Source organism: Paraburkholderia sp. J11-2 (assembly GCF_905220185.1).
Lineage (GTDB): Bacteria > Pseudomonadota > Gammaproteobacteria > Burkholderiales > Burkholderiaceae > Paraburkholderia.
This window is the reverse complement of sequence record NZ_CAJMYY010000015.1, coordinates 114,851-222,543: the sequence shown is the minus strand read 5'-3', so window position 1 is coordinate 222,543 and position 107,693 is coordinate 114,851. Positions and strand designations below refer to the sequence as shown.

Sequence of the window (107,693 nt, the reverse complement as noted above, 5' to 3'; positions counted from 1 at the left end):
TCCACCCCGACGCGCGCAACTCCGGGGCGGCAACAACGGTGGCGGCAACAACGGCGGTGGCAACAACGGCGGCGGCAACAACGGCGGCGGCAGTTCAGGCGGGTGTGGCTGTGGCAGCCACGGCGGATCGGCGAGCGGCCCATCGGGCGGATTCGGCGGCGGCTTTGGCGGGGGTTTCGGCGGCTTCGGCGGTGGTTTCGGAGGTGGATTCGGCAAGGGTGGACCGTCGGGCGGCCCGGGCGGCGGGTACGGCGGCGGACACGGTGGCGGCCATGGCAGCGGTCATTGAGCCTGTACGGCGGTGCAGGCAAACCGCTGCAGCCACCCCGATCTGGCGCGATGGCCAGGCGCGCCAGTCCTGGCGTCGGCGGCGGCGTCCCGGTCCCCCGGCCGGGCACCGCCGCCGTGGGCCGGTCGCCGGATGCGCGACACGTGTGGCGTTCCCACGCGGCCATGCGGGCTGTCTGCTCGCGATACGCAGGCGCCGGCGATGACCGCGCGCGAGAAGCGCGTACCTCAATCGCTCGTTACAGCATCTCCAACGGACGCTTGCTGCGCGGCGGCTTGAAATAGGCGTCGAGCGCCGCGTGCTCTTCTGCGCCGAGCACGAGATCGAGCGCCGCGCGGTTGTCGCGCACGTGCTCCACGCGTCCTGCCTTCGGAATCGCACAGACCCCGCTTTGACCCAGGACCCACGCCATCGCCACGCGATACACCGAGACACCGTGCGCATGAGCGATGTCGTCGAGCGGCGAGCGCCTGGGCAGGCGCGCGTGATCGACGGGGCTATACGCCATCACCGGCATGCGATGCGCGGCGCTCCACGGCAGCAGGTCGAATTCGGCGCCGCGCCGCGCGATGTTGTAGAGGATCTGGTTGGTCGCGCACGCGTCGCCGCCGGGTGTGGCGAACAGTTCCTCCATGTCGTCGGTGTCGAAGTTGCTCACGCCCCAGTGGCGGATCTTGCCCGCGCGCACAAGCGCTTCGAACCCTTCGACCGTCTCTTCGAGCGGCACGCCGCCACGCCAGTGCAGCAAATAAAGATCGAGCCGGTCCGTGCCGAGGCGTTTCAGGCTCGACTCGCACGCGCGCACCACGCCGTTGCGGCTCGCGTTGTGCGGATACACCTTGCTCACGAGAAACACTTCGTCGCGCAAACCCTGCAAGGCCTCGCCGACGAGGCGCTCGGTCGCGCCGTCGCCGTACATCTCGGCGGTGTCGATGAGCGTCATGCCGAGCGCCACGCCCTCGCGCAACGCGGCGATTTCCGCCGCGCGATGCGCGCTGCGCTCGCCCATTTCCCACGTGCCCTGCCCGAGCTTCGGAATGCGTTCGCCGTCCCGCAATGCGACGCTAGCGATATCGGTCGTCATGATCTCCCTTTGCGCGCTGCAACGGCGCTGACTGGCAACGAACGGCCAGTGTATCGCCTCGCGCGCAATGCGGTCATACGCACTCTCGCAAGCCGTTCATTTCCGTGATCGCACGCCGATGACATAAAATTGCCGTTCGCCTTTCATGCACGCCTCCCATGAACGCACCCACGGAAGACCGCTGGCGCGACCTGCGCCCGGACCCGGACAACGACACGCCGCTCTATCTGCAGCTCGCACGCAAGCTGAGCGTCGCGATTCACGACAATCGCTGGAACGCGGGCGAAGCCCTGCCTTCGGAACGCGTACTCGCGGAGTCTCTCGGCGTTTCGCGCATCACGGCGCGCAAGGCGATCGCGCTGCTCGTCGAGCAGGGCCTGATTCGCCGCACACAAGGCGCGGGCAGCTTCATCACGCCGCGTATTGAAGACCCGCTCTCGCGCCTCACGAGCTTCAGCGAGATGCTGCGCCAACGCGGCTTCACGCCCAGCTCGCGCTGGCTCTCGCGTGAAATCCAGCCCGCGAGCCGCGACGAGGTGATCCAGCTCGGCCTTTCGCCGGCAGCCGCCGTCACGCGCCTGAAGCGCCTGCGTCTGGCCGACGGCATCGTCATGGCCGTCGAGAACTCCACCTTCCCCGCCGCGCTGATTCCCGACCCGAACGCGATCGGCGACTCGCTCTATAGCTTTCTCGAACAGCGCGGACTGTCGATCGTGCGCGCGCTGCAACACTTTCGCGCCGTGAATGCGAGCGAGGAAATCGCGCGGCAGATGAGTATCGCGCCCAACGAGGCGCTGCTGCTCATCACGCGCGTGGGCTACACCGCCGATCAGCGCGCCATCGAACTCACCGATACGTACTGCCGCAACGACTACTACGATTTCGTCGCGGAATTGCGCAAGTAGCTTGCTAAAACGCGCGCAGGCGCGTGATCGCGCCTGTTTGCGCCTGTTCGTTCTACCGCGCGCTCCACACCGGCGCATCGCTGCCGATCGGAACCGGTGGCCGCGCGTGAAACGCGGGTGTGAGTTCGAGCCGTTCGGCGGGCGCCACCGCGCGCACGCGTCCGAACGGCGACTCCATTTCCTCCAGACAATCGGCGAGATCGGCGACGCCCACGTCGGGCACGCGTTGGCCGTCTTCGAGCGTGCCCATCGTCTGCAGCCAGCGACCCGTTTGCGCGAGCGAAAGGCGCACGTGCCAGCTGCCGCCTTCACGTGCGCGCCGCGCGAGCGCGACCATCGCGCCGAATGCCGCGAGATACCCAGTGGCGTGATCGAGCGCCTGACACGGCAGCGGACGGGCCTTGGCGAATGGCTGCGCGGTTTCGCGGCCGCCATCGCCATGTTTCGCCGCGGCGGCGCTCTCGGCCCACACAATGCCGCTCGCCGACTGCACGAGGCTGTCGAAACCGCGCCGCTCGCGCCACGGTCCGCGATGCCCATACGCACTGATCGACACGCACACGATGCCGGGCCGCAACTGCGCGAGCGCTTCGGGTGCGAAGCCGCGCGCGGCGAGCGCGCCCGGCCGGTAGCCTTGAACGAACACATCGGCGCCCTGCACGAGCGCGCGCAACTGCTCGCACGCAGCTTCGTCGCGCAGGTCGAGCGTGGCCGAGCGCTTGCTGCGGCCGTTGTCGATCACGAGCGGCGCGATGTTCGGCAGATGCGGGCCGTTGATGAGCAGCACGTCCGCGCCGTGTTGACCGAGCGTGCGCCCCGCCACCGGACCCGCGATGATGCGCGTGAGGTCGAGCACGCGCACGCCTTCCAGAGGACGCGCGCCATCGCCCGTTTGCGGCAGCTGGGCGGGGGCGTCGCCAATGCGTTCGATCTCGAAGAGCGGCAGGCTCGCCACCGCCTTCGCTTGCTCATGCGTGGCCCATTCGCGCGGCGCACGCACGAGCGCGGCGCACAGCCCCGCTTGCGCGAGCGCGTCGTCGAGCGCCGCGCCTTCCCAGCCGAGGATCGCGCGCGCCACGGCGTCGCGATCGTCCGCACATTGGAGCACGCGCAGGATGCCCGCAAGGTGATGCGGAAAGTTCGCGTGCAACTGGATCCAGCGGCCGTCGCCGGTCGGGAAGTGGCCGGTCACGGGATGACGCAGTTCCGTGGGCGGCTTGCCGTCCACGCTCAAATAACGTTCGCTGCGAAACGCGGCCAGTGCCCGGCGCACGTCGATCGCCACGCGCTGCTGCCGGCCCGAGCGCAATGCGTGCAGTTGCGCCGCCGCGAGCCCCGCCGCGCCAATGCTGGCCGCCGCGAGCGTGCCCACGCGAAAGATCGACGGCAGGCCCGGATCGCCGCCTTCCATATCGAGCCAGCCGAGCGCGGACGGGTCGCAGCCCGCCAGCATCCAGAGGTGTTCGAGCGCGTCGCGTGGCGTCATGGTGTGGAGTCCTTTTGCTAGGAGAGCGTGGAGAAAACGGGCTGAATTGATGTCACGAATCGTCGCGCCGCTCGAATCCTGGATCAATCTTGATTATCATGATCAACATAGATTGATTTCTCCGGTTCCAGGAGGTGAGCCACCATGTCGAGCTATATGACCGCGGAAGAAGCCGCCGCCGAACTCGGCATCAGCCGGGCCACGCTCTATGCGTATGTGAGCCGTGGACTCATCGCCTCGGCGCCCTCGCCCAATGGCCGCCACAACCGCTACGACGCCGCCGAGGTGCGGCGCCTCGCGCGCCGCAAGGCCGACGGCAAGCGCGCAGGCAAGGTCGCACAGAAAGTGCTCGACTGGGGCGTGCCCGTGCTCGAATCGTCGATCACGCTGATCGCCGACGGCAAGCTCTTTTATCGCGGGCAGGACGCCATCGCGCTCGCGCGCGAGGCTTCGCTCGAAGACGTCGCGGCGCTGCTCTGGCAATGCGCGCCGCGCCGCGTGCTGCAGGCGCCCGAGGCGCCCATCGCGGCCGCGCAATGGTCGGCATGGCTGAAGATCTGGAGTGGGCACACGCCGCTCGAACGTGCGCTCGTGCTGTTGCCGGCCGCCGCCGCGCAAATGCCGCGCATCTGGGCGCAGGGCCGCGACGCGCAAATCGACACCGGCGCGATGCTCATGCGTCTGCTCGCGGCGGCGCTCGTTTCCGCCGCGCCGTCGAACGAGCCACTGCACCGCCAGCTAGGCGAAGCGTGGGGCGTGCGTTCGCGCGCGCAATCCGACCTGCTGCGCGCGGCGCTCGTGCTGTGCGCGGACCACGAACTGAATGCCTCGACGTTCACGGTGCGCTGTATCACCTCGACCGGCACGCATCTGTTCGGCGCGGCAACGGGCGGCCTGGCCGCCCTGGCCGGGCCGCGCCACGGCGGCGAGACCACGCGCGTGGCCGCGCTCTTCGACGAAGCTGCACGCGCCGACGACCTGCATCGCTATCTGGCCGACCGCCTCGCGCCCGACGACCTCGGCGCGGCGGTGCCGCTGTCCGGCTTTGGCCACCCGCTCTATCCCGATGGCGACCCACGCGCGCGCCTGTTGCTGGACCTGCTCGCACAGCGTGCGCCGGCGCGCTCGCCCATGGACGAAGTCGACGCGCTCGCCCAGGCCGTGGCCGAGACGAGCGGCGCGCGCCCGACGCTCGACTACGCGCTCGCGGCGATCGAACGCGTGCTGGGACTGCCGCGCGGCGCGGCGTTCACGCTGTTCGCCGCCGGCCGCGTGACGGGCTGGATTGCGCATGCGCTCGAACAGACCGCCGATGGCCGGTTGATCCGCCCGCGCGCCCGTTATGTGGGGGAAATGGCCGGCGATGTGCGGCACGTTGGCAGGCACATCGCGTAACCGGAGCGAAAAGCAACGAGCAACACGCTCAACCCGCCGCCCGCACACCCCACTGCCCGCGCTGCGCCCAGTCGCGCAACGCCTCGCCGATGCGCGCCGCAACACTGCTCGCGCCCGCCGCGCGTACGCGCTCCATGTCGACGGGTGCGAACGTCCGCGCCGGCGCTTCGGCGGTTGCGCCGCCCAGCGCCAGCACGAAACGCGCGCCCTCGCGGCCTGCGCTCACGTGAACGCGCACGCCCGCCGCAAGCCCAATCGATTCGCCGGCGCGCAGCCAGTAGTCGCCGGCGTCGCCGGCGATCGTGAGCCAGATTTCGCCTTCGCTCACATGCAATTGCATAGCCTCTGCGAGCCGCCAGGTTTCGACGGGCTCGCCGTGTTCCAGTTCGAAGATTCGGATTTCGCGCATTGCCGTGCTCCTTGCAGACTGGCCGCCGATCACCCTCGGGCGGCCTCCGGAAGGCTTGCTGATCAGGACTTGAAGCGCCTTCCCGGTAGGAGCATTATTGCGGTCAGTGACGCACGATCCCATGCACACTTCCGAACAGTTCATCTGGAACTGTGCAGTGAAAAAACCGAACAGTCACGTACCCTCCGAGACCCAGATGAAACTCGAACTCGACCGCGCGAGCGATGTGCCGCTCACCGAACAGATCGTCACCGGCGTACAGACGTGGATTCGCTCGCGCGCGGCGCACCCGGGCTCGCGCCTGCCGTCCATCCGCCAGTTCGCCGCCGACTACGCCATCAGCCGCTTTCCCGTGATCGAGGCCTATGACCGGCTGGTCTCGCTCGGCTATCTCGACTCGCGCCACGGCTCGGGCTTCTATGTGAGCGAGCACGCACGCGCGGGACTCTCCGGCATGGGCACCTGCGACCTCACGAACGCCGCCGACGAGTCGGGCCATCTGCTCAGCCAGCTCGAACGCGCGGACGAATCGCTCCAGCTCGACAGCGGCTCGATCCCGCAGGCCTGGCGCGACATCGACGCGCTTGGCCAGGCGATCCGCCATGTGTCGCGCAGCGACCCCGCCAGCCTCGTCGACTACGGCACGCCAACCGGCGACGCCACGCTGCGCGAGCATCTGCGCAACCGGCTCGCGCCGCTCGGCATCGTGGCCGAGACGCAGCAGATCCTCGTCACCGAAGGCGCGAGCGAGGGCCTCGACCTGCTCATGCGCTACATGCTCAAGCCCGGCGACACGGTTTTCGTCGAAGACCCCGGCTACTACAACCTGTACGGTCTGCTGAAACTGCACGGCGTGCGCCTCGTGGGTATCCGCCGCACGGCGAGCGGGCCCGACATCGACCATTTGCACGCGATGCTCGCGGAGCACCGCCCGCGCGCTTTCTTCGTCAACACGGTCTTCCACAACCCGACCGGCTCGACGATCTCGCCGCCGGTGGCGTTCCGCTTGCTGCAGCTCGCGCGCGAGCACCGCTTCACGATCGTCGAGGACGACATCTACGCCGATTTCCAGGCCGATCCCACCGACCGCCTCGCCGCGCTCGACCAGTTCGAGCACGTCGTGTACGTGGGCGGGCTCTCGAAAACGCTCTCCTCGGCGCTGCGCGTGGGCTACGTGGTGGCCAACGCGGCGATCGTGCGCGACCTCGCGGCCATCAAGGCGCTGACCACCATCAGCGGCTCGCGCTTCACGCAGGCCGTGGCCGCCACGCTGCTCGAGCGCGGTGCGTACCGCAAATACCTCGAACGGCTGCGCCGGCGCATCGCCGAGGCGCAGGGGTCGGCCACGCGCACGCTCGAAGCGCATGGGTGGGAGCTGTTCGGCGGCGCGGCAGCGTCGCCCGCGGCACGCGGCTACGCGCAAACGGGCGGCAAGTTCGTCTGGGCGCGCGTACCGCACGTGGAGGATTCGGCGCGGCTCGCGGCCTGCGGCGAGCCGCTCGGCGTTGCGGTCTCGCCGGGCAGCCACTTCCGCCCGCATGGCGAGGCGAGCCCGTGGATTCGCATCAACGTGGCGCTCACGCTCGACCCGCGCGCGCAGGCGTTCTTCGCGGCGGCGCCGCGTCTGCCCGGATAAGCGCGCAGGCTTGGCAAATGCGTGGCAGCGGGCCCTGCGGTCTGCGCGCGCACGCCGTTTTCCCTACAATGGCGCTTGCCTGCGCGCCCCACTCCTCGCCCATGTCCGAATCCACTGCTGCATCCAGCACCGCCCCGTCGCCCCGCTCGTTGTCCGTGATGCTGTGGCTCGTCGCCACCGGCTTCTTCATGCAGACCCTCGATTCGACCATCGTCAACACGGCCTTGCCGGCGATGGCGAAGAGTCTGGGCGAATTACCGTTGCGCATGCAATCAGTCGTGATCGCGTATTCGCTCACCATGGCGGTGATGATTCCCGTATCGGGCTGGCTCGCGGACAAACTCGGCACCCGGCGTGTGTTTCTCGGCGCGATTTTCGTATTCGCGGTCGGCTCGCTCCTGTGCGCGAGCGCGCATACGCTGAACCAGCTCGTGGTCTCGCGCGTTGCACAGGGCGTGGGCGGCGCGATGCTGCTGCCGGTCGGCCGGCTTGCCGTGCTGCGCACGTTTCCCGCCGAGCGCTATCTGCCTGCGCTCTCGTTCGTGGCGATTCCGGGGCTGATCGGCCCGCTCATCGGTCCGACGCTCGGCGGCTGGCTCGTGCAGATCGCCTCGTGGCACTGGATCTTTCTCATCAACGTGCCGGTGGGCGTGGTGGGGTGCGTGGCCACCTTCATCTTCATGCCCGACAGCCGCAACCCCGACACGCCGCGCTTCGACCTGCCGGGCTACCTGCTGCTCGTCATCGGCATGCTCGCGATTTCCTTCGCGCTCGACGGGCGCAGCGAGTTCGGCATCCAGCACGCCACCGTGCTCGTGCTGTTCATCCTCTCGCTCGCCGCGTTCGTGGCCTACGGTCTGCACGCGGTACGCACGCCGCAGCCGATCTTTTCGCTCGATCTCTTCAAGATCCACACCTTCAGCGTGGGCCTGCTCGGCAATCTGTTCGCGCGCATCGGCAGCGGCGCGATGCCGTATCTGATTCCGCTGCTCCTGCAGGTGGCGCTCGGCTACACGGCATTCGAGGCCGGCCTCATGATGCTGCCCACCGCCGCGGCGGGCATGTTCTCCAAGCGCCTCGTGACGTACCTCATCATGCGTTACGGCTACCGCAGCGTGCTGGTCTCGAACACCGTGCTCGTGGGCCTCATGATGGCGAGCTTCGCGCTTTCCACGCCTAACGAGCCGCTGTGGATGCGCATCGCGCAACTGGCGATTTTCGGCGGCGTGAACTCGATGCAGTTCACAGCGATGAACACACTCACGCTCAAAGACCTGGGCACCGGCGGCGCGAGCAGCGGCAACAGCCTCTTCTCGCTCGTGCAGATGCTCTCGATGAGCCTGGGCGTCACCGTCGCGGGCGCGTTGCTTACGACCTTCACGGGCATCATGGGCCACAAGACAGGCGAGAACGTAATTCCGGCCTTCCACGCGACGTTCATTTGCGTGGGCATCATCACGGCAGGGTCGTCGTGGATCTTCGCGCAGCTCTCGTCGGACCTGCGGCGCACTGCGAAAAAGACCGATCCGTCCGAGCGGGCCTGATACGCCGCGGCCGCTGCAGCGGTCGTTGCAGTTGGATCGCCGGGCGGCGGCGCGCGCACCGCAAAGGTGCGGCGCGCCTCGCGGCCGTGCGTCGCCGGCGTTCGCGCGGCGTTCAGGCACCAACACAGGAACATCGCGGGCACCGTCCCGAAATAGCGCGTGCGCCAACACACAGGCCAATGGCCGCGGGACTTGGGACTTGCATACTTTTTGCTGTCCTATCCTGTAAACTTGACGCTCACGCGTCCCGCCCGTCCGTCCCGCGTGCCATCGAAACGAAATGACCAGCATGATCGACATCGATCCCCCCGGCTTCCAGTCTCGCCCCATTGCCGGCGAAGAAGGCGCCCGCCGCACCGTGCTGTACGGCGGCTACACCGTCTTCAGCGTGTTCCAGCCCGTGTTTTCGGTCGCGCACCGGCGCGCGATCGGCTATCACGCGTCGCTGCGCGCGCATGACGAGCAGGGTCAGCAGGCGCCGTCGCAGGAAGTGTTCACGCAGGCGGCGCGCCGCGGCGACCTGCTCGAACTGGGGCGCCTCGCGGAATCGCTGCATCTGGGCAACTTCAATGCGTTCGATTCGCATGACGAATGGCTCTTTCTGAGCCTGCATCCGGCCGCGCTGATGGACACGAGCTACGGCGACGCCCTGCTCGCCGGCCTCAAGGCACTCGGCCTGCAGCCGCAGCGCGTGGTGCTCGAAGTGTCGGAGCAGGCAGGCGGCGAGAATTCGCGCTTCGCGGAAATCATCGACGGATTGCGCAAGGCGGGCTTCGTGATCGCGCTGGACGGCTTTGGCGCGAAGCATTCGAACATCGACCGTGTGTGGCAGCTGCGGCCCGACATCGTCACGCTCGACCGCAGCCTGCTCGCCCAAGCGAGCCGCCATGCGCATATCGAGCGCGTGCTGCCGGGGCTTGTCTCGATGCTGCACGAGTCGGGTCAGCTCGTGCTCGTGGGCGGCCTTTCGACCGAGCGCGACGCGCTGATCGCGCTGGAGAGCAACGCCGACTTCGTGCAGGGCGCGTATTTCGCGCGGCCCGACGTCGAGCCGGTGCCGCCGGCCAAGGCCGCGCAGCTCATGGACGATCTATCGGCGCGCCTGCGCGAGCGCGTGGCCGCGCGCGAGCGTTCGCAGTCCGCGCGTCTCGCGCCGTATGTGAGCGCCATCGAAGCGGCGGCGAAACAGCTTGCCGCGGGCGTGAACATGGGCGACGCCACGCTGCCGCTGCTCGGCCTCGACGACACGGCGCGCTGCTTCCTGCTCGACGCGTCGGGCCGCCAGATCGGCGACAACGTGCTGCCCGACGGCCGCACGTCGCAACGCGCCAAGCGCTTCCGGCCGCTGCTGCATTCGGAAGGCGCGAGCTGGGAGCGGCGGCCCTACTTCATCGGTGCGATGAAGGCACCGGGCCGCGTGCAGTTCACACCCCCTTATCTGTCGATCAACGAGGCGCACCTGTGCGTCACGGCGTCGGTCGCCGTGCAGACGGAACACGGCGTGCAGGTGCTGTGCGTCGACATCAACTGGGACGCCGCCTTGCGCGGCTAGCGCGGCTGACTAGCGTTCACGCCTGGGTTCAGGCCACGACGAGAGGCTGCGCGAGCAGCGTCGCGCAGTCGTGCGTGGTGAACGCTTGCGCGGTGACACGGAGCGTAGACACGCACGCCGCGCCGTCGCTCGAGGCGAGCCGGGCGAGCAGCTTGCGCACGGCATCGCCGCCAAAAGCCCGGTTGGCCGCCTGGAGCGCGCTCCCCTCTTCCATTGCCGCGACACAAACAACAGGCTCGGGCAACCCGTAGCGGTCGTCGCGCACATGCAGCCACGCCGCGAGCGCACCCTCCTGCGCGACGAGCGCCACGCCCGGCTCGCCGTCCAACACGAGCGCCTCGGCGCGCAGGATGTGCGCGGGCGGCGCCACCTGCGTGCCGTGACGATGAGCGGCTCCGGCCACGCTCGACGCGACCAGCGCCGTTGCCGTCACGCCCAGCAAGTCCATCAATCCCGTGCGATCCTGCGCATGCAGCACGTCGCGCAATCGCTCAGCCGTGCGCGCGTGCTGCACTTTGTCGGCAGGAGCCGCTTGCGGCGCGGCCTCGCGCGCGAGCCGCACACGGGCGCGCCGCACGATCTGCCGGCAATGTTCGTTCGTGCAGCCGGTGAGCGCGCCGATCTGCGCGTAGTCGCAGTCGAAGGCCTCGCGCAACACGAACACCGCCTGTTCGAGCGGTGCCAGCCTTTCGAGCAGGAGCAGCAGCGCGTCCGAAAACCGCCGCGCGCGCAATCCCGCCTCTTCCGCCGAGGGCTCCGCGTCGTCGAGCCATGCAGCTTCGTGTTCGCCCGCATTCTCCCGGCGCAAGCGCCGCAGCCGGTCGATCGCGAGGCGCACCGTCACCGTGGCGAGCCACGCCTGCGGCGCGCGCAACGCTTGCGCGTCGGCGTCGCGCCAGCGGAACCATGCGTCCTGCACGACATCCTCGGCCTCCGCGCGGCTGCCCAGCACGCGCGTTGCCAGCGCAAGGAGCCGCCCGCGCGCCTCGCCGAAGGCGGCGGCGCGGCGCGCGTCAGTCCATGCCTGTTCGCGAGGCCCGGCTGCCTCGCCCACTGGGGTCGCAGCCTCATTGCGCCCAGCGCCCTCCAGACTTGTTCCTTCGATAGTGTCGATCGCCTGCGTCATTCGCTTCGCTCCTTCGCCATGCGTGCCCGCTCCCGCCCGTTTCCCTCATGACGTTCGGCGCAAGGCCGGCGTGACAGCCCCACGCAAAAATATTCTCGTCACGCGACGGCTTCGCCGGGCGTCATGGCAGCTGCGGCGCGATCGCGCCGCCAACGCCAACAGCCGTCAACGGAAAAACGCGAGGCCACTCATGCCATCCTTTGCACTGAATCATGCAGCAATGCCGCCAAGCGCGCTCAATCTCGTCCCGACCGTGATCGAAACGTCGGGGCGCGGCGAGCGTGCCTACGACATCTACTCTCGCCTCTTGCGCGAGCGCATCGTGTTCCTCGTTGGGCCGGTGACCGAGCAAAGCGCGAGCCTCGTGGTCGCGCAACTGCTCTTTCTCGAAGCGGAAAACGCGGACAAGGACATCAGCCTCTATATCAACTCGCCGGGCGGTTCGGTGTACGACGGACTCGCCATTTACGACACGATGCAGTTCATCAAGCCCGATGTCTCGACGCTGTGCACGGGTTTCGCGGCCAGCATGGGGTCGTTCCTGCTCGCAGCGGGCGCACACGGAAAACGCTTCGCACTACCCAATGCGCGCATCATGATCCATCAGCCTTCGGGAGGCGGCCAGGGCACCGCTGCCGATGTCGAGTTGCAGGCACGCGAGATCCTTTACCTGCGCGAGCGCCTGAACGCGATGCTCGCCGAGCGCACCGGACGCGGTATCGAGCAGATCGCCCACGACAGCGATCGCGACAATTTCATGTCGGCGCAGGCGGCCGCGGACTATGGCCTGATCGACCGTGTGCTGACGTCGCGCGAAGAGCCGCTACTGCGCTAGGGAGCGGTGTGGGCGCAGGCGGCCCGCGCTCTCACGCGAGCCGCACGGCGAGCCACGCCGCCAGCACGCCCTTGTACTCGGCGACCAGCAGCTTGCGTTCTTTCGGTTTCGCCGCGGCGTAGAGCGGGTTGAGGCTCTTGATGACCTGCAGCATGACTTCGGCCACGCGATAGGCCTCGTCGGACGAAAGCGCCGGCTGATAGCGCAGGAAGAGCGCCGTGAAACGCTGGCGCAGCAGATTGCGCACGGCCGCATCGCGCTTGAAGCCGAGCGGCACGGAAAGCAGGGGCAAATACGCGGGATAGTCGTGCATCAGATCGACCATCAGGTCGAACAGGCGCTCGACCAGTTGCGCAAGCGGCAGCTTGCCCGCATCGTCGTGCGCAGCGATGAGCGCACTCCAGCGCGCGTCCATTTCGTCGCCGTAGCGTTTGCGCAGCGCCAGCGCCAGCGCCTCCTTGTTCGGGAAGTACTGGTACGCCGCGCCCACCGAAACGCCCGCCTGCTGGGCGATCTGCGTCATCGTCGCCGCTTCGAAGCCGCGCTCGGCAAAGGCTTCGCCCGCGGCTTCGAGCAGCGTGTCTACGGTGCGCGCCGCGCGTTCCTGACGCGGCACGCGCCGTGCGTTTTCGCGTGCGTCTTCCTTTTGCGCCTCCTTGCGCGCGAGCGGGTCTGCCGCCATATCTGAAGCCTCCTTCACATTCGTGTATGATTATGTGAAGCCATCCTCACATATAGGTGAACCATGACGCAAGCACTTTCACTGAACGCGCGCACCACGGCGCTCGTGATGATCGACCTCCAGCACGGTATCGTCGGCCGCCAGGTCGCGCCCTATAGCGGCGCACAGGTCGTGGCCAAGGCCAAGCCGCTCGCCGACGCCCTGCGCGCCAAGGGCGGCACCGTCGTCTGGGTCCACGTGCTCCTGAACGAGCTGCTCGCGCTGCCCGCCGACGCGCCCGGGCGCACGCCCGACACGCCGCCCGCACCGGCCGAGGCCTCCGAACTCGTGCCCGAGATCGGCGCGCAAGCCGGCGACGTGATCGTCGCCAAGCGCCAATGGGGCGCGTTCTACGGCACCAATCTCGAGCAGCAGTTGCGCCGCCGCGGCATCGACACCATCGTCATCGGCGGGATCGCCACGAACTTCGGCGTCGAATCCACCGCGCGCGCGGCGTTCGATCTCGGCTTCAAGCTCGTGTTCGTCGAAGACGCCACTTCGGGCCTGAACGAAGAGATGCATCACTTCTCGTTCAACAAGCTGTTCCCGCACATGGGTCACGTGCGCTCGACGCAGGAAACCATCGCCGCTTTTGCGTAAATCACTTCGCGCAAAACAAAAAAGCCCTCGATTCGCATCGAGGGCTTTTTGCATGTGCCGCAGCCATTGCGGCACATCGAACAGGACTTCGTATTACGCGAAATTCACGCGAAGTTTTGCGCTGCGAAGTTCCAGTTCACGATGTTCCAGAACGCTTCGACGAACTTCGGACGTGCGTTGCGGTAATCGATGTAGTAAGCATGTTCCCACACGTCGATCGTGAGGAGCGCCTTGGCGTCGGTCGTGAGCGGCGTGGCGGCGTTGCTGGTCGACACGATGTCGAGCGAGCCGTCGGCCTTCTTCACGAGCCACGTCCAGCCCGAACCGAAGTTGCCCACTGCAGCCTTCGTGAAGGCTTCCTTGAACGCGTCGTAGGAGCCCCACTTCGCGTTGATCGCGTCGCCGAGCGCGCCCGACGGTGCGCCGCCGCCCTGCGGCGAGAGGCTGTTCCAGAAGAACGTGTGATTCCAGATCTGCGCCGAGTTGTTGAACACGCCACCCGACGACTTCTTGACGATCTCTTCGAGCGACAGGTTTTCGAACTCGGTGCCCGGGATCAGATTGTTCAGATTCGTGACGTAAGCCTGGTGGTGCTTGCCGTAGTGGAACTCGAGCGTCTCTTCCGACATGTGCGGAGCGAGGGCGTTCTTCGCGAACGGCAGCGGCGGGAGCGTAAATGACATGATGCGGTTCCTTCGTCGTGTTATGGGGAGTTCTGCGTGAAGTTCTGCAAATTCGCCGGCATGGAGCACTCGATTGTAGGCGAGTTGGAATAACCCCGCAAACGCGCGGCCTTTATGCCGGATATCGTTTGCGCGGGGCTTTCGCGCATGAACCGCTAAGCGGTTTTGTGCCGATTCCCCGCTTCATGGGTGCCGTGCTGCACCGATTGCACAGCACGTGATGCTCGACGCAATGACGCTCGAACAGCACTTTGCGAAGCCATGCGATCCAAGCCGGTTTCGGGCGCAAACAAGACGGCTGCAATCGCGTTGCAATCTTCGCGCAATCGCCATGCAAACTTCCTGCAACGAGACTGCCACAATCGCTCGCCGCCACGATTTTTCGTCGTGGAGCAGGCGATCGCGCCGGTTCTTCCTTGCGCAGCAAACAGCGAGCCCGGCTCAGAAACCGTCAGCGAGGCGCGGCTGGACATCGGCGAGCGCAACGTCGGCGCTGCCTTGCGCGAGGTGCACCGTAAGCCGCTTGCCAGGCTTTAGCGTGGCGGGCGAGCGCACAGCCGCGCCGCTTTGCGCGTCGAGCAGCGCTGCATAGCCGCGCTCGAACGTGCGCTGCGGACTCAGCACTTCGAGCCGCGCCGTGAGTTCCGATACGCGCGCCGCTTCGCGCTCGCGCGTGCGCGCGAAGGCGGCGTCCAGACGCCGGCCAAGCGACTCCAGTTGAGCGCGCTGCGCGGCGGCGTCGGGCCGCGCGCGCTGCCAGCGCATCTGCATGACGTTCAGGCGCGCACGGGCCTCGGCGGTGGCGCGGGAGCCCGCCGAGGCGAGCCGTATCGTCAATTGGCGCAAATGCGTGCGCTGCTGCGCAAGGCGCTCGACGGGAGAAACGAGCCGGCGCGCCAGCCAGTCGAGTTGCTGCGAGCGCCGCTCGAGCAGGCGGCCGAAATCGCGCGCGAGCGCGGCATGGCGCTGGTCGAGGTCGCGCAGCAGCAGCGTGCGCTGCGGGCTGACGAGTTCAGCCGCGCCAGTGGGGGTCGGCGCGCGCATGTCGGCGGCAAAATCGGCAATCGTGAAATCGGTTTCGTGCCCTACGCCGCTCACCACGGGAATGGCGCTGGCCGCGATCGCGCGGGCCAGCGCTTCGTCGTTGAATGACCACAGGTCCTCGATCGAGCCGCCGCCGCGGCACAGCACGAGCACGTCCACTTCGTTGCGCGCGTTCGCTGTCTCCAGCATTGTCGTAAGCTTTTCGGCCGAGCCCGCGCCCTGCACCGGCGCGGGATAGACGATCACCGGCACGTGCGGCGCACGCCGGCACAGCGTGGTGAGCACGTCGCGCAACGCGGCGGCCTGCATCGACGTAATCACGCCGATGGCGCGCGGATGCGAGGGCAGCGCGCGTTTGCGCTCGGGGTCGAAGAGCCCTTCGGCCTCGAGTTGCGCCTTCAGTCGCAGAAAGGCTTCGTAGAGCCGGCCCTGACCGGTGCGCCGCACGGCCTCGACATTCAGCTGGAGTTCACCGCGCGGCTCGTACATCGTGACGAGTGCGCGCACTTCGATGCGGTCGCCTTCGCGCGGCGTGAATTCCGCGTACTGCGCGCGGCCGCGGAACATCACGCAGCGAATCTGCGCCTGCGCGTCCTTGATCGAGAAGTACCAGTGGCCGCTCGCAGCGCGCGTAAAGTTCGACACTTCGCCGGAAATCCAGGCAAGCGGGAACGTGCGCTCGAGCATCGAGGCAATCGCCCGGTTGAGCGCCGAAACCGGCACGACGACGTCGCCCGAGGGCGCGGAAGAAGCGGAGAATCGGTCGGATAGCATGCGAAAGGATGTGGAGAAACGTCGGCCGGACAGACGATAGACCGTTCGGGGGGCGGCAGTCCAGCACGAATGAGAACCGGCTCGCAAGCCCCGTGAAGTGTCCACATCGACGCTGTCATGCGGCAAGATGACCGCGCCCGGCCCGCAAACGCCGCAAAAATATCCCATCCCATTGATTTCTATACGTTTTTTATCCCTATAACATCCTTACATGCCGATGGAGAGGCCGAAGAATGGGCCTTTCAGCCTTCCCGGGACCGACTTCTCCACAAAGTTATCCACAGGCGGCGATTTTTCGGGCGTTTCACACACCTTGCACGCAACCGACAATTGCGTGCGCCAGCCAACTTGCCGCGTGGCGCCTACCCGCGCTAGAGTGCCGGGTTCACGACCGCCTGCGCCGCGCGAAGCGCCGGGCGCTCGCCTACGCAGGTCAATCGTCTGCCGTCTTGTTTGTCGCTCACCTCGAACCGGAGAACCGACCCGATGCCCGCCCTGCCTGACTGCTCCCCGCATGCCGCGTGCGGCGCTTCGCGCGCAAATTGCCGATGAGCGGCCCTGTCTCCCGTCTGAAGGAGCGCGCCGAAGCGCAGTTTGCGCACGCCTGGCAACGCCGCGGCGCGCTCGCCTGGGCGCTTACGCCGCTCGCCGCCGTGTTCGCCGCCGTGAGCGGCGCGCGCCGCGCCGCCTTCGCGGCGGGCTGGCTCAAGCGCGTGCGCGTGGGCGTGCCGGTGGTCGTGGTCGGTAACGTGACCGTAGGCGGCACGGGCAAGACGCCCACGGTGATCGCACTCGTCGAGGCGCTGCGCGCAGCGGGCTTCTCGCCCGGCGTGGTCTCGCGCGGATACGGCGCGAAAATCGCACGCCCGACACCCGTCACGGCGGACACGCCTGCGCGCCTTTGCGGCGACGAGCCCTTGCTGATCGCGCGCCGCACGGGTGTGCCCGTGTGGGTCTCGCCCGACCGCGTCGCGGCGGCCACGGCGCTGTGCGGCGCACACAGCGACGTCGACGTGATCGTGAGCGACGACGGCCTCCAGCACTACCGCCTCGTGCGCGACGTCGAGATCGTGGTGTTCGACCATCGCCTGGGCGGCAATGGCTTTCTGCTGCCCGCGGGCCCGCTGCGCGAGCCGCTTTCTCGCAGCCGCGACGCCACGCTGATCAACAATCCGTTCGAGCGCACGCTGCCGCCCTGGCCCAATACGTTCGCGCTCAAACTCGAACCCGGCGACGCCTGGCATCTCGCCAATCCGGCGCTGCGTCGTCCGCTCGCGCAATTTGCCGCTGGCGCGGACGCGCCGGGGCAAGGCGCCCGGCTGACGCCGGACAGGAAAGCGTCGCAGCCCGCGCTGCGCATCGTGGCGGCGGCAGGCATCGGTTCGCCGGAGCGCTTTTTTGCGACGCTGCGCGCGGCCGGCCTGGCGCCGCAAACCCTGCCGCTGCCCGACCACTACGCGTACGCAACCAACCCGTTCGCCGACGTCGCCGCCGACGCGATCCTGGTCACCGAAAAGGATGCAGTAAAATTGGGGGCCTGGAACGACGCGCGCATCTGGGTCGTCCCCGTCGAAGCCGCGCTCGATCATCGCCTCATTACCCTGGTTGTGGAGAAACTCCGTGGACGCTCGTCTGCTTGAAATCCTGGTCTGCCCGATCTGCAAGGGCCCGCTCAGCTATGACCGCGCCGCGCAGGAGCTGATCTGCAATGCCGACAAGCTCGCCTACCCGATCCGCGACGGCATCCCGGTCATGCTCGTCGACGAAGCACGTCAAACCGTCGAAGGCACGCCGGTCGACCCGCACGGGCCGGGCGCCGCGTAAGGCGCGCGGGCGGCGCGTCGCGCGCCGCCAGGCGGCCGTGCTCACTCACCCCGCTCATTTCGTTCATTTCGCATTCCCGGCTGGAAGCCAGGTCACGCGCGCCGCACCCGGCGCGCTGTCGTCTCCAGAGACGGTTTCCAGAACCGGTTATCCCAATCCCGTTTCCTGTCCTTGCCCCAACTGGCCATGACCGCTCCCGTGCAACCCTTCATCGCCGTCGTCCCGGCGCGCCTCGCGTCCACGCGGCTGCCCAACAAACCGCTCGCCGACATCGGCGGCAAGCCGATGGTGGTGCGTGTGGCCGAGCGCGCGCGCGACTCGGGCGCCCAGAAGGTGCTGATCGCCTCGGACGCCCAGAGCGTGCTCGACGCCGCACGCGAGCACGGTTTCGAGGCTGTGCTCACGCGCGCCGACCACCCGTCGGGCACCGACCGCCTCGCCGAGGTCGCGGAACACTACGGCTGGAGCGACGACACGATCGTGGTCAACGTCCAGGGCGACGAGCCGCTGATCGACCCTGCGCTCGTGTGCGACGTTGCGTCGCACCTTGCTGCGCACCCCGAATGCGCCATCGCGACCGCAGCGCATCCCATCACGGCGCCCGAGGAGATCTTCAGCCCGAACGTCGTGAAGGTCGTACTGGACGCGCGCGGTGTGGCGCTCTACTTCTCGCGCGCGCCCATTCCCTGGGCCCGCGACGCCTGGCAGCCGCACTGGTCGCCGGCGCGCCTCGATCTCGGCGCAATGCCCGCCCCACCGGCTCCCGCGACCGTTTATCGGCACATCGGCCTGTACGCGTACCGCGCGAAATTCCTGCGCAGCTACCCCTCGCTCGCGCATTCGCCGATCGAGCAGGTCGAGGCGCTCGAGCAGCTGCGCGCGATGTGGCACGGCGAGCGCATCGCGGTGCTCGTGACGGCCGAAGCACCCTCGCCGGGCGTCGACACGCCCGCCGACCTCGCCCGTGTGCAGGCGTTATACCGGCCTTAATTCCGTCCGTGGGGCAAAAATCCCATGGCATAATCAATTGTTTGCGCGAGCCGTCTAAAGCCTTTGTGCGTCGGGGTTTCCCCGCTTTTCGGCACCGTCTTGCAGCGCCGCCCCGTGTCCTGAGCACGTCGTAGACACCGGGCGAAAGCCGCGCGGGACGGGCCGTCGCCCCCGCCAGCACTGCCTCGACGGCCGTGAGCGAACGGGCGAGGAGACGCACGACGCTAACGACGCTGTCCCACCCCACGTGGTGCAGCCGCCGCGCCGCAAGAATTCACACAGATCGGAGATTGTTCACATGCGTTTGATCCTGTTGGGCGCCCCGGGCGCGGGCAAGGGAACCCAGGCAAGCTTCATCAAGGAAAGGTTCGGCATTCCGCAAATCTCGACGGGCGACATGCTGCGCGCGGCCGTCAAGGCTGGCACGCCGCTTGGCCTCGAAGCGAAGCGATTCATGGACGCCGGCGAGCTCGTCACCGACGAACTCATCATCAATCTCGTGAAGGAACGCCTTCAGGAGCCCGACTGCAAGAACGGCTACCTGTTCGACGGCTTCCCGCGCACGCTGCCGCAAGCCGAAGCGATGAAGCAGGCAGGCGTCGCGATCGACTACGTGCTCGAGATCGACGTGCCGTTCGACGAGATCATCACGCGCATGAGCGGCCGCCGCATGCACCCGGGTTCGGGCCGCACGTATCACGTCAAGTTCAATCCGCCCAAGGTCGAGATGACGGACGACGTGACGGGCGAACCGCTCGTCCAGCGCGACGACGACAAGGAAGAAACGGTGCGCAAGCGCCTGGACGTGTACGTCGCCCAGACCAAGCCGCTCATCGCCTACTACAGCGACTGGGCCAAGCGCGGTGAGGAAAACGGCCTGAAGGCGCCGCAGTATCGCGCCATCTCGGGCCTCGGCAGCGTCGACGAGATTCGCGAACGCGCATTCGAAGCGCTCAAGTAAGCGCTTCGCCGCCCCGTTAAAAGCACGATTCGAAGCCGGTTTTTTTCGGCTTTCATGCTGGTTTGCCTGCGGGCCGGCTGGCGCCGCACTCCTGAGATGACTCGGGACGCGACGCCAGCCGGCCCGCTTTGTTTTGCATAGACTTGCGAGGGCTTCCGCTCTACGTGAGGCATAGCCCAATGACAGGAGACGAAACATGCAGATCCGCGGCAACGTATTTCTCATCACCGGCGGCGCATCGGGGCTCGGCGCGGCCAGCGCGCGTCTGATCGCGGCCGAAGGCGGCAAGGTCGTCATCGCCGACCTCAACGAGGACGCAGGCAACGCGCTCGCGAAGGAACTGGGCGGTGCTTTCGTGAAATGCAACGTCGCGAGCGAAGACGACGGCGCGCGCGCCGTGGCCGCGGCAACCGCGCTCGGCACGCTGCGCGGCCTCGTGAACTGCGCGGGCATCGCGCCCGCCGTCAAGACCGTGGGCAAGGACGGCCCGCATCCGCTCGACACGTTCTCGAAGACCATCTCGGTCAATCTGATCGGCACCTTCAACATGATCCGCCTCGCGGCCGCTGCGATCGCCCAGACAGCGGCGGGCGAAGGCGGCGAGCGCGGCGTGATCGTCAACACAGCTTCGGTGGCCGCGTATGACGGCCAGATCGGCCAGGCGGCCTACGCGGCATCAAAAGGCGGCGTCGTCGCCATGACGCTGCCGATCGCGCGCGACCTTTCGCGCAGCGGCATTCGCGTGATGACGATCGCGCCCGGCATCTTCGAAACGCCAATGCTGCTCGGCATGCCCAAGGAGGTACAGGATGCGCTCGGCGCGATGGTTCCGTTCCCCCCGCGCCTCGGCAAGCCGGATGAATACGCGATGCTCGTCAAGCAGATCGTCGAGAATCCGATGCTCAATGGCGAAGTGATCCGTCTGGACGGCGCGATCCGCATGCAGCCGAAGTAACGGCGCGCCCTCACCCGCGCGATAAAAAAAGCCCGCGAGATTCGTCGCGGGCTTTTTTGTCTGCGCTTTTCAACGAGGCGCTTCAGTCGTTGTCGAGCGTGCGTTGGCGCAGCTCATGCAACTGCGACTCGACCACGGTCGCGTCTTCCGCGTCGGGGCGCTCGTCAAGGTAGTGTTCGAGGTCTTCGAGCGCAGGCCGCAGATAGTCGAGCCGCGCATAAGCGAACCCGCGGTCGCGCACTTCCTCGATGTTGTCCGGCAGCAGAATCACGAGCCGCTGCTGGATGGCCAGCAGGCGCTGCCAGCGTTCGGTCTGCAGATACACCGACTTCAGGTTGCGCAGCATACGCGCGACGATCTCGCGGCGCGTGGCCGGTTCGAGCAACATGCGCAGCGCACGCGCCACGGAGTCGCCCGCGTTGGCCACGAACGGTTCGAGCATCTCCACCATGTCGGACTCGGTGAGTGTGCGGCCCGTGGTGGGATCGAGCATCTCGTCGCCTTCGGGCAGCGCGACGCGCAGCAGAAAATGCCCCGGAAACGACACGCCCTTCACCGGCAGTCCGAGCTGGGTCGCCATTTCCAGATACAGCACCGCCAGCGAAATGGGGATGCCGCGACGGCGCTTGAGCACGACGTTCAGGTGGCTGTTTTCGGGGTCGAGAAAGTCGTTGAGGTTGGCCGCGAAGCCCAGCTCGCGGAAAAAGCAGCGGTTCAGCACGGCGACTCGCTGACGCACGTCCGCCCCTTCGGGCATGCGGCGTCGCACCCGCAACGCGAGTTCGTCGATCTCGGCGAGCGTGCCTTGCAGATCGAGATCGGGATACGCGTCCTGCGCGATTGCCAGCGCCGCCTCGGTGAGCGGCAGGCTCTCGTCGTCGGCAACGAGCGCGCTGAAATAATCCAGAACCCGCGTAGTCATCGTGGTCACTTCGCCCGCCTCTTGAAGTACGCGTATTTGAAGCCCATGAGCCAAAGCATACCGAAATATAGCGCCGCGAACAGGACGAGGCACGCACCGAGCAAGGCGATGCGCGCAAGCGGTTCATGCCGCAGCGCGATCCAGTCGTAGCTGATGGCGCACCAGTGCATCGCCCCTGCCAGCACGAGGCATGCCCCGAACAATTGCACGAAGAACGTCGTCCAGCCCGAGGACGGCATGTAGATGCCGCGGCGGCGCAGCCCGATGAAAAGCAGCAGCGCGTTCATGCAGGCGCCAAGGCCGACCGAGAGCGTCAGGCCCGCGTGCGAGAAGATCGGCACGAAGACGTAGTTGCTGATCTGCGTGGCGATGAGCACGCCCACACCGATCTTGACCGGCGTTTTGATGTCCTGGCGCGCGTAGAAACCGGGCGCGAGGATCTTGATGAGAATGAGGCCGACCAGCCCCACCCCGTACGCCGCGAGCGCGCGGCCCGTCATGATGACGGACGTGGCGTCGAACTTGCCGTAGTGGAACAGCGTGGCCGTGAGCGGCTCGGCGAAGAAGAAAAGCGCGACGGCCGAAGGCGCGGCAAGCAGGAACGTGACGCGCAGGCCCCAGTCGAGCAGCGCCGAGTACTCGTGCGGATCGGCATCGACGTGCGCTTTCGAGAGGCTCGGCAGCAGGATCGTGCCGAGCGCCACGCCGAGCAGCGCCGTGGGGAACTCCATCAGACGGTCGGCGTAGTTGATCCACGACACCGCGCCGGGGCCGAGACGCGAGGCTATATTGGTGTTGATGATGAGGCTGATCTGCGCGACCGAGACGGCGAACATGGCGGGCACCATCTTCGCGAGCACGCGCTTCACGCCCCGGTGCGCGAGCGCCTTGAGCGGATTCAGGCCGATGCGCGGCATCATGTCGATGCGCTTCAAGCCCGGCAACTGCACGAGGAACTGCAGCACGCCGCCCACGATCACGGCCCACGCGAGCGCGTAGACGGGCTGCTTCATGTGCGGCGCGAACGCCACGGCCGCCGTGATGAACGAGACGTTGAGCAGCACCGGCGCGAACGCGGGCAGCGAGAACTGCTTGTACGTGTTGAGCACGCCGGACGCGAGCGACGTCAGCGAGATGAACACGATATAGGGGAACATGATGCGCGTCATCGTGACGGCGAGCGGAAAAGCTTGGCCGTCGCTCTTCAAGCCCGAAGCGACCACGATCACGACGAACGACGCGCCGAAAATGCCCAGCAGCGAGAGGATCGCGAGCGCCCAGGCGAGCACCGTCGACGTGGCGTCGACGAGTGCGCGCGTGGCGTCGTGGCCCTTCTGGTTCTTGAATTCCGCGAGAATCGGCACGAACGCCTGCGAAAAGGCGCCTTCCGCCGAGATGCGGCGCAGCAGGTTGGGAATGCGAAACGCGACGTAGAAGGCGTCGGTGTACTGGCTCGCGCCAAACGCACGCGCAATCAGCGTCTCTCGGGCCAGACCGGTCACGCGCGACAGCAGCGTGAAGCCGCTGACTGTCAGCAGGGCTCGGAATAGATTCATGGGGCGGCTATTATACGGGCGCCTTCCGCTCAATCGCGGATGCGCGGCGCAACGGTCGACGCAAAAACCCACGCAATGGCGCAGGCAAACGCACCGATAAAAGGTAGGCAAAGACAAAGCGCGCTGATTGTGACCGCGTCGCGTTAAAGGCGTTCACCTCCTGTGGCGCTTGTCTTGGCTGAAAGGCCGCAATTGTCGTGGATTGCCACGCTTACGAGTCTGTTGCTATAATCGCAGATTCGAGTTCTCCCAGAGGACCCGAAGCGCGTCTTGGAAAGGGGGCAGGAAGCTGCTCTGGCACAAAAGGCGCGGTCAGTTGAACAAACTCAACTGGCAAATACCGTTTTGAACTCCCCGGCAGCGCTGCCGAAGGTTCAAATCCAGGCAAAGAGCGCTGGCCAAGCCCACGCTCCGCAATCACAAGGAATCGCAATGGCAAACTCCGCACAAGCACGCAAGCGCGCCCGTCAGGCCGCTAAGGCAAACTCGCACAACTCGGCACTGCGCTCGAAGTTCCGCACCGCCATCAAGGCTGTTCGCAAGGCAATCGACGCCGGCGACCAGGCCAAGGCTGCTGAAGTTCTGAAGGCATCGGGCAAGACGCTCGACATCATCGCCGACAAGAAGATCGTTCACAAGAACAAGGCCGCTCGCCATAAGAGCCGCCTGGCTGCTGCCGTCAAGGCCATGCAAGCTGCTCAGTAAGAGATTCGGACTGCCGGCCACGCTGGCAGCGCTCTCTTCGAGCTGCACGACAAAAAACCCGCTTCGGCGGGTTTTTTTGTTTCTGCCCGGCACACAACGGGCAACACCGCCGGCACAAAAAAACCCGCCGAAGCGGGTCCATTCGTTGCCGCGGCTGCGCCGTTAGCGCACCGTGGCTTGCTGCGTGGCGTGATCGTGCGGCAGTTCGCACGCCTCGGTCACGACGAGGTCGTTGTCCTTCGCGAAGTTCATGACGAAATTGAAGGCCATCGGCTCGACGTCCTTTAAACGCGAGTCCAGCACGACGACTTTGAGGTCGCCGATCATTGTCGGGCGCACATAGAGCGAGTAGCGCAGATAGGCGTTCGGGCCGCGCGCATTGGCCGACGCTTTCGGACCGAAGCTCGACATGACCCCGGCGAGGCGCTCCGACCAGTCGCTCGGACGAAACTTCTTCCCCGCGCTGGTGATGCCTTGAATGAAGTATTCGGTTGGAGCTTCGTCGGCCATGCAGGAGTACCTGTGTGTGTAGCTGCTGGGTGCGTTTGCAGCATGTAACGGCGGCACGAGCGCTGCGCCCGCGCTGGTACCTCGCTGGTACCGCGCAACGCCGGCTGCGGGGATCGCCCGCCGCCACGCGCATGGACAGTCCGATGGATAGGAAACGGCTGCCGCGCACCCCGCCTGGCGTTCAGTCTCGAAAATCGCCGCCGCCAAACGTCACAAGCAGGTCTCGCAACGGGATCGACGGGACGATTTCGCGGCGCACTGCCAGTCAGCGCACAGGCCGCTCCCGCGGGCTTGCCTGCCGTTGCCGCGAGGTGTCGCCACCTTGCCGCAGGTGTTGCCACCACACGTCCAGGGCCCGTTTGTCGTGCCTAAGAAATCTCTGGGATTATAGCGCACCGACCGTTTTGACGCAGTGCACACAAGGCACTTGAAAGGCTAAATCCGGGCCCTCTCGATGCTCGCGAAACCGCCGCGAAAGCTACCCCGAAAGCGCCACCCTCCCCACGTCAGGGCACCCTGCCTAATTTTTGGGCAACTCGTCAAAATGCGCAAAATCCTTTATGCTGCTTTGACTTACCACCAACCGCAGCGGCGTCGCCGGCCCAATCCTGCAGTTCGAGGCCGGATCGGGCGCCGTTTTTGTTTCATGACCTCCCGGACCATACGCCATTACCTGCAGTTCAAGGATTTCTCCCTTGACGAATATGAATATGTGCTGGAGCGCGCGCGCATCCTGAAGCGCAAGTTCAAGAACTACGAGACCTATCACCCGCTGCACGACCGCACGCTGGCGATGATCTTCGAGAAGAGCTCCACGCGCACGCGCCTCTCGTTCGAAGCGGGTATCTTCCAGCTGGGCGGCCACGCCGTGTTCATGAACACGCGCGATACGCAGCTCGGCCGCGGCGAGCCGATCGAAGATTCGGCGCAGGTCATCTCGCGCATGGTCGACATCATCATGATCCGCACGTTCGGCCAGGACATCCTCCAGCGCTTTGCCGAAAGCTCGCGCGTGCCGGTCATCAACGGTCTGACGAACGAGTACCACCCCTGCCAGGTGCTCGCCGACATCTTCACGTTCTACGAGCATCGCGGCCCGATCCGCGGCAAGACCGTGGCGTGGGTCGGCGACGCCAACAACATGCTCTACACGTGGATCGAAGCCGCGCAGATCCTCGGCTTCAAGCTGCGGATTTCGACGCCGCCGGGCTATCCGCTCGATCCGGCGCTGGTCGCACCGGAAAGCAAGCCGTTCTACGAAGTGTTCGAAGACCCGCACGACGCCTGCGACGGCGCCGACCTCGTGACGACCGACGTCTGGACCAGCATGGGCTTCGAGGCCGAAAACGAAGCACGCAAGCAAGCGTTCGCCGACTGGTGCGTGGACGCGCCGATGATGGCTCGCGCCAACGCCGACGCGCTCTTCATGCACTGCTTGCCCGCGCACCGCGGGGAGGAAGTGAGCGCCGAGGTGATCGACGGCCCGCAGAGCGTGGTTTGGGACGAAGCGGAAAACCGCCTGCACGTGCAGAAGGCGCTGATGGAGTTCCTGCTGCTCGGCCGCTTGAACCACTGAATCTCGCCGCACGTCGCCATGAAAAAGCCGACCCGCAGGTCGGCTTTTTTGTGCCCGCTGCGCGCGGCTCGCGCGTCAGACCGTTTCGCCAAGCCGCCGCGCCAGCGACTTCAGGAGCGGTGCCACACGCTCGCGAAACACGTCGGGCCCCATCGACGAAGCCGGCCCGCTGCAGCTGAGCACGAGCCAGCGGCGCTCGCGCGGCTCGCGAAACGGCACCGCCACGGCGTTGACGTCTTCGTGCCAATCGCGAAACGAATAGCAGCACCCTTCCTTGCCGAACACTTCGATCTCGCGCTTTGCGGCCTCGACCAGCGCCGGTCCTTCAGCGCCCGCCGCCTTCTCCAGTTCCGCGAACAGCGCCATGCGCACATCGATAGGCTGCACGGCCAGATACGCGCGGCCCATCGAACTCGTGAGCATCGACAGCCGCGAGCCTGAGGCGAGGCCCAGCGTGAGCGCCGTCTCGCTGCGGATGGTATCCAGATAGATCACGTCCAGACCGTCGCGACAACCGAGCGACACCGCGGCGCCCACCTCGCGCGCGAACGCGCGCATATGCGGGCGGGCGAGTTCGAGCGTGTCCGTGCCGGACAGCAGCGCAAAGCCGAGTGACAGCACCCCGGCGTCGAGCGCATATTTGCCGAGCGATTCGTCAAAACGCAGATAACCGAGCACGGTGAGCGTGTACGCGAGCCGGTTCACGGTTGCCTTCGGCAAGCCCGTGCGCTCAACGAAGTCGCGATTGCCGAGCAGCGTCTCGCCTGGGCGGAACGCCCGCAGCAGGTCGAGCCCGCGGGCGAGCGCCACGACGAACTTGCGCTCGTCGATCGGACCCTCAGCCAGCGAAGAAGAAAAAGAGGAAGTCGTAGTCATTCCGGATGCAGACATGGGCGCCCTGGTGCTACACTAAAGTTAATTTGCAAAACATTGTTCCGCATAGCGGAACCAGAGTCAAGCGCAAATTCGCCCATCTAAAGGATTTGAGGAAAGGAGAGACACCATGGCCGCACACGCCCAGTTCCATTGGGAAGACCCGCTTCTGCTCGACCAGCAGCTCACCGAAGAGGAGCGCATGGTGCGCGACGCCGCCGCCGCGTACGCCCAGGACAAGCTTGCGCCGCGCGTGCTGGAAGCGTTCCGCCACGAGAAGACGGACGCCTCGATCTTCCGCGAGATGGGCGAAGTCGGCCTGCTCGGCCCGACGATTCCCGAGCAATACGGCGGCCCGGGCCTGAACTACGTGAGCTACGGCCTGATTGCGCGCGAAGTGGAGCGCGTCGACTCGGGCTATCGCTCGATGATGTCGGTGCAGTCGTCGCTCGTGATGGTGCCGATCTTCGAATTCGGCTCGGAAGCGCAAAAGCAGAAGTACCTGCCCAAGCTCGCCAGCGGCGAGTGGATCGGCTGCTTCGGTCTTACGGAGCCGAACCACGGCTCGGACCCGGGCAGCATGGTCACGCGCGCGAAGAAAGTGAACGGCGGCTACTCGCTCTCGGGCGCGAAGATGTGGATCACGAACTCGCCTATCGCCGACGTCTTCGTCGTCTGGGCGAAGCTCGAGGAAGACGGCAAGGACGACATTCGCGGCTTCATCCTCGAGAAAGGCTGGAAGGGTCTCTCGGCGCCCGCCATCCACGGCAAGGTCGGCCTGCGCGCCTCGATCACCGGCGAAATCGTGCTCGACGAAGTGTTCGTGCCGGAAGAAAACATCATGCCGGGTGTGAAGGGCCTGCGCGGTCCGTTCACCTGCCTGAATTCGGCGCGCTATGGCATCGCCTGGGGCGCGCTCGGCGCAGCGGAGTCGTGCTGGCACACGGCGCGCCAATATGTGCTCGACCGCAAACAGTTCGGCCGCCCGCTCGCGGCAAACCAGCTGATCCAGAAGAAGCTCGCCGACATGCAAACGGAAATCACGCTCGGCCTGCAGGGCTGCCTGCGTCTCGGCCGCATGAAGGACGAAGGCACGGCCGCTGTCGAGATCACGTCGATCATGAAGCGCAATTCGTGCGGCAAGTCGCTCGATATCGCGCGTCTCGCCCGCGACATGCTGGGCGGCAACGGCATCTCCGACGAATTCGGCGTGGCGCGCCACCTCGTGAACCTCGAAGTGGTGAACACGTACGAAGGCACGCACGACATTCACGCGCTGATCCTCGGCCGCGCACAGACGGGTATCCAGGCGTTCTTCTGATCGCCGCCCCGCTCGGCATCATCTGCTCATAAAAAAGCGCCGCACGATGGTTTTCGTGCGGCGCTTTTGTTTTGGCGTTAGCCGAACGGCTTACTTGTTCGGCTGCGGCGTCAAGCGCAGATACGGACGCAGCGCCTTGTAGCCCTTCGGGAACTTCTGCTTGATGACCTCTTCGTCCTTCAGCGACGGGACGATCACGACGTCGTCGCCCTGCTTCCAGTTGCCGGGCGTCGCGACCTGATAGTGGTCGGTGAGCTGCAGCGAGTCGATCACGCGCAGCACTTCGTCGAAGTTGCGACCCGTACTCGCCGGATAGGTGATGATGAGGCGCACCTTCTTGTTCGGGTCGATCACGAAGAGCGAGCGAACCGTGAACGTCTCGTTCGCGTTCGGATGGATCATGTCGTACAGCGTGGACACCTTGCGGTCGCCGTCCGCGAGAATCGGGAAACCGACGCTTGCCGCCTGCGTCTCGTTGATGTCCTTGATCCATTCGTTGTGCGACTGGGCGCTATCGACCGAAAGCGCAATCGTCTTCACGTTGCGCTTCTCGAATTCGTCCTTGAGCTTCGCGGTCAGGCCAAGTTCGGTCGTGCAGACCGGCGTGAAGTCGGCCGGGTGCGAAAACAGCACGCCCCAGCTATTGCCGAGCCACTCGTGAAACTTGATGCGGCCAATGCTCGAATCCTGCTCGAAGTCGGGTGCGATATCGCCAAGACGTAGACTCATGGTGCGGTTCCTTTGAACGAGATGAACGGAGTTTGATCGACACGGCGCGCGCGGCGCGTTGATCCGGTAGACGTTTACAACACCCAAGCATACAGGCCCTGATCGTGCCCCGCGAACGAACATCGGCTCACACCGGTATGAGTTTTTGTAATTTTGAGCGAGTTGAGGGAAACTTTAGGTGCCGGATCAGATCCATGACTCTCACCGCGCGCTGCTTTTGCGCGCGCCATTCACAACCCGTTCCACACGCGTTCGCGGGAACAGATCGTGCGAATTCAGGGTCGTGGCGGCGCGTCATGCTTGCCAGCGCCCGTATCTTTGTTACGATTCACGCGTGATGTGACACGATGGGAGCCAGTCAATGTCAGAAGTCAACAAGGAGAGGCTGATGTCCGATATCAAAACCGTCCTCGCGGATGCAGAGGACCTGCTCAAGCAGGCTGCGAGCGCTACGGGCGAGCGCGCTTCGGAATTGCGCGAAACGGCACTCTCGCGTCTGAAGCAGGCGAAGGAGAAGGCCGCCGACGTCCAGGTGGTCGTGGTCGAGAAAGGCAAGAAAGCGGCGCGCGCAACCGACGATTACGTCCACGAGCATCCGTGGGCGTCGATCGGCATCGCCGCCGGCGTGGGCGTGCTGGTCGGTCTGCTGATCAACCGCAAGTAAAGCGGCGCATCCTTCGCCACGCGGGCGGTCTCAGGGCCGCTCGTTCGGCGCGGTCGTACAGCCCGCTGGCGGCGCTTGCCTGACGGCTTTTCTCGGGCGCGCCCCGCCGCGCCCATTGGTCTTGCCGAGCGATTCCGCCCGCTGTTTCTTTTTGCGCTTTTTCCTGCGCATTGCTTGGGCACACGCCTGCGCCACCTGCCATCGCCATGACGACAGACACCCACTCGCAGCGACACGAACACGGGCCGTTGCGCCGACTGCTCGGCTCCGCGTCCGCGATGCTACAGACGCGGCTAGAACTGATCGGCATCGAACTCGCCGAGGAGAAAGACCGCCTCATCGGCGTGCTCTTCCTCGGCCTCGCGGGAATGATGTTCGCGATGCTTGCGCTAATCGCGCTCACGGCGCTCGTTGCGATCGCCTTCTGGGACACGTACCGCTGGGAGGCGCTCGCCGGTCTCACGATCCTCTATGCGGTCGCGGCGATTTTCTGCGGCCTGAAGGCGCGACGCGGCCTGCACACCGCGCCACTCGTGTTCCAGGCGACGCTCGAAGAATTCGAGAAAGACCGAGATGCCCTGCGCAACCCCTAGCCGCGAGCCGACGCCATGAACCAACCCCGACCGGACACCGCTTTTCGCCCTCGCGGCGGTCGTGCACACGACCTCTCGACGCCACAACTGCGCGCGCTGCGCAAGGAACTGCTGCTCGTGCGAGCTAGCGTCGAGCGCGCCGAAATGGCTGAAGCGCTCGTCGACATCCGCGCGACAGTCACGAATTTCAGCTGGCTGCGCTTCGTGGTGCCCGGCTTCGGTCGCTCCGGCTCCGGCGGCGGCTCCGGCGGCGGCGTGGCTTCCGGCCTCGGCAGCCTGCTCAAGGAATATCCGCTGGTCAGCTCGCTCGTCTCGCTCATTGTGGCGAAACCGCTGCGCACAAGCATCGTTTCGGCGGCGCGCCCCGTCATCAAGTGGGGCGGCCTCGCCTTTACGGCCTGGGAGGCGTACCGCGTGTGGCAGCAGGTGCGGCGCCAGCGCGACACCTCTTCGAACCCGCCCGCCCGCTCCAGGTCCGACGAAGACGATCTCACCGGCTGACTGCCGGGCGTTGCGCAGTTCCCAGGCCTTCACCTGTCCCGCCAGCACGTTTGGATAGCCGCCGCGACAGCGCCGCCGCCTGCAGCGTGGTTGCTACGCGCGCCGGTTGCGTCGAGTACGAACGCGCCGCAAGCGTCGCCGCGCATCGGGCCGATTTCCACAGGATCGGCCGCGATGGCGTAGCCGCCGTTGGACTCGTCTGCGGGCAACACGCGCAAGCGGTAGATGGGCGTACCCGTCGGCGGCGCCTGGTCGAATCCGGCGGGCAACGACGCCATCGACGCGCTCTGCGTATCGACGAACTGCGCCGCCCGATAGAGCGCGGCGACAGCGTCGATGCGATGTCCCCGCGCGATCTGCGCGCTCCATCCCGGCAGCGCGAAGGCCGCGACGATTGCGGCCACCGCCAGCGCGATGACCAGCTCCAGCAGTGTGAACGCGCTGTAGCGGTTGCTCTTCACCTTCCCTCCCGCTTGACTTGTCAAAACGGCCTCGCGACGACGTGACGCCAGTGATGCTCGACGCGCGTCTCATCGCCCTCGGCTTCGATGGTCAACTGGTTCTGCAGCCAGCTTTGTGTGTCTTCCGATGCGCCAAACCCTCGCGCCGTGACGAGATACGCGCGCGCCAGCGGGCGGCTCTCGATGCGCCAGGCTTCGACGAAGCATTGCGGCGCGCGCCCGGACCCGGGCCAGGCGGCAACGGGCGCAATGGCCAGCCGCTCGAAGCTGTCCTGCTTTCGCCAGGCTTGCGGCTCGCCGGGCTGCGTGGCGGCCGCAGGCGCGGCGAGCGAGCCATTCGCCAGCGCACGCGAGCACAACACGAGCGCGGCGTCAGCGGCATGGAAGGACTGCAGATGATCGGCTACAGCATCTGCGTTGCGCCGCGCGAACAACGCTGCCTCGAACCATGCCGCCGAAGTCACGAGCATCATCGCGACAATGAGCAGCACGACCGGCAGCGCGACGCCGCGACGAGCGGCGCATGGGCGATGCGTCACACAAAGGCGCGTGCTCATGACGCCGCCGGCAGAACGTTGCGCAGCACGACGTGCCGCCAGAACGTTTGTCGCGCTCGCCCATCGGCGCCGACTGCCTGCACGCCATCGCAATCGACATAGCGCACGCGCCGGGAAAGGAGCGCCCCGCGCACCAGCACGCAGAGATCGACCGCGACGACCGCAGCCCATTGGTCGCGCGTGAGCGCCGAAGCTTCGACCGCCTGCGCCGCGCCCGCCGTCCAGTAGCGCAAGCGCAACCGCTCGACGCCCTCGACAAGCGGCTGCGCCGTGCCGACCTTGCCGGAGCCCTCGCAATAAAGCTCGGTCTCGCCGGTCGAGCCGCTCACCTTGGCGTGATAGCGGTTCACGATTTCGACGCCCGCTGCGCCCACCGCCTGCCCGAGGCAGTCGGTGACCTGGCCGTTCGCGGCGGGCCACGTCGAGACTCCGTCGCCTAGGTAGCGCACCGCCAGCCCATCGGAGCGGCTCGACAGCGACTCGCAGGCAAGCGCGGCGTCGGCACCGCTCGGTCGCCCGGCAGCGCAGCCGAAAATTGCAGGACCGGCAAGCGGCGAGCGCGCATCGGCTGCGGTAAAGCCGGCCATCTGGATCTGCTCGCCGATCAACATCAATGCGTTCATGCCGGCCTCGTGGATACGCACGGCATCGCTCGCCAGCGCGTAGGCCTGGCGCTGCGTGCGGTAGGCCGAGAGCGCACCCAGCGTCACCACGAGACCGAGCGCCACGGCAATCGTCAGTTCGAGCAGTGTGTGGCCAGCATGCCGGCGTGCATACGCGAGACGCTTACTCATCGCAGAAATGCCAAGGCGACGCAGGCGCGCCCTGCGGGCGCCGTTGCATCGAGACATGGCGCGACCCGCGAGGCCGCAGCCGAACCTGACGCTGCGCCGAACGGTGTCGCCACCCAACTCACAGACGCGATCGATGCGTCTCCGCCCGCACTCGACGTGGTCAGCTGCCCTTCCGACACAACGCTCGCCGTCAGCGCCTTCCATCGATCGATCGGGGAGCCAGATGCGCCTGCCACGCGTGCGGCTTCGGCAATGGCGTCAGCGGTAAACACCGCGCGTTCGCGCGCCGCTGCCAGCTGCGCATGCCGGGCCACCCCGAGCTGCGTGCTCATCAGGCCGAGCCCGCACATCGCCATGACGCCGAGCGCAATGGCAACTTCGAGCAGCGTCGATCCGCGCACGCCACGCTCACTGGCCCGGCTCACGACGCACCCGTGCATGCGCCGTCGCTCACTCGTGCCCGGCCGCCCGCCGCGATGCGTATGCAGCGCCGCCAGCTCGCGCCGCGCTGCGCAGCCGATGTGGTCCGCGGGGCGAACTCGAAGTTGCGCAAGCTACCAATGGTTTGCCCCGCCGGCGGCGAAAACGTGATGGCGGTGAGCCCCGAAGCCACGGTGATCGAGTCGAGCGCCGGCTGGATGCGCAAAGGGATATACGCGCCCGCGCGCTCGATCATGACGGCCCAACCGCATGACCAGTCGGCACTACCGGACGGACACGCCTTAGCCGCCGCCAGGCAATTGCGCGCAGTATCGACGCGGCAAACGGTAATGCGCGCCTTGCGCCGTATCGCCTCGTTGCGCGCGTAGGCAAGCGTGCCGAGCATGGCGTTGGCGCGTGCGTCGACCTGGTCGCGCACGCGCCACGCGGTGAAAACAGGCGTGGAAAGCGTTGCGCAGATCGCCAGCAAGACGATGACGACCATCGTCTCGACGAGTGTGAATCCTCCGTGCTTCATCAGCAATCCTTAATTTGAGCGGATTGCCATCAATCTACGGACGAACAGGAAACGAAACAATTAGCCGAACGGCTAGCTGGTGCGCGCAGCGTCGGCTCGCGAGAATGCAAGCGTTACGACAGCGGCAAAGCGGGAGGGAAGAAAAATGCGAATGCGCTCAGCGCTTTTTCGTGGGGTTGTTGGCAGCACCCGCACGGCGGAATTCCTCGATCACGTCTTCGAATTCGGAGACGTCTTCGAAGCGTCGGTACACCGAAGCAAACCGGACAAACGCGACCTTGTCGAGCTCGCGCAATTCGCCCATCACGAGCTCGCCAAGGCGCTCGCTGCGCACTTCGCGCTCGCCGCTGCCGAGCAATTGATATTCGATACGGGCAACCGCCGCGTCGATCGCATCGGCCGCAACCGGGCGCTTGCGCAGCGCCAGTTGCATGCTCGCCATGATCTTGCGGCGGTCGAATTCCGTGCGGCTGCCATCCTTCTTGACGATAGACGGCATCGCCAGCTCGACCCGCTCGTACGTCGTGAAACGCTTGTCGCAGGCCGGGCAGCGGCGGCGGCGCCGGATCGCGGCGCCGTCTTCGGACACGCGCGAGTCGACGACCTGCGTGTCTTCGTGCCGGCAAAAGGGGCAGCGCATGGCCTATCGCGTGGCTTAGCGGTAGACCGGGAAGCGCTTCGTCAGCTCAGCGACCTGCGCCTTCACGCGCTCGATCGTGGCGGCGTCTTCCGGATTGTCGAGCACGTCGGCAATCAGGTTGCCCACCTGCTCGGCTTCCTTCACGCCGAAGCCGCGCGTTGTCATGGCCGGCGAACCGAGGCGGATGCCGCTCGTCACAAACGGCTTTTCCGGATCGTTCGGAATTGCGTTCTTGTTCACCGTGATGTGCGCGCTGCCAAGCACGGCTTCAGCTGCCTTGCCGGTAATGTTCTTCGCGCGCAGGTCCACCAGCATCACGTGGCTTTCCGTGCGGCCCGAAACGATGCGCAGACCGCGCTTGACCAGCGTTTCCGCCAGCACGCGAGCGTTCTCGACCACTTGCTGCTGGTAGGTCTTGAATTCCGGCGAGAGCGCTTCCTTGAACGCCACGGCCTTACCGGCGATGACGTGCATGAGCGGACCGCCCTGAATGCCCGGGAAGATGGCCGAGTTGATCTGCTTCTCGAACTCCGCCTTCATCAGGATCACGCCGCCGCGCGGGCCGCGCAGGCTCTTGTGCGTGGTCGTGGTGACGAAGTCGGCGTGCGGCACCGGGTTCGGGTAGACGCCCGCAGCGATCAGGCCCGCGTAGTGCGCCATGTCGACCATGAAGTACGCGCCAACCGCCTTGGCAACCTTGGCGATGCGCTCGAAGTCGATACGCAGCGCGAATGCCGACGCGCCAGCGATGATCAGCTTCGGCTTCGTTTCGTGCGCGCGCTTTTCGAGCGCTTCGTAGTCGATGTCTTCCTTGGCGTCGAGGCCGTAGCTCACGACGTTGAACCACTTGCCGCTCATGTTCAGCGCCATGCCGTGCGTGAGGTGGCCGCCTTCGGCGAGGCTCATGCCCATGATGGTGTCGCCCGGCTTGAGCACGGCGAAGAACACGCCCTGGTTGGCCTGCGAGCCCGAGTTCGGCTGAACGTTCGCGGCTTCCGCGCCGAACAGCTGCTTCACGCGGTCGATCGCGAGCTGCTCGACGATATCCACGTATTCGCAGCCGCCGTAATAGCGCTTACCGGGGTAGCCTTCGGCGTACTTGTTGGTGAGCTGCGAACCCTGCGCGGCCATGACTGCGGGCGAGGTGTAGTTTTCCGACGCGATGAGCTCGATGTGCTCTTCCTGGCGGCGGTTTTCGAGTTCGATCGCCTTGAAGAGTTCGGGATCGACGTTGGCGATGGTGCTTTCGGCTCTGTCAAACATACGGATTCCGTTAAGTGTGTTCAGGTTGACCGGGTCTCGCGCAGAACGCGTAGCGGGTACGCGGCGCTGCTGGCGAAGAGGCCAGCCTTGACGTGGCGGAAGGAGGTGCCGCACACGCGAGGCTGGACAGCCACGGCCGGTAAAGGCCCCGCAGCGCTAACGAAAGCGCGCGAAATCAGGCTGCCCAGGCGAACGGCAAAACGGCACCCTGCGCTTCACGGTGGGTCGTTCCACCTTGAGTCCCTCATTGCGGGCAGATTGCTACCGCCATCGCCGCTATTTTGGAACCCTATCGCCAGTCACGCAGGGATTGAGCGCGTTAGTGTATTGGAACGGCAGGGAATAGGCAACCGCCCGCGCCCCATGCGGCCGGGCGCCCCGCGCCTGCTGGCGCGACGGCCGGTGGTACCGGCGATGCGGCCCTCGCGCGTTCTGTCCCTTCCTTGCCGCAACGCGGCATTGGAAGTAGGCTTTCCGCTTTCCTCGCCTTCTACCGACCAGGGAGCCACCATGATCGTTTTCGTCACCGGCGCATCCGCAGGATTCGGCGCCGCCATTGCGCGGGCCTTTGTCACGGGCGGACATCGCGTCGTCGCCACGGCCCGCCGCAAGGACCGCCTCGACGCGCTCGCCGCCGAACTCGGCGACGCCCTTCTGCCCATCGAGCTCGACGTACGCGACCGCGCCGCGGTCGAAGCCGCGCCCGGCGCGCTGCCGCCCGAGTTCGCCGGCGTCGACGTGCTGGTCAACAACGCCGGCCTCGCGCTCGGCGTAGAACCGGCACAGAAGGCCGACCTCGACGAGTGGGAAACCATGATCGACACCAACTGCACGGGCCTCGTGCAGGTCACCCACGCGTTTCTGCCCGGCATGATCGCGCGCAACCGCGGCCACATCTTCAACCTCGGTTCCGTGGCGGGCCGCTGGCCGTATGCGGGCGGCAACGTCTACGGCGCGACCAAGGCCTTCGTGCGCCAATTCAGCCTGAACCTGCGCGCGGACCTCGCGGGCACCGCGCTGCGCGTGACCGACATCGAGCCGGGCCTGTGCGGCGGCACCGAGTTCTCGAATGTGCGCTTTCGCGGCGACGACACCAAGGCGGCCAACGTCTACAAGGACGTGCAACCGCTCACGGCCGAGGACATCGCCGACTCGATCTACTGGATCGCCACGCGCCCCGCACACGTGAACATCAACACGATCGAATTGATGCCCGTTGCCCAGACATTCGCCGGCCTCAGCATCCATCGCGGCTAAAATTACCTTACAAATTTTATACTTACGTCAGTCGTACGAAAGACGTTGGGGCCGCGCGTTCCGGTAGAATGCGCGGCATGGAAAATTCGACCAGCAAGCCGGACGCCGCATCGTCACCGGCCGGGCGCGGTTTTACGTGGCCGATACGCGTCTATTACGAGGACACCGACGCCGGTGGCATCGTGTTTTACGCGAATTATCTGAAGTTCTTCGAACGCGCGCGCACCGAATGGCTGCGCGCGTGCGGCGTCGATCAGCGTCGGCTCGCCGAGGAAACGGGCGTGCTCTTCGTCGTGCGCAGCACTGCGCTCGACTACCGTTCACCCGCGCGCCTCGACGACGTCGTGACCACCGTCAGCCGCGTCGAGAAGCTTGGCCGCGCCTCGGTCGACTTCATGCAGGAAGCGTGGCGCGAGAACACGCTGCTCGCCACGGGCACCATTCGTGTCGCCTGCGTCGACAGCACAGCCATGCGCCCCGCGCCCATTCCGGCCCCCGTTCATGAAGCCTTGCTACGTGGGCCACAGAAAGACCTGTACGCCGTGTCAACGGCAGTGCAGTAATTACCGTTGATACGACGCCAGTGAACTCGCGCCGGTCAATGCAGGACCAAGCAGGGTTCGGCCGCGACGGCGCGAGAGCTTCCCAACCGCCTACAGGAAGCCTTGCGTTGTCTTGCAGCCGCTCGCCCCTTTCGGGACGTCACAACGAACCTATATGAACACTACACAAGATCTGTCGATCATTTCTCTCGTTCTTAATGCGAGCATACTGGCACAGGCGGTGATGGGGCTTCTTCTGCTCATGTCGCTGATTTCCTGGACCTTCATCTTCCGCAAGTGGTTTGCGATCCGCCGGGCGCGCTCCCAGACAGAGCGCTTCGAGCGCGACTTCTGGTCAGGCGGCGACCTGCAGGCGCTCTATCAGAGCGCAGCCAACAACCGCCACACGATCGGCGCGCTCGAGCGTATCTTCGAGTCGGGCATGCGCGAATTTCTGAAGGCGAAAGAAAAGCGCCTGAATGATCCGAGCCTCGTGCTCGACGGCGCCCGCCGCGCGATGCGCGCCGCCTTCCAGCGCGAGATGGACGCGCTCGAGGCGAATCTCTCGTTCCTCGCCTCGGTCGGCTCGGTCAGTCCGTACATCGGTCTTTTCGGCACGGTCTGGGGGATCATGAACGCGTTCCGCGGCCTCGCCAACGTGCAGCAGGCCACGCTCGCGAACGTGGCGCCCGGCATTGCCGAAGCGCTGACGGCGACCGCGATCGGTCTGTTCGCCGCCATTCCGGCGGTGGTCGCGTACAACAGCTACGCACACGACATCGACCGTCTGGCGATCCGCTTCGAAACCTTCATCGAAGAGTTTTCGAACATCCTGCAGCGTCAGGCCCACTAATCGTCACGAAGCAAGGAGTCGAAGATGGGAGGCTCAGTCCGTTCGAGCATGCGAGGCAGCCGCTCGCGCCGTGCGATGGCCGACATCAACGTCGTGCCGTACATCGACGTGATGCTGGTGTTGCTCGTGATCTTCATGGTGACCGCGCCGCTCGTGGCGCCGTCCATCGTCAATCTGCCGACCGTCGGCGGCGCGTCGCAGCAGCAGCAGGTGCCGCCCGTCGTGGTCAACATTCGCCCCGACGGCAATCTGAGCGTACGCTACAAGGATGACTCCGGCGCCACGCAGCAGGAAACCATGACGCGCGCCGATCTCAACGGCTTCGTCGCCGATCGCGAGCAGAGCCATCCGGACCAGCCCGTCGTGATCGCCGCCGACAAGTCCGTCAAATACGAGACGGTGATGAACGTGATGTCCGACCTGAAGTCGCACGGCGTCAAACGTGTCGGACTGCTCGTCAAATCGCAATGACCCGGAAGAAAGATTCGTATCCGCTGCAGCCTCCGCGCGAGCGTGGCACGGGACGTGCTATCGCCCTCGCGGTGATCATGCACGCGCTGCTCGGTCTGTTCCTCTATCACGGCATCCACTGGCAGAACAGCACGCCGGCGGGTGAAGAGGCGGAACTGTGGACCGAAGTGCCGGACCTGTCGGCTCCGAAGCCGCTGCCGCCGCCCGCGCCGGTCGCCCCTGCCCCGCCGCCGCCGCAAACCGAGGACGCCGACATCGCGCTGCAACAGCAAAAGCGTAAGCAGCAGGAAGCGCAGCGCGAGGCGCAACTGGCCGAGCAGCAGCGTCTGAAAGCACAGCAGGAAGCCGACGCGAAACGCCAGCAGCAGCTCGCGGCCCAGCAGGCTGCGCAGCTCGCCGCGCAGCAAAAGGCGGAAAAGCTCAAGCAGCAGCAGCAACAACAGCAAGCCGCGGCAGAGAAGCAAAAGCAGCAGCAACAGCAGCAAGACGCGCTCAAGAAGCAGCAGCAGGAAGAAGAGCAGCAGAAGCAGGCGAAGCTCGACGCGCAGAAAAAGGCCGACGCCGAGAAGGCGGCCAAGGCGAAGGCTCAAGCCGATGCCAACGCGAAGAAGCTTGACGCAGATCGCCGCGCCCGCATCGCGCAGATGCAAGGCTCGATGGGCGGCGGCGAAGGCACGAGCGGCAATGGTCTCGCGAAGAGCGGCACCGGCAGCGGTTCGGGCGGGAATGCGACGTCGGCGGGCTATGCAGAGAAGGTGCAGCGGCGCGTGCGTCCGAACATCATCTGGTCCGGCGAGACGTCAGGACTGGAGACGGTTGTTGCGGTGCGTTGCTCGCCGACTGGCACGCTGCTTTCCGCGCAGATACAGCGTAGCAGCGGCAACTCGTCGTGGGATGACGCCGCGCTACGAGCGGTCCAGCGCTCGGATCCGATGCCTGTCGATACCGACGGCAAGGCGCCTTCGAGCTTCAAGATCACCTTGCGCCCGGCGGGCTAACAGCGAGCGCAAATCACAGAAAGGTTGAGGAAAGCCGGCGCGCAACAGCAGAACAAGCAGCGGAACAAGGAACGATTCGAACAATCTCGGGTCAGTCTGCTGTTGCGCGGTATGACAAAATTGCTTTTTTCAGGAAATATCACAGCATGACATTGATGACGAAGCTTGGCCTGCGGACCCTCGTCGCGTCCTGCCTGATCACGGCGGGCGGCGCGGCGAACGCACAACTCAACGTCCTCGTCACCGGCGTGGGCTCCACCCAGTTCCCGATCGCCACGGCTAATTTTGCCGGTGAAGCGAATTCGCCCGAACAGGTCGCGGCCATCGTGCGCGCCGACCTGCAACGCAGCGGGAAATTCACCAACATCGACGCCGGCAGCGCGCCGATTTCGGAAAACGACTCCGTCGACCTCGGCAGCTGGAAGGCCAAGGGCGCCAATGCGTTCGTGGCGGGCAGCGTGAACAAGCTCGCCAACGGCCAGTACGAAGTTCGCTTCAAGCTCTACGACACCGTGAAGGGCGAAAGCCTCGGCGGCCTCGTGCTCACGAGCCCCGCAAGCGGCCTGCGCATGAGCGCGCACAAGGTTTCGGACTACATCTATCAAAAGCTGCTCGGCGACCGCGGCGTGTTCGCCACGCGTCTTTCGTACGTCATCAAAACGGGCGGCCGCTTCCAACTGCAGGTTTCGGACTCCGATGGACAAGACGCGCACATCGCGCTCTCGAGCCCCGAGCCGATCATCTCGCCGGCCTGGTCGCCCGACGGCACCAAGGTCGCTTACGTCTCTTTCGAAAAGAAGAAGCCGATCGTCTACGTGCATGACCTGCCTACGGGTCGCCGCGTAATCATTTCGGACCAGAAGGGCAACAATTCGGCGCCGGCATGGTCTCCCGATGGCCGCACGCTCGCGGTAGCACTGTCGCGCACGGGCAACACGCAGATCTTCGCCGTCAATGCCGACGGCTCCGGCCTGCACCGCCTCACGCAAGGCACGACGATCGACACCGAACCCAACTTCTCTCCTGACGGACGCTCGATTTATTTCACGAGCGACCGCGGCGGCCAGCCTCAGATTTACAGGATGCCGGCCCAGGGCGAAAGCACCGGAGCGGCACAGCGTGTGACGTTCACCGGCAACTACAATACGAGCCCGAAGGTCAGCCCGGACGGCAAGCAACTGGCGTACATCTCACGCACGGGTGGCGGATTTAAGCTGTACATTCAAGATCTGCAGTCCGGTGTCGCCACGGCGCTCACTGACACGACACATGACGAATCGCCCAGCTTCGCGGCGAACGGTCAGTACATTCTTTACGCCACACAGGTGAACGGCCGTGGCGTGCTGGCTGCTGTATCGACCGACGGTCGTACGCGGCAAATCCTGTCCGTTCAGGGCGGCAGCGTACGCGAGCCGTCCTGGGGTCCTTTTATGCAATAACACTTCAGGAGAGCAAAAATGATGTCGAAGAAAGTACGCCTGGCCTTGGCCGTTTTGATGATCGGTGCCCTGGCAGCGTGTAAGTCGGGTGTCAAGGAAACGAACCCGAACGCAGGCGCGATGAACACCCAGCCGAACCCGAACGCGGTCGCCCAGGTGAACGTCGATGAGCTGAACAACCCGAACAGCCCGCTCGCCAAGCGCAGCGTGTACTTCGATTTCGACAGCTACGCCGTCAAGGACGACTACCAGTCGCTGCTGCAAGCTCACGCACAGTACCTCAAGACGCACCCGGAACGTCACGTCCTGATCCAGGGCAACACCGACGAGCGCGGCACGAGCGAATACAACCTGGCGCTGGGTCAAAAGCGTGCTGAAGCAGTCCGTCGCGCCCTCTCGCTGATGGGCGTGCCCGACTCGCAAATGGAAGCTGTCAGCCTCGGTAAGGAAAAGCCGGTCGCAACGGGCCACGACGAAGCATCGTGGGCGCAAAACCGCCGTGCTGACCTCGTGTATCAACAGTAATTGAGCATTGGATGAAGGGGCGTATGTCGCACCGTTTCTCCCCGCTGCGCGTAGCCGCAGCCGCCTGCGTGGCTGGCGTCGCCTTTGCGGCGCTGCCGGCTCACGCGGGTATCTTCGATGACGATCAGGCGCGCCAGGCGATTCTCGACCTGCGCGCGAAAACGGACAGCTTGTCCAACCAGCTGTCCGCCGCTCAACGCACGATCCTCGACCAGTCCAACCGACTCGACCAGCTCAACCAGCAGGTCGCCACGTTGCGCGGACAGAACGAGGACATGGCGAACCAGTTGGCAACCCTGCAGAAGCAACAGAAGGACTACTACACGGATCTCGACACGCGACTCAAGAAGTTCGAGCCGCAGCAGGAGACCGTGGACGGCGTGCAAGGCACGGTTCAGCCGGGTGAAATGGAAGCGTTCAACGCCGCTTCGCAGCAGTTCCGCAACGGCGACTTCAAGAACGCGGCAGCATCGTTTCGCAGCTTCATCGCGAAGTTCCCGCAGAGTCCTTACCAGCCGACCGCGCAGTACTGGCTCGGCAACGCGCTCTATGCGCTGAGGGACTACAAGGGGTCGACCGCGACGTGGCAGAACGTCGTCAGCAAGTACCCGCAGCATCCGCGCGCGCCGGAGGCGCTGCTGGCCATTGCGAACAATCAGATCGAGCAGGGGCAAAAGGCTGCAGCCAAGCGCACGCTCGAGCAGGTCGTTTCGCAATACGGCAACTCGGATGTCGCCCAGACGGCGCAGAGCAAGCTTTCACAGCTCAAATAAGCGCTGCTGGCTGGTTTTGGCGTGATGTGGCACTGGCGTATTGCCGATGCCGCGAAATGCGCCTCTCGCGTACAAGGAAGGCCCGGGGCACGGCGTGCTCCGGGCCTTTTCCTTTGCACTTTTCTTTGGTTTCGTGGCGCAGTAGTTGACGCATCGACCATACGCCGCTATAATCCCGCTTCTCTTTTGGGTCGTTAGCTCAGCTGGTAGAGCAGCGGACTTTTAATCCGTTGGTCACAGGTTCGAATCCCGTACGGCCTACCATTAGTTTCAAGCACGTAGCCCAGCCCTAACCGGCTGGGCTATTTGCTTTGTGGGTCCACATAGGCACTGTGTAGGCAAAATCGATCGATTTGCGACGTAGGCGATTCACGCGGGCCCTTGCCCCACTGCCCACTCCCACCGGAGCGATGACTGGAGCGGCGTCGCTTCATGCGCCGAAGCCAGCAACCGCCTCGTCCATCCTCCACTCGACGTTTGGGTCTGCATGCGCCGTTGCCAATTCAAGAACCTTCAGAAAGCGGCGAGCACCGGTTATCGAATATGAGATATTTTCGAGAGCCGCCCGCAACAAAAGGCCCTGAAGCTCCACGTAGCTTTTGTCGCTTGGCCAGAGGTGAACACAAGCAGTTTCGACATTGTCGTGAACGAGAGCGAGTTCTATGGACTTCGCCCCTGACTCGAACGAGATCAAAATTCCTCGCGCATACGTGAAACGCGGTTCGTTTGCATGACTCCAAGTGGTGTGTGTGCGGGTGCGTATTATTTCGCCCCTGGGGTTCACAGAGGCTTCGTCGGCCAGCCACACCGTCTCCATGTACGAGCCACCGACAAAATACGGGCGCAAAGTCCCGAGGAAAAGACTGGCAATGTCTAGCGCCTCTTCCGCTTCTGTCACCGTTGGCTTGTAGTACCGATGCTCCAAGACGTTTCGTAGTTGCGCGATCTTTCTAACCACTCGCGGAGCCAATAGGCCCAACTCTTTAAGCTTATCGAGCCGCTCTGGAAAGTTGCGCGGCTCGGGCAACGCAAGCGCGTGCAGTAACCCAAAAATCTGACAGTCGATCGCTCTTTTTGAATTTGCGAGACTGTTCACAAGACCACGCGGCCCACCAAGCCGCAAGTCCTTTTCGGCAAAAAGCAGATAGTGTTCAGGATGCAAGGGCGTGGAATACTTAAGCGCGTTTAACGCTTTCGGGTCCACTAATGGCCGCTTCCACAGCGCTACTGACCGGCCAAGATATTCCCGTAAGATTTGCGTGCTCAAAGAAGGCTCCAGCGTTACCTACGAATTGCTCGGTTACTAAAAATCGACAAAGACGGCAATCTCAGAACGCCTTTCTTTCTCGCGTTTCAACCATTCTCGATCACTCTAGCGATGGAGTCCGAGGTCCATGCGACTTACGACTTTCGAGGAACACTAGCACGGGCGTCAATACCCTCGTCTGTACTCTTTTTAGAGGCCCGTGCGAACGCCTGTCTCGACACACTTGATCTCGGTCGGAGGTTTTCCGACGAAGTCGATCGACTTCCGACTGCTTTTCGTCAACGTATGTTAATTGCGCGCGCAACGAAATTGCACTTCCCTGGAACTGTACGGAGAATGGCCCAGAGGACAAAAGTATTGCTGGCATAACCCGGACTAAGCCAAACCCCATGACCAAACCCGCGCCATCCCATCCACCGAATTCCCCCCAACCTGCTACGGCAAAACTGAGGCTGCTGCCGTTCGCCTTTCCGTTTCTCCGCAAGGGCCACGGGAAGTCCGCAACTACTGCGCAGTTCGCTGACGAGCATCATATTCACCAGTTGCTAGCCGATAGTGAGTCGTCTGGCTCATATCTCGTCAGCCGCAAGGGCATGTGGCACGGCGGCGTTCACGTCACGGAGGGCGGCGCGGGGCAAGCGCTGGACCTTGACGCCGGATTGCGGTGTATTGCGGACGGCATGCTGGTCGCCTGGCGCGCGAACCGGGACTACCCGGTCAGTGAACTGGCAGCGGATGGCAGTAACACGCCGTTCCGGGCTCCCTACAGTACGGGCTTCGCCCTGGTGCGCCACGAGATGGAGTTTCCGCACGGCACGAAGCTGACCTTCTACAGCCTGTACATGCACCTGATGTCCAACACTGACTACGACAGCAATTTCCCGAAGCGGGAGAAACCGGCGTACTGGTCGCGTCAGTGGAAGATTACGCAGTACGCACAGGACAAGCCCCAACCGGGTCCTGCTGGTCAGGCCGCAGCACCCTCCCAAGTCGGCCTCAACGTGCGCAGGAAGCCCAACGGTTCCGTCCTCGGCATCCTGCCGCAGGGGGCGAGCGTCAGTATTGGAAAGACGCAAACGGTGCACGGCGCAACGTGGGGGCAACTGACGGACCTGAACGGAGCAACGCCGTACGCACCGGTAGCGGGCGGCTACGTCGCGCCATCTGCGGTGATTTCCGGCTGGATTTACCTGGGCGCACAGAATGGGGGACCAGTCGCGCAAGAGAAGATGCCGGATTCGATCTTCGACCGGGTAATCGTCACAGCAAGCCAGATGTGCAGTCCGGGCGATCCGCAGGGCACGGGCGGCATTCCCGTCAAGGCGGGCGATCTGATGGGCCACCTTGGCCGCTATGACTCACTGGACCGGCGCACAACTGGAACACGGATGGCGCACATTGAGGTGTTCTGCGACGAGGGTATCAGGAAGTTCATCAAAGACGGACGCGCCTGGGTCAACGCGAACTGCGCGAACGCGACCCAATGGCGTCAGTTGGGCTTGTCCGCGGACCCGACGATTCTCCGCATTGATCGTGGGACCACGCTCTTTCACGATCACGGGCGGCAGGGGCAGGATGCAAAGCAAACCGATGTAGTCCAGACCTATGGGTTCGCCGCGCTGCCGCAAGACACCGCGCACCTGTTCACCGAGACAGCGCCTGGCAGTGACGGACAGAAACTGCACTGGTGGAAAATAGACAGCGCGGATATGCAACGCAATCCCATAACAGGGTGGGTGCGTGAGCAGAACTTTGCGGGGGGGCGTGTGACCCGCGAGTTCTCGCAGGACTGGATCGATTTCGAGTGCCACGACGAAGGCCACGATCCGGCGCACACCATTTTCGCGAGCACGGGTGACTATGTGGACTATGCGCTCGGCGGCGATACGCCCGGTGTGGGTTCACTGGGCAAGCTGAGTCCACTCATGGCTGCTCTCTACCGTGTCCTGTATCCAACCGGTGACGGCGCTCGCGCAGCGGACGACCTCTGCGCTTTGGGGCAGGACACACAGGGTGACGGATTTCCGTGGACCGCCTTTCGGGCGTCACGCCTCATTGCGAAGCACGCAAGTGAATGGGCGAATCCTGCGAAGTGGCAGGAACTGGTCAGCGCACTCGAGCAACGCACCGGGCCGAAGCCCGAACACGAGGAGGAAAAGAAGCGCATCGCGAAGCTCGCGTGGTGGGACGAGGTGGGGGCCGGGGTGGCGGGTTTTCCGGGGCCGGATGTTTATCACATCAATCCGGTTGGATTGGTGGGGAATTTCCTGCAAACCTGCTCCTGCAATAAAGACATTACTGAGGAAGAGCTGGATTTACTCTTGCCACTAGACGTCAAGTCCGAGGGGCTGTTTCATGCTGCTCACGATCAGTCGGTCCATGGATTTGATAAAGGTAAATTTCTTGAACTGCTGAATAAGTACATGCGCGAAAACGACATGATGACATGCGTCAGGAAGGTGCACTTTCTTTCCCAAATGTCTCATGAATGTGATGAACTCAGAACGAACGAAGAATATCGCAATAAAGATGGGTCAATCCCTTCAGGTTGGAATAACTATCATGGGGGGTCAAATTTCCACGGTCGTGGCTTAATTCAGCTCACTCATGATACAAACTACATCGCCTACGGAAATTATATCGGAGATACAACCATCGGAACCAACCCGGACCAAGTCAGCGACAGTATTGATCACACCACACACTCTGCGTGCTGGTACTGGAGACATGGAAGTCATTGGGGAGATATCAACCCAAAAGCAGATCACAATGATTTTTATGCAATCACGGTTGCGGTTAATGGTGGATTCAATCATGTAGGCGAGCGATTTGTTGTTTTGAACAAATTGGCAAAAGTGCTTAAGGCAGAACGATGCACAACGAATCCTGGGCTTATATTCAATGACTATCTGATGGAAAAAAGCTCGCTGCACGGAACCAATTTCAACAAAACTCATACGAAGCGCGTTAACGAAGCTGTGGAGGCAGTTGATGCAAAAAAAAAAGAAAATTTGACCTCGCAATGAAATTTTTACTCCCGCTCGCTATTGGGATTTTCATTGCATCTAACGCCACATGGGCAGAACCGATGAGCGGGATATTTTTCACTGGGCAGAAGTACAGTGGCGAATACTCCATTTCGGAGAGCAGTAATTCAGATGGAATGCGGGTCAGCGCGGTGACCGTACGGCTGGCGATCAACGGAGAAAATAATTTATTGTGGTATACATACGTTTCGGACGACCTTCCTACGGTAAACGCAAGTGATATGGGTTTCCTGTCAATCATCACTAATTCAGGTGGAATGGAAGGAAGTGTCACGTATAACTATGTAATCCCAATCAATGGAATATTATTCTCAATTGGCACTGTTCGAACGACCCTCCATCTTGGGAAAATTGAAAATATCGACGTACAGCCAAACAAAGATCTAACGAGAAATAAAATCAATCATTTAATAAAACAAATCGTAAAATTCAACCCTCCCGCGTTGTCGGAATCGTTAAATTCGTATTCCGCGGTGACGTTGCTATTTCTTGGTCAAGGGAAATTTTTGACGTCGGAAGAAGATTTCATTTTATCGTCTCTCTGCAAAAATAAAGAAATAATTGACGACTCAGTTTTGCTACAGAAACTCAAAAAAGTGATTGATCCGGGTGATAACGACGCCGAAACTTCTGTCATATCAAATGAAAAAACCGTCATTAACGATAGAGCGTATTTTTTTAACGCCCCTATTGCGTCGACCATCGATAGAACGTACCTCATAAAAGGGGATGCGGTGAGTTTGGTCAAAAAATCAGCCGATGGCCGATATTGGCTCGCGGACTATGTGTCGTCGCATGGTCGAAGAACAGAAAAATGGCTCCGCTGTGAGGATATAGGCTACTGTCGCTGACATACATTGTCCGTATCTGGCGCAAGCAGGTTTCGAATTGATCGCGCTGAAGCTTGGTGACCTAAACCGTCGAAGCAACGCGACTCTGTGTGGTGTCGCAACACACGCGCTCGCATCATCGGGCTGCAAGGTCCGACCGGAACGCGAAAGTGCACGCATTTTTCTGTGCAATTCTTGTGTAATCGCGCCGAGAAAGTTACACAACGCGGACGAGCTTCCCGGGATGTCATTCATCACACGATACACCACAAGTTCTTGTTATATAAGACTTTCCAGAAATTCGCAGAACTCGGCAGAATCCCTGCCCGCCGTCCTTTTAATCCGTTGGTCACAGGTTCGAATCCCGTACGGCCTACCAAAGAATCAAACGAAAAGCCCAGTCTCCGGACTGGGCTTTTTGCTTTGCAGCGCATGGCAATTCGCAGGCAACTGGCCTTGAGAGCCTCAGCGCGCGGCCACCGGCCCAGCATGTATACTCCCCCCTCCCTCGCCGTCCCATCCCCTGCTGCACAGGCCACGTCCTCATGAAGTTCACGACCCTTGCCTGCGCCCTGCTCGCGCTTTTCTGGCTCAGTCTGCGCGTTCATGCGCAAGTCCAACCGCAACCCGAAGACTACGAATACCTGCGCCGCATTCGCGTGCCGGACGCCGTCGTCAATTGCGTCTCCGCGCTCGATCAGTGGGTGCGCAAGGCGCAGCGCTACGATTCGCTGCTCGTGCCCGACCGCCGCGCGCTCTCGGCGAAGATCGAGCAGCCCGCGCCCGGCAATGTCACGCCCGCACCCGCCGCAAGCGATGCGCTCACGCCTGTCACATCCGTCGACACGTTGATCCACCTGCACGCCTTCGCCAAGGTACGCGGCAAGTACGCCTGGGTCCCCGTGAAGGCCACCTGCGGTATCTGGCATTCGCACGTCGTCGATGTCGCACTGTCGCCGCGCAGCACGCATGCAACGTCGCCCATCCACTGACGATACTTCGTCATCCTTATCGCTGCATGCAACAAAAAGGCCCGTGCGCCAACAACGCACGGGCTTTTTCGCATCGAGCGAGGCGCGGCCCATGCCGCGCGCCAACTCAGTCTGCCTTGACGCCTTCCACCTGGATCTGCAGCGTCGTTGCCGTCTTGAAGCCATACGACTGGCCCCAGTTCACGCCGTAATCCGCGCGGTCGAATTGCGCCGATGCGTCTGCGCCGCACACTTCACGCTTGAGCATCGGGTTCTGGAAGCACTTGAACGAGTCGATCTTCAGGTTCAGCGGCTTCGTCACGCCGTGCAGCGTGAACGTGCCGATCACTTCCACGGGCTTGTCGCCGTCGAAGCGAATCGACGTGCCCTTGTAGGTGGCCGTCGGGTACTTGGCGGTGTCGAGGAATTCGGCCGAGCTCACATGCTTGTCGAGCTGCGAGTTGCCCGTATCGATCGACGATGCGTCGATCGTCACGTCCACCGTGCCCGTCTTCGCCGCACGGTCGATCGTGACCGTGCCCGCGCTCTTCGTGAACTTGCCGCGCCACACCGAGACGCCGCCGAAGTGATCGGCTTCGAAGCTCGGATACGTGTGCATCGGGTCGATGTTGTAGGTCGTCGTGGCCGCGAGCGCGGGCGTGGCGACGAAAGCGGCGAGCGAGGCGGCAACGGCCGCGGCGAAAATCGTGGTCTTCATGAATCGATTCCTGGTGCGAGAGAAACTGGATGAAAAAATGATGCCGCTCGCGCGTCAGTGCGCGGCGGACACGATGTGAAATTTGATCTGCACGTCGTCGGCGACGATCGAGGTGTCCTTCCACTCGCCCGAGCCGATGCCGTACGCGAGGCGCTTGATGGGCAGCGCGCCGTCGAACACCTGGTTGGCGCCGTCCTTGCGGTATTGCACCGGCACGACGACGTCGGTCGTCTTGCCCTTGATGGTCAGCTTGCCGGCCACCGTGAACGCGCCGTTCGCGCCCGGCTTGATTTGCGTGGAGACGAAGGTCGCGTGCGGGAAATGCGAGGCGTCGAACCACTCGTCGCCGGCGACTTCCTTGTTGTATTCCGGCGCGCCGATGTCGAAGCTCGACACTTCGACGTCGAGCTTCGCGCTCGATGCCGCGACGTTCGCCGGATCGAAGCGCACGTCCGCGGTGAAGTGATTGAAGCGACCTTCGACCGGCACGTTCATCTGCTTGAACACGGCGGTGACGGAGTTCTTGGCGGCTTCGGCCGCGGCGTTGGCGCTGGTGGCGAAAGTCGTGGCGAAAGTCGCGCCGGCGGCGAGCGCCGCGCCGAGCGCGACGACGGAAGCGGTATGGGCAAGACGTTGGATCATGGGCTGTCGGTCCAAGGTGGGAGGCATCGGAAAATGGATTCGGCGCGCACGCGCCGCAAGGTCAGTCGCGCGGCGTGCCGAACGGCAGCATGCGCGAGAGGATGTTCTGGCGGTCGATCAACTGGTGCTTGATCACGGCGAGCACATGCAGCACGACCACGGTGAGCAAGGTGTAGTTCAGCGCGATATGCACGATGCGCAGCACACCCTTGAGCGCGGTGTCGGGGTCGATCAGCACGGGCAGCGGCCAGATGCCGAGGTACACGACCTGAATGCCTGCCGCCGAGCTATACAGGTACCCCGTCACCGGGATCGCAACCATCAGCACGTAGAGCGCGGTGTGGCCGAGATGCGCGGCGAGCCTTTCCCAGCCATGCATGGAGCCGGGCAGCGCGGGGGCGGCATGCGTGACGCGCCAGAGAATGCGCACGAGCACAAGTGCGAGCACGGTCACGCCAATCCACTTGTGCCACGAGAAGTAGCGCAGCTTCGTGGGCGTGATGCCGGGAATGTCGGTCATGACCCAGCCGAGCGCAAAGCCCCAGACGATCAGCGCAGCGATCAGCCAGTGCAGCAGCATGGCAAAGCCGCTATAGCGGCCGGCGGGCTTGACGGAAGGGTTCATCGGCATACGACTCCAATATTCGAGGTGTGCACTTTACCCGGCCAAACCTATTCAAACAATCGTCTAAAATGGATGGTTATCATCCACTTTTTCGATAGATCGAAAAGGACCGTATCTCGTGGACCGCACCTCGGACCGCTCCCCTAGTCTCGAGCAGCTTCGCGCGCTGATCGCCGTGGCGGAAACCGGCAGCTTCTCGGCGGCGGCGCGCCAGCTCGACCGCGCCCAGTCGGTGGTCAGCTATACGATCGCCAATCTCGAGGCGCTGCTGGGCGTCGCACTGTTCGAGCGCGGCAAGCGCAAGCCGGAACTCACGGCCGCGGGCCGCGCGATCCTCGCCGACGCGCGCCGCCTCGATCTGCTCATGGGTCAGCTTAACGCCAAGGCGGCCGGCCTGCAGAGGGGACTGGAAGGCGAGGTTTCGCTGGCCGTCGACGTGATGTTTCCGTCGCAGCGGCTCGTCGAAGCGCTGCAGGCGTTCGCGTTCACGTTTCCCACCGTCGCACTGAATCTCACCATGGAGGCGCTTGGCGGCGTGCTCAAGCTCGTGCTCGACGGCGATTGCGCGGTCGGCATCAGCGGGCCGAACCACAACTGGCCGCATGTGATCGAGGCGCAGTCCATCGGCACCGTGGAACTCGTGCTCGTGGCCGCACCCTGCCATCCGCTCGCCAAGGCGGAGCATCCCGTGCGTATTTCGGATGCGCGCGAGCACACGCAGCTGGTGCTCACCGACCGAAGCCGCCTCACCGAAGGCCAGAACTTCGGCGTGTACAGCAATCGCGCATGGAAGCTCGGCGACCTCGGCGCCAAGCACCGGCTGCTGCTCGCGGGCCTAGGCTGGGGGTCGATGCCGAAGCATTTGGTGGAAGCCGACCTCGAAGCCGGGCGGCTCGTGCGCGTCGCGCTCGCGGACCGGCGCTCGGTGAGCTACAACATCTCGCTGATCCATCGCACCGACGCCGCACGCGGCCCCGCCAGCGAATGGCTCTGCCACTACCTCACCCAAGGCACGCCGCCGCAAGCGGCACTTCCCGACGCGCGCTGAAAGCTCACTGCGGGCCAACCGCGGGCCAACTTCGGGCCAACTTCGGGCCATCGTCGGCCCAACGGCGCCTCAGCGATGCGCCTGCGAGTTGCAAGAACGCAACCCCGCGCACGCCTGACAATGCTTCACAAACCCTCGCGAGCCGCATCGCGCCGGGCTCGCGCGACGACGGGCGCTGACTTCGCGCCATCGACCTTCGTCTGCCCGCATTTATCGAGATGGACCTCCATGCCAGGATCGCGCCACCGCTCGCCGGGAGCGTGGGCATGCGCACCGCCGCACGCCCCGAACACCCAGCGCGAGCTTTGCGTCACGCGCCCGGTCACTTCGCATCATGGTCAACTTCATCTGCTTTCTGCTCTGGAATCTCGCCTTGCTCTTCGCCGTGCGCGTGGGTTGCTGGCTCGTTGTCTGCGCGCGGCCCGATCTCACGCTCAATGGCACGCGCATCTTCGTCGGCTTGATGGCGATTGCACTCGCGTTCGACACGGCGGTCACCTTCCTCGTGTTCGCCAGTGCCGGTGGGCCGTGGCAAGCGCACAACCCGAGCGAGACCTACCCCGAGCGCGCCTTCGCCTACGCGCTCGCCGCGTTGATGGCACTGCTGCTCGTGCGGCATGCGCGCCGGCAGGACGCACGCCAGGCGCACAGCGGACCAGCCGGCGCGCAGGCAATCGAAACGTCTCCCTACAGCAAATCGACGCTGCCGATGTAAGGCGCGCCGCCCGCGTCAGCTCTTCTTGACCTTTGCGGCCTTATCCGCCTTCGCCACCTTGGGCGCCTTCCCAGTCGCCCCCGCCGGCACGCCAGCCGCCGCGGCAGGCACCACCCCCGACCAGCCCGGCAAGTAACGCGCTTCGGGATCGTGCGCGTGCGAAAGCGCGTCGGCGAGCGCCGCGTCGAAGTCTTTGCGCAAGCGCGTTTCGGATACCTTACGGCGCAGATAGTCGGCCCACAGGAATTCGCTGAACGGTGTCGTGTCCTTCGCGTAGCCGCCCGACGTGCGCAACTCGCCCGCGAGGCTGCGATACGGATCGTCCGCGAGACCCAGGAGCTGCTTGGGCAACTGTTCGAATTCGCAGCGCTCGCCCGAGGCATTGAACGGATGCACCCATTGGTTGTGCTCCATCATGCGCCAGAAGATGGTGGGCTCGAGCCACGAGAGATCCTTGAGCACCGTCACCCGCACGCTCTCCACCGATTCTTCGAGCCACGCGCGGCCGAGGTGGTGGTGATCGACCACGTAGTAGCGCGACTTCGGCCCGAGCACGGCGGGAAACCAGTGCGAGTCGATGGCCGCCGCGCGGCCTTTCTTGTCGAGCGCCTGCCAGTGCGCGCGTTTGGCGTTCACCTCCCGAAAGCCCACCGTGATCTGCGTGGGGCGAAGCTCGTCGAGCTTTACGGTGATGAGATGGAGATCGGTGTTCTGAAGGTTCATGGCGGGCCTCCTTTTTGGTGCGGGTCAGTGTCGGTGTCGATCGCGCAACGATACAGCCGAACGGCCATGCACGCCGCATCGATTGAACGCGCGCTTCGCGCTTCGTGCGCGGGGTCAACCCTTCAAGCCGCTGGGCACGTTGGATGCGCGCTTTTTACAGTTCGCCTATAAATGCTCCGAGGGACAGACGGCGCCAGCCACGGCACGCGCCGCGCTCCCCGCCACTGTCGGTTGCACGTCTTTTCCGGCTCGATCAACGGCAATTCCACGGCACAAGCGAGGGCATTTTGGATCTCGAAACCATCCGCGTATTCATCATGACCCGGGGCATCGACTTCGGGACCAAGGTCGTCGCGGCGATCGCCCTGTGGATCATCGGGCGCTGGGCCATCAACCTCGTCGCCGGTTTGCTGCGCAAGGTGCTCGCGCGCAACGAGCGGGTCGATCCCACGCTCGCGCATTACCTCAGTTCAATCCTCGCCGCCGTCCTGAACCTGCTGCTGGTCCTCGCGATCCTCCAGGTGTTCGGCGTGCAGACCACCTCGTTCGCGGCGCTCCTCGCCGGTCTTGGCCTCGCCATCGGCACGGCGTGGGGCGGCCTGCTCGCGCATTTCGCGGCGGGCGTGTTCATGCAGGTGCTGCGGCCGTTCAAGGTGGGCGACTTCGTGACGGCCGGCGGCGTGACGGGCACCGTGAAGGAACTCGGCATTTTCGGCACGACCATCATCTCGCCGGACAACGTGGTCAACATCGTCGGCAACAACAAGATCTTCTCGGACACCATCTCGAACTACAGCGCGACGCCCTTGCGCCGCGTCGAGCTGACCGCGAAGATCGCCAACGGTGTCGATCCCGTCGATGCCGCCAACCGCCTGCGCGCCGCCATCGCGAAAATTCCGAACGTTGCGCAGGAACCGGCGCCCGATGTCGAGATTCTCTCGTTCACGCCCGAAGGGCCGCTGCTGGCCGTGCGGCCCTACACGAGCAACGACACCTACTGGCAGGTCTACTTCGACACCAACCGCGCGATCGTCGAGACCTTCAAGGACGCGGGCTACCCCACCCCCGAAACGCCTTCGATCATTCGCCGCGTGGGCACCTAGCCCACCGCGTTCGACGCGCCCGCCAAAGCAAAACGGCATCGCCTTCGCAGGCGATGCCGTTTTTTATTGCGTTGCAGCCTGGTGGCGCCTGGCGCTCAACCGCCGTTGGGCTTGCGCACGGCGCCGCCGCGCGAGTTCTTGCGCAGCATCTTCCACAGGCCGCCAAGCAGGATCGGCACGATCGCAGCGCCAATGCCGACGAGCACGATCACGTTCAGATACTGGCGAATGAACGGAATGTTGCCGAAGAAGTAGCCGAGCAGCACGAGCAGCAACACCCAGAACAGCGCACCCGTGATCGTGAAGAACTGAAACCGTCGCATGCTCATTTGCGACACGCCCGCCACGAACGGCGCGAAGGTACGCACGACAGGAATGAAACGCGCGAGCACGATCGTCTTGCCGCCGTGGCGCTCGTAGAATTCGTGCGTTTTCTGCAGTGCGGCGCGATCGAGGAAGCGTTCGAGCACGGGAATATGCGTATTGAACACCTTCGGCCCGATGGCGCGCCCGATCAGATAGTTGACCGTATTGCCAAGGACCGCCGCCACGAGCAGCAGCACGATCAGCAGGCCGAGATTCATCTCGTGCGTAGCGGCAAACGCGCCGCCGATGAAGAGCAGCGAGTCGCCTGGCAGGAACGGCAGCACCACGAGCCCGGTTTCGCAGAACACGATCAGGAACAGCACCGCGTAGACCCAGCCGCCGTATTGCTGGATGAAGACACCGAGAAACTTGTCGATGTGCAAGACAAGATTGACGAACTGCAGAAGCGTATCCAAAAGTGTCCCTTATTGATCGTGGGCCGCGCGCCTGAAAAAGCGCGTTCGCCCTGTGTTGCGCGAGAAGCAAAATTGACCGCGCCATGATACCGAAAGTGCCTGGCCGTCACGAAAAATTCCCGCCAATTTCGGTGATTTCGCGCACAAAGCGCTGCTAGATGGCGGTTTTTAGGGGTGCAGATGCGCGCCAGGTGGCGCCGCGCCGACTCGCTATAATTGCGCGCATGTCTTCGAATTCCGAACCCACCGGCGCCGCGCCGGATTCCGCCAACGCCGCCCACGCTGCCAGCACGACCGACGCCGCCGTTGCGTCGCGCGCCGCGCAGCCCGCGCGCGCGATCCAGGCGCTGCCCGATCAGCTCATCAGCCAGATCGCCGCGGGCGAAGTGGTCGAGCGGCCCGCCTCCGTCGTCAAGGAACTGCTGGAAAACGCGCTCGACGCCGGGGCGAGCACCCTGCGCATCCTGCTCGACGAAGGCGGTGTGAAGCGCATTTCCATCGCCGACGACGGCTGCGGCATTCCCGAAGCCGAGTTGCCGCTCGCGCTCATGCGCCATGCCACGAGCAAGATCCGCTCGCTCGCCGAACTGGAAAGCGTCGCCACGCTCGGGTTTCGCGGCGAAGCGCTGGCGTCGATCGCCTCGGTGGCCGAAATGTCGATTACGAGCCGCAGCGCCGACGCGCCGCACGCCGTGAAGATCGAGGGCCACACGGGCGCGATCTCGCCGGCTGCGGGCGGTCAGGGCACGACCATCGAGGTGCGCGAGCTGTACTTCAATACGCCCGCGCGCCGCAAGTTCCTGAAGAGCGAGCAGACCGAACTGGGCCATTGCCTCGAGATGATCCGCCGCAGCGCGCTCGCGCGCCCGGACGTCGCGATCTCGGTGCTGCACAACGGCCGCGCGGTCGAGCACTGGAACGCGAGCGATCCCGCCACGCGCGTTTCGAAGATTCTCGGCGAAGTCTTTGCCACGGCGCACCTGCCGCTCGACGAGCGCGCCGGGCCGCTCGCCGTGTACGGCTGCGCGGGCCTGCCCACGGCGAGCCGCAACCGCGCCGACCAGCAGTACTTCTTTGTGAACGGCCGCTTCGTGCGCGACAAGCTGCTCACGCACGCCGTGCGCGCGGCCTACGAGGACGTGCTGCACGGCGAGCGCTATCCGTCGTACGTGCTGTTCCTCGACCTGCCGCCCGAAGCCGTCGACGTGAACGTGCATCCCTCGAAGATCGAGGTGCGTTTTCGCGATTCGCGCTCGATTCACCAGTTCGTGTTCCACGCCGTGCAGCGCGCGCTTGCGCGCCACGCGGGCGCCTCGCCCGAAACGACCTCGGGCGGCCACGCGGCCGCGCTCATCGAGCCGCGCGCGTTGCCGGGCGCCGGGGTGCTGGGCGCCTCGGTCGGGCTGGCTTCGGGCGCGTCCGATTACCCGCGCGCAGGCGCAGCGCCCGGCGCTACGGGCGGCTTCGGCACGGACGGCAAGTTCGGCACCGCAAGCGTGGCGAGCAGCTTCGGCGGCGGCGCGGGTAGCCCGCTCTCGCGCGCTTCCGGCTTTGGGGCTTCAAACGCAGGCGGCGCCAACGCGAGCAGCGGCAACACCTGGCTGCGCCAGTCGCGCATGACGCAAGGCAGCCTGCCGGTCGCGCAGCCGCTCGCGCTGTATGACGCGTTGTTCGGCCGCAAGGACGTCGGCGCGGGCACGGCGCAGGGCTCGACCGTGCCGCAGGCGCAAGACGGCGCAGCCGACGCCTTCGCCGCCGGCGCACCGCACGCCGCGTTCGAAGCGGGCGAGGACCATCCGCTCGGCTTCGCGCTCGGCCAGGTGCACGGCATTTACGTGCTCGCGCAAAACGCGCGCGGCCTCGTGATCGTCGACATGCACGCCGCACACGAGCGCATTCTTTACGAGCAGTTCAAGCAGGCCCTTGCCGAGCGCTCGCTCGCCGTGCAGCCCTTGCTGATCCCGATCTCGATGACGGCCGATCCCGTCGAAACGGGCACTGTCGAGGAAGAAAAGGCGACGCTCGAGGCGCTGGGCTTCGACCTCGCCGTGCTCTCGCCCACGTCGATCGCGATCCGCGCGGTGCCCGCACTCCTCAAGGACGCCGATCTCCAGGCGCTCGCGCGCGCCGTGCTCGCCGATCTGCACGAGTACGGCGGCTCGCGCGTGCTCACCGAGCGCCAGCACGAGATGCTCGGCACGCTCGCCTGCCATCACGCGGTGCGCGCGAACCGGCGTCTCACGCTCGACGAGATGAACGCGCTGCTGCGCCAGATGGAAACGACCGAGCGCGCCGACCAGTGCAACCACGGCCGACCGACCTGGTACCAGCTCACGCTCGCCGATCTCGATCGGCTCTTCATGCGCGGTCAATGACGCAGTCCACGAAACCAGCCGCTGAAGCGTTGCCCGTCGCTTGCCTGCTCGGTCCCACGGCCTCGGGCAAGACGGCGGCCGCGCTTGCGTATGCCGCGCAGTCGGCGGCGCGCGGGCGCACAGTGGAGATCGTCAGCGTCGATTCCGCGCTCGTGTACCGCGAGATGGACATCGGCACCGCGAAGCCGACCACCGAGGAGCGGGCGGCCGCCGTGCATCATCTGATCGATATCGTCGATCCGCTGGATGCGTATTCCGCCGCCGACTTTCGCGCCGACGCACTGCGCGTGACGGGCGAAATCGTTGCGCGCGGGAACGTGCCGCTGCTCGTGGGCGGCACGATGCTGTATTACAAGGCGCTCACGCAAGGCCTGAACGACCTGCCCTCGGCCGATCCCGCCGTGCGCGCGCAACTCGACGCCGAAGCCGCACGCGACGGCTGGCCCGCCATGCATGCCCGTCTCGCTCAGGTCGATCCGGCCACTGCGGCGCGCCTCGCGCCGAACGACTCGCAGCGCATTCAGCGCGCGCTCGAAATTTTCATGCTGAGCGGGCAGCCGATGTCGGTGCTGCTCGCCACGCCGTCCACGCGCGAAGATGAAGCCGCGCGCTATCGCTTCGTGCCGGTTGCGCTCGAACCGTCCGATCGCGGCGTGCTGCACGCGCGCATCGAAGCGCGTTTCGATGCGATGCTCGCGGGCGGCCTCATCGACGAGGTGAAGGCGCTGCGCGCGCGCGGCGACCTGAATCCCACCCTGCCGTCCATGCGCTGCGTGGGCTACCGCCAGGTGTGGGAATACCTCGACGGCGAGGTGGATTACGACACCATGCGCGACAAGGGCGTATTCGCCACGCGCCAGCTCTGCAAGCGCCAGCTCACGTGGCTGCGCGCGATGCCGGAGCGCATCGTCGTGGATTGCTGCGCGCAAGACGCGACCGCACAGGCCGTTGCGGCGGTGGAGCGGATTGGCGGCTGAGACCGCCGGCCCATTTTCCCGCCATCGATTCCCCGGCGCCTTGTGCGCCACAACATCCCCACCCACGTTCACTCGACGCGCGTTCGACGACCGCGCGCGCGTCCTCCGCCGCCGCAGCGCGCCACCGAAAACCGCCCTCGCCCGCTTGACTTTCGATCGACCGGATACGATCATTCGTTCATCACTAGAGCAATTGCTCAGGCTCGAGCCGTCAGGCCGCTTTGAGTAAGGAGACACCGAATGAACACCGAACGCAGCAATGCGAACGTGATCCTGCACATCGGCGCCGGGTCGTTTCACCGGGCGCATCAGGCGTGGTACCTGCATCGCGTGAACCTCACGCGCAAGCCCGACGAGGCCGCCTGGTCGCTCACCGTCGGCAACATCCGCTCCGACATGAACGCCGTGATGGACGCGCTGGCCGCGCAGAACGGCGCCTACACGCTCGAAACGGTCACGCCGCAGGGCGAGCGCGCCTACGAAACGATCCGCTCGATCACGCGCGTGCTGCCATGGTCTGCCGATCTCGCGAGCCTGATCGACGCGGGCGCCGACCCGAACTGCAAGATCATCGCGTTCACGGTGACCGAAGGCGGCTATTACCTCGACGAACACGACCGGCTCGACACCGCGAACCCGGACCTCGCCGCCGACCTCAAGGGCGGCCGCACGACCATTTACGGTGCCCTCGCCGCGATCCTCGAAGCGCGCATGGCGCGCGATGGCGGCCCCATCACGCTGCAGACCTGCGACAACCTGCGCAGCAACGGCAAGCGCTTTCACGCGGGCATGCGCGAGTTCCTCGCGCTGCGCGGCGCGACGGATCTGCGCGCCTGGTTCGACGCGAACACGGCCTGCCCCGACTCGATGGTCGACCGCATCACGCCGCGCCCCACGCCCGACGTGCGCGAGCGCGTGAAGGCGGCGACCGGCGTGGACGACGCCTGCCCCGTGATGGGCGAGGCGTTCATTCAATGGGTGATCGAGGATCACTTCTGCGCGGGGCGGCCCGCCTGGGAGCGCGCGGGCGCGGAGATGGTCGAATCGGTGATGCCCTATGAGGAAGCGAAGATCCGCATCCTCAACGCCACGCACAGCTGCATTGCGTGGGCGGGCACGCTCGTCGGGCTCGACTTCATCCACGAAGGCACCCACGACGCCGACATCCGCACCTTCGCGCGCGAGTACGTGAGCGAGGACGTGATTCCCTGCCTCACCCCCAGCCCGCTCGATCTCGCGAAGTACCGCGACGTCGTGCTCGAACGCTTCAGCAATCCGTACATCCAGGACACGAACCAGCGCGTGGCCGCCGACGGCTACTCAAAGATCCCCGGCTTCATCGCGCCAACGCTCGCGCAACGCATCGCCAGCGGCGCGACGCCTGCCGCCACGGCCATGCTGCCCGCGCTCTTCCTGCGCTTTCTCGCGCGCTGGCACAAGGGCACGCTGCCCTACACCTACCAGGATGGCGTGATGGACCAGGCGGCCGTGCACCGCATGTTCGACAGCGGCGACCCTGTCTCGACGTTTCTCGGCGACAAGCTGCTCTGGGGCGGCCTCGCCGGCAACCCGACGCTCGGCAGCGCCGTGCGCGGCGCGCTCGCGCGCGTCGACGCGTGGCTCGCCTCGCGCGGGTGCAGCGTGTGAAGCGACACGGCGGCTTGATCCGTCACACCCGCGCCGCGCGCGCCCTCCGGGTCGGCGCGCATGGCGTCGCGCACGGCGCGCGGCTAAAGTAGCGCAACTCACATTACGACTTCCGCGCGCCTATGTATCTCGGCATCGACCTCGGCACCTCCGAAGTGAAAGTCCTGCTGCTCGCGCCCGACGGCCGCGTGATCGGCACTGCCGGCACGCCCTTCGTCGTCTCGCGCCCGCACCCGCGCTGGTCCGAGCAGAATCCCGCCGACTGGTGGGACGGCACGCGCCGCGCGCTCGCTGCGCTGCGCGAGGCGCATCCGCACGAATTCGCGCAGGTGCGCGGCATCGGCCTTTCCGGACAGATGCACGGCGCCGTGCTGCTCGACGCGCACGACAGCGTATTGCGCCCCGCGATCCTCTGGAACGACATGCGCGCGGTGGACGAATGCGCCGAACTCACCGCGCGCGCGCCGCAGCTGCATCGCATCGCGGGCAATCTCGCCATGCCGGGCTTCACCGCGCCCAAGCTGCTGTGGGTCGCGCGCCACGAGCCGCAGATCTTTCGCGCAACGGCCTGCGTGCTGCTGCCAAAGGACTATCTGCGCCTGCAGCTCACGGGCGGCAAGGTCTCCGATCCATCGGACGCCGCCGGCACGCTCTGGCTCGACGTGGCCAAACGCGACTGGTCGGACGCGCTGCTCGACGCCTGCAACATGACGCGCGCTCAAATGCCCGCGCTCGCCGAAGGCAGCGCGCCCTCCGGCACGCTGCTGCCCGCACTCGCGCGTGAATTCGGCCTGCGCGAGGACGTGGTCGTCGCCGCGGGCGGCGGCGACAACGCGACGAGCGCCATCGGCATCGGCGCGACGCAGCCCGGCGACGGCTTCGTCTCGCTCGGCACCTCGGGCGTGCTGTGTGTGGTGGGCGACCGCTTCCGGCCCAACCCCGCTTCCGCCGTGCATGCGTTCTGCCACGCGATTCCGGACCGCTGGCACCAGATGAGCGTCGTGCTTTCGGCGGCGAGCTGCCTGCGCTGGGTCTGCAAGCTCACGGGCACGAACGAGCCCACGCTGCTCGCCGAAGTCGAACAGCTGGGCGCGCAAACGCTCGCCGAAGCCCCGCTCTTCCTGCCGTATCTCTCGGGCGAGCGCACGCCGCACAACGACCCGTATGCGCAGGGCGTGTTCTTCGGCATGACGCACGCGACCGACCGCGCGCTGCTCGGCTACGCCGTGCTCGAAGGCGTGACGCTCGCGCTCACCGACGGCCTCGACGCCCTCGCGGCCGCCGGCACCGAAGTGGGCGCGCTGTCGATGCTCGGCGGCGGCGCGCGCAGCGGCTACTGGGCGCAACTGGTTGCGGACGCATTCAACACGCCCACGCGCCAGCACGGCGGCGGCGAGACCGGCGCGGCGCTCGGCGCGGCGCGCCTTGGCTGGCTCGCGGCAGGCGGCGACGCACGCGAGGTGCTGACGAAGCCGCCCGTGGTGGCCGAGTACACGCCGAACGCCGCGCGCCACGCGGCGCTGCGCGAGCGGCTGACCGCCTACCGCGCGCTGTACCGCCACGTGCGCCCGCTTTTCGAGCCCTCGCGCGAACGCCTCGCGTAAGCCGCGCAATTTCGTGCAGTACACTTCGGCCCCGATCCCGCTCCGACCACCACCGTGCCCAAGTCCACCGAAAAACTCGATCTCGCGACCCGCGCCGCCTGGCTCTACTACGTGGCCGGCAACACCCAGAACGAAATCGCCGAGAAACTGCAGGTGTCGCGCCCCGTCGCGCAGCGCCTCGTCGCGTTCGCGGTCGAGAAGAACCTTATTCGCGTGCGCGTCGATCACCGTCTCGCCGATTGTCTCGCGCTCGCCGACGCGCTTTCGAAGCGCTACGGCCTTTCGGTCTGCGAAGTGGTGCCCGTGGACAACGACACGCCCGAGGAAATCGACCGCAAGCTCGCGGTCGCGGGCGCGCAAGTGATGGAGCGCTACCTCACCGAAGAGCGGCCGATGGTGGTGGCGGTGAGCAGCGGACGCACGCTCAAGGCGGCTGTCGATCAGATCGCGCAGCTGGAGCGGCCGCAGCATCGGCTGGTTTCGATGGTAGGCGCGATCGCCCAGGACGGCTCGTCGAACCGTTACGATGTCGCACTGCATATCTCCGAGAAAACGGGCGGCAAGCACTTCCTGCTGCCCGCGCCGCTCATCGCCGATAACGAGGCCGAGCGCGCACAGTGGTGCAATCACCGGCTCTATCGCATCGTCGAATCGCTTTCGGGCGAGGCCGATGTCGCGTTCGTGGGCATCGGCAACATCGGCGAGCATTGCCCGCTGCATGAGGACGGCTTCATCACCTCCGACGAAGTGCGTGAACTGATGGGCCAGGGCGCCGTGGCCGAAATGCTCGGCCTGCCGATCGACGCGGCCGGCAAACGCGTCGATTCGCCCACGGGCCGCCGCGTGACGAGCGTCTACCTCGATTCGCCGCCGCGCCGCCCGACCATCGGATTCGCAGGCGGCGCGCGCAAGCGCGAAGCCGTGATCGCGGCGCTCAACGGCGGCTGGCTCTCCGGGCTCGTCACCGACGAGCTGTGCGCGCGCGCAGCGATCGAACGCTAAACCCTGCGCAAGGCAAAAAAAGAAGCCCGCACGAAGCGGGCTAACAAAGGCAACCTCAGGTACCTCGCCACACCACCGCCTCACACTTCGAGGCGGTGCGTACAGCAAGCCAGTGAAATCACGCAGCCAGTTGCTGCGCGAAGCGACGCTCGAACGCCAGTCCGTCCGCATTGAAGAGATGGCAATGATCGGGCGTCGAGCCGACCTTGAACGCCTCGCCGCGCTCGTGCTGCTCCAGCGGCGGAATGCGCGCGATCAGGCCATCGGGCGCAACCGGGCATTCGGCGTAGAGATAGGCCGCGTCGCCAAGCGATTCGACCGTCATCGCCTTCGCGCTCACGCCTTCTCCGCCCGTCATGATGTGCAGATGCTCGGGACGGATGCCCACCGTCACCTTGTCGCCTTCGCGCGCCGTGCCGGGCTCCACGGCCACCTTCTGCGTATCGCCCGTCTCGTAGCGCACGACAATGCCGTCGCTCTCGACTCTCTGCACCGTGCCGTCGAGGAAGTTCATCTTCGGCGAGCCGATGAAACCCGCCACGAAGCGGTTCGCCGGCGCGTGATACAGACGGTTCGGACTGCCGACCTGTTCGACGTTGCCCGCGGAGAGCACGACGATCTTGTCGGCGAGCGTCATCGCTTCGACCTGATCGTGTGTCACGTAGATCATTGTGGTCTTCAGTTCATCGTGCAGACGCGCGAATTCGAGGCGCATCTTCACGCGCAGCGCGGCATCGAGGTTCGAGAGCGGCTCGTCGAACAGGAACACCTTGGGCTTGCGCGTGATCGCGCGCCCGATCGCCACGCGCTGGCGCTGGCCGCCCGAAAGCTGCTTGGGCTTGCGGTCGAGCAAGTGGTCGATATGCAGGATCTTCGCGGCGTTCTTCACGGCCGCGTCGATCTCGGGCTTCTTCGCGCCCGCGAGCTTCAGGCCAAACGCCATGTTGTCGTAGAGCGTCATGTGCGGATAGAGCGCGTACGACTGGAACACCATTGCAATGCCGCGCTTGGCCGGAGGCACGTCGTTCATGCGCGTGCCGTCGATCATCAGGTCGCCGCCGCTGATGTCCTCAAGCCCAGCGATCATGCGCATGAGCGTGGTCTTGCCGCAGCCGCTCGGGCCAACGAACACGACGAACTCACCGTCGCCGATGTCGAGGTTCACGTCGCGCAGGACTTCGTTGTCGTCGTAGCGCTTCAGTACGTCTCTGAGGATCACGCTTGCCATGATATGTCTCCGTTTCTGCCTGATTCAGTTCGAACGCGTATGCGCCCTGTTCATCCATTGCGCCACCCGCGCAGGCAGCGTCGTCATGTCGTCGAAAATTTCGATTGCACCCGCTTCGCGCAACTCGTGCGCGTGCGCGTCGCCGCCCACATGCGTGCCGCCCACGAAGCCGAGCACGGTCATGCCGGCCGCGCGCGCCGAGCTCACACCCGTCACGCTGTCCTCGACCACAAGGCACGCGGCGGGCGCGACGTCCATACCCTGCGCCGCCGCGAGGTAGACATCGGGCGCGGGCTTCGGTTTGGCGACGATATCCGCGCAGTACACGCGCGCGCCAAAGAAGCGTTCGAGTCCATTGCGCGCCAGCACTTCGCGCACCACCGCCGTGTAGCTGTTGCTCGCGCAGGCCTTGGTGAGCGTCACGGCTTCCAGCGCGGCGACGACGCCCGGGAAAAGCGGCGCCTCACGCGCTTGGGCTTCTGCGACCGCGCGGATCGCATCGACGTCCGCTGCGCTCAGACTGCGCCCGAGTGCCTCGCCCGCGCCGCCCAGCACGCGCTCGATGCGCTGGCCAAGCAGCGGCATCACGACCGGCGCCGCGTCCACACCGGGCCAGCGCGCTTCGAGTTCGCGCACCAGCACGCTGGCCGCCACGGCTTCGCTGTCGATCAGCACGCCGTCGCAGTCGCAGATGAGGGCTTGAATGGGCATCGCGTGGTCCATTTACTTGACTGCACCGAACGTAAGGCCGCGTACCAGCTGCTTCTGCGAAAGCCAGCCGACGATCAGCACCGGCGCGACCGCCAGCAGCGACGCCGCGGAAAGCTTCGCCCAGAAGAGCCCCTCAGGACTCGAATACGAAGCGATGAACACGGTAAGCGGCGCGGCGTTCGAGCTGGAGAGGTTGATGCTCCAGAATGCTTCGTTCCACGAAAGAATGATCAGCAGCAGTGCGGTGGAGGCGAGGCCCGGCACCGCCATCGGCATGAGCAGATAGACGATCTCCTGCCAGGTAGCCGCGCCGTCCATACGCCCCGCTTCGAGAATGTCGCGTGGAATCTCGTTGAAGTACGTGTACGCCATCCACACCGCGATAGGCAGGTTGATGAGCGTATAGACGATGATGAGCCCGCTCACCGTGTCGAGCAGCCCCGTGTTCTTCCACAGCAGATAGATCGGCACGAGCACGCCCACCGAAGGCATCATCTTCGTGGAGAGCATCCACAACAGGATCTTCTGCGTGCGCTGGTTCGGGAAGAACGCCATCGCGTAGGCCGCGGGCACGGCGAAGATCAGGCAGACGACCGTCACGCCCGCCGAGATCAGCACCGAATTCCAGGCGAACGCGAAGTAGTTGCTGCGCGCGAACACCTCGCGGAAGCTGTCGAGCGTCGGCAGGAAGAAGATCGTCGGAATATAGGCCTGCTGCTCGGTCTTGAATGCCGTGATCGTCATCCAGAAGATCGGGAAGAACAGCGCAATCGCGATCAGCCAGGCGAGCAGCCCCGGGACCACGCGACCAAGGAACTGCAGCGGCGACGAATGGTTGACCGCGTCGGGCGATCGAGCAGGCGTAGCAGTAATCTGGCTCATTTTTCGTACTCCCCTTTGAGGTTGCGCGCGAGCATGCGCACGAGGAAGAACGACACGATGTTCGCCAGCACGACAGCGAGAATGCCGCCAGCCGAAGCGATACCCACGTCGAACTGCTGCAGGCCCAACGAGTAGATCAGGTAGGTGAGGTTCGTGGTCGCGTTGCCGGGACCGCCGCCCGTGGTCGTGTAGATCTCGGCGAAGATCGAGAGCAGGAAGATGGATTCCATCATCACGACAACGGCAATCGCGCGCCGCAGGTGCGGCAGCGTGATGTAGAAGAACAAGGCGATGGGCCCCGCGCCGTCGATCTTCGCGGCTTCCTTCTGCTCCTGGTCGAGCGACTGGATCGCCGTGAAGAGAATGAGGAACGCGAACGGCAGCCATTGCCAGGCCACGATCATGATGACCGCGGTGAGCGGATACACAGCGAACCAGTCGATCGGCGTCATGCCCATCGAGCGCATCGCGATGGCCACGAGGCCATACACCGGATGCAAGATCATGTTCTTCCAGATCAGCGCGCTCACCGTGGGCATTACGAAGAACGGCGCGATGGCGAAGAGGCGCGCCACGCCCTGGCCCACGAACTTGCGGTCGAACAGCACTGCCATCAGCACGCCGCCGACCACGGTGATCACGAGCACCGCCACGATCAGCTCGATGGTGTGCACGATCGACGGCACGAACGAGGGGTCGGTAGCGAGGAACCGGTAGTTGTCGAAGCCCGCGAAACCCTTGAGGTCCGGATTCAGCAGGTTGTATCGCGTGAACGAATACCAGATCGTCATCGCGAGCGGGATCGTCATCCACAGCAGCAGCACCGCGACGGACGGCGACACGAGCCAGCGCGACGCCGTGCGGCGCGATTCGACCTGCTGCGGTTTCTGTGGCGTGCGCGCTCGATTGAATATAGGCATGGGGAGATGGAGATGACGCATGAGGACCACCCTTCTCGGTTGCGCGCCTGCTCAGGGTGCAGGCGCTGCATCGGCTTCGCGAGGGCGCGCGCCGCGCCGGGCGGCCCGGCGCGCGCTCGCGTGACTACGCTGGCTGCTCGAACATCGCAGCCTCATTTTTCGCCTTTACTTCTGATACCCGGCTTGCGCCACAGCGCGGTTGGCAGCGGCGTTACCCGCCGTGAGCGCCTGATCGACGCTCATCTGCCCTGCCACGGCGCCCGCAACGCTTTGGCCCACGACCGTACCGAACGACTGGAACTCAGGAATCCCAACGAACTGGATACCCGTGTACGGCACCGGCTTAGCGGTCGGATGGGTCGGATCGGCGGTCTGGATCGCCTTCAGCACGAAGTCGGAGAACGGCGCGGCCTTCTTGTACTCGGGATTCTGATACGTCGAAATCCGCGTACCCGACGGCACCGAAGCCCAGCCCTCGTCCTGCGCGACCATCTGGACATACTCTTTCGAGGTCGCCCATTCGATGAACTTCTTCGCGGCGTCCTGTGACTTCGACGACTTCGGCACGGCGAGCGCCCACGACCACAGCCAGTGCGCGCCATTGGGCGTGACTTCGGTCGGCGCGGCCGCGAAGCCGATCTTGTCGGCCACCTGCGACTGCTGCTTGTTGTAGAGAATGCCCGCGGCCACCGTGGCGTCGATCCACATCGCGCACTTGCCCGATGACATCAGCGTGAGGTTTTCGTTGAAGCCGTTCGAGCTCGCTCCCGGAGGGCCATCCTTCTTCAGCATGTCGACATAGAAGTTCACCGCCTTCTTCCACTCGGGCGACGTGAGCTGCGCTTGCCACTTCTCGTCGAACCAACGGCCGCCGAAGGTGTTCGCGACCGTCGTCACGTACGCCATGTTCTCGCCCCAGCCGGCCTTGCCGCGCAGGCAGATGCCGTACTGGCCGGCCGATTTGTCGGTCAGCTTGTCGGCGAAGTCGCGGATCTGGTCATAGGTCGGCTGCTCGGGCATCTTGAGGCCCTTCTTGTCGAACAGGTCCTTGCGGTAATACGTCATCGAGCTTTCGACGTAAAACGGCAGCGCATAGAGCGTGCCGTTGTACGAGAGACCGTCGCGCGCGGTCTTCACCACGTCGTCGAGATCGTAGCTCGCGGGCAGGTTCGTCATCGGCACGATCCAGCCGCGCTTGCCCCATTGCGGCGCCTCGTACGTGCCGATCATCATCACGTCGAACTGGCCGCTGTTGGTCGTGATGTCGGTGGTCGCGCGCTGGCGCAGCACGTTTTCTTCGAGGATCACCCAGTTCAGCTTGATGCCCGGATTGGCCTTTTCGAAGGCCGGCGAGAGCTTCTTCAGCTCGATCATGTCCGGATTGTTCAACATGGCGATCGTAACGGTTTGCGCGTGGGCGGCGCTGGCTGCGGCGACGAGTGCACCCGCACTCACCGCGCGACTTATGCACTTCGCGGCGGTCTTCATTGCTGGCTTCATGACGTTGTCTCCTTGTTCGTTGCGTTATGTCTTGCTGCAGCCGTGCTGCTGTCGTGATGCGTTGTGCAAGGGTTGCGGGCGAGAGTTGCGGGAAATATCAGCTCATCCAGTTGCCGCCGTCGACGTTCAGGGTCTGCGCGGTGATGTAATCGGCGTCGGCGGAAGCGAGAAAGAGCGCGGCTCCTGTGAGATCCTCGGGCAGGCCCATGCGCCCGAGCGGCACGGCCTCACCCACCAGTCGCTTCTTCTCGCCGAGCGGGCGATGCTCGTAACGCGCAAAGAGCGCGTCGACCTGCTCCCACATCGGCGTGTCGACCACGCCCGGTGCGATGCCGTTCACGTTGATGCGATGCGGCGCCAGCGCGAGCGCCGCCGACTGCGTGTAGCTCAGCACGGCGGCCTTGGTTGCGCAGTAGTGCGAAACGAGTGCCTCGCCGCGGCGGCCCGCCTGCGAAGACATGTTGATGATCTTGCCGCCCTGCCCCTGCTCGACCATATGGCGCGCCACGGCCTGCATGAGGAAGAACATGCCCTTCACGTTCACCGCGAAGAGGCGGTCATACACGTCCCAGGATTCGTCGAGGAGCGGGCGCATGTCGAAGAGCGCCGCGTTATTGAAGAGCACGTCGATGCGGCCAAAGCGCTCGACCGCACTGAGCACGATGCGCTCGATGTCCTCGCGGCGGGTCACGTCTGCGGAGATCGCGAGCACACGTTCGGGGTACGCGGAGGCGAGCGTTGGCGCGACGGCATCGGCCGGCTTCACGTCGACGAGCACGCAGCGCGCGCCTTCGTCCAGATAGCGCTGCGCGACCGCCTCGCCAATACCGCTCGCCGCGCCGGTCAGCACGGCTACCTTGTCCTGCAAACGTCCTGCCGCTCGCGTCGCGGTGTGTGCCACAGGTTGTCTCCAATTTTCGTCCGTGTGGGGCGCGCCCGGCTGGTGCTCCGGGGAGCATCTGAGCGATCGCCCGACATGTGAGCATTTGCTCTGTCGTTGATCGAATGATCGGATACGAGTCGGAGACTGTCAAGGCGAACCAACGCGATTGGACGAGATTTCGATGGTGCGGCGCGCAAGCCTTGGCTGGCTGCGGCCCGCGGATCCGGCCCCCTGACCGGATGGCGAGCTGACTCGCCAATCGAAGTGATACGTTATATCATCTCGCCTTCGCGACACCGACGCGTCCGCTTTCAGGCTCCCTTATCAACAAGGATAGAACCATGATCACGTTCACCCACGCGAACTGCCGGCCCCGCGCGGCTACGGCCGGCGCGCGCCGGGGCTTCGCGCTCGCGCGTTTCGCGGCCAGGCTCGCTCTCGCGCTGGGGACGGCGTTCGGCGGCGCGACTGCAGCCATGGCGGCGCAGGCGGCCAGTGCCGCCCTTCCCGTCGTTGCAGCGGAAAACTTCTACGGCGACGTCGTCAAGCAGATCGGCGGCAATTACGTGGACGTGACGAGCATCCTGAGCAACCCCGACCAGGACCCGCATCTCTTCGAAGCGAGCCCGAAGACCGCCCGCGCGCTCCAGAACGCGCGCGTGGTCGTCTATAACGGCGCGGACTACGACCCGTGGATGACCAAGCTGCTCGGCGCCACGGGCGGCGGGAAAAGCACAAACAGCCGCACGACGATCATTGCGGCGGACCTCGTCGGCAAGAAAGCGGGCGACAATCCGCACCTCTGGTATGACCCGAAGACCATGCCTGCCGTGGCGCGCGCCGTGAGCGCCGCGCTCGGCGCCGCGGACCCCGCGCACAAGAGCGTGTACGATGCCAACCTGGCAACGTTCCTCGCCTCGCTGCAACCGGTCGACGCCAAGGTCGCGGCGCTGCGCGCGCGCTACCAGGGGCAGCCCGTCACGGCCACGGAGCCGGTGTTCGGCTATATGTCGGATGCGGTCGGCCTCGACATGCGCAACCTGCGCTTCCAGCTCGCGACGATGAACGACACCGAGGCAAGCGCGTCGGACATCGCGGCATTCGAGCGCGACCTGCGCGAGCGCCGCGTGCGTGTGCTGATCTACAACAGCCAGGCGACCGAGGCCCTCACGCGGCGCATGCTGGCGCTGGCGAAGCAGTCCAACGTGCCGTCCGTGAGCGTGACCGAGACACAGCCGGCCGGCGTGAGCTTCCAGCAATGGATGCTCGTGCAGCTCGACTCGCTCGACAAGGCGCTTGCAGCGGGAACAGCAGGGCAACACTAACCGTATTCAGCAAGGACAGATGTCATGACCGGGGCCGGCCCTTCGCCCACCGATATCGCTTCACAACACCATGCGCATCGCGCGCCCACGCCTGTGCTCACGCTCGCGGGCGTGACGCTCTCGCTCGGCGAGCGCACGATCCTGCGCGATGCGAACTTTGCAGTGAACCAGGGCGAATTCATCGGCGTGCTCGGGCCGAACGGCGCGGGCAAGACCACGCTCATGCGCGCCATCCTCGGCCTCGTGCCGGCCTCGCACGGCGCGATTCGCGTGCTGGGCGAGCCGGTCGCGCGCGGCAACGCGAAGATCGGCTACATGCCGCAAACGCGCACGGCGCTCGCAAGCCGCCGCGTGCGCGGCCGCGACTTCGTGGCGATGGCCGCCGACGGCCACCGCTGGGGCCTGCCGCGCGCCGACGCCGCCACGCGCGCCGACGTCGCGCGCGTGCTCGATCTCGTGGGTGCGAGTGCGCTTGCGGATCGCCCGCTTTCGGAGCTCTCGGGCGGCGAGCGCCAGCGCCTGCTGCTCGCGCAATGCCTGCTCGGCGACCCGAAGCTGCTGCTGCTCGACGAGCCGCTCATCAGCCTCGACCCGAATCATCAGCGCGGCGTGGTCGAACTCGTGCGCCGCGTGCAGCGCGAGCTTGGCATTGCGGTGCTGTTCTCCGCGCACGAACTCAATCCGTTGCTCAACGCGCTCGATCGCGTGCTCTATCTCGGCAACGGCGTGGCCGCGCTCGGCAGCGTGGACGAAGTCATCACCGCGCCCGTGCTCTCGCGCCTTTACGGCTCGCCTATCGAAGTGATGCGCATGAAGGGCCGCATCTTCGTGATGTCGGGCGACGTGGAAGTCGAAAAGCACGACCACGAACATGAGCACGACCATGGCCATGACCACGGCGGCCACGGCCACGGCCACGGCCACGGCCACGCGCACGGCCATGGTCACGGCGACAACAACGACAACACACACGGCCACACGCACGATGCTTGAATACGATTTCATGGTGAACGCCTTCGCGGCGTCGGGCATCGTGGCGGTGCTCGCGGGCGTGGTGGGCTATTTCCTCGTGATGCGCGGCCAGACCTTCGCAGGCCACGCGCTTTCGCACGTGGGCTTCACGGGTGCCACGGGCGCCGTACTGCTGGGCGTTTCGCCGATGTGGGGCATGGTGGGCTTCACGCTCGCCGCGGGCGTTTCGATGGGGGCGCTCGGCGAAAAGCTCGCGGGCCGCGACGTGGCGATCGGCGTGATTCTTTCGCTCGCACTCGGTTTCGGCCTGCTGTTTCTGCACTTCTTCACGTCGTATGCCACGCAGGTCACGGCGCTCCTGTTCGGCAACGTGCTGGGCGTGAACCGCGAAACGCTCGGCGTGCTTGCCGCCCTCGCCGTGGCGAGCCTGGCGGCACTGGCCGCCATCATGCGGCCACTGCTGTTCGCCTCGCTGCAGCCCGAACTCGCCGAAGCAAAGGGCGTGTCGCTGCGCGCGGTTTCGATGCTGTTCCTCGCCATCGCCGCGCTCGCGGTGGCCGCGTGCACGCAGATCGTCGGCGTGCTGCTCGTCTTTACGCTGATGGTCGGTCCGGCCGCCGCCGCGCAGAATCTCACCACGCGCCTTTCCACCGGACTCGTTCTGGCTGCGCTGCTCGCGCTCGTGCAAGCGTGGCTCGGCGTCACGCTCGCGTTTTATACCGACTGGCCCACCAGCTTCTGGATCACCGCGCTCGCCGCGCTCGTCTACGGCGCGAGTCTGATCGGGCGTCGCTAGGACGTTACGCGCGTAATTGAAAAGGCGTTGCCCCTCGTGGTGGCAACGCCTTTTTGCTTTTGCGCCTCATCACGATGCCGGTGGGAACCACGTTCGAACGCGGCCATATAGATCGATGAAGCGCGCATAGCGCTGCGCGAGCGCGGCGTCCTCACGCGGCGACGCCACCTGCGTCGCCGCCGGCGCAAGCGCCGCGAGGTCGCTCATGCGCCAGTGCCCGCAGGCGAGGCCGCCCAGCATCGCGGCGCCGCGCGCCGCGGCGTTCGGGCAGTCGATCGCGTAGAGGTCCGCGTCGAGCGTGTCGGCGAGCAACTGCCGCCAGCGCGCGTCCACGGAGCCGCCGCCCGCGAGTTTGAGCGCCGGCACACTGCGTTCGTTGGCAACGGTGTCCGCATCGTCGCGCGTGCTGCGCACGGCGTCTAGCCCCGCGCGCAATGCGAATGCCACACCCTCGAACGCCGCGCGCATGAGCGTGCCGCGCGAGTCGCCAAGGGCAGCGCCGAGCCAGCCGCCGCGCGCCGTGGGGTCGAGCCACGGTGAGCGCTCCCCGCTCAAATAAGGCAGGAATGCCAGCGTCTCCGAAGGCAGCACGGCGAACGCGTCCGCGTAGGCCGAAGCCCAGTCGTAGGCCAGCCAGCCGCGCGCCGCTTCGAGCGCCACGCCCACGTTCTGCATCGCGGCCATGGTGTACCAGCCGCCCGTGGCCGAGCGGTAGCGATGCAGCCCGCGCCGCGCGGGCGGCTCGCTGCGCGCGGTCACGACGATCTGGCCGCCGGTGCCCGTGGTGAGGAGCGCGTCGCCTTCGTCGGCCAGACCGCTGCCGAACGCGGCGCACGGCGTGTCGCCCGCGCCCGTCGCGAGCACGACGCCCGCGGGCAGTCCGAGCGCATGCGCGGCGGCCGCGCTCAGCGCGCCGCTCGCTTCATGCGATGCGGCCAACGGTGCGAACCACCGCGCCGGCAATCCCAGCCGCTCGATCAGCGCGAAATCCCACGCACCGTCGGGTGCGGCGAGCGCCGTCGCGCATGCGTCCGAGGGATCGGCGTTGAGCGCGCCACCGAGCGCCACGCGCAGCCAGTCTTTCGGCTGCAGCGCCCAGCGTGCGGCTTGTGCGACTTGCGGCTCGTGCTGCAGAACCCAGCGCAGCAGCGGCCCCGCCATGCCGGGCGCAACGGGGTTGGGCTGCGGATGCTCGGCTTCGTCCGGCCATGCATCGAGCAGCGCATGTGCGCGCGTGTCGGGCCAGAGCATTGCGGGGCGCAGCGCGCGGCCCGCTTCATCGGTGAGTACGACGCCGTGCATTTGCCCGGAAAACCCGATGGCTCGCACCGCCGCGCGCTCGCTTTCGGGCAGTCGCGCGCAGGCCGTGACGAGCGCGTCCCACCAGCGATCCACGGCGATCTCGGCCCAGCCGGGTTGCGGCGTATCGAGCGCGTAGGCCACGCTCGCGGCGGCGCGCTCGACGCCATCGCCATCGATGATGCCTAGCTTGAGTGAACCGGTGCCGAGGTCGATGCCGAGAAAACGCGTTTGCGATGGGCTCATGGGAAACGGTGCGCGAGATTGTGCGGGAAAGGAAAAGCCATCATACCGGCGCGATGCGCGGCGAGATGCACGGTGCGAAACGTGCGTTAAGCAGGACTTTCAAACGTGCCTCGAACCCGCGCGCAACACCGCCGATTTCGACGCGAAAAACGCCCATTCGCGGGTTAACCCGGTGGGTGCGCGTGCGATGCAAAATGGCTCACATCCGGCATTCGGAATAGAGATCATAACGGCGCGGCCATATGTGACATGACCCGCGCGGCATGGCCGGTCTGCCCTCGATACTGCGGTACACGTTCGTTAGGTCCGCCGTGCCGCCACGCCCGCGCCGCGTCTCCCATCGCGCGAGAGCGCTCAACCGCCGCAAACAGGGGCGTTCCCGCCTTGCGCCGTCACGCGCGCGGTCCAAAACGTGGCCCGGTGAAGCCGTCACGAAACCGCCTCACACGCCCCGCGCACGCTGATCCCACCCTTATGTCGCCTGTCCATCTCGACGGGTGCATATCGTGCCCGGAAAGCACGGAATAGTCCCCAGCGGTCTTGTTGCATATTTTCTTACCGCATACCTTGGAGGCCATATCCCTAAACGAAGAGACGGAGACAGACGACATGCAAGCCAAGGGCATTGAGGACCAGGCCGCCAAGCGATCTGGCCAGAAGCAGGTGCACCCCTGCGACGAGCGCCTGCCGTTCAGCCAGTTGCTGACACTCGGCATCCAGCACGTGCTCGTGATGTACGCAGGCGCGGTCGCCGTGCCGCTCATCGTCGGCGGCGCGATCGGGTTGCCGAAGGATCAGGTCGCCTTCCTCATCAGCGCCGACCTGTTCGCCTGCGGCATCGCCACGCTGATCCAGACGCTCGGCCTGTGGATCTTCGGCATTCGCCTGCCCGTGATCATGGGCTGCACGTTCGCCTCGGTCGGCCCGATGATCGCCATCGGCACCAATCCGTCGCTCGGTCTGCTCGACATCTTCGGCTCGACCATCGCGGCGGGTGCGATCGGCATCGTGATCGCACCGATGATCGGCAAGCTGCTGCGCTTCTTCCCGCCCGTGGTGGTGGGCACCGTGATCGCGGTGATCGGCCTCTCGCTCATGGAAGTGGGCATCAACTGGGCCGCCGGCGGCGTGGGCAATCCCGATTACGGCAACCCCATCTACCTCGGCCTCTCGCTGCTCGTGCTGATGCTGATCCTGCTCATCAACAAGTTCGGGCGCGGCTTCGTCGCCAATATCTCGGTGCTGCTCGGCATTGTCGCGGGCTTTGCCATCGCGCTTGCGCTTGGCCGCGTGAATCTGGAAGGCATGGCGAGCGCGCCGTGGGTCGGCATCGTCATGCCGTTCCACTTCGGCATGCCGAAGTTCCACATCCTGCCGATCGCGACGATGGTGATCGTGATGTTCGTGACCTTCATCGAATCGACGGGCATGTTTCTCGCCGTGGGCGACATGGTCGAGCGCCCCGTCGATCAGGCCACGCTCGTGCGCGGTCTGCGCGTGGACGGCCTCGGCACGATGATCGGCGGCATTTTCAACTCGTTCCCGCACACGTCGTTCTCGCAGAACGTCGGCCTCATCGGCGTGACGGGCGTGAAGAGCCGCTATGTGTGCGCGATGGGCGGCGTGATTCTCGTGCTGCTCGGCCTCTTTCCGAAGATGGCGCAAATGGTCGCCTCGGTGCCCGCCTTCGTGCTGGGCGGCGCGGGCATCGTGATGTTCGGCATGGTGGCGGCGAACGGCATCAAGGTGCTCTCGCGGGTGGACTTCGTGAAGAACCAGCACAACCTCTTCATCGTCGCCGTGAGCGTGGGCTTCGGTCTCGTGCCGGTGGTGTCGCCGCACTTTTTCTCCAAGCTGCCGCCCGCGTTTTCGCCGCTGCTCCATAGCGGCATCCTGCTCGCCTCGGTTTCGGCGGTCGTGCTGAACCTGATCTTCAATGGCGCAAAGAGCGAGAAGGCCGCCGAGCGCGCCATCCGCCGCGCCGGCCACGATCTCGAACGCCATCCCGACGCTGAACAAGCTCCGGACGCGGGCCACGAAATGCCGCGCTCGGCCGCGCATTGAGCTGATCGAATCGAATTGAACGTATTGAGTTGACGCGAGAGGTACCCCGCTCGCAGGTGTTCACCTACACACACATGCGGGAGGGGTCTTTTGCTGGTTCGGCGCCATGGGAAACCGTGGCGCCTTTTTTTCTTTCTAACGCGCACAAAAAAAACGCCACGGTCTCCCGTGGCGTTCTTGCTTCCTGCTGCGTAAGCGGTGATGCCGCTTACCCCGCCGTCGCAGCCGAAGCCGCCACCGGCGCGCTGGCCGCGCCGTAGTCGACCGGCGCATCGGGCTCACGCGGCGTCTCGCCCGCGTGCTCGATCCAGCCGCCACCCAACGCGCGATACAGATCGACGAGGTTGGTCAGCCGCGCGAGGCGCGCCGTGACGAGCGACTGCTGCGCGGTGTAGAGGCTCGTCTGCGCGGCGAGCACCGGCAGATAGCTGTCCACGCCGTTCCTGTAGCGCAGTTCCGAAAGATCGAGCGAGCGCTGGTTCGCGAAGGTGCTGCGCTCGAGCGCCGCGATCTGCTCGTCGTACGTGCCGCGCGCAGCCAGACCGTCAGCCACTTCGCGGAACGCCGACTGGATCGACTTCTCGTAGCTGGCGATCTCGATGCGCTTCTCGACATTCGCGAGTTGCAGATTCGCGATGTTCGAGCCGCCTTCGAAGATCGGCAGCGTGACCTGCGGCACGAAACTCCACGCCGCCGTGCCCGCCTTGAAGAGCCCGCCGAGCGACAGGCTTTCGGTGCCGAATGCCGCCGTGAGCGAGATCTTCGGGAAGAACGCCGCACGCGCCGCGCCAATGTTGGCGTTTGCTGCGAGCAGCGTTTCCTCGGCCTGCATGATGTCCGGACGCCGCGTGAGCAGGTCCGACGGCAGTCCTGCCGGAATGTCGTTGAGCAGGGCCTGGCCGTCGAGCGGCAGGCCTTGCGGCAGATCCGCCGGCAGCGGCTCGCCAATCAGCAGCACGAGCGCGTTCTCGGCCTGGGCACGAGCCCGCAGTTGCGCCTGCATGTTGGCCTGCGCGTTCTCGACCACCGTTTGCGCCTGACGCAAATCCAGCTCGGTGCCCGTGCCCGTATCGAACTGCGCCTTCGCGATGTTGTACGAGTCCTGCGCCGTCTTGAGCGTTTCCTGCGTGACCTTCAGCAGGTCGTCGTCGGAGAGCATGGTCAGGTACTGGTCCGCGACTTCCGAAACCAGCGTGATCTCGGCTGCCTTGCGCGCATACGCCGTCGAGAGGTACTGCGCCAACGCCTGGTCCTTCAGGCTGCGGATGCGCCCCCAGAAGTCGATTTCCCACGACGCCTGCACACCCACGTTGTAGACGCTGTACGGGTTGTTCGCCGTGGTCTGCAGATCACGCGGCACACGTGTACGCGTGTCCGTCGCCGTACCGTTGATCGCGGGGAACAGTTCGGCGCGCGCGATCTGATACTGCGCGCGCGACGCCTCGACGTTGAGCACCGAGACGCGCAGGTCGCGGTTGTTCTTCAGCGCGATCGCGACGAGCTGCTGCAGTCGCGCATCGACGAAGAACTCGCGCCAGCCGATGTCGGTTGCTGCAGCGCCCTTCGCGCTCGGGGCGGCCTGACCGTTCGCGCCCGCGGCGACCGGCTGCGTCGCGTAGACTCCGCCCTGCGGGAAGCTTTGCGACACCGGCGCTTCGGGCCGGTTGTAGTGCGGCTCCATCGTGCAACCTGCCAGGAGCGCAGCGGCCAACGCTGCGGCGCCCGCTGCAATTACGGATAGTTTATGCATCTCAATGTCCTTCCTTGCCCGGGCCGTCGCCGTTGCTGCCGCCAGTGCCACCTGCGCCACCTGCGCTGCCGCCCGTGCCGCCCTGACCGCCGGCGTTGCCGCCGTTGTCGTTGTCATGGTCGTGCGCGTGGTGCTCTTCGTAGTGCTGGAGCGCGACGTCCGCGTCTTCCTTCTCGCCCGCGAACTTCGCACGAATCACGACGAAGAACATCGGGATCATGAAGATCGCGAGGAACGTGGCCGTGAGCATGCCGCCGATCACGCCCGTGCCGATCGCGTGCTGCGAAGCCGAACCCGCGCCGTTACTGATCGCGAGCGGCAGCACGCCGAGAATGAACGCCAACGACGTCATCAGAATCGGCCGCAGACGCAGTCGCGAAGCTTCGAGCGCTGCCTCGACCGGTCCCATCTTCCCTTCGGCCTGCAGGTCTCGCGCGAACTCCACGATCAGAATCGCGTTCTTCGCCGAAAGACCCACAGTGGTCAACAGACCCACCTGGAAGAACACGTCGTTCTCGAGGCCGCGCAAGGTCACCGCCAGCAGCGCGCCGAGCACGCCGAGCGGCACCACCATGATGACCGCGAACGGAATCGACCAGCTTTCATACAGCGCCGCGAGACACAGGAACACGACGAGGATCGAGATGCCGTACAGAATCGGCGCCTGCGAACCCGACTGGCGTTCCTGATACGACAGACCCGTCCATTCGTAGCCGATACCCGCGGGCAGCTTCGCCGCGATCTGCTCCATGGCCGTCATGGCCTGGCCGGTCGACTTGCCCTGCCCCGCCTGACCCTGGATTTCCACGGCCGAGATACCGTTGTAGCGCTCGAGCTTCGGCGAACCGAAGGTCCAGCGGCCGCTCGCGACCGAGCCCAGCGGCGCCATCCCGCCCGCACTGTTGCGCACGTACCAGTTGTTCAAATCTTCCGGCGTCATGCGGAACGGTGCATCGGCCATCACGTACACCTTCTTGATACGGCCGTCCGTATCGAGGAAGTTGTTCACGTAGGACGACGCCCACGCGATCGAGAAGGTCTGGTCGACTGCAGCCGCCGTCACACCAAGCGCCTCGGCCTTTTCACGGTCGATGTCGATCGTGAACTGCGGTGTGTCGTTCAGGCCGTTCGGGCGCACGAGTGCGAGCGTCGGATCCTTCGCCGCCATGCCGAGCAGCATGTTGCGCGCTTCCATCAGCTTCTCGTGACCGAGACCCGCGCGATCCTGCAGTTCGAAGTCGAAGCCCGACGCGGTGCCGAGTTCAGGAATCGAAGGCGGATTCACCGGGAACACCGTCGCGTCCTTGTAGCCCGCGTAGTGCATGAACATGCGCCGCACCAGCGCCTGGACCTTCTGGTCCGCGTGCTGACGCTGCTTGTAGTCCTTCAAGCGCACGAACACGAGACCCGAGTTCTGGCCACGGCCCGCGAAGCTGAAGCCGTTCACCGTGAACACCGACTCGACGATGCTGCCTTCGTCCTTGAGCAGCCAGTTCTGGATGTTGGCGAGCGTGCGCGCCGTCGTTTCCTGGGTCGAGCCCACCGGCGTCTGCACGATCACGAACATCGTGCCCTGGTCTTCATCGGGCAGGAACGACTTCGGCAGGCGCACGAACAGCATGCCAACCGCGACGATCACCGCGAGATAGATGATGAGCCAGCGGCCCGAGCGCTTGATCACGTGGTGAACGCCCGAGTGATACTTGTCGCGGCTCGTCTCGAACGTGCGGTTGAACCAGCCGAAGAAGCCCTTCTTCTCTTCGTGATGGCCCTTCGGGATCGGCTTGAGGATGGTCGCGCACAGCGCCGGCGTCAGAATCAGCGCGACGAGCACGGACAGCACCATGGCCGCCACGATCGTGAGCGAGAACTGCCGGTAGATGGCGCCGACCGAGCCGCCCGAGAACGCCACCGGCACGAACACCGCGGAGAGCACGAGCGCCACGCCCACCAGCGCGCCGGTGATCTGGCCCATGGCCTTGCGGGTGGCCTCCTTTGGACCCAAGCCCTCTTCCACCATCACCCGCTCGACGTTCTCCACGACCACGATCGCGTCGTCCACCAGCAGGCCGATGGCGAGCACGAGACCGAACATCGACAGCGTGTTGATGGAGAAGCCCACCGCCGCCATGATCGCGAACGTACCCAGCAGCACCACCGGCACCGCGATCGTCGGAATGAGCGTCGCGCGCAGGTTCTGCAGGAACAGGTACATCACGAGGAACACCAGCACGATGCCTTCCAGCAGCGTCTTGATCACTTCCTCGATCGACAGGCGCACGAACGGCGTCGTGTCGTACGGGTACTTCACGACGAGACCGTGCGGGAAGTACTTCGAGAGGTCGTCGATCTTCTGGCGCACGAGCTTCGCGGTCTGCAGCGCGTTGGCGCCCGTCGCGAGCTGAATACCCAGACCGGCCGTCGGCGAACCGTTGTACTTCGTGTCGAAGTTGTAGTTTTCGCCGCCGAGACCAATACGCGCCACGTCCTTCAGGCGCACCTGCGAGCCGTCCTGATTCACCTTCAGCAGGATGTTGCCGAACTGCTCAGGCGTTTGCAGCAGCGTCGATTCGGTGATGGTCGCCTGGAACGACTGCCCCGCCACCGCCGGCGTGCCGCCCAGCTGACCGCCCGCGATCTGCACGTTCTGCGCCGTAATCGCGGCTGTGACGTCGCTTGGCGTGAGCTGGAAGTTCGTTAGCTTGTGTGGATCGAGCCATACGCGCATCGCGTACTGCGAGCCGAACAGCGTGACCGTACCCACGCCGTCGATACGGCTGATCGGGTCCTTCACGTTCGACGCCACGTAGTTCGCGAGGTCGTACTTGGTCATGCTGCCGTCTTCGGACACGAACGCGAGCACGAGCAGGAAGCTACTGCTCGACTTCGTCACGCTGATACCGAGCTGCTGCACCACCTGCGGCAGAATCGGCGTGGCGAGTTGCAGCTTGTTCTGCACCTGCACCTGCGCGATGTCCGGATTGGTGCCCGCGGCGAAGGTCAGCGTGATGGTGGCCGTGCCCGAGTCATCGGAAGTCGACGAGATGTACAGCAGGTGGTCGAGACCGCTCATCTGCTGCTCGATCACCTGCGTGACCGTGTTTTCCACCGTCTTGGCCGACGCACCCGGATAGTTCGCACTGATCTGGATGGAAGGCGGCGCGATGGTCGGATACTGCGCGACCGGCAGCGTGAACACCGAGGCCACGCCCGCCAGCATCAGGATGATGGCGATCACCCATGCAAAAATTGGGCGATCAATAAAGAACTTTGCCATGAAGCAGGCTCCCGGTTATTGCGCTGCGGAGGCGGCAGGCGCAGCCGAGGCACCGCTTGCACCCGCTGCGGGCCCGGACGCGGCGCTGGCAGCGTTCGCATTGCCCGAGGCAGTTGCCATGTCGGCCGAAGGCGCGCCCGGCGGCGGCGGCGGCGGCAGTTGCGCCGCGACCGGCTTGACCTGCGCACCCGGCTTGACCTTGTCGGTGCCTTGCACGATCACGCGGTCACCGGCCTGCAGGCCGCTCTCCACGACCCAGTCCTGGCCCTGCGCGCCCGACGTAACGATCGGATGCGGCACGACCTTGTTGTCCTGGTCGACGACGAGCACCGACGCCTGGCCCTTCTGGTCGTGCTGCACACCAACCTGCGGCACGAGGAACGCATTGTTGTTGATGCCTTCTTCGATGCGCGCCCGCACGAACATGCCGGGCAACAGCACGCGGTCGGCGTTCGGGAACAGCGCGCGAACCGTCACCGAGCCGGTGGTCTGGTCGACCGTGACGTCGCTGAACTGGAGCTTGCCCTTCTGTGCGTACACGCGGCCGTCTTCGAGCACGAGCGACACCTTCGCGGCGTTCGGGCCATTGGTCGCGAGGCGCCCTTCCTGAATCGCGCGGCGCAGCTTCAGGCCGTCGAGACTCGATTGCGTAACGTCGACGTACATCGGGTCGAGTTGCTGAACCGTCGACATGAGCGTCGCAGCGCTCGCCTGCACGTAGGCGCCCGGCGTGACCTGCGAGATGCCGACCTGGCCCGTGACCGGCGAAACGACGTCGGTATAGCCCAGGTTGATCTGCGCCGTATCGACGGCAGCCTTGCCGGAGGCGACGTCCGCTGCCGCCTGGCCCTGCGCGGAAACGGCGTTGTCGTAGTCCTGCTTGCTCACGGCGTTGGCCTGCACCAGCACCTTGTAGCGCGCAACCAGCGCGTTCTGCGTGACGAGGTTGGCCTGGGCCTTCGCGAGCGTGGCCTTGGCGGTGTTCAGCGCAGCGATATACGGCGCGGGGTCGATCTTGTAGAGCCGCTGGCCGGCCTTCACGATCGCGCCTTCGGTGAACTCGCGGCGCAGCACGATGCCGTCGACCCGTGCGCGCACTTGCGCGACGAGGAAGGCACTGGTGCGGCCGGGAAGCTCGGAGACGACCGGCACGGCGGTCGGCTGGACGGTAATGACACCCACTTCGGGGGTTTGCGGCGGCGGCGCCGACTGCTTTTGCCCGCAGGCTGCGAGCACGATGGCAGCCGTCGCGACACTGATTAGGCGGAATGGAACCCGTTCGACGCGCATGGAGCGACCTCTGTCTATAACTGACAATAAAAGCGTGCGGCGTCCTGCAACGAGGAGGACGACCACGCACGCCAGCATCTGGCAAATACCTGACGGATAAACCCGGTACTTCTTTTAGAAAGGCGCGTTCCGGTCTGCACATCCGTCCGGGCGATACTGCTGCGCGCCACCCACGGGGCGTCGCGCATTGGGGTTTCTACGACCACTTGGCCAGTGACGGATATTAACCGGACATCACCACTTGAGGCACCCAGGTGGTGGGGTGCTATTATAGATACATTCGCGAATGAATGTAAAAGGACGTTACATAACCGTTGGACGGCGCTGCAGGTGCGATCCGCGCATCAGATCCATATTACAAATCAATACATTACGGTTCGCACCCCAAATACATTTGTTCACCCGTAACCCTCAGCAACACACCGACTTCAAAACATGGTCCGCCGAACGAAAGAGGAAGCGCTGGAGACGCGCAACCGGATCCTCGACGCCGCCGAACACGTCTTTTACGAGAAGGGCGTGTCGCGCACATCGCTCGCCGACATCGCCCAGACCGCGGGCGTGACGCGCGGCGCGATCTACTGGCATTTCGAGAACAAGGGCGACCTGTTTACGGCCATGTTCGACCGCGTGGTCCTGCCGCTCGACGAACTGAAGGTGGCGTCGACGGACCCCGGCGAGCCCGACCCGCTCGGCCGCATGCGCGATCTTTGCATTTTGTGTCTGCGCAACACGGCAACCGACGTGCGCCGCCGCCGCGTGTTCGAGATCCTGTTCCTGAAGTGCGAGTTCGTCGAGGAGATGGGGCCGGTGATGGCGCGCCATCAGACCGACATGCGCGAGGGTCTCGCGAGCATCGAGCAAGGGTTGCGCAATGCAATATCGAAGGGCCAGTTGCCCGCCGACCTCGACCCCAAGCGCGCCTCGCGCGTGCTCCATTCGTTCATTGGCGGCGCGCTGCGCGACATGGCGATCCTGCCGGACGTGTTCGACGTGGCGAGCAACGCCGAACTGCACGTCGACGCGATGCTCGACGCGCTGCGCTACAGCCAGTCGCTGCGCACGGGCGCGAGCGAATCGAACACCTGAATCCTCCTGCGCGCGCAGCGCCCGGATCGATCAAGGCGGCCCGCTGACGAGGCCGCCTTTTTCTTGCCCGCTCAGGCCGGCACGCGATTCGCGCGGGCCCGCTGATTCGATGCGTAGATGTTGTCGCGCGCGAGCGGCACGCCTGCCTTGACGGCGGCAAGCCAGGCATCCGTGGTCACGACCGCCGCGAAGCGCGTGTGCATCACCACGCTGAACGCGCGGTGAATGTCCTCGGCGCTAACCGTTCCCGCCTCGTTCGCATACGGCACCGAACCCGTCGCATCGGCGAGAAACTCCACGGCGAGACCCGCGTGGGTCGCCTCGAACACCGTCGAGGCATCGCAGTTGTGCGTCATGTAGCCGGCCACCGTAAGCGTGTCGATGCCACGTTCAGCGAGCCACACTTTCAGATCGGTGCCTGCGAAGGCGCTCGGCAGCGATTTTTCGACGTGGTGATCGCGCTCGCGCGAAGCCACGACCGGATGCAGATCGGCGCCCACGCTGCCGCGCGCGAAGAGCGGCGAGTCCGCCGGAGCGAGATTCTGCACCACCACGATGGGCACGCCTGCCGCGCGCGCGGCGTCCATCGCGCGGCCGATATTGGCGAGCGACGTCTCGACGGGGGGAAATTCGATCGGCAGATCGCCGCTGACATATTCGTTCTGCACGTCGATGACGACGAGCGCCCGGCGCGGATTCGCGGACATGGCCATGCCTCCTGAGATTGAAAGGAACCGACCGGTCCGAAGACGCAAAGTCGATGGCGCGATTGTGGCGCTGAGCCCGCTCACGCGACAGTGGCCCGAATGACAACTTTCGCTAGAATCGGGCCATTCACCTTCGGGGCTCGCCATGGCCACTGCTGCTCGTCAGACTCCTTCGCCCGCCCCGCTGCGCGTCGCCGTGATCGCCTTCGACCGCATCAGCCCGTTTCATCTTTCCGTGCCTTGCGTCGTGTTCGGCGAGGACCGCAGCGAAGGCGGCGTGCCGCCGTTCGAACTTGCCGTTTGCGCGGCGGAGCCCGGCACGCTCACGACCACGGCGGGCTTCACGATCGGCGCGCCGCAGGGGCTCGAGGGGCTGCGCGGCGCGGACGTGATCGTCGTGCCGAGCTGGCGCGACACCCACGAAGCGCCGAGCGCCGCGCTTTGCGAGGCGCTGCGCGAAGCGCACGCGAGCGGCGCGATCCTCGTCGGACTTTGCCTCGGCGCTTATGTGCTCGCGCATGCGGGCCTGCTGGACGACCGGCCAGGCACCACACACTGGGCCGCCGCCGACGATTTCGCGCAACGGTTTCCGGCCGTGCGCTTCGATCCCGGCGTGCTTTATATCGACGACGGCGACCTGCTCACCTCGGCGGGCACGGCGGCGGGACTCGACTGCTGCCTGCATCTCATGCGGCGCCTGTGCGGCTCGAACGCCGCGAACTATGTGGCCCGCCGGCTCGTCGTGCCGCCGCATCGCCAGGGCAACCAGGCGCAGTACGTGCAGCAGCCACTCGCGGCGGCCGGGCGCGGCGACCGCCTGCCGGGCCTGCTCGACTGGATTCGCGCTCACCTCGACGCGCCCCACACACTTGACTCGCTCGCGCAGCGCGCGCTGATGAGCCGGCGCACCTTCACGCGCCAGTTCCGCTTGACGACGGGGTCGACAGTGAGCGCCTGGCTGCTCGGCGAGCGCCTCGCACGCGCGCAGCAATTGCTCGAAAGCACCGATCATCCGATCGACGCGATCGCCCAGCGCGCGGGCTTCGGCTCGGCCGCGTCGCTGCGGCAGCATTTCGTGGAGGCGTTCAGGATTTCGCCGTCGGCGTGGCGGCGGGAGTTTCGGGGGGATTGAGCGATTCGACGGGCGGCGCAATGGGGGTGCAACTCGGGCGCGCCGCCCGCCGCCAGCTTCAGGTCGCGGTAAACCAGCGCGCCGCATAAAGCAGCAACGCGACGAAAAAGATCATCGCTGCCCACGCCCAGTACGGCATGGCATGCGGCGGCGGCTCATGATGGAGCGTGCTTGCCGCACGCCCCGAGAGCGTCCCGCCCGCATGGTGCTGAGGCAGGATATGCGCGCGCCTCGCGAGCCCCGCGAGGTTGATCGGCCGCAGGAACACGTGTTGCCGGCGCGGCTGCTCGCCCGCCACGCGGTTGGGCGCCCGGCCGTGCTTGGCCGCGACCACGGCGCAGAACTCCGTGAAGAAGTCGTCGGCGAGTTCGTGCAGGGCGTTTTCGATCTGCCGCGGCGGCAGCTCGGAAAGCGGCCCCGTGAGCGTGGCCCACACCGAATAGTCGATCCGTGTGCTCACGTCCTTGCCCGTACCCGGCTCCTTCGCCGTGGCGCGCTCTTCCGGGCGCAGTGCGACGTCGATCTGTCCGCGCAGCGAGCCGATCCCGTCCGCGCGGGCCCGAAAACTCAGCACGCGCCGAGGCGTGAGCGGCACTTGCGCCGTGTCATTGGCAATGTGAGCACGCACTTCGTAACGTGCGCGCAGCGGCCCGAGCGGCACCGTGAGCGTGATTGCATATTCGCCGGGGCCGAGCCGCCGGAAGGACTCGCAATGCTCCATGCTCGCGCGCACGAGCGCCACGTCCTGCAACGCCGCCCAGACGGCGTCGGGTTCGAGCGGAATTCTCAGCGCATCTTTCAGTTCCATGGCGGCTCCCCCTTTGCAAGCTACCGGGCCAGGTCAAGAGGTCTGGTCGATCCGGTCCACGCGAGTCGCGTAAAACGCCAGATAGCCCTTGATGCCGCGCGCGTCGTCCAGCGGCGCTTCGTAGCTCCAGGCCGCCTCTTCGACGCACCCGTCTTCGGTACGCAAATGGAAATACGTCGCCTCGCCCTTGAACGGGCAATGCGAGGTGTGTCCGGAGCGTTCGAGTCGCGCCATATTCACATCGGCGCGCGGAAAGTAGTAGACGTCGGGGTAGCCGGTTTCGCAAAGGGTGATGGCGTGCAACGTGTCGGCAATGGTGATGCCGCCATGAATCACGCGCACGCGGTGACGGTTCGCGACTAGGTCGATGCGATGGGCCGCATCCGGTTCGACCGCCATGTTCGGCTCCCCTGTTGGTAGGCGGCGCCTGCGTGGCGCCCCGCCTCGGCTTCATTATCGGCCAAACTCGGCGAGGCTGCGTGAATCTTATGTGCGGCGCGCGTGCGGCAGCGCCCCAACGCGCGCCTGTACCCTGCCCGGCTTACCAGATGAAAGCCGCCCGCGCGCTGCCGTTCGAGCCCACCGTCACGGCGCTCGTCTTGTCGACGCCCGCATGGCTCACATGCACGCTGTAGCGCCCCGGACGCACCCTGACGAGCATATAAGGCCCGCGTGAAGTCGTATCGAGGACGCTCGCGCCATGCGAATCGGTGATCTGCACGCGCACGTCCGCGACATACTCGCCGCTGCGCTGGGTGAAACGCAACGCAAGCGGCCATTGGCGCTCGGCGCCAAGCAGCGCCTTCGATTCGTCGAGACCCACGCCGCCGGAGACGTACGATACGTCGCCCTGCTGCTGGACTTGCGGCATGCCGCCGCCGTTGGTGTTGCCGGCGCTCGTGTTGTCGGTGGTCGTGCCGCCGACCGTGCCCGACGCCTCGGCTTGCTGGGCCGCCGCGCCGCCCGCGTAGCCAAACGCCAGGGTGGCCGCGAGGATCGTCGCATAAGCGGTGGCATGGACGGGGCGCGAGTTGTGGAAACGCTTCATCGATCGCTCCTTTCAGGTTGTCCGATGTAACGCTTGCGCAAGGCGCATGCCCGATGCATACCCGGCGGCAGGCGCAGGCGCTTTCTGGGCGCCCAAAAACGCCGCTGCCGCCGTGGCCAAAGGCCAACGGCGGCAGCGCGGGAACAACGTCATGAAACCTGCTCTCGCCGCGAATCCGGCGCACGGAGCCGGATTCGCGGCAGCAGGGATCAGCCGAGATCGACGGGCACGAAAATCTGTGCGTCGTCTCGCTGGATCAGGAGTGCAATGCTGTTGCCAGCTTTCGAAACCATTTGCTTGAGTTGATCGGCGCTCGTCACCGGGCGGCCATTCACGGCGAGAATCACGTCGCCGGGCTGCACGCCCGCGTTTTCGGCGGCGCCGCCCGACTGCTCGACGAGCAGGCCGTGATCGAGCGAGCCGTTGCTCTTCTCTTCCGGCGTGAGCGGGCGCACCGCGACGCCGAGGCGTCCCTGCATCTGCGCTTGCGGTGCGTCGTTCGACGCGACCTTCGCGTCGCCCAGCGCGCCGATGGTCGCCGTGAGGTCCTTCGTGCTCTTGTCGCGCCACACCTGCACATCGGCCTTCGTGCCCGGCTTCATGCCCGCGATGAGCGCCGGCAGATCCGACGAATCGTCCACCGACTGGCCGTTCACGGACAGGATCACGTCGCCGGGCTTCAGGCCCGCCTTCGCAGCCGGACCGCTCGCGTCGACCGAACTGACCAGCGCGCCGCGCGGCTTGTCCATGCCGAACGAGTTGGCAAGCGTCTGGTTCATCGACTGCACCGCTACACCGAGACGCCCACGGCTCACGTGGCCGGTCTTGACGAGTTCGTCCTTGACCTTGATCGCCTCATTGATTGGGATTGCGAACGAAAGGCCCTGGAAACCGCCCGTCTGCGAGTAGATCATCGAGTTGATGCCGATTACTTCGCCCTGCAGATTAAACAGCGGGCCACCCGAATTGCCGGGGTTGACCGGCACATCGGTCTGGATGAACGGCGTGTAGTTCTCGTCAGGCAGCGAGCGCGACTTCGCGCTGATGATGCCCGAGGTCACGGTGTTGTCGAAGCCATACGGCGAGCCGATCGCCACCACCCACTGGCCAACCTTGCTCTGGCGCGGGTCGCCGATCTTCACGGTCGGCAGATCCTTGGCGTCGATCTTGAGCACGGCGACGTCCGACTGCTTGTCCGCGCCCACGACCTTCGCCTTGTATTCGCGCTTGTCGGTGAGCTTCACGGTCACGACGTTGGCGCCGTCCACGACGTGCGCGTTCGTGAGAATGTAGCCGTCGGCGCTGACGATGAAGCCCGAGCCGAGGCTCGCACTCGGCTGGTCCGCCTGCGGGCCGTTGTCGCCGCCGCCCATGCCGGGCGCACCGCCGTAGAAGTGCTTGAAGAACTGGTAGAACGGATCGCTCGGATCGATCGGCAGTTGCTGCGGGCCGCTGCCGCCACTGCGCAGCGCCGTTTGCTTCACGACGTGCTTCGCGCTAATGTTGACCACTGCGGGCCCGTAGGTTTCCACGAGACCCGAGAAGTCGGGAACGCCGGTCTTGGCGGCCGCTTCGGCGGGCATCATCGCCGCGGCCTGCGCCTGCGAAATCACCTGCGGGGCAGGCAGATCACGGTGCCCTGCTACGTAGCCCGCCGACAACGCGACGACCACGGCGGCTGCCACGGCACTGCGGGAAAGAACTTTTGTATTCATTGCGGACTCCTTGCGCGGGGTACTCATCACGACGTACGAAGAGTAAGCCGTGTCTCTTAAAGGAGTCTTAAGTACGCAGAAATCGCAATAATCGCGCAAACGCCCGCGTGGCGGGCATTTGCGGGTAACGAAAGCTCAGAACCGCACGTCCACGAGCAGGCCGCCGGCGGGCGAATCGCCGAGCGTGATGGTCGCGTCGTGCTGATCCGCGATGCGCCGCACGATAGCGAGCCCGAGGCCCGTGCCGGCGATATCGGTGCGCGCGCGGTTCACGCCCGCGCCCACGCGATAAAAGCGATCGAACACGCGCGCGCGTTCGTCCTCGGGGATGCCCGGTCCGCTGTCCGCGATGCGCACGCGCGCATGACCGTCCACGACGGCGAGGCTCACGTCCACGCGGCCGCCAGCAGGCGTGTATTTGGTGGCGTTGTCGAGCAGGTTGTTGAGCATCACGCGCAGTGCATCGGCGTCGCCATGCACGCTCGCCGCCACACTTTCCTCGATGCCGAGATCGACGCCGCGCTGCTGCGCAAGCGGCGCATAGTTGAGCACGCAATCATCGAGCAGTGCATGCAGGTCGACGCTCCGTGCGCGCGCATGACCGTCGGGTTCGGAACGCGCAAGCGCGAGCAGTTGCTCGGCAAGACGCGTGGCGCGCGTCACACCCGCTTGCAGGTCGGAGAGCGCTTCGCGGCGCGTTTCATCGTCCTTTGCGCGCGCAACGAGTTGCGCCTGGATCTGCACGGCCGCGAGCGGCGTGCGCAATTCGTGCGCGGCATCGGCAACGAAGGCCTTTTGCGTGTCGATGGCCTGCGCAAGGCGCTCGAGCAGCGCGTTCAACGCATGCACGAGCGGCGTGACTTCGCGCGGCAGACGCTCTTCGGGCAGCGGGTCGAGCGCTTCGGGGTGGCGCGTGTCGAGCGCGAGCGCAACGCGCGAGAGCGGCCTGAGCCCGCGCCCCACCACGATCCAGACGGCGGCGCCGAGAAACGGCAGCACCACGATGAGCGGCCAGAGCGTGCGCAACGCGACGTTCGCGGCGAGCCGGTTGCGCACGGAAACGGGCTGCGCGAGCTGCACGACATTGTCGCCGACGATGGCGCCGTACACGCGCCAGTCGCCACGATCGGTGCGCTCCGTCGAAAAGCCGAGTTCCGCGCGCGGCGCGAGCGGCGCGCGCGGATGCGAGTAGTACATGAGCACGCCATTGCGATTCCAGATCTGCAGCACGATGCCTTCGTCGCCGGTATCGCGCGAACTGAGGATCTCGTTGAATGGCTCGGAGGGCAGCGCCTCGGCGATTTCCTGCAGCTGGTAGTCGAACAGCTCGTTGGCCTCGGCGAGCGCCTGGCGATAGATCAGCCAGCCCGCGAGCCCCACGCCCGCAACGACGATCGCGAGCAGCCAGAACAGCAGTTGTCGTCGGATGGAACTCATCGGCTAAGTGGGTCTCCTGCGCGCGTCATGCGTCTTTGGCGATCATGTAGCCGAGGCCGCGCACGTTGCGGATCAGATCGGCCCCGAGCTTCTTGCGCAGCGCGTGGATATAAACCTCGACGGTATTGCTGCCGATCTCCTCGCCCCAACCGTACATCTTCTCCTCGAGCTGGGTTTTCGAGAGCACCGCGCCCGGGCGCGCGAGCAGCGCTTCGAGCAGCGCGAATTCGCGCGCCGAGAGCGCAACGGGCGAGCCGTCCTGCGTGACCTGGTGCGAGGCCGGATCGAGCGTGATCGAGCCGTGGCGGATGGTCGAGTCGCTGCGGCCCGACTGGCGGCGGATCAGCGCGCGCATGCGCGCGCCCAGTTCGTCGAGGTCGAACGGCTTGATGAGGTAGTCGTCCGCGCCGGCGTCGAGCCCCTTCACGCGATCGGCGACAGCGTCGCGCGCGGTGAGGATCAGCACGGGCAGCGCCGCGCCGCGCGCGCGCAGTGTGCGCAGCACGTCGAGGCCGTCACGGCGGGGCAATCCGAGATCGAGCAGCATGAGATCGTAGGAATCCGCGCTCGCGGCCGAGAGGGCGGCGTCGCCGTCCTCGACCCAGTCGACCGCAAAGCCTTCGCCGCGCAGCGCCTTGCGCACGCCTTCGGCGATCATGCGGTCATCTTCGACTAGCAGTATGCGCATCGTAATGTTGGCCGCACGGCGACGGCGCGTCGCGCAGCGTGAATGGATGACAGATGCGTGCATTCTAGCGCCTGAACAGGAGCGCGGCGCCGCTGCGGCGCGTAGCCGGTCGCGATGCATTGGCGCGCGTCGCGGGCGGTGTTTGAACCACGCCACGCAATGTGCGACGTTTTCTCGCCTGCAATGCGCGCACGCGGCGCGAGGTCTTTACAATGTGCGCTTTTGCGGCGCTTCACTCGTGATTCGGCCGCGATGCGCGCGAGCTGGCTTCGTGCAACGCTCACGCTAGCGCATCGCGCATGCACCACGAATCACACGCTGCCCTAATTTTCGCGCCCGCGCGCAGCACCGGCGAGTCCCCGCTTTCCGTGCGCCACGCCCGGCCCATGCACTGCCCCCGCACTCGCCCGAACGCTTTTCATGCTGCCCGCTTCGCTGTCCCGCCTACGCTCGTTGTTCCGACTGCCTGCCTCGCGCACCGACCGCACGCATTTCGCCGCCGCCACACCGCGCCAGCCTAAACCGCTCGCCCTCGCATTGGCCTGCGCCACGCTCGCCGCGAGCTTCGCCGCCGCGCCCGCCGCGTACGCGCAGCCCGAAGGCGCGCGCGTGCCCACGGTCAACGTGACCACCGTGCTGCCGCCCACCGTGATGGCGGGCCTCGAGCGCGCGCACGTGCCGCTCTCGTCGGTGAGCGTGGTGATCGAAAAGGTTGGCGACCGCCAGCCCAGCGTCGCCGTGAACGCCGGCCAGCCCATGATGCCCGCCTCGACGATGAAGCTCGTCACGACGTGGAGCGGCCTCGCGATGCTCGGTCCCGACTATCGCTGGAAAACGAGCGCCTACACCGACGGCGAAATCGATGCGGGCGGCACGCTGCACGGCAATCTCTATATCAAGGGCACCGGAGACCCGAAGCTCGTGCCCGAAGAGCTGATCGACCTCGTGCAGAAGATTCGCGCGGCGGGTGTCGCGCGCATCGACGGCGCGCTCGTGCTCGACAAGAGCGAATTCGATCCGTCCACGCGCGACCTGCCCTCGTTCGACGGCGACGATAGCGCGCCCTACAACGTCGGCCCCGATCCGCTGATGTACGCATTCAAGGCGGTCTCGTTCACGTTCTCGCCCTCGCGCGAAGGCGTATCGATCGACGTGGTGCCGCCCGTTGCGCAGTGGCAGATCGACAACCAGATCCGCGGGCGCGCCGGCGCGTGCGGCGGCATGCTGCCGAGCCCGCAGGTTTCGCCCGGCGGCAATGGCGTCGTCACCGCGAGCTTCGCCGGCAGCTACGCCATGCGCTGCGGCGAACGCACGCTCAACATGGCCGCGCCCGTGGACCACAGCACGTTCTTCGCCGACGGGTTCCTCGCGCTCTGGCAACAATCCGCGCAACAATCCGCACAACAAACCGGGCAGCAAATCGGACAGCAAGCGGGCGGCAGCCTGTTCGCCACGCCCGCCGGCACGGTGCGTGAAGGCGTCGTGCCGCCGCGCGCGCGTCTGCTCGCCGTGCACCAGAGCCCGCCGCTCGCGGACGTCGTGCACGACATCAACAAGTTCAGCAACAACGTGATGGCGCGCAATCTGTTCCTCACGCTCGGCGCGGTTGCTGCCAAACCGCCTTCAACCACGGCCAAGGCTGCCACGGCCGTCAACGCGTTCTTGCGGCGCAGCGGCCTGAACATGCCCGAACTCGTGCTCGACAATGGCTGCGGCCTCTCGCGCGAAGAGCACATCAGCGCGCTCTCGCTCGCGAATCTGCTGCAAAACGCCAACGCGAGCCCCGTTGCGCAGGTGTTCATCGACTCGCTGCCGATCGTCGGCGTGGACGGCACGATGCGCAACCGCCTCACCAACGCGGGCGTGGAAGGCAACGCGCATATCAAGACGGGCACCCTGCGCGACGTGCGCGCGATCGCCGGTTACGTGGCGGCCGAAAATGGCGAGAGCTGGATCGTGGTGAGCCTCATCAACGATCCGCGCGCCGAGGCCGCACGCGCCGCGCACGATGCGCTGCTCGAGTGGGTCTACAAGGGCATGCCCGAAGAGAAGCCCGTGTACGTCGAGCCGCATCCCAAGCGCGCGGCGAAGGCGTCGAAGGTCGCGAAAGCGTCGCACAAGGCTCCGGCCGGTCGGCGCGGCGCGCATTGATGCGGCGCTCAGCGCACGCAATTTGCGCACGGCGTGGCCACTGAGTGCACGCTGAGCGCACGCCGCGGACCTGTCCCCGCGTACCTTGTTCGAGCCCGACGCCCTGCGCCGGGCTCGAAGTTTTCCTCTAGCAAAGCGCCGCCCGTCCTGGGCGCGAGGCGTGTACCCTGACGGGCAAAGGCCGAAGGCGCGTCACAAAAATCTGTCAAACGCGTACGGCAATCGAGCCGCGCACGCACAAGAACGCGCATCAACGCGGCCGAAAAGACACGAGACTACAACCGCCGCGCTGCCAGCCAGCGCCGCCCACGGGACAAGGAGGACGACGTTCGTGCAGTTCGACGCGCAATGGCTGTTGCTCGCCCTCGCTCCCGTGTTTCTCGCCTGCATCGGCTGGGAAGCGTGGTACCTCTCCCGCACGCGGCCCCGTGCTGCATCGAACGACACCCCCGACAGCGCCCGCTACGCGTGGCCCGATACGCTGTGCAACGCCGCGCTCGCGCTCATGCATCAGGGCGCCGACAAACTGGCGTGGCTCGTTGCGATCCCCGTCTATGCCTATGTTTACCGGCACTTCCGGCTCGTTTCGTGGCAGCCCGGCCTCGTCGCGTGGTTCGCGCTCTTTGTCGCGCAGGACCTGCTCTACTGCGTCTTTCACCGCGCGAGCCATCGCGTGCGCTGGCTCTGGGCCGCGCACGTCGTCCACCATTCGTCGGAACGCCTGAACCTGTCGACGGCGTTTCGCCAGAGCCTCATGTATCCCGTTGCGGGCATGTGGGTGTTCTGGATTCCGCTCGCCATGCTCGGCTTCACACCGGAGCAGATCGTCGCGATCGTGCTCGTCAATCTCGCGTTCCAGTTCTTCGTGCACACGCAAGCGATAGGTCAGCCCGGCAAGCTCGGCTGGCTCGAATACGTGTTCAACACGCCGTCGATGCATCGCGTTCACCACGCGCGCAATGCACGCTATATCGATCGCAATTACGCCGGCGTGCTCGCGATCTGGGACCGCATGTTCGGCAGCTATGTCGAGGAAGACGCCCACGACGCGCCCGACTACGGCATCGTCAAGCCGCTCGCATCATGCAATCCGCTCAAGGCGACGTTTCACGAATGGCTCGCGATGGCGCGGGACTTCGCGCGCATGCCCGACTGGCGTTCGCGCGCAGCCGCCCTGTTCGCGCCGCCGGATTGGTGCGAGCGCCACGACGCGCTGCGTCTTGCAACCGTCATATCGGCAATATCGGCGACGGCGGGAACACCGCGCGGCGTGCCGGAAAACAACACCGAGGGTGAGTTCGGGTCGCGCAGTAGCTGAGAGATTGCGTAGTCTGTCGGCCTTGGCCCTCACCTGGAAGCAGCATGCAGGGGGTGCATGCAAGGCCGACTAACGAAAACAACATCGACAACGGGTGCACGTGCCGCGAGCCCCCGTTGCATGAGTAGGCAGGCATGGCATCAAAGGCCACACACAGAGGAGATGAAGTGAATATGAAGCATCAAGGACCGAGACACCGTACGCTGTTGCGCGCCACCCAGATCGCTGTTGCGAGCGCAGCCTTTGCGCTGCTCGCCGCCTGCGGTGGCAGCAGCGGAGGGGGCAACAACAACGCGAGCACGCCGCCGCCGTCGGGCGTCAACTTGCAGGTGGTGGCGTTCGGCACGAGCTTGACCGACGCGGGCACGTATTCGGAGCAGATTCTGCCGGGCTTCGGCGGCGGCCGCTTCACGACCAACCCGGGCGAAGTCTGGGCACAGCATGTGTCCGAGTACTTCGGCAACACGCTTTCGCCGGCCTTTGAAGGCGGCTTCGGTCTGCCGCTCACGGCAACGGGCGGGCTCGACTACGCGCAAGGCGGCGCGCTGGTGACGGGCGGCGGCGTGGCGAATACCAGCGCCGTGATCGCCGCTGCGAGCGAGCAACCGGTCGATTGGCAAGTTCAGCAGTATCTGGCGCAGCACGGCAGCTTCAACGCGGGTCAACTCGTGCTCGTGGAAGGCGGCGCGAATGAAATCCTGAACCTGCTGGACGTGCCGACAGGCGGCGGCCAGACGAACCTGGCCTTGTTCGGCGCCGCACTCGTTGCGAACAATTTCACGGCCACTGTCGCTGCGAACCAGACTGCCGCTGTCACGGCCCTGATGAGCGAAGGCTTCACGCAGGCTCAGGCTACGGCGCTCGTACCCGCGTACGTCGCGCTTGGGCTCGTGAAGGCAAATCAGTCCGCCTTCTCGTCCATCATCCCGGTCCTGACAGCAGCGGCCACATTGGGTGGCATCGTCCATGCGGAAATCGTTCCCGGCAATCCGAAGATCGCTGTCGCCCTGGTACCCGACATCGGCAAGACGCCTGCCGCGCTGAAGGCCGATGCGGCCATCGGCGCAACGCCCGGCTCCGCAAGCTCGGCTGACCAGGCACTCTCGCTCATTTCGGCGATGTACAACCTGACGCTGATTCAGGCGACCGCGGCCGACGTGCAGGCGAAGAAGGTCGTGCTGGTCGATACGTTCTCGTGGCTCGACCAGTCGGTCCAGAACGCGGCAAGCCTCGGCTTCACCGTGACGAATACGGACACGGCCTGCAACCTTACGGCCATGGCGACCAGCGCGACCAACTATGCGCTCGCCAACCCGCAGGCAACGCTCGGGCTGAACCCGGCCACGACGCCGCAAGCCACCATCAACGCCTACGCGCAGGCATACGGTCAGAGCTTCGGCAGCTCGCTGTTCTGCTCGCCGCAAACGCTGACGACGGCCAACGCGCCTACGACCTACATGTTCGCGGATCTCGTGCACCCGACCACGGCACTGCACCAGCAATTCGCGACGTTCGCCGAAACGCAGCTGGCTGCTGCGGGCATCGGCAAGGCGCCGTGATCAACCTCGTTTGAGCCTCGCGCACCGGATCTTCCGGTGCCAGAAAAAACACCCCACGGACCGTCAGGTTCGTGGGGTGTTTCTCATTGAACGCGGGCAAACGTGCTGAGCCCTACTGCCGCGCCTCGAACGCCGCCGCCGCCCGCCCCAACCGGTCATTGACGGCGATCCACTCGATCGTCTCGGGCAGCTTTTCGATGAGAATGCGCGAGACATTCGCGCGATCGAGTGCACGCAGCAAGCCATACAGCTCGCGCGCATATTCCTGCGGCTCTTCCGGCGCGGCGACGAAGTGCACGCCTGGCGCTTGCGCCCATGCACCCGCGCGCGAGGCGCGCGCCACCAGCGCCACCGTTTCGCCAGCATCGCGCGCGGCTGCGAGCAACGGCTCCAACGCCTCGAACGGCAGCAATGCGAGCGGCGTGCGCGGCGCGTAATGCGCCTTGAGCGTGCCCGAGGCGCGCGGCGCCGTGGCGTCTGAACCGTCGGGCAAGCGCGGCGCCTCGCCCAGCACGCGCGCGATATCGTGCGGCGTCACGTGGCCAGGCCGCAGCAACGCGGGAAAGCCGCGCGAGAGATCGAGAATCGTCGATTCGATTCCCACGTCGCACGCGCCGCCATCGAGCACATGCACGGCCGCGCCAAATTCGTCGCGCACGTGCTGCGCGGTAGTCGGACTCACGTGGCCGAAGCGGTTCGCCGAAGGCGCCGCCACGCCGCCATGGCCCCCGCGGCGCGCAGAAAACGCCGCCAGCAGCTGCTGCGCAACCGGATGCGACGGGCAGCGCAGCCCCACCGAGTCCTGGCCGCCGCTCACGGCGTCGGGAATGCGCTCGTGGCGTTTGACGATCAGCGTAAGCGGGCCGGGCCAGAAGGCATCGACGAGCTTTTGCGCCGCCTCGGGCCACTGCGCCGCCCAGTACGTCGGATCGCCGCCGGGCGGCAGATGCACGATAACCGGATGGTTCGCCGGCCGGCCCTTGGCTGCGTAGATACGCGCGACGGCTTCAGGGTTCGACGCGTCGCCGCCCAGGCCGTAGACGGTCTCCGTCGGGAACGCGACCAGTTCGCCCGCGTCGAGCAGCGCGGCGGCCGCTTCGATATCGGCGTCGGTCAAATTCGGCGTGCCTTCGTGCGGCCCGTTCTGCTGGTCAGACATGGCATTTCTCAACTTCGGGCCCAACCTCAGCTCGTGGCGATGTGCAGCAGGCGCGCGCAGTCGCGTGCGGCCGCACGCGCTTCGTCGAGCGTCGGCGCGGTGAAGTTCACGTGGCCCATCTTGCGACCCGCGCGCGCTTCTTCCTTACCGTACAGATGCAGGCGCGCGGCCGGCATCGCGGCCACCTGGTCCCACGGCGGCGTGACCGGCGCGGCGCCCTTCTGCGGCTTCGCCTCGCCCACGGCGCAGGGGAACCACACGTCGCCGAGAATGTTGAGCATCACGGCGGGCGAGTGCTGGCGCGTGTCGCCGAGCGGCATGGCCGTCATGGCGCGCACCTGCTGCTCGAACTGGCTCGTGGCGCATGCATCGGTCGTGTAGTGGCCGGAGTTGTGCGGGCGCGGCGCCATTTCGTTGGCGACGAGCGAGCCGTCTTCGAGGATGAAGAACTCCACGCACAGCACACCGACATAGCCTAGCTTCGCCGCGATCTGGATCGCGGCCTGCTGGGCCTGCTGCACGAGCGCCGGGCTCGCGTCCGGTGCGGGCACGATGGTGTGCGACAGCACGCCGTTGCGGTGCGTGTTCTGCGCGAGCGGATACACCACGGCCGCGCCGTTCGTGCCGCGTGCGATCAGCGCGCTCACCTCGAACTTCAGCGGCAGGCGCTTTTCCAGCACGCACGGCACGCCGCCGAGCGACGCATGCGCCTCGCGCACCTCCTCGGCGTTGCCCACGCGAATCTGGCCTTTGCCGTCGTAGCCCATGCGCGCGGTCTTGAGAATGCCCGGCAGCACGGCGGCGAGCGCCGCATCGTCGATGCCGGCAAGCGCCTGCGACGACTCGATCACCACGTGCGGCGCGACCGGCACGCCGGCCGCCGCGATAAAGCGCTTCTCGGCGATGCGGTCCTGCGCCACGGCAACGCAGCGCCCAGCCGGGCTCACGAAGGTCGACTTCGCGAGCGCGTCGAGGCTCGCCGCGGGCACGTTCTCGAACTCGGTCGAGACGGCCGCGCACAGGCGCGCGAGTTCGGTGAGCGCGGCTTCGTCGTCGTAGGCGGCGCAGATGTGGCGGTCGGCCACGGTGCCCGCGGGGCTCGTCGCGTCGGGATCGAGCACGGCGACGCGGTAGCCCATCGCCTGTGCGGCAAAGCAGAACATGCGGCCGAGCTGGCCGCCACCCACCATGCCCAGCCAGGCGCCGGGCAGGATCGGTGAAACCGGAGAGTTGTCAGGAGTCATCTTCGTGGTCGGCCGCGGGGTGGCCGCGGCGCGTGGGGCGATCAAAGCGGAACGATCAAAGCGGGGGCAGCACCATGGCGTGCGCCGCTTCGTTCTGGCGCACGCGGAACGCCGCGAGCTTGTTCGCATATTCGGCGTTCGTGACGCTCAGGATCGAGACGGCAAAGAGCGCCGCATTGGCCGCGCCCGCCTCGCCGATGGCGAAGGTCGCAACCGGCACGCCCTTGGGCATCTGCACGATCGAATGGAGCGAATCCACGCCCTTCAGGTACTTGCTGACCGCCGGCACGCCGAGCACGGGCACCGTGGTCTTGGCCGCCAGCATGCCCGGCAGATGCGCCGCGCCGCCAGCGCCCGCGATAATCGCGCGCAGGCCGCGCTCGCGCGCTTTTTCCGCGTACTCGAACATCTCGTCGGGCATGCGGTGCGCCGAGACCACCTTGGCCTCGTACGCGACGCCGAACTCCTGCAGGATCGCGACCGCGTGCTTCATCGTGTCCCAGTCGGAGCTGGAGCCCATCAACACGCCGACGAGCGGCGCCGCGTGCTGGTGAGCCGTCTGAACTTCGCTCATTGTGCTTCCTTCTTCCCTCTATTTACTTTTCGCGCACTCGCTTAGGCGAGCTTTTGACCCGTAAGACGCTCGAGCGCCTCCTGATACTTCGCCGACGTTTTTTCAATCACTTCGTCGGGCAGCTTCGGTGCCGGCGGCTCCTTCTTCCAGTCCTGGGTTTCGAGCCAGTCGCGCACGAACTGCTTGTCGAACGACGGCGGGTTCGAGCCCACCTGGTATTGGTCGGCCGGCCAGAAACGCGACGAGTCGGCGGTGAGCGCCTCGTCCATCAGATACAGCTGGCCGTGGTTGTCGAGACCGAATTCGAACTTCGTGTCGGCGATGATGATGCCGCGCGTGGCCGCGTAGTCGGCCGCTTCCTTGTACAGCTTGATCGAAATTTCTTTGATGGTGCGCGACAGCTCGGTGCCGATGCGGCGCTCCATTTCTTCGTACGTGATGTTCTCGTCGTGGTGGCCCATTTCGGCCTTCGCTGCCGGCGTGAAAATCGGCTCGGGCAGCTTCTGCGCGTTCTGCAGGCCCGGCGGCAGTTCCACGCCACACACGGCGCCCGTTGCCTGATAGTCCTTCCAGCCGCTGCCGGCCAGATAACCGCGCACCACGGCTTCGACGAGGATCGGCTCGAGGCGCTTCACCACGACGGCGCGGCCCTTGACCTGCTCGACTTCGTCGGCGGCCACAACGGTTTCAGGCACGACGCCCGTGAGGTGGTTCGGCACGACGTGCTTGAGCTTCTCGAACCAGAAATCGGCCATCTGGTTGAGCACCTCGCCCTTGCGCGGAATCGGCTCGCCCATGATGACGTCGAACGCCGACAGACGGTCGGTGGTGACGATCAGCAGCTTGTCGTTGCCCACGGCATAGTTGTCGCGGACCTTGCCGCGGCCGAGAAGCGGCAGCGAGCGGAGCGTGGATTCGTAAAGGGTAGACATCGTCGTGATTCGCTAAAAGGACAATCGAAACGGAAGGCGGGTTCGGTCCGGAATCGCGGTTGCAACCGCGCCAGGACAGCGTAAAACCGAAGGTATTGCGAGGGTAAACCAAAAACCGGCAAATTTCCCGGAAAAGCCCATCGCCGTTCCCCCAAAACAGGCGGAAACGGCGATGTTTTGTACAACTTCAGGCGGGGCCACCCAGGCGGGGCCGCCCAGGCGCCCCGCCGGATCCGGCCGGCGCGCCTGTCACAGAAGCCCGCTTAGCGAACGATCTGCGCGAGTTCGCCCGACTTGTACTTTTCGGCGATCTTGTCGAGCGAGACCGGCTTGATCTTGCCAGCCTGGCCTTCGCAGCCGAACGCGAGGAAGCGGTCCACGCACACCTTCTTCGCGGCTTCGCGAGCCGGCTTCAGGTAGTCGCGCGGGTCGAACTTCGACGGGTTTTGATACATATAGCGACGGATCGCGCCCGTGATCGCCAGACGCAGGTCGGTGTCGATGTTGATCTTGCGCACGCCATGACGGATGCCTTCCTGGATCTCTTCCACCGGCACGCCGTACGTTTCCTTCATGTCGCCGCCGAATTCGCGGATCTCGGCCAGCAGTTCCTGCGGCACCGACGACGAACCGTGCATCACGAGGTGCGTGTTCGGAATGCGCGCGTGGATTTCCTTGATGCGCTGGATCGACAGAATGTCGCCCGTGGGCTTCTTGGAGAACTTGTACGCGCCGTGCGAGGTGCCGATCGCGATGGCCAGTGCGTCGCACTGGGTCAGCTTCACGAAGTCGGCAGCCTGCTCCGGATCGGTCAGGAGCTGCTCGCGCGTCATGGTGCCTTCGGCGCCGTGACCGTCTTCCTTGTCGCCCTTCATCGTTTCCAGCGAACCGAGCACGCCCAGTTCCGCTTCGACCGTCACGCCGATCGAGTGCGCCATTTCCACGACCTTGCGCGAGACATCGACGTTGTACTCGTACGATGCGACCGTCTTGCCGTCGGCTTCGAGCGAGCCGTCCATCATCACGCTCGTGAAACCGCTGCGGATCGCGGCCATGCAAACCGCCGGCGACTGGCCGTGGTCCTGGTGCATCACGACCGGGATATGCGGATACGACTCGACTGCAGCTTCGATCAGGTGGCGCAGGAAGGGCTCACCCGCGTACTTACGCGCGCCGGCCGATGCCTGCATGATCACCGGCGAGCCCACCTGGTTCGCCGCTTCCATGATCGCCTGGACCTGTTCCAGGTTATTCACGTTGAACGCCGGCAGGCCATAACCGTGTTCAGCCGCGTGGTCGAGCAGTTGACGCATTGATACGAGAGGCATTGTTGCTACTCCTTTGATTTGAAACGAATTCTTCTGCCGCCGACTGTCTTGCGCAGCCGGTCGAGGGCGGCCTGGCAGCCGCCGCCCGCGTGACCTGCCGCGGGCTCGATGGCGTGATTTTATCGCGAAGCGGGTGCGTTCCCGGCGCCAGGCACGTAACTGGCATGAAAATGGCGTATCGGAGCGTCAAAACCGCGAGAAGGTGCAAAAAGAGTTGACAGCCCGCGCGCCGTTTCTACGGCGTACAGGCTGCAATTGCGGGGAAAAGACGTCTAAATGACACCGATTTAGCGCCGATCTGATACCAATGTGATACCAGTCGGCGCCAACGTGATTTATTTTCGGAAGTCTCGAAAATAAAGCGAAAAAAATCGCCGCGAGATTACAGCACCGCAGTTACAGCACCGCAGTTACAGCACATCTCCCACGCGCACGATCTTCAGCGTGTTCGTGCCGCCCGGCTGCCCCATCGGCTCGCCCACCGTCAGCACGACCATATCGCCGCGCGCTGCGTAGCCCTTGCTCACCACCACTTCGATGGCTTGCTGGAGCGCCGTGTCGCGGTCGCTGCTGGTATCCAGATGCAGCGGCGTGACATTGCGGTAGAGCGACATGGCGCGCTCGCTGCCTGCACGCGGCGTGAGCGCGAAGATCGGCACATGGGTCCAGTGACGCGACATCCACAGCGCGGTCGAACCCGATTCCGTGAGCGCGACGATCGCCTTCGCGCCCAGGTGGTAGGCCGTGAACAGCGCGCCCATGGCGATCGACTGGTCGATACGCGTGAAGGTGCGGTCGAGGAAGTCCTTGTCCAGTTCAGATTGCTCCGACTTTTCGGCTTCCAGACAGATCGCGGCCATCGCTTCGATGGTCTGCACCGGGTACTTGCCCGCCGCCGATTCGGCCGAGAGCATCACGGCGTCCGTGCCGTCGAGCACGGCGTTGGCGACGTCCGAGACTTCGGCGCGCGTGGGCACCGGCGCGTGGATCATCGACTCCATCATCTGCGTGGCCGTGATGACGAGCTTGTTCGAGTCGCGCGCCATGCGGATCATGCGTTTTTGCAGCGCCGGCACGGCGGCATTGCCCACCTCCACGGCCAGGTCGCCGCGGGCCACCATGATGCCGTCCGACGAATCGAGAATTTCCTGCAGCGCCGGAATGGCTTCGGCGCGCTCGATCTTCGCGATCATCTTCGGCTTGATGCCGTACGGCGCGCCCGCGATGTTCGCGAGCTGGCGCGCCATTTCCATGTCGGTGGCGTTCTTCGGGAACGACACGGCGACGAAGTCCGCGCCGAGCGACATGGCCGTGCGGATGTCTTCCATGTCCTTCGCGGTGAGCGCGGGCGCCGTGAGGCCGCCACCCTGGCGGTTGATGCCCTTGTTGTTCGACAGGTCGCCGCCCACACGCACGATGGTGTGGATCTCGCTGCCGATCACGCGCGCAACGTCGAGCACGATGAGGCCGTCGTTGAGCAGCAGGATGTCGCCCGGCTTCAGGTCGCGCGGCAGGTCCTTGTAGTCGAGACCGACGCGCTCGTCGTTGCCGAGTTCGCATTCGGCGTCGAGGATGAACGGCTGGCCCGGCTCGAGCGTCGTCTTGCCGTTCTCGAATTTGCCGACGCGAATCTTCGGGCCTTGCAGGTCCGCCATGATCGCAACTTCGCGGCCAGCCTGGCGGGCGCAGTCCCGCACCATTTCAGCACGCTGACGATGGTCGTCGGCGGTGCCGTGCGAGAAGTTGAGGCGCACCACGTCCAGTCCCGCGCGGATCATTTTCAGCAGGATGTCCGGCGTGCTGGAAGCCGGACCGATGGTGGCGACAATCTTGGTGGCGCGATGCATGAGTCTCCTCGTCTGGATAGGATCGCTGGGAAAACCGTTGCTGCGAGAAGTGCTGGCCGGTTGCGCCGCGGGTGCGGACGCGCCGGAACGCGCACCGGGTGAGCCCGGCGTCGCTTTCTTGGAGGGCGCTGCGGGGCTCACACGAGCCCCTGCGGCGCTTGCTACATGCGTAGTCGTATTCGGTTCGGGCGTGGCTGTGCGCCCGGTCGGATTCTGTGCGGCTGTCGATTCAGCGGTCGACTGCGTCGCCGCACAGTCCGTTTCAGCAGCGGCAGCGGCGGCGGGCGACGCGTGCGCCCGCGCCGTCTCTGTCTCTGCATGGGGCGCTGCGCGCCCCGTTTGTTTTGCTGCGGCCCCGGCTGCGCTGCGCGACTTCTGTGCGCCTGCACGAGGAAGTTTGCTCATGGCGGCGGCTTTCGCCGACTTCGCCGGGACTCGCGGCGCCACTTAACCAGCCGCCCGCGTTTCGAGCACTTCGACCGCCGGGAGCTTCTTGCCTTCGAGGAACTCGAGGAAGGCGCCGCCGCCGGTGGAGATATAGCTGACCTTGTCGGCAATGTTGTACTTCGCGATGGCCGCGAGCGTGTCGCCGCCGCCTGCGATCGAGAACGCGCCCGAGTTGGCGATGGCGTCCGCGAGCGTCTTCGTGCCGTTGCCGAACTGGTCGAACTCGAACACGCCGACCGGGCCGTTCCACACGATCGTGCCGGCCTGCGCGAGCTGCGCGGCGAGCGCGTTGGCGGTGACCGGGCCGATGTCGAGGATCATGTCGTCGTCGGCCACGTCGGCCACGTTCTTCGTCTCGGCCTTGGCCGTCGGCGAGAATTCCTTGGCGGTCACGACGTCGGTCGGGATCGGCACCGAGGCGCCGCGCGCACGCGCCGCTTCGATGATGGCCTTCGCGTCGTCGACGAGATCCACTTCAGCGAGCGACTTGCCGATCTTCAGGCCCGCCGCCAGCATGAACGTGTTGGCGATGCCGCCGCCCACGATCAGCTGGTCGACCTTCTCGGCGAGCGACTTGAGGATGGTGAGCTTGGTCGAGACCTTCGAGCCCGCCACGATCGCGACGAGCGGGCGCTTGGGCGCGCCAAGCGCCTTGCCGAGCGCGTCGAGTTCCGCTGCGAGCAGCGGGCCCGCGCAGGCCGTGGGCGCGTACTTCGCGATGCCGTAAGTCGTGGCTTCGGCGCGGTGGGCGGTGCCGAACGCGTCGTTCACGTAGATATCGCAGAGCTTCGCCATCTTTTGCGAAAGCTCGTCGGAGTTCTTCTTCTCGCCCTTGTTGACGCGGCAGTTTTCGAGCAGAACCACGTTGCCCGGCTCGACGTTCACGCCGTTTTCCACCCAGTTCGCAACCAGCGGCACGTCGCGGCCAAGCAGTTCTGCGAGGCGCTTCGCGACCGGTGCGAGGGAGTCTTCGGGCTTGAACTCGCCTTCGGTCGGGCGGCCCAGGTGCGAGGTGACCATGACGGCCGCACCGGCGTCGAGTGCGGCCTTGATGGCCGGCACGGAAGCGCGCACGCGGGTGTCTTCGGTGATGTTGCCGTTGTCGTCCTGCGGCACGTTCAGGTCGGCGCGGATGAATACGCGCTTGCCCTTCAATTTGCCTTCGGAGATCAGATCGGAAAGACGCAGAACCTTGTTCATGGGCATGTCATCTTGATGGTGGGAAGGCGGTGGCAAGGCGATGCGGCGCCGCGGGCCTGATTCTGGCGCGGCAAGACGTGCTCAACGGCACGGCGCGGGATCCGGTCTGACGCTGTCTCGGGTCGCTGCTCCGGGTCGCTGCTCGTCGCTGGCACGAGCCGGCATCGAATTGCGAGATCGGTATTTTAGCTGATAGCCAGGACGATCTGAGACGTGTCCAGGCGAATCTCCCGTATTTGGGCAGACGCTGCTCGCCAGGCGGGCTTTCGCGGGATTTGCTGCGACGCAGCATGCACGCAGGCCGAAAAAAATTAGCCAAAAGCACCGCGAAGCGACCCTAAAATTGCTTGAAAACCCCGCCCCGTACGCCCGCGGGCGCGCTGGCAGGCATCAAATGACGCTAAAATATTCGTCTTTGCCAACCGCAGCCACGCGGCGCGCGGCGAAGCACGCTGTATCAGCCCGATATTTACTGCACTTGTCTGGAGAATCGTATGTCAATGGCCGACCGCGACGGCAAGATCTGGATGGACGGCAAGCTGATTGATTGGCGCGACGCCAACATTCACGTGCTGACCCACACGCTGCACTACGGCATGGGTGTTTTCGAAGGCGTACGCGCCTACAAGACCGCCGGCGGCAGCACCGCCATCTTCCGCCTCGCCGAGCACACCAAGCGTCTGCTCAACTCGGCCAAGATTTTCCAGATGGACGTGCCGTTCGACGCGAAGACGCTCGCCGACGCGCAGCTCGAAGTCGTGCGCGCGAACAAGCTCGAATCGTGCTACATCCGCCCGATCATCTGGGTCGGTTCGGAGAAGCTCGGCGTTTCGGCCAAGGGCAACACCATTCACGTGGCGATCGCCGCGTGGCCGTGGGGCGCGTATCTCGGCGAAGACGGCCTCGCCAAGGGCATCCGCGTGAAGACCTCGTCGTTCACGCGCCATCACGTGAACGTGTCGATGGTGCGCGCCAAGGCTTCGGGCTGGTACGTGAACTCGATCCTCGCCAACCAGGAAGCCACCGCCGACGGCTACGACGAAGCGCTGCTGCTCGACGTGGACGGCTATGTGTCGGAAGGCTCGGGCGAGAACTTCTTCCTCGTCAACAACGGCAAGCTGTACACGCCTGACCTCTCGTCGTGCCTCGACGGCATCACGCGCGACACGGTCATCACGCTCGCGCGCGACATGGGCATTCAGGTGATCGAAAAGCGCATCACGCGCGACGAGGTCTACACCTGCGACGAAGCGTTCTTCACCGGCACCGCCGCCGAAGTCACGCCGATCCGCGAGCTCGACAACCGCACCATCGGCAGCGGCTCGCGCGGCCCGGTCACGGAGAAGCTGCAATCGGGCTTCTTCGACGTCGTGTCGGGCAAGAACGAGAAGTACGCGCACTGGCTCGCGAAGGTCTAAGAAAGAAAGGTCCGGGCGAGCCAACGCCCGGCCCCCACAGCTACACAGAGAATTGTCCTCATGAGCGAAATCAAGGAAATGCCGCTGGTCGAACTTTCGGCCAAGGATCTGCCCGCTTACTGTCCGAATCCGTCGATGCCGCGCTGGAGCAACCACCCGCGCGTGTTCCTCGACGTGACGCACGGCGAAGCGAAGTGCCCGTACTGCAGCACGCGTTACAAGCTGCGCGCGGGCGAGGTCGTCCACGGCCACTGACGCGTCGCGAGGCTCGCGCCGAATGGCGCGAAGCCGCGCTCGCGCTGGTTTCGTTCGTGCGGGCATGGCCGCCGGGTGAAGACACTTCACTCCTGCGACATTCCCCGTGCTTCCCTGCCCGTCGCGCGCCGCCATGAAAACGGCGGCGCGCTGCGGGCTTTACGCACATCGCCACGAAGCACCAGGCTGCACTTGCGCTAACGCCCGCCGGCATGCCGGCGGGACGTCACGCTAACCGCTTCGTTGAATTAACCGCGTTTCACGCGCTCGCCCCGATTTCCCAAAACGGTCAAGCTGCGTGCAACCTCTACCCTCTCCGGACCCTGACTCCCGATGCGCCGCGCGCTGGTAATCGCACCGAACTGGATCGGTGACGCACTGATGGCGCAGCCGCTTTTTTCGCGGCTCGTGAAACTGCACCCGCGCATTCAGATCGATGCGCTCGCGCCAACCTGGGTTGCGCCCGTGCTCGAGCGCATGCCCGAGATCCGCGACGTCTACGCCACCGACCTCGGCCATGGCAAGCTGCAACTGCTGCGCCGCTGGCAACTGGCGGGCGATTTGCGCGCCGAGCGCTACGACGCCGCCTACGTGCTGCCCAATTCGCTCAAGTCCGCGCTGATCCCGTGGCTCGCCAATATCGGGCTGCGCATTGGCTATACGGGCGAGAATCGCTACGGCCTCTTGAACGTGCGCCATGCGAATCCGCCGAAGGACGAGCGCCCGCCCATGGTCAGGCACTATGCCGCGCTCGCCTACGCGCCCGGCGCGACCGTGCCCGACGACCTGCCGATGCCGCGCCTCGAGTCGGACCCGAATGAGGCGTCGCGCGTGTCGGCGCGCTTCAATCTCGATACGCGCGTGCCGCTGCTCGTGTTCTGCCCCGGCGCCGAGTACGGCCCCGCCAAGCGCTGGCCGCCCGAGCATTTCGCGGCGCTCGCGAAGATGGTGGGCCAGTCGTTCCCGTACACGCAGATCATCGCGCTCGGCTCGCCGAAGGACGCCCCGCTCGCCCAGGCCATTGCCGATCGCGCGCCGAACGTGCGCAACCTGTGCGGGCAGACCGCGCTCGGCGAAGCGTGCGCGCTGATCTCGCGCGCGAACGCCGTGGTGACCAACGATTCGGGCCTGATGCACGTGGCCGCCGCGCTGCGCCGCCCGCTCGTCGCGCTGTACGGGTCGACGGATCCGCGCCACACCCCGCCCTTGTCCGAGCTTGCAAAGGTACAATGGCTTCATCTCGAATGCAGTCCCTGCTTTGCGCGCGAGTGTCCGCTCGGGCATCTGAACTGCCTGCGCGAACTGAGCCCGGAGCAAGTTTTCGGCGACCTGCGCGGCATGCTGCTCGGGCAGAGATAGGACAGCCGGAAACATCGCCAGCCAGCGCTGGGCGGCTGTGTGCCGCCCGCCACGCTGAAAACGAAGCGCACGCAAATGGATGTGCGCCACGCAACGGACGCCACGCACGTTGCGCGCGCCCAATAGAGGCATCGAGGCGCGGGAGAGACCGAAGCGCCGCATCGGAGCACGTCACAGACCTGTCTCGCGAAAGCGGCATGCTCGCGGCAACACGCGCGCAACGCAGCGCCAGACGCGAAGCGACGCAACCGTTCATCCGCCAACCCGCGCCAGGTACACGCCAAGTGCAACACCGGGCGCACAAGACCAACGAGCCATGCCACGTTTTGCCCACATCTTCGAAGCCGCCGCGGACACCCTCAACGCGTACTACCAGGCCGTCGCGGAAGTCAACATCGACAGCTTGATGGGTCTGTGGATCGATGAAGAATTCGTGAGCTGCATCACCGCGGAAGGCGCGCATCTGCACGGCCTGTCGAGCATCCGCGCGGGTCTCGCCGCGCAGCTTGAAGCGGCGCCGGTGTCGATCGAGCCGCTCGATATCCGCGTGTACGACAGCCTCGGCACCGTGGTCTACGCGATTGTGGAAGCGCATCGTCCGGTCGACCCCAGCGCGATTCCCACCATGGTCTTCACGACCTATGTGATGGTTCACGAGCGCGGCGAGTGGCGTATCGCACACATTCATGCGAGCCGCATGCCCGACGACGCAGCCACCCAGTTCTCGGCCAAATTGCGCCACGGCCAGGGCGCGCTGCACTGAAA

99 protein-coding genes, 1 tRNA gene, 1 pseudogene and 1 riboswitch are annotated in these 107,693 nt (G+C 65.4%); of the genes and pseudogenes, 52 read left to right on the top strand and 49 right to left on the bottom strand.

Translation table 11 applies throughout. The features are described from left to right. The coding region (locus U5A57_RS22310) for a hypothetical protein (protein ID WP_321913822.1) at positions 1-289 on the top strand (289 nt) is incomplete at its 5' end. Positions 290-527: 238 nt separating this feature from the next. On the opposite strand, the gene U5A57_RS22305 is transcribed toward U5A57_RS22310, so the two are convergent. Continuing rightward, on the bottom strand, positions 528-1,373 hold the full coding sequence (locus U5A57_RS22305) for an aldo/keto reductase (RefSeq protein WP_321913821.1): 846 nt from the start codon (positions 1,371-1,373) through the stop codon (positions 528-530). Between the two features lie 158 nt (positions 1,374-1,531). Here U5A57_RS22305 and U5A57_RS22300 point away from each other — a divergent pair, with 158 nt between their 5' ends. Continuing rightward, the gene (locus U5A57_RS22300; protein ID WP_233882636.1) at positions 1,532-2,278 is read left to right on the top strand and encodes a GntR family transcriptional regulator; all 747 of its coding nucleotides are present in this window, start codon (positions 1,532-1,534) and stop codon (positions 2,276-2,278) included. A 52-nt stretch (positions 2,279-2,330) separates the two neighbouring features. Here U5A57_RS22300 and U5A57_RS22295 read toward each other — a convergent pair whose 3' ends face one another. Then, positions 2,331-3,764 (bottom strand): CoA transferase, encoded by a 1,434-nt coding sequence (locus tag U5A57_RS22295; RefSeq protein ID WP_321913820.1) that lies wholly within the window; start codon positions 3,762-3,764, stop codon positions 2,331-2,333. A 144-nt stretch (positions 3,765-3,908) separates the two neighbouring features. Between U5A57_RS22295 and U5A57_RS22290 the strand changes: the two genes are divergently transcribed. Continuing rightward, a complete protein-coding gene (locus U5A57_RS22290) occupies positions 3,909-5,159 on the top strand; it encodes a citrate synthase family protein (protein ID WP_321913819.1) in 1,251 nt (416 codons plus the stop codon). A 28-nt stretch (positions 5,160-5,187) separates the two neighbouring features. Here U5A57_RS22290 and U5A57_RS22285 read toward each other — a convergent pair whose 3' ends face one another. Continuing rightward, complete coding sequence (locus U5A57_RS22285; RefSeq protein ID WP_321913818.1) at positions 5,188-5,568, bottom strand: DUF2917 domain-containing protein; 381 nt, start codon at positions 5,566-5,568, stop codon at positions 5,188-5,190. 196 nt (positions 5,569-5,764) lie between these two features. Between U5A57_RS22285 and U5A57_RS22280 the strand changes: the two genes are divergently transcribed. The 3 genes from U5A57_RS22280 to U5A57_RS22270 all read left to right on the top strand — a co-directional run bounded on the left by U5A57_RS22280 (position 5,765) and on the right by U5A57_RS22270 (position 10,300). Continuing rightward, a complete protein-coding gene (locus U5A57_RS22280) occupies positions 5,765-7,204 on the top strand; it encodes a PLP-dependent aminotransferase family protein (protein ID WP_321913817.1) in 1,440 nt (479 codons plus the stop codon). A gap of 101 nt (positions 7,205-7,305) precedes the next feature. After that, positions 7,306-8,748: a multidrug transporter subunit MdtD gene (gene mdtD / locus U5A57_RS22275; RefSeq protein ID WP_415765270.1), complete on the top strand. Its 1,443-nt coding sequence runs from the start codon at positions 7,306-7,308 to the stop codon at positions 8,746-8,748. A 280-nt stretch (positions 8,749-9,028) separates the two neighbouring features. Continuing rightward, positions 9,029-10,300, top strand: a complete 1,272-nt coding sequence (locus U5A57_RS22270; RefSeq protein WP_321913815.1) for an EAL domain-containing protein — start codon at positions 9,029-9,031, stop codon at positions 10,298-10,300. A 28-nt stretch (positions 10,301-10,328) separates the two neighbouring features. Here the strand turns inward: U5A57_RS22270 and U5A57_RS22265 are convergent, their stop codons facing one another. After that, on the bottom strand, positions 10,329-11,426 hold the full coding sequence (locus U5A57_RS22265; RefSeq protein ID WP_321913814.1) for a sigma-70 family RNA polymerase sigma factor: 1,098 nt from the start codon (positions 11,424-11,426) through the stop codon (positions 10,329-10,331). A 190-nt stretch (positions 11,427-11,616) separates the two neighbouring features. On the opposite strand from U5A57_RS22265, the gene clpP reads away from it, so the two are divergent. Then, positions 11,617-12,261, top strand: coding sequence for an ATP-dependent Clp endopeptidase proteolytic subunit ClpP (gene clpP / locus U5A57_RS22260; protein WP_321913813.1), 645 nt, complete (start codon positions 11,617-11,619; stop codon positions 12,259-12,261). 31 nt (positions 12,262-12,292) lie between these two features. Here the strand turns inward: clpP and U5A57_RS22255 are convergent, their stop codons facing one another. After that, positions 12,293-12,943 carry a TetR/AcrR family transcriptional regulator gene (locus U5A57_RS22255; protein WP_321913812.1) on the bottom strand — a complete coding sequence of 217 codons (651 nt, stop codon included), beginning with the start codon at positions 12,941-12,943 and terminating at the stop codon, positions 12,293-12,295. A 63-nt stretch (positions 12,944-13,006) separates the two neighbouring features. Between U5A57_RS22255 and U5A57_RS22250 the strand changes: the two genes are divergently transcribed. Further along, positions 13,007-13,582, top strand: coding sequence for an isochorismatase family protein (locus U5A57_RS22250; protein ID WP_321913811.1), 576 nt, complete (start codon positions 13,007-13,009; stop codon positions 13,580-13,582). A 104-nt stretch (positions 13,583-13,686) separates the two neighbouring features. On the opposite strand, the gene sodB is transcribed toward U5A57_RS22250, so the two are convergent. Together sodB and xseA are read right to left on the bottom strand one after the other, a co-directional pair. Next, positions 13,687-14,265: a superoxide dismutase [Fe] gene (gene sodB, locus U5A57_RS22245; RefSeq protein WP_321913810.1), complete on the bottom strand. Its 579-nt coding sequence runs from the start codon at positions 14,263-14,265 to the stop codon at positions 13,687-13,689. A gap of 441 nt (positions 14,266-14,706) precedes the next feature. Further along, the gene (gene xseA / locus U5A57_RS22240; RefSeq protein WP_321913809.1) at positions 14,707-16,083 is read right to left on the bottom strand and encodes an exodeoxyribonuclease VII large subunit; all 1,377 of its coding nucleotides are present in this window, start codon (positions 16,081-16,083) and stop codon (positions 14,707-14,709) included. Positions 16,084-16,631: 548 nt separating this feature from the next. On the opposite strand from xseA, the gene lpxK reads away from it, so the two are divergent. The 5 genes from lpxK (at position 16,632) to U5A57_RS22215 (ending at position 20,813) form a co-directional block, all read left to right on the top strand. Next, positions 16,632-17,723, top strand: coding sequence for a tetraacyldisaccharide 4'-kinase (lpxK, locus tag U5A57_RS22235; protein WP_321913808.1), 1,092 nt, complete (start codon positions 16,632-16,634; stop codon positions 17,721-17,723). Then, positions 17,704-17,907: a Trm112 family protein gene (locus U5A57_RS22230; protein ID WP_028205303.1), complete on the top strand. Its 204-nt coding sequence runs from the start codon at positions 17,704-17,706 to the stop codon at positions 17,905-17,907. The genes lpxK and U5A57_RS22230 overlap by 20 nt, the downstream gene beginning before the upstream one ends. Positions 17,908-18,093: 186 nt before the next feature. After that, positions 18,094-18,897, top strand: coding sequence for a 3-deoxy-manno-octulosonate cytidylyltransferase (kdsB, locus tag U5A57_RS22225; protein WP_321913807.1), 804 nt, complete (start codon positions 18,094-18,096; stop codon positions 18,895-18,897). 298 nt (positions 18,898-19,195) lie between these two features. After that, the gene (adk, locus tag U5A57_RS22220) at positions 19,196-19,858 is read left to right on the top strand and encodes an adenylate kinase (protein WP_321913806.1); all 663 of its coding nucleotides are present in this window, start codon (positions 19,196-19,198) and stop codon (positions 19,856-19,858) included. Between the two features lie 196 nt (positions 19,859-20,054). Further along, the gene (locus U5A57_RS22215) at positions 20,055-20,813 is read left to right on the top strand and encodes an SDR family NAD(P)-dependent oxidoreductase (protein WP_321913805.1); all 759 of its coding nucleotides are present in this window, start codon (positions 20,055-20,057) and stop codon (positions 20,811-20,813) included. Positions 20,814-20,895: 82 nt separating this feature from the next. Here U5A57_RS22215 and U5A57_RS22210 read toward each other — a convergent pair whose 3' ends face one another. After that, the gene (locus U5A57_RS22210) at positions 20,896-21,735 is read right to left on the bottom strand and encodes a SirB1 family protein (protein ID WP_321913804.1); all 840 of its coding nucleotides are present in this window, start codon (positions 21,733-21,735) and stop codon (positions 20,896-20,898) included. Between the two features lie 5 nt (positions 21,736-21,740). Next, positions 21,741-23,291 (bottom strand): murein biosynthesis integral membrane protein MurJ, encoded by a 1,551-nt coding sequence (gene murJ, locus U5A57_RS22205; protein WP_321913803.1) that lies wholly within the window; start codon positions 23,289-23,291, stop codon positions 21,741-21,743. A gap of 432 nt (positions 23,292-23,723) precedes the next feature. Between murJ and rpsT the strand changes: the two genes are divergently transcribed. Beyond that, entirely contained in the window at positions 23,724-23,996 is a 273-nt protein-coding gene (rpsT, locus tag U5A57_RS22200; RefSeq protein WP_069262794.1) for a 30S ribosomal protein S20, read from the top strand. Between the two features lie 162 nt (positions 23,997-24,158). On the opposite strand, the gene U5A57_RS22195 is transcribed toward rpsT, so the two are convergent. Continuing rightward, positions 24,159-24,506, bottom strand: coding sequence for a DUF3579 domain-containing protein (locus tag U5A57_RS22195; protein ID WP_133182706.1), 348 nt, complete (start codon positions 24,504-24,506; stop codon positions 24,159-24,161). A 646-nt stretch (positions 24,507-25,152) separates the two neighbouring features. On the opposite strand from U5A57_RS22195, the gene argF reads away from it, so the two are divergent. After that, on the top strand, positions 25,153-26,082 hold the full coding sequence (gene argF / locus U5A57_RS22190) for an ornithine carbamoyltransferase (protein ID WP_321913802.1): 930 nt from the start codon (positions 25,153-25,155) through the stop codon (positions 26,080-26,082). A 75-nt stretch (positions 26,083-26,157) separates the two neighbouring features. Here argF and U5A57_RS22185 read toward each other — a convergent pair whose 3' ends face one another. Continuing rightward, positions 26,158-26,958, bottom strand: a complete 801-nt coding sequence (locus U5A57_RS22185; protein ID WP_321913801.1) for an IclR family transcriptional regulator — start codon at positions 26,956-26,958, stop codon at positions 26,158-26,160. Positions 26,959-27,085: 127 nt separating this feature from the next. On the opposite strand from U5A57_RS22185, the gene U5A57_RS22180 reads away from it, so the two are divergent. Continuing rightward, positions 27,086-28,276 (top strand): acyl-CoA dehydrogenase, encoded by a 1,191-nt coding sequence (locus U5A57_RS22180; RefSeq protein WP_091996231.1) that lies wholly within the window; start codon positions 27,086-27,088, stop codon positions 28,274-28,276. A 90-nt stretch (positions 28,277-28,366) separates the two neighbouring features. Here U5A57_RS22180 and U5A57_RS22175 read toward each other — a convergent pair whose 3' ends face one another. Beyond that, positions 28,367-29,005, bottom strand: a complete 639-nt coding sequence (locus U5A57_RS22175; protein WP_321913800.1) for a peroxiredoxin — start codon at positions 29,003-29,005, stop codon at positions 28,367-28,369. Positions 29,006-29,366: 361 nt separating this feature from the next. Here U5A57_RS22175 and U5A57_RS22170 point away from each other — a divergent pair, with 361 nt between their 5' ends. The 3 genes from U5A57_RS22170 to U5A57_RS22160 all read left to right on the top strand — a co-directional run bounded on the left by U5A57_RS22170 (position 29,367) and on the right by U5A57_RS22160 (position 30,763). Further along, a complete protein-coding gene (locus tag U5A57_RS22170) occupies positions 29,367-29,669 on the top strand; it encodes a DUF883 family protein (protein ID WP_007584918.1) in 303 nt (100 codons plus the stop codon). A 206-nt stretch (positions 29,670-29,875) separates the two neighbouring features. Beyond that, positions 29,876-30,262 (top strand): phage holin family protein, encoded by a 387-nt coding sequence (locus U5A57_RS22165; protein WP_321913799.1) that lies wholly within the window; start codon positions 29,876-29,878, stop codon positions 30,260-30,262. A 15-nt stretch (positions 30,263-30,277) separates the two neighbouring features. Further along, on the top strand, positions 30,278-30,763 hold the full coding sequence (locus U5A57_RS22160; protein ID WP_321913798.1) for a DUF3318 domain-containing protein: 486 nt from the start codon (positions 30,278-30,280) through the stop codon (positions 30,761-30,763). Between the two features lie 29 nt (positions 30,764-30,792). Here U5A57_RS22160 and U5A57_RS22155 read toward each other — a convergent pair whose 3' ends face one another. The 7 genes from U5A57_RS22155 to glyA all read right to left on the bottom strand — a co-directional run bounded on the left by U5A57_RS22155 (position 30,793) and on the right by glyA (position 35,436). Further along, the gene (locus U5A57_RS22155) at positions 30,793-31,224 is read right to left on the bottom strand and encodes a type IV pilin protein (RefSeq protein WP_321913797.1); all 432 of its coding nucleotides are present in this window, start codon (positions 31,222-31,224) and stop codon (positions 30,793-30,795) included. Between the two features lie 20 nt (positions 31,225-31,244). Further along, entirely contained in the window at positions 31,245-31,781 is a 537-nt protein-coding gene (locus tag U5A57_RS22150) for a hypothetical protein (RefSeq protein ID WP_321913796.1), read from the bottom strand. Further along, positions 31,778-32,575, bottom strand: coding sequence for a PilW family protein (locus U5A57_RS22145; protein WP_321913795.1), 798 nt, complete (start codon positions 32,573-32,575; stop codon positions 31,778-31,780). The genes U5A57_RS22150 and U5A57_RS22145 overlap by 4 nt, the downstream gene beginning before the upstream one ends. Further along, complete coding sequence (locus tag U5A57_RS22140) at positions 32,572-33,000, bottom strand: hypothetical protein (protein ID WP_321913794.1); 429 nt, start codon at positions 32,998-33,000, stop codon at positions 32,572-32,574. The genes U5A57_RS22145 and U5A57_RS22140 overlap by 4 nt, the downstream gene beginning before the upstream one ends. Beyond that, the gene (locus U5A57_RS22135) at positions 32,997-33,533 is read right to left on the bottom strand and encodes a GspH/FimT family pseudopilin (RefSeq protein ID WP_321913793.1); all 537 of its coding nucleotides are present in this window, start codon (positions 33,531-33,533) and stop codon (positions 32,997-32,999) included. The genes U5A57_RS22140 and U5A57_RS22135 overlap by 4 nt, the downstream gene beginning before the upstream one ends. 157 nt (positions 33,534-33,690) lie before the next feature. Next, entirely contained in the window at positions 33,691-34,173 is a 483-nt protein-coding gene (gene nrdR, locus U5A57_RS22130; RefSeq protein ID WP_321913792.1) for a transcriptional regulator NrdR, read from the bottom strand. Between the two features lie 15 nt (positions 34,174-34,188). Further along, positions 34,189-35,436, bottom strand: coding sequence for a serine hydroxymethyltransferase (glyA, locus tag U5A57_RS22125; protein WP_321913791.1), 1,248 nt, complete (start codon positions 35,434-35,436; stop codon positions 34,189-34,191). Between the two features lie 175 nt (positions 35,437-35,611). Further along, a riboswitch (ZMP/ZTP riboswitch) is annotated at positions 35,612-35,749 on the bottom strand. Between the two features lie 197 nt (positions 35,750-35,946). Here glyA and ydfG point away from each other — a divergent pair. The 9 genes from ydfG (at position 35,947) to U5A57_RS22080 (ending at position 42,558) form a co-directional block, all read left to right on the top strand. After that, a complete protein-coding gene (gene ydfG, locus U5A57_RS22120) occupies positions 35,947-36,693 on the top strand; it encodes a bifunctional NADP-dependent 3-hydroxy acid dehydrogenase/3-hydroxypropionate dehydrogenase YdfG (protein WP_321913790.1) in 747 nt (248 codons plus the stop codon). A 68-nt stretch (positions 36,694-36,761) separates the two neighbouring features. Continuing rightward, positions 36,762-37,256, top strand: coding sequence for a tol-pal system-associated acyl-CoA thioesterase (gene ybgC, locus U5A57_RS22115; RefSeq protein ID WP_321913789.1), 495 nt, complete (start codon positions 36,762-36,764; stop codon positions 37,254-37,256). A 154-nt stretch (positions 37,257-37,410) separates the two neighbouring features. Further along, positions 37,411-38,088: a protein TolQ gene (tolQ, locus tag U5A57_RS22110; RefSeq protein WP_028205324.1), complete on the top strand. Its 678-nt coding sequence runs from the start codon at positions 37,411-37,413 to the stop codon at positions 38,086-38,088. A gap of 24 nt (positions 38,089-38,112) precedes the next feature. Continuing rightward, positions 38,113-38,559, top strand: coding sequence for a protein TolR (gene tolR, locus U5A57_RS22105; RefSeq protein WP_158758513.1), 447 nt, complete (start codon positions 38,113-38,115; stop codon positions 38,557-38,559). After that, positions 38,556-39,557, top strand: coding sequence for a cell envelope integrity protein TolA (gene tolA, locus U5A57_RS22100; protein WP_321913788.1), 1,002 nt, complete (start codon positions 38,556-38,558; stop codon positions 39,555-39,557). The genes tolR and tolA overlap by 4 nt, the downstream gene beginning before the upstream one ends. Positions 39,558-39,703: 146 nt before the next feature. Beyond that, on the top strand, positions 39,704-40,996 hold the full coding sequence (gene tolB, locus U5A57_RS22095) for a Tol-Pal system beta propeller repeat protein TolB (RefSeq protein WP_321913787.1): 1,293 nt from the start codon (positions 39,704-39,706) through the stop codon (positions 40,994-40,996). 18 nt (positions 40,997-41,014) lie between these two features. Beyond that, entirely contained in the window at positions 41,015-41,521 is a 507-nt protein-coding gene (gene pal, locus U5A57_RS22090; protein WP_042266217.1) for a peptidoglycan-associated lipoprotein Pal, read from the top strand. Positions 41,522-41,544: 23 nt separating this feature from the next. Then, positions 41,545-42,294 (top strand): tol-pal system protein YbgF, encoded by a 750-nt coding sequence (gene ybgF, locus U5A57_RS22085; protein ID WP_321913786.1) that lies wholly within the window; start codon positions 41,545-41,547, stop codon positions 42,292-42,294. Between the two features lie 188 nt (positions 42,295-42,482). Next, positions 42,483-42,558, top strand: a tRNA-Lys gene (locus tag U5A57_RS22080). A gap of 166 nt (positions 42,559-42,724) precedes the next feature. On the opposite strand, the gene U5A57_RS22075 is transcribed toward U5A57_RS22080, so the two are convergent. After that, positions 42,725-43,561, bottom strand: a complete 837-nt coding sequence (locus U5A57_RS22075; protein WP_321913785.1) for a hypothetical protein — start codon at positions 43,559-43,561, stop codon at positions 42,725-42,727. 389 nt (positions 43,562-43,950) lie between these two features. Here U5A57_RS22075 and U5A57_RS22070 point away from each other — a divergent pair, with 389 nt between their 5' ends. The 3 genes from U5A57_RS22070 (at position 43,951) to U5A57_RS22060 (ending at position 48,430) form a co-directional block, all read left to right on the top strand. Next, on the top strand, positions 43,951-46,587 hold the full coding sequence (locus U5A57_RS22070; RefSeq protein WP_321913784.1) for a glycoside hydrolase family 19 protein: 2,637 nt from the start codon (positions 43,951-43,953) through the stop codon (positions 46,585-46,587). Beyond that, the gene (locus U5A57_RS22065; RefSeq protein ID WP_321913783.1) at positions 46,584-47,459 is read left to right on the top strand and encodes a hypothetical protein; all 876 of its coding nucleotides are present in this window, start codon (positions 46,584-46,586) and stop codon (positions 47,457-47,459) included. Before U5A57_RS22070 ends, U5A57_RS22065 begins: the two co-directional genes overlap by 4 nt. Before the next feature lie 524 nt (positions 47,460-47,983). Continuing rightward, positions 47,984-48,430 (top strand): BspC domain-containing protein, encoded by a 447-nt coding sequence (locus U5A57_RS22060; protein WP_321913782.1) that lies wholly within the window; start codon positions 47,984-47,986, stop codon positions 48,428-48,430. A 106-nt stretch (positions 48,431-48,536) separates the two neighbouring features. On the opposite strand, the gene U5A57_RS22055 is transcribed toward U5A57_RS22060, so the two are convergent. The 3 genes from U5A57_RS22055 to U5A57_RS22045 form a co-directional block, all read right to left on the bottom strand. Further along, entirely contained in the window at positions 48,537-49,127 is a 591-nt protein-coding gene (locus U5A57_RS22055) for a YceI family protein (protein ID WP_321913781.1), read from the bottom strand. 54 nt (positions 49,128-49,181) lie between these two features. After that, on the bottom strand, positions 49,182-49,769 hold the full coding sequence (locus tag U5A57_RS22050) for a YceI family protein (RefSeq protein WP_321913780.1): 588 nt from the start codon (positions 49,767-49,769) through the stop codon (positions 49,182-49,184). Between the two features lie 61 nt (positions 49,770-49,830). After that, positions 49,831-50,400, bottom strand: a complete 570-nt coding sequence (locus U5A57_RS22045; RefSeq protein ID WP_321913779.1) for a cytochrome b — start codon at positions 50,398-50,400, stop codon at positions 49,831-49,833. Positions 50,401-50,512: 112 nt separating this feature from the next. On the opposite strand from U5A57_RS22045, the gene U5A57_RS22040 reads away from it, so the two are divergent. Continuing rightward, the gene (locus U5A57_RS22040) at positions 50,513-51,442 is read left to right on the top strand and encodes a LysR family transcriptional regulator (protein ID WP_321913778.1); all 930 of its coding nucleotides are present in this window, start codon (positions 50,513-50,515) and stop codon (positions 51,440-51,442) included. A gap of 334 nt (positions 51,443-51,776) precedes the next feature. Continuing rightward, positions 51,777-52,157, top strand: coding sequence for a hypothetical protein (locus tag U5A57_RS22035; protein ID WP_321913777.1), 381 nt, complete (start codon positions 51,777-51,779; stop codon positions 52,155-52,157). Positions 52,158-52,259: 102 nt separating this feature from the next. On the opposite strand, the pseudogene U5A57_RS22030 reads toward U5A57_RS22035, so the two are convergent. After that, positions 52,260-52,880, bottom strand: a pseudogene (locus U5A57_RS22030) (ParB-like protein); the annotation flags it as partial. 287 nt (positions 52,881-53,167) lie between these two features. On the opposite strand from U5A57_RS22030, the gene U5A57_RS22025 reads away from it, so the two are divergent. Further along, positions 53,168-53,983 (top strand): mechanosensitive ion channel family protein, encoded by an 816-nt coding sequence (locus tag U5A57_RS22025; RefSeq protein ID WP_321913776.1) that lies wholly within the window; start codon positions 53,168-53,170, stop codon positions 53,981-53,983. Between the two features lie 95 nt (positions 53,984-54,078). On the opposite strand, the gene U5A57_RS22020 is transcribed toward U5A57_RS22025, so the two are convergent. After that, on the bottom strand, positions 54,079-54,765 hold the full coding sequence (locus U5A57_RS22020) for a DedA family protein (protein WP_321913775.1): 687 nt from the start codon (positions 54,763-54,765) through the stop codon (positions 54,079-54,081). Positions 54,766-54,989: 224 nt separating this feature from the next. Here U5A57_RS22020 and mutL point away from each other — a divergent pair, with 224 nt between their 5' ends. From mutL to U5A57_RS21995, 5 genes are all read left to right on the top strand, one after another. Then, entirely contained in the window at positions 54,990-57,140 is a 2,151-nt protein-coding gene (gene mutL / locus U5A57_RS22015; protein WP_321913774.1) for a DNA mismatch repair endonuclease MutL, read from the top strand. After that, entirely contained in the window at positions 57,137-58,117 is a 981-nt protein-coding gene (gene miaA, locus U5A57_RS22010) for a tRNA (adenosine(37)-N6)-dimethylallyltransferase MiaA (protein WP_321913773.1), read from the top strand. The genes mutL and miaA overlap by 4 nt, the downstream gene beginning before the upstream one ends. Before the next feature lie 240 nt (positions 58,118-58,357). Continuing rightward, a complete protein-coding gene (dalD, locus tag U5A57_RS22005; RefSeq protein ID WP_321913772.1) occupies positions 58,358-59,764 on the top strand; it encodes a D-arabinitol 4-dehydrogenase in 1,407 nt (468 codons plus the stop codon). A 122-nt stretch (positions 59,765-59,886) separates the two neighbouring features. Further along, positions 59,887-61,368: a xylulokinase gene (gene xylB, locus U5A57_RS22000; protein ID WP_321913771.1), complete on the top strand. Its 1,482-nt coding sequence runs from the start codon at positions 59,887-59,889 to the stop codon at positions 61,366-61,368. Between the two features lie 54 nt (positions 61,369-61,422). Continuing rightward, positions 61,423-62,370, top strand: a complete 948-nt coding sequence (locus U5A57_RS21995; RefSeq protein WP_158758530.1) for a sugar-binding transcriptional regulator — start codon at positions 61,423-61,425, stop codon at positions 62,368-62,370. A 118-nt stretch (positions 62,371-62,488) separates the two neighbouring features. Here U5A57_RS21995 and U5A57_RS21990 read toward each other — a convergent pair whose 3' ends face one another. The 6 genes from U5A57_RS21990 to U5A57_RS21965 all read right to left on the bottom strand — a co-directional run bounded on the left by U5A57_RS21990 (position 62,489) and on the right by U5A57_RS21965 (position 68,512). Beyond that, positions 62,489-63,598, bottom strand: coding sequence for a sn-glycerol-3-phosphate ABC transporter ATP-binding protein UgpC (locus U5A57_RS21990; RefSeq protein ID WP_321913770.1), 1,110 nt, complete (start codon positions 63,596-63,598; stop codon positions 62,489-62,491). Positions 63,599-63,622: 24 nt separating this feature from the next. Further along, on the bottom strand, positions 63,623-64,309 hold the full coding sequence (locus U5A57_RS21985) for an HAD family phosphatase (protein WP_321913769.1): 687 nt from the start codon (positions 64,307-64,309) through the stop codon (positions 63,623-63,625). Positions 64,310-64,321: 12 nt separating this feature from the next. Then, a complete protein-coding gene (locus U5A57_RS21980) occupies positions 64,322-65,191 on the bottom strand; it encodes a carbohydrate ABC transporter permease (protein ID WP_415765294.1) in 870 nt (289 codons plus the stop codon). After that, positions 65,188-66,132 carry a carbohydrate ABC transporter permease gene (locus U5A57_RS21975; RefSeq protein WP_415765296.1) on the bottom strand — a complete coding sequence of 315 codons (945 nt, stop codon included), beginning with the start codon at positions 66,130-66,132 and terminating at the stop codon, positions 65,188-65,190. Before U5A57_RS21975 ends, U5A57_RS21980 begins: the two co-directional genes overlap by 4 nt. A 144-nt stretch (positions 66,133-66,276) precedes the next feature. Continuing rightward, a complete protein-coding gene (locus tag U5A57_RS21970; RefSeq protein WP_321913768.1) occupies positions 66,277-67,611 on the bottom strand; it encodes a sugar ABC transporter substrate-binding protein in 1,335 nt (444 codons plus the stop codon). A 97-nt stretch (positions 67,612-67,708) separates the two neighbouring features. After that, entirely contained in the window at positions 67,709-68,512 is an 804-nt protein-coding gene (locus tag U5A57_RS21965) for an L-iditol 2-dehydrogenase (RefSeq protein ID WP_321913767.1), read from the bottom strand. Between the two features lie 323 nt (positions 68,513-68,835). Between U5A57_RS21965 and U5A57_RS21960 the strand changes: the two genes are divergently transcribed. Genes U5A57_RS21960 through U5A57_RS21950 form a run of 3 tightly spaced genes read left to right on the top strand, consistent with a single transcriptional unit; the run spans position 68,836 to position 71,587 of the window. Continuing rightward, the gene (locus U5A57_RS21960; protein WP_321913766.1) at positions 68,836-69,819 is read left to right on the top strand and encodes a metal ABC transporter solute-binding protein; all 984 of its coding nucleotides are present in this window, start codon (positions 68,836-68,838) and stop codon (positions 69,817-69,819) included. A gap of 24 nt (positions 69,820-69,843) precedes the next feature. Beyond that, positions 69,844-70,812 (top strand): ABC transporter ATP-binding protein, encoded by a 969-nt coding sequence (locus U5A57_RS21955; RefSeq protein ID WP_321913765.1) that lies wholly within the window; start codon positions 69,844-69,846, stop codon positions 70,810-70,812. After that, positions 70,805-71,587: a metal ABC transporter permease gene (locus U5A57_RS21950; RefSeq protein ID WP_028205927.1), complete on the top strand. Its 783-nt coding sequence runs from the start codon at positions 70,805-70,807 to the stop codon at positions 71,585-71,587. Before U5A57_RS21955 ends, U5A57_RS21950 begins: the two co-directional genes overlap by 8 nt. Before the next feature lie 69 nt (positions 71,588-71,656). Here U5A57_RS21950 and U5A57_RS21945 read toward each other — a convergent pair whose 3' ends face one another. Then, on the bottom strand, positions 71,657-73,132 hold the full coding sequence (locus tag U5A57_RS21945) for a xylulokinase (RefSeq protein ID WP_321913764.1): 1,476 nt from the start codon (positions 73,130-73,132) through the stop codon (positions 71,657-71,659). 609 nt (positions 73,133-73,741) lie between these two features. Between U5A57_RS21945 and U5A57_RS21940 the strand changes: the two genes are divergently transcribed. Then, on the top strand, positions 73,742-75,196 hold the full coding sequence (locus U5A57_RS21940) for a nucleobase:cation symporter-2 family protein (protein WP_321913763.1): 1,455 nt from the start codon (positions 73,742-73,744) through the stop codon (positions 75,194-75,196). A gap of 208 nt (positions 75,197-75,404) precedes the next feature. On the opposite strand, the gene U5A57_RS21935 is transcribed toward U5A57_RS21940, so the two are convergent. Genes U5A57_RS21935 through U5A57_RS21925 form a run of 3 tightly spaced genes read right to left on the bottom strand, consistent with a single transcriptional unit; the run spans position 75,405 to position 81,513 of the window. Further along, a complete protein-coding gene (locus tag U5A57_RS21935; protein WP_321913762.1) occupies positions 75,405-76,946 on the bottom strand; it encodes an efflux transporter outer membrane subunit in 1,542 nt (513 codons plus the stop codon). A 1-nt stretch (position 76,947) separates the two neighbouring features. Continuing rightward, on the bottom strand, positions 76,948-80,223 hold the full coding sequence (locus U5A57_RS21930; RefSeq protein WP_321913761.1) for an efflux RND transporter permease subunit: 3,276 nt from the start codon (positions 80,221-80,223) through the stop codon (positions 76,948-76,950). A gap of 15 nt (positions 80,224-80,238) precedes the next feature. Next, positions 80,239-81,513 carry an efflux RND transporter periplasmic adaptor subunit gene (locus U5A57_RS21925; protein WP_321913760.1) on the bottom strand — a complete coding sequence of 425 codons (1,275 nt, stop codon included), beginning with the start codon at positions 81,511-81,513 and terminating at the stop codon, positions 80,239-80,241. A 435-nt stretch (positions 81,514-81,948) separates the two neighbouring features. Here U5A57_RS21925 and U5A57_RS21920 point away from each other — a divergent pair, with 435 nt between their 5' ends. Further along, the gene (locus U5A57_RS21920) at positions 81,949-82,602 is read left to right on the top strand and encodes a TetR family transcriptional regulator (protein WP_321913759.1); all 654 of its coding nucleotides are present in this window, start codon (positions 81,949-81,951) and stop codon (positions 82,600-82,602) included. 71 nt (positions 82,603-82,673) lie between these two features. Here the strand turns inward: U5A57_RS21920 and U5A57_RS21915 are convergent, their stop codons facing one another. After that, on the bottom strand, positions 82,674-83,309 hold the full coding sequence (locus U5A57_RS21915) for a cysteine hydrolase family protein (RefSeq protein WP_415765301.1): 636 nt from the start codon (positions 83,307-83,309) through the stop codon (positions 82,674-82,676). 145 nt (positions 83,310-83,454) lie between these two features. Here U5A57_RS21915 and U5A57_RS21910 point away from each other — a divergent pair, with 145 nt between their 5' ends. Then, positions 83,455-84,441 carry a helix-turn-helix domain-containing protein gene (locus U5A57_RS21910; protein WP_321913757.1) on the top strand — a complete coding sequence of 329 codons (987 nt, stop codon included), beginning with the start codon at positions 83,455-83,457 and terminating at the stop codon, positions 84,439-84,441. A gap of 58 nt (positions 84,442-84,499) precedes the next feature. Here U5A57_RS21910 and U5A57_RS21905 read toward each other — a convergent pair whose 3' ends face one another. The 6 genes from U5A57_RS21905 to U5A57_RS21880 all read right to left on the bottom strand — a co-directional run bounded on the left by U5A57_RS21905 (position 84,500) and on the right by U5A57_RS21880 (position 90,137). Continuing rightward, complete coding sequence (locus tag U5A57_RS21905) at positions 84,500-85,249, bottom strand: CoxG family protein (RefSeq protein ID WP_321913756.1); 750 nt, start codon at positions 85,247-85,249, stop codon at positions 84,500-84,502. A gap of 33 nt (positions 85,250-85,282) precedes the next feature. Beyond that, positions 85,283-85,648 (bottom strand): DUF427 domain-containing protein, encoded by a 366-nt coding sequence (locus U5A57_RS21900; RefSeq protein ID WP_321913755.1) that lies wholly within the window; start codon positions 85,646-85,648, stop codon positions 85,283-85,285. A 142-nt stretch (positions 85,649-85,790) separates the two neighbouring features. Continuing rightward, positions 85,791-86,297 (bottom strand): carboxypeptidase regulatory-like domain-containing protein, encoded by a 507-nt coding sequence (locus U5A57_RS21895; protein ID WP_321913754.1) that lies wholly within the window; start codon positions 86,295-86,297, stop codon positions 85,791-85,793. Positions 86,298-86,506: 209 nt separating this feature from the next. Then, positions 86,507-88,012 (bottom strand): DegQ family serine endoprotease, encoded by a 1,506-nt coding sequence (locus tag U5A57_RS21890; protein WP_321913753.1) that lies wholly within the window; start codon positions 88,010-88,012, stop codon positions 86,507-86,509. 135 nt (positions 88,013-88,147) lie between these two features. Beyond that, positions 88,148-89,449: an ATP-binding protein gene (locus U5A57_RS21885; protein WP_321913752.1), complete on the bottom strand. Its 1,302-nt coding sequence runs from the start codon at positions 89,447-89,449 to the stop codon at positions 88,148-88,150. Positions 89,450-89,474: 25 nt separating this feature from the next. Next, positions 89,475-90,137, bottom strand: coding sequence for a response regulator (locus tag U5A57_RS21880; RefSeq protein ID WP_112173421.1), 663 nt, complete (start codon positions 90,135-90,137; stop codon positions 89,475-89,477). A 420-nt stretch (positions 90,138-90,557) separates the two neighbouring features. On the opposite strand from U5A57_RS21880, the gene dacB reads away from it, so the two are divergent. The 3 genes from dacB to U5A57_RS21865 all read left to right on the top strand — a co-directional run bounded on the left by dacB (position 90,558) and on the right by U5A57_RS21865 (position 95,165). Beyond that, a complete protein-coding gene (gene dacB / locus U5A57_RS21875) occupies positions 90,558-92,288 on the top strand; it encodes a D-alanyl-D-alanine carboxypeptidase/D-alanyl-D-alanine-endopeptidase (RefSeq protein ID WP_321913751.1) in 1,731 nt (576 codons plus the stop codon). Between the two features lie 331 nt (positions 92,289-92,619). Next, a complete protein-coding gene (locus U5A57_RS21870; protein WP_321913750.1) occupies positions 92,620-93,606 on the top strand; it encodes a sterol desaturase family protein in 987 nt (328 codons plus the stop codon). A 173-nt stretch (positions 93,607-93,779) separates the two neighbouring features. Then, on the top strand, positions 93,780-95,165 hold the full coding sequence (locus U5A57_RS21865) for an SGNH/GDSL hydrolase family protein (protein WP_321913749.1): 1,386 nt from the start codon (positions 93,780-93,782) through the stop codon (positions 95,163-95,165). A gap of 112 nt (positions 95,166-95,277) precedes the next feature. Here the strand turns inward: U5A57_RS21865 and U5A57_RS21860 are convergent, their stop codons facing one another. The 7 genes from U5A57_RS21860 to U5A57_RS21830 all read right to left on the bottom strand — a co-directional run bounded on the left by U5A57_RS21860 (position 95,278) and on the right by U5A57_RS21830 (position 103,896). Then, positions 95,278-96,324: an L-threonylcarbamoyladenylate synthase gene (locus tag U5A57_RS21860; RefSeq protein ID WP_321913748.1), complete on the bottom strand. Its 1,047-nt coding sequence runs from the start codon at positions 96,322-96,324 to the stop codon at positions 95,278-95,280. 26 nt (positions 96,325-96,350) lie between these two features. After that, positions 96,351-97,568, bottom strand: coding sequence for a 5-(carboxyamino)imidazole ribonucleotide synthase (locus tag U5A57_RS21855; RefSeq protein ID WP_321913747.1), 1,218 nt, complete (start codon positions 97,566-97,568; stop codon positions 96,351-96,353). A 55-nt stretch (positions 97,569-97,623) separates the two neighbouring features. Beyond that, the gene (gene purE / locus U5A57_RS21850) at positions 97,624-98,142 is read right to left on the bottom strand and encodes a 5-(carboxyamino)imidazole ribonucleotide mutase (protein ID WP_321913746.1); all 519 of its coding nucleotides are present in this window, start codon (positions 98,140-98,142) and stop codon (positions 97,624-97,626) included. Positions 98,143-98,183: 41 nt separating this feature from the next. Continuing rightward, positions 98,184-99,074 carry a phosphoribosylaminoimidazolesuccinocarboxamide synthase gene (locus U5A57_RS21845; RefSeq protein WP_321913745.1) on the bottom strand — a complete coding sequence of 297 codons (891 nt, stop codon included), beginning with the start codon at positions 99,072-99,074 and terminating at the stop codon, positions 98,184-98,186. A 263-nt stretch (positions 99,075-99,337) separates the two neighbouring features. After that, complete coding sequence (fba, locus tag U5A57_RS21840; protein ID WP_028211757.1) at positions 99,338-100,402, bottom strand: class II fructose-bisphosphate aldolase; 1,065 nt, start codon at positions 100,400-100,402, stop codon at positions 99,338-99,340. A 410-nt stretch (positions 100,403-100,812) separates the two neighbouring features. Further along, positions 100,813-102,249 (bottom strand): pyruvate kinase, encoded by a 1,437-nt coding sequence (gene pyk, locus U5A57_RS21835; protein WP_321913744.1) that lies wholly within the window; start codon positions 102,247-102,249, stop codon positions 100,813-100,815. A 447-nt stretch (positions 102,250-102,696) separates the two neighbouring features. Further along, positions 102,697-103,896, bottom strand: a complete 1,200-nt coding sequence (locus U5A57_RS21830; RefSeq protein WP_321913743.1) for a phosphoglycerate kinase — start codon at positions 103,894-103,896, stop codon at positions 102,697-102,699. 494 nt (positions 103,897-104,390) lie between these two features. Here U5A57_RS21830 and U5A57_RS21825 point away from each other — a divergent pair, with 494 nt between their 5' ends. The 4 genes from U5A57_RS21825 to U5A57_RS21810 all read left to right on the top strand — a co-directional run bounded on the left by U5A57_RS21825 (position 104,391) and on the right by U5A57_RS21810 (position 107,691). Further along, positions 104,391-105,314 carry a branched-chain amino acid transaminase gene (locus U5A57_RS21825; RefSeq protein WP_321913742.1) on the top strand — a complete coding sequence of 308 codons (924 nt, stop codon included), beginning with the start codon at positions 104,391-104,393 and terminating at the stop codon, positions 105,312-105,314. A gap of 60 nt (positions 105,315-105,374) precedes the next feature. Continuing rightward, positions 105,375-105,569, top strand: coding sequence for a zinc-finger domain-containing protein (locus U5A57_RS21820; RefSeq protein ID WP_028205950.1), 195 nt, complete (start codon positions 105,375-105,377; stop codon positions 105,567-105,569). A gap of 333 nt (positions 105,570-105,902) precedes the next feature. Continuing rightward, the gene (gene waaF, locus U5A57_RS21815; RefSeq protein WP_321913741.1) at positions 105,903-106,928 is read left to right on the top strand and encodes a lipopolysaccharide heptosyltransferase II; all 1,026 of its coding nucleotides are present in this window, start codon (positions 105,903-105,905) and stop codon (positions 106,926-106,928) included. A 316-nt stretch (positions 106,929-107,244) separates the two neighbouring features. Beyond that, positions 107,245-107,691, top strand: a complete 447-nt coding sequence (locus tag U5A57_RS21810) for a nuclear transport factor 2 family protein (protein ID WP_028205952.1) — start codon at positions 107,245-107,247, stop codon at positions 107,689-107,691. Positions 107,692-107,693 lie beyond the last annotated feature (2 nt).

Coding starts and splice junctions, on each gene's coding strand:
- U5A57_RS22305 (WP_321913821.1), bottom strand. CDS start 1,373: ATGACGACCGATATCGCTAGCGTCGCATTGCGGGACGGCGAACGCATT.
- U5A57_RS22300 (WP_233882636.1), top strand. CDS start 1,532: ATGAACGCACCCACGGAAGACCGCTGGCGCGACCTGCGCCCGGACCCG.
- U5A57_RS22295 (WP_321913820.1), bottom strand. CDS start 3,764: ATGACGCCACGCGACGCGCTCGAACACCTCTGGATGCTGGCGGGCTGC.
- U5A57_RS22290 (WP_321913819.1), top strand. CDS start 3,909: ATGTCGAGCTATATGACCGCGGAAGAAGCCGCCGCCGAACTCGGCATC.
- U5A57_RS22285 (WP_321913818.1), bottom strand. CDS start 5,568: ATGCGCGAAATCCGAATCTTCGAACTGGAACACGGCGAGCCCGTCGAA.
- U5A57_RS22280 (WP_321913817.1), top strand. CDS start 5,765: ATGAAACTCGAACTCGACCGCGCGAGCGATGTGCCGCTCACCGAACAG.
- mdtD (WP_415765270.1), top strand. CDS start 7,306: ATGTCCGAATCCACTGCTGCATCCAGCACCGCCCCGTCGCCCCGCTCG.
- U5A57_RS22270 (WP_321913815.1), top strand. CDS start 9,029: ATGACCAGCATGATCGACATCGATCCCCCCGGCTTCCAGTCTCGCCCC.
- U5A57_RS22265 (WP_321913814.1), bottom strand. CDS start 11,426: ATGACGCAGGCGATCGACACTATCGAAGGAACAAGTCTGGAGGGCGCT.
- clpP (WP_321913813.1), top strand. CDS start 11,617: ATGCCATCCTTTGCACTGAATCATGCAGCAATGCCGCCAAGCGCGCTC.
- U5A57_RS22255 (WP_321913812.1), bottom strand. CDS start 12,943: ATGGCGGCAGACCCGCTCGCGCGCAAGGAGGCGCAAAAGGAAGACGCA.
- U5A57_RS22250 (WP_321913811.1), top strand. CDS start 13,007: ATGACGCAAGCACTTTCACTGAACGCGCGCACCACGGCGCTCGTGATG.
- sodB (WP_321913810.1), bottom strand. CDS start 14,265: ATGTCATTTACGCTCCCGCCGCTGCCGTTCGCGAAGAACGCCCTCGCT.
- xseA (WP_321913809.1), bottom strand. CDS start 16,083: ATGCTATCCGACCGATTCTCCGCTTCTTCCGCGCCCTCGGGCGACGTC.
- lpxK (WP_321913808.1), top strand. CDS start 16,632: ATGAGCGGCCCTGTCTCCCGTCTGAAGGAGCGCGCCGAAGCGCAGTTT.
- kdsB (WP_321913807.1), top strand. CDS start 18,094: ATGACCGCTCCCGTGCAACCCTTCATCGCCGTCGTCCCGGCGCGCCTC.
- adk (WP_321913806.1), top strand. CDS start 19,196: ATGCGTTTGATCCTGTTGGGCGCCCCGGGCGCGGGCAAGGGAACCCAG.
- U5A57_RS22215 (WP_321913805.1), top strand. CDS start 20,055: ATGCAGATCCGCGGCAACGTATTTCTCATCACCGGCGGCGCATCGGGG.
- U5A57_RS22210 (WP_321913804.1), bottom strand. CDS start 21,735: ATGACTACGCGGGTTCTGGATTATTTCAGCGCGCTCGTTGCCGACGAC.
- murJ (WP_321913803.1), bottom strand. CDS start 23,291: ATGAATCTATTCCGAGCCCTGCTGACAGTCAGCGGCTTCACGCTGCTG.
- rpsT (WP_069262794.1), top strand. CDS start 23,724: ATGGCAAACTCCGCACAAGCACGCAAGCGCGCCCGTCAGGCCGCTAAG.
- U5A57_RS22195 (WP_133182706.1), bottom strand. CDS start 24,506: ATGGCCGACGAAGCTCCAACCGAATACTTCATTCAAGGCATCACCAGC.
- argF (WP_321913802.1), top strand. CDS start 25,153: ATGACCTCCCGGACCATACGCCATTACCTGCAGTTCAAGGATTTCTCC.
- U5A57_RS22185 (WP_321913801.1), bottom strand. CDS start 26,958: ATGACTACGACTTCCTCTTTTTCTTCTTCGCTGGCTGAGGGTCCGATC.
- U5A57_RS22180 (WP_091996231.1), top strand. CDS start 27,086: ATGGCCGCACACGCCCAGTTCCATTGGGAAGACCCGCTTCTGCTCGAC.
- U5A57_RS22175 (WP_321913800.1), bottom strand. CDS start 29,005: ATGAGTCTACGTCTTGGCGATATCGCACCCGACTTCGAGCAGGATTCG.
- U5A57_RS22170 (WP_007584918.1), top strand. CDS start 29,367: ATGTCAGAAGTCAACAAGGAGAGGCTGATGTCCGATATCAAAACCGTC.
- U5A57_RS22165 (WP_321913799.1), top strand. CDS start 29,876: ATGACGACAGACACCCACTCGCAGCGACACGAACACGGGCCGTTGCGC.
- U5A57_RS22160 (WP_321913798.1), top strand. CDS start 30,278: ATGAACCAACCCCGACCGGACACCGCTTTTCGCCCTCGCGGCGGTCGT.
- U5A57_RS22150 (WP_321913796.1), bottom strand. CDS start 31,781: ATGAGCACGCGCCTTTGTGTGACGCATCGCCCATGCGCCGCTCGTCGC.
- U5A57_RS22145 (WP_321913795.1), bottom strand. CDS start 32,575: ATGAGTAAGCGTCTCGCGTATGCACGCCGGCATGCTGGCCACACACTG.
- U5A57_RS22135 (WP_321913793.1), bottom strand. CDS start 33,533: ATGAAGCACGGAGGATTCACACTCGTCGAGACGATGGTCGTCATCGTC.
- nrdR (WP_321913792.1), bottom strand. CDS start 34,173: ATGCGCTGCCCCTTTTGCCGGCACGAAGACACGCAGGTCGTCGACTCG.
- glyA (WP_321913791.1), bottom strand. CDS start 35,436: ATGTTTGACAGAGCCGAAAGCACCATCGCCAACGTCGATCCCGAACTC.
- ydfG (WP_321913790.1), top strand. CDS start 35,947: ATGATCGTTTTCGTCACCGGCGCATCCGCAGGATTCGGCGCCGCCATT.
- ybgC (WP_321913789.1), top strand. CDS start 36,762: ATGCGCGGCATGGAAAATTCGACCAGCAAGCCGGACGCCGCATCGTCA.
- tolQ (WP_028205324.1), top strand. CDS start 37,411: ATGAACACTACACAAGATCTGTCGATCATTTCTCTCGTTCTTAATGCG.
- tolR (WP_158758513.1), top strand. CDS start 38,113: ATGGGAGGCTCAGTCCGTTCGAGCATGCGAGGCAGCCGCTCGCGCCGT.
- tolA (WP_321913788.1), top strand. CDS start 38,556: ATGACCCGGAAGAAAGATTCGTATCCGCTGCAGCCTCCGCGCGAGCGT.
- tolB (WP_321913787.1), top strand. CDS start 39,704: ATGACATTGATGACGAAGCTTGGCCTGCGGACCCTCGTCGCGTCCTGC.
- pal (WP_042266217.1), top strand. CDS start 41,015: ATGATGTCGAAGAAAGTACGCCTGGCCTTGGCCGTTTTGATGATCGGT.
- ybgF (WP_321913786.1), top strand. CDS start 41,545: ATGTCGCACCGTTTCTCCCCGCTGCGCGTAGCCGCAGCCGCCTGCGTG.
- U5A57_RS22070 (WP_321913784.1), top strand. CDS start 43,951: ATGACCAAACCCGCGCCATCCCATCCACCGAATTCCCCCCAACCTGCT.
- U5A57_RS22065 (WP_321913783.1), top strand. CDS start 46,584: ATGAAATTTTTACTCCCGCTCGCTATTGGGATTTTCATTGCATCTAAC.
- U5A57_RS22060 (WP_321913782.1), top strand. CDS start 47,984: ATGAAGTTCACGACCCTTGCCTGCGCCCTGCTCGCGCTTTTCTGGCTC.
- U5A57_RS22055 (WP_321913781.1), bottom strand. CDS start 49,127: ATGAAGACCACGATTTTCGCCGCGGCCGTTGCCGCCTCGCTCGCCGCT.
- U5A57_RS22050 (WP_321913780.1), bottom strand. CDS start 49,769: ATGATCCAACGTCTTGCCCATACCGCTTCCGTCGTCGCGCTCGGCGCG.
- U5A57_RS22045 (WP_321913779.1), bottom strand. CDS start 50,400: ATGCCGATGAACCCTTCCGTCAAGCCCGCCGGCCGCTATAGCGGCTTT.
- U5A57_RS22035 (WP_321913777.1), top strand. CDS start 51,777: ATGGTCAACTTCATCTGCTTTCTGCTCTGGAATCTCGCCTTGCTCTTC.
- mutL (WP_321913774.1), top strand. CDS start 54,990: ATGTCTTCGAATTCCGAACCCACCGGCGCCGCGCCGGATTCCGCCAAC.
- miaA (WP_321913773.1), top strand. CDS start 57,137: ATGACGCAGTCCACGAAACCAGCCGCTGAAGCGTTGCCCGTCGCTTGC.
- dalD (WP_321913772.1), top strand. CDS start 58,358: ATGAACACCGAACGCAGCAATGCGAACGTGATCCTGCACATCGGCGCC.
- xylB (WP_321913771.1), top strand. CDS start 59,887: ATGTATCTCGGCATCGACCTCGGCACCTCCGAAGTGAAAGTCCTGCTG.
- U5A57_RS21990 (WP_321913770.1), bottom strand. CDS start 63,598: ATGGCAAGCGTGATCCTCAGAGACGTACTGAAGCGCTACGACGACAAC.
- U5A57_RS21985 (WP_321913769.1), bottom strand. CDS start 64,309: ATGCCCATTCAAGCCCTCATCTGCGACTGCGACGGCGTGCTGATCGAC.
- U5A57_RS21980 (WP_415765294.1), bottom strand. CDS start 65,191: ATGAGCCAGATTACTGCTACGCCTGCTCGATCGCCCGACGCGGTCAAC.
- U5A57_RS21975 (WP_415765296.1), bottom strand. CDS start 66,132: ATGCGTCATCTCCATCTCCCCATGCCTATATTCAATCGAGCGCGCACG.
- U5A57_RS21970 (WP_321913768.1), bottom strand. CDS start 67,611: ATGAAGCCAGCAATGAAGACCGCCGCGAAGTGCATAAGTCGCGCGGTG.
- U5A57_RS21960 (WP_321913766.1), top strand. CDS start 68,836: ATGATCACGTTCACCCACGCGAACTGCCGGCCCCGCGCGGCTACGGCC.
- U5A57_RS21955 (WP_321913765.1), top strand. CDS start 69,844: ATGACCGGGGCCGGCCCTTCGCCCACCGATATCGCTTCACAACACCAT.
- U5A57_RS21950 (WP_028205927.1), top strand. CDS start 70,805: ATGCTTGAATACGATTTCATGGTGAACGCCTTCGCGGCGTCGGGCATC.
- U5A57_RS21945 (WP_321913764.1), bottom strand. CDS start 73,132: ATGAGCCCATCGCAAACGCGTTTTCTCGGCATCGACCTCGGCACCGGT.
- U5A57_RS21940 (WP_321913763.1), top strand. CDS start 73,742: ATGCAAGCCAAGGGCATTGAGGACCAGGCCGCCAAGCGATCTGGCCAG.
- U5A57_RS21935 (WP_321913762.1), bottom strand. CDS start 76,946: ATGCATAAACTATCCGTAATTGCAGCGGGCGCCGCAGCGTTGGCCGCT.
- U5A57_RS21930 (WP_321913761.1), bottom strand. CDS start 80,223: ATGGCAAAGTTCTTTATTGATCGCCCAATTTTTGCATGGGTGATCGCC.
- U5A57_RS21925 (WP_321913760.1), bottom strand. CDS start 81,513: ATGCGCGTCGAACGGGTTCCATTCCGCCTAATCAGTGTCGCGACGGCT.
- U5A57_RS21920 (WP_321913759.1), top strand. CDS start 81,949: ATGGTCCGCCGAACGAAAGAGGAAGCGCTGGAGACGCGCAACCGGATC.
- U5A57_RS21915 (WP_415765301.1), bottom strand. CDS start 83,309: ATGTCCGCGAATCCGCGCCGGGCGCTCGTCGTCATCGACGTGCAGAAC.
- U5A57_RS21910 (WP_321913757.1), top strand. CDS start 83,455: ATGGCCACTGCTGCTCGTCAGACTCCTTCGCCCGCCCCGCTGCGCGTC.
- U5A57_RS21905 (WP_321913756.1), bottom strand. CDS start 85,249: ATGGAACTGAAAGATGCGCTGAGAATTCCGCTCGAACCCGACGCCGTC.
- U5A57_RS21900 (WP_321913755.1), bottom strand. CDS start 85,648: ATGGCGGTCGAACCGGATGCGGCCCATCGCATCGACCTAGTCGCGAAC.
- U5A57_RS21895 (WP_321913754.1), bottom strand. CDS start 86,297: ATGAAGCGTTTCCACAACTCGCGCCCCGTCCATGCCACCGCTTATGCG.
- U5A57_RS21890 (WP_321913753.1), bottom strand. CDS start 88,012: ATGAATACAAAAGTTCTTTCCCGCAGTGCCGTGGCAGCCGCCGTGGTC.
- U5A57_RS21885 (WP_321913752.1), bottom strand. CDS start 89,449: ATGAGTTCCATCCGACGACAACTGCTGTTCTGGCTGCTCGCGATCGTC.
- U5A57_RS21880 (WP_112173421.1), bottom strand. CDS start 90,137: ATGCGCATACTGCTAGTCGAAGATGACCGCATGATCGCCGAAGGCGTG.
- dacB (WP_321913751.1), top strand. CDS start 90,558: ATGCTGCCCGCTTCGCTGTCCCGCCTACGCTCGTTGTTCCGACTGCCT.
- U5A57_RS21865 (WP_321913749.1), top strand. CDS start 93,780: ATGAAGCATCAAGGACCGAGACACCGTACGCTGTTGCGCGCCACCCAG.
- U5A57_RS21860 (WP_321913748.1), bottom strand. CDS start 96,324: ATGTCTGACCAGCAGAACGGGCCGCACGAAGGCACGCCGAATTTGACC.
- U5A57_RS21855 (WP_321913747.1), bottom strand. CDS start 97,568: ATGACTCCTGACAACTCTCCGGTTTCACCGATCCTGCCCGGCGCCTGG.
- purE (WP_321913746.1), bottom strand. CDS start 98,142: ATGAGCGAAGTTCAGACGGCTCACCAGCACGCGGCGCCGCTCGTCGGC.
- U5A57_RS21845 (WP_321913745.1), bottom strand. CDS start 99,074: ATGTCTACCCTTTACGAATCCACGCTCCGCTCGCTGCCGCTTCTCGGC.
- fba (WP_028211757.1), bottom strand. CDS start 100,402: ATGCCTCTCGTATCAATGCGTCAACTGCTCGACCACGCGGCTGAACAC.
- pyk (WP_321913744.1), bottom strand. CDS start 102,249: ATGCATCGCGCCACCAAGATTGTCGCCACCATCGGTCCGGCTTCCAGC.
- U5A57_RS21830 (WP_321913743.1), bottom strand. CDS start 103,896: ATGAACAAGGTTCTGCGTCTTTCCGATCTGATCTCCGAAGGCAAATTG.
- U5A57_RS21825 (WP_321913742.1), top strand. CDS start 104,391: ATGTCAATGGCCGACCGCGACGGCAAGATCTGGATGGACGGCAAGCTG.
- U5A57_RS21820 (WP_028205950.1), top strand. CDS start 105,375: ATGAGCGAAATCAAGGAAATGCCGCTGGTCGAACTTTCGGCCAAGGAT.
- waaF (WP_321913741.1), top strand. CDS start 105,903: ATGCGCCGCGCGCTGGTAATCGCACCGAACTGGATCGGTGACGCACTG.
- U5A57_RS21810 (WP_028205952.1), top strand. CDS start 107,245: ATGCCACGTTTTGCCCACATCTTCGAAGCCGCCGCGGACACCCTCAAC.